We start from the raw sequence: 113,205 nt of genomic DNA on the forward strand, positions 1-113,205 counted from the left end.
GTGGCGGATGGTGTACATGTCCAGCAGCGCCTGGGTCGGATGCGCGTGGCGCCCGTCGCCGGCGTTGACCACCGCCACGCCGGGCCGCACATGCTTGGCGATCAGGTAGGGCGCGCCCGATTCGGCATGGCGCACCACGAACATGTCGGCGCCCATCGCTTCGAGGTTGTGGATGGTGTCGAGCAGGGTCTCGCCCTTGGCGGTCGAGCTGGCCTGGATGTTCAGGCTGAACACGTCGGCGCTGAGCCGCTTCTGCGCGATCTCGAAGGTGGTGCGGGTGCGCGTCGAGTTCTCGAAGAACAGGTTGAACACGCTCTTGCCGGCCAGGTCGTCGTGCTTCTTCTCGCCCTGTTCGCCGGCCGCGACGTAGCCGGCGGCGCGGTCGAGGATCTGGCGCAGCACGCGCGCCGGCAGCCCCTCGGTGGTGAGCAGGTGGATCAGCTCGCCGTGGCTGTTGAGTTGTGGGTTGTACATGGCGTTCTCGTTTGCTTTATGCGGCGACGCCCGGCCTGCCTGGGCCGGGCATCGTCGTTCCGGAAGTCGTCGAGGCGGTCATGGCGCCGCCTCCGGCTGGTCGAACCAGGCCTGCAGGATACGCATGGCGGCCACCTGGTCGAGCGCGGCCTTGCGGCGTTTGCCGAAGGTCTGCGCCTCGCTCAGCAGGCCCTCGGCCTCGACCGAGGTCAGCCGCTCGTCGACGAAGGCGACCGGCAGGCCGAAGCGGCCGTTCAGCCGGTTGCCGAAGGTGCGGGCCAGGCGGGTGAGTTCGTGTTCGGTGCCGTCGAGGTGGCTGGGCAGGCCGACCACCAGGCGGGCGGGCTGCCATTCGGCGATCAGCTGGCCGACGGCGCCGAAGACCTGGTCCTTGCTGCCGCCGGCGACGGTCGCCAGCGGCGTGGCGATGCCGGTTTCCTCGCTGCCGCCGGCCACGCCGATGCGGGCTTCGCCGAAATCGAAGGCGAGGACGTAGCCGGCGCGGGCCATGGGATCAGGCGTGTCCCGCGGTATCGGACAGCATCGCCATGTCGATGCCCAGGAGCTTGATCGCCGCCTCGTAGCGCTGCTCGGCCGGCAGGCCGAAGATCACCTCGATGTCGGCGTCGACGGTCAGCCAGGCGTTCTGCGACATCTCGCCCTCGAGCTGGCCCGCCTCCCAGCCGGCATAGCCGAGCGAGACGAACATGCGGTCCGGCCCGCCGCCTTCGCCGACCGCCAGCAGCACGTCCTTGGAGGTGGTCAGGCCGAGGTCGTCCTCGACCGCCATGGTCGACTGCCAGTTGCCCAGCGGCTGGTGCAGCACGAAGCCGCGGTCGGTCTGCACCGGGCCGCCGAAATAGACCGGCTGCTCGGCCAGTTCCTGGCGGCGCAACTCGATGTCGACCTGCTGGAACAGGGTTTTCATGTCCATGCCGAGCGGCCGGTTGACGATCACGCCCATGGCGCCCTGCTCGTTGTGATCGCACACGAAGATCAGGGACTTGGCGAAGATCGGGTCGGCCATGGCGGGCATGGCGATCAGGAACTGTCGGCTGAGGTTGATGGGCTCCATGGCGTGAATTATCGCATACCGATCCGGGCCTTGCCGGCTGGACTGCCGCCGGCTTTCGGCTAGTATCACGGCGAATGACCAATACATTTAATGGACAAATCACACCGCGCTATGCGCGTGCGCTGGTCTGGCTGCGGCGCGACCTGCGGCTGGACGACCACGCCGCGCTCTACCACGCGCTGCGCCAGGCCGGCCAGGTCACGCCGGTGTTCGTGTTCGACCGTGCGATCCTCGATCCGTTGCCCGCCGACGACCGCCGCGTCGAATTCATCCACGACAGCGTCGCCGCGCTCAAGGCCGAGCTGCAGGCCGAGGGATCGGACCTGCTGGTGCGCCATGCCGATGCGGCCGAGGCGATCCCGCGGCTGGCGGCGGAGCTCGGCGCGCAGGCGGTGTTCGCCAACCACGACTACGAGCCGGCCGCGATCGCGCGCGACGCCCGGGTCGCGGCCGAGCTGGCCGGTCTCGGCATCGCCTTCCACAGCAGCAAGGACCAGGTGATCTTCGAGCGCGACGAGGTGAGGACCGGCGACGGCCGGCCGTTCTCGGTGTTCACGCCGTACAAGAACGCCTGGCTGAAGAAGCTCGACCCGTTCTACCTGCAGGCCTACCCGGTACGGCGCTACCGCGCGGCGCTGGCGCGGCGATCGCCGGAATTGATGCCGACGCTGCGCGAACTCGGCTTCGAGCGCACCAACCTGGCCGCGCTCGGCGTGCGCGGCGGCGCGGACGGGGCGGCCGCCCTGTTCGAGGATTTCACCGGCCGCATCGAGCATTACCGCCAGGCGCGCGACTACCCAGGCGTGAAGGGGGTGTCCTACCTGAGCGTGCATCTGCGCTTCGGCACGCTGTCGGTGCGGCAGCTGGCGGCCTATGCCTGGCACCGCGGCGACGAGGGCAGCTTGTGCTGGCTGGGCGAGCTGATCTGGCGCGATTTCTACCAGCAGGTGCTGTGGCACCGGCCCGAGGTGGTCGAGCACGCGTTCCGGCCCGAGTACGACCGGCTGGCCTTCCCCAACGACCCGGCGCTGTTCGCGGCCTGGTGCGAGGGGCGCACCGGTTATCCACTGGTCGACGCCGCGATGCGCCAGCTCGAGCACACCGGCTATATGCACAACCGGCTGCGCATGGTGGCGGCCAGCTTCCTGGTCAAGGACCTGCTGGTGGACTGGCGCTGGGGCGAGCGGCACTTCGCCGCCAAGCTGATCGACTACGATCTGGCCGCCAACAACGGCGGCTGGCAATGGGCCGCCGGCACCGGCTGCGATGCGCAGCCCTACTTCCGCATCTTCAACCCGGTCACCCAGTCGGAGAAATTCGACCCGGCCGGCCGTTTCATCCGCCGCTACCTGCCCGAGCTGGCCAAGCTGCCCGACGCCGCCCTGCATGCGCCGTGGAAGGCCAAGCCGATCGAGCTGGCGGCGGCCGGCGTGCGGCTCGGCGTCGACTACCCGCTGCCGGTGGTCGACCACGCGGTCCAGCGCGAGCGCGCGCTGGCCTTGTTCAAGGCTGCGAAATAGAAGGACGGTCGAGGCGCCAGACCAGCTCGAGCTGGCGCAGCTGGAATTCGGCGCCGAGTGCGCCGAGGAAGGCCACCGCCGGGCTGCCGGCCTCGACGTTGATGAAGCGCAGCGGCTGGTGGCTGGCGGCGCGCAAGGCGCCGATCAGCGCGCGGCCCAGGCCCTGGCGGCGATAGCAGGGATGGACCGCGAACAGCGGCACCTCGCCGCTGCCCGGGCTGACCATGCCGATGGCGACCGGCGTGGCGCCGTTCAGCAGACGGATGCGGCGAAAGCGCTGCGGACTGCGCAGCAGCGACTGCGGGCTGTTCTGCCACGACGGCAGCCAGTCGAACCAGTGCAGGTATTCGTCGGGCCAGCGGTTGTCGTCGCGGCCGGCCGGCAGGATGTCGGCCGGCAATTCGGCGCTCAGCGGCAGGTTGAGCTGCAGGCATTCGAACTCGCGCACCGGCTCGAAGCCGACCGACTGGTAGCTGCGCCGCGCCGCTTCGTTGCGCTCGATCACCTCGAGCACGCATTGCTCGATGCCGGCTTCGCGCCAGCGCGGCCGCAGCCAGTCGAACAGGCGGCCGCTGAGGCCCTGGCCGCGCCGGTCGGGCATCACGCCGCTGGCGCAGTCGTAGGCGCTGACCGCGCCGCGCCATTCGCCGCGGCCGATCAGGTGGAAACCGACGATGCGCTCGTCCTCGCAGGCCATGGCCGACAGCGCCGGCTCGTAGCCACGCCGGCGCAGCATCGCGCCGAGGCCGGCGGCGTCGAGCCGCAGCGGCACCAGGTAATCGGCGAAGGCCTCGGCGAAGGCGCCGTGCAGGCATTCGAGCGAGACCTCGGCCAGGCTGGCGATGCGCAATTCGTTCATGGTTTCACGTGGCACTGCGTTCGAGCCAGCCGGCGAATTCCTGCCAGACCTGGGCGCGATTGGTTTCGTTGAACATCTCGTGGCGGCCGCGCGGATACAGCGTGACCTCGACCTTGCCCAGCCCGAGCGCGCGGTAGCGTTCGGCCAGCTGGCGGCAGCCGCGGCCGCCCATGCTGACCGGATCGTGCGTGCCGGCCAGCAGCCAGATCGGCAGCCCGGCCGGCAGCGTCGCCGCGCCGGCCTCGAGCCGCTCCATCTCGACGATGGCGCCGAACAGGTCCTGCCACAGCTGCGGCGTGCAGTCGAAACCGCAATCGCGGTCGGCGATGTAGGCATCGACCGTGGCCATGTCGCGGCTGAGCCAGTCGAACGGGGTGCGGGCCGGGATGAAGCGCAGGTTGAAGGTGCCGAACACCAGCCGCGCCATCAAGGGCGAAGGCGTGGCCATGCCGCGGCGGCGGCCGTCCCAGGCGGCGATCCTGCGCATCAGGCCGGCCAGCGGCGCCTGGCGGAAACCCGGCGCCGACAGCACCAGTCCATCGACCAGCTGCGGCTGGCGCAGCACCAGGAGGCGCGAGACGAAGGAACCCATGCTGTGGCCCAGCAGCACCAGCGGCAGCGACGGATCGGCCGCGCGCGCCTGATCGATCAGCGCGGCGAGGTCGTCCATCACGCGCTCGAAGCCGTCGCGGTCGGCGAAATGGCCGCGCTTGCCGTCCTGCACGCTGCCGCCGTGGCCGCGGTGGTCGAGCGCCCAGACCGTGCAGCCGCGGCCGTTGAGGAAGCGGGCGAATTCGTCGTAGCGGCCGGCGTGCTCGGCCATGCCGTGGGCGATCACCACGATGCGGCGCGGCGCTTCGGCCGGCCAGTGGTAGCGGGTCAGCATGGCGCCGTCGGCGGCGCGGAACGAGTCGATCTGCATGACGGTGGGGGCTGCCTTAGAATGGAACGGGTCTGCGGACTTGCCGGCGCGGCCGGCGGCAGATCGTCGTACAGGGGAGGATAAACCATGAGCTGGTGGCTCGTCGTGGGCGTCTTGGGCGCCGTGTTGCTGACCGTGGGCATCGGCGGCAGGCGTTGGGCGCAGGCCACGCTCAAGCTTCTGCGCCGGCACGCCGGCTATGTGCGCCACAGCATCGGCGTCGACGGCTTCGAGCTGGTCTACCAGGAGAGCGGCCGCCGCGACGCCCCGCCGCTGCTGCTCTTGCACGGCTTCGGCGGCGACAGCGACAACTGGGTCCGGCTGGTGCCGCTGCTGCGGCGGGACTTCCGCATCCTGGTGCCCGACCTGCCGGGCTTCGGCGAGACCGGCTTCCTGCCGGGCAAGTCGTATTCGCTCGAAGCCCAGGTCGCCCGCCTCAAGGATTTCGTCGAGATGCTGCACCTGGACCGTTTCCACGTGGTCGGCAACTCGATGGGGGCTACCTCGCCGCCGCCTTCGCCGCGACCTATCCGGAACGGATCGCCACGCTCGGCCTGTTCAATGCGGCCGGCGTCGACATGACCACCCGCAGCCCGTTCTACGACGCCGCGCTGGACGGCCGCAACCTGCTGCTGGTGCGCTCGCCGGCCGATTTCCACGGCGTGCTCGAGCTGGTCTACCACAAGCGGCCCTGGATGCCCGGCTATCTGCGGCGCTTCATGGCGGCCCACCGCATCCTGGTGTCCGACGACCAGGACGCGATCTTCCAGGAGATCTTCGGCGAACGCGTCTGGCTCGACGAGCACATGGCGCAGATCAAGGCGCCGACGCTGATCCTGTGGGGCGACGACGACCGCGTGCTCGACATCTCCTCGGTACAGCTGTTCAAGGCCGGCATCCCGCATGCCCAGGTCGCCATCCTGCCAGCGTGCGGCCACGTGCCGATGCTGGAGAAACCGGCGGAGACGGCGCGCGTCTACCGCGCCTTCCTGGCCGGCGTCGCCGACGGCAGCGTGCCGGCCGCGGCCGCGCCCGGCCCGGCGACCAAGGCGCCGGCAACGTCGAGCCACGACGTGCCGGCCTGAACCGCCGGGCGCGGGACGAGAAAAAGGCGGACCGCCATGGTCCGCCTTTTTACCGCCGATCGACCTACGCTGCTTCGCCGCGCCGGAAATCGCGCACCACGTGGGCCTGCCGGCGGCTGACCGGCAGCTTCTCGGGACATCCCTCGATCACCGCCAGCCAATGGCCGTCGCCCTCGTCCTGGCCGCGCTCGAAGCCGAGCAGCTTGTCGCGCGCCACCAGGCAGTTGCGGTGGATGCGCAGGAAGCGTTCGCCGAACTCGACCTCGAGCTGGGTCAGCGATTCCTCGAGCAGGAACTCGGCCTCGCGCGTGCGCAGCGTCACGTACTTGAGCTCGGCCTTGAGGTAGAGCACGGTCTCGACCGGCACCAGCCGCACCCGGCCGCGCTCGGCCACGCTGAAGTAGCGGCGCGCCTGCGACGACAGCGCGCCGAGCGTGTCCTGGCCCGGATGCACCAGCTGGCGCGCGCGCAGCAGCGCCGCTTCCAGCCGCTCCTGCCGGATCGGCTTGAGCAGGTAGTCGAGCGCGTGCACCTCGAAGGCCTGCACCGCGAACTCGTCGAAGGCGGTGCAGAAGATCACCGCCGGCCGATGGTGCAGGCGGCCCAGGTGGCGGGCCAGTTCGAGCCCGTTCATGCCGGGCATGTTGATGTCGGTCAGCACCAGGTCGGCCGGGTGCTGCACCAGCTTCTCGATGGCCTCGGGCCCGGTCTGGGCGGTGCCGACCAGCTCGTGCGGCACGGTGGCGCGGCAGTCGTTCAACAGGTCTTGCAGCCGGTTCAATGCCGGCGGTTCGTCATCGACCAGAAATACTCTGAGCGTGGCGGGCATGGCGGACGTCTCTCCCCGTCGTGTAGGGCAGCGTGATATGGACTTGATAATAGTCGCTACCGACCGTGGTTTTCAGGCTGGCCTCCGCGTCGAAATGCAGCATCAGGCGCTCGCGGATATTGCCCATGGCCATCTTGTTGCCGGCGTGGTGCCGCCCGCCCTCCCGGTAGTAGGGGTTGCGGATGTCGACGTGCACCTCGTCGCGCGCCCGGTAGATGTTGATGGTGATCACGCCGGGACTGATCGATGGCTCGATCCCATGATAGACGGCGTTTTCGAGAAGCGGCTGGAGCGTGAGCGGCGGAATCAGCGCGTCGTGCGGCATTTTCTCGGTATGCCACTCGACCCGCAGCCGTTCGCCGAGCCGCAGCGCCTCGATGCCGAGGTACTGGCCGGCCAGTTCCACCTCGCGGCCGAGCGGGCTCAATTCGAGGTTTTCGGCCATGAAGACGCGGAACAGGTCGGCCAGGTCCTCGAGTGCGCGCTCGGCCTTGCGCGGCTCGCCGCGGATCAGGCTGAGCACCGCGTTGAGGCTGTTGAACAGGAAATGCGGCCGGATGCGCGCCTGCAGGGCCTGCAGCCGCGCGATGGTGAGCAGCGGCGACAGCGCCCGGCTGCGCAGCCGGAAATAGCCGAGCAGCCCGGCCGCCAGCACTGCCGCGAAACCGGCTGCGCGCCAGGCCTGGCCGGGCTCGGCCGGGTAGAACGGCGACAGCATCGCACGCACCGCCAGCGCGCCGAGCGCGGCCAGCACCACGCAGGCCAGCGTGCCCTGCCGATAGGGCAGGCGCCGCAGGGGATCGCGCAGCAGCGCCAGCGCGGCCATCACCAGCAGCAGCGCCGGTTCGAGCAGCGCCGCGTCCTCGACGAAGCGCGCCAGCGCCGCGTCGAACTTCGGCACCGCCGCCAGCGCGATCAGCAGCGCCACCAGGTTGGCCGTCAGCAGCACGCGCAGCAGCACGCCCAGGTTGCGGGTATCGGGCAGTTGATCGGCGATGGCGGGCGGCAGCGGAGCGGTCATGGCGGCCATTATAGGGAGCGCCCCGATCGCGATGACAACCGCATGTTGCGCGCAACAGACAGCCTCGCCGGTGGCCGGGAGCCGCACAGCCAGGCGATGCCGGCGCAGCAGGGCGGACTGGGCGGCTGGCCGGCGGCAAGGGCGTGTCCCTTGCCCGCAACGGATCGCGGTGATCTACGATCAATGCGTGATAACGATATCAATCGAATGAACGGGGGGAGGCGATGTCGCTGGCCGTCCTGCACAGCCGCGCGCTCAACGGCGTGACGGCGCCCCAGGTGGTGGTCGAGGCCCACCTGGCCAACGGTTTGCCGGGCTTCACCGTGGTCGGCCTGCCCGACGCCGAGGTCAAGGAGGCGCGCGACCGCGTACGCGCCGCGATCCAGACCGCGCGCTTCGAATTCCCGGCCCGCCGCATCACCGTCAACCTGGCGCCGGCCGACCTGCCCAAGGATTCCGGCCGTTTCGACCTGCCGATCGCGCTCGGCATCCTGGCCGCCGCCGGCCAGATTCCGGCCGAGGCGCTGCAGCACTATGAATTCGCCGGCGAACTGGCGCTGACCGGCGAACTGCGGCCGGTGCGCGGCGCGCTGGCGATGTCGCTGGCCGCCAGCCGCGCCGGCCGCGGCTTCATCCTGCCGCAGGCCAGCGCGGCCGAAGCGGCGCTGATCGCCGACAGCCGCGTGCACGGCGCCGAAAGCCTGTCCGCGGTGTGCGCCCACCTGGCCGGCCATGTTTCGCTGCCGCGCAGCCTGCCGCAGCCGCTGCGCTGCGCCGACGACCATCCCGACCTGGCCGACGTGAAGGGCCAGCAGCCGGCCAAGCGCGCCCTCGAGATCGCCGCGGCCGGCGGCCACTCGCTGCTGATGGTCGGCCCGCCCGGCACCGGTAAATCGATGCTGGCGGCCCGCCTGCCGGGCCTCTTGCCGGCCATGGGCCAGGAGCAGGCGCTCGAAGCGGCGGCGCTGCAGTCGCTCGGTTCGCAGGGCTTCGACGCGGCGCGCTTCGGCCGCCGCAGCTTCCGCCAGCCGCATCACACCGCTTCGGCGGTGGCGCTGGTCGGCGGCGGTCCCGATCCGCGCCCCGGCGAGATCAGCCTGGCTCACCACGGCGTGCTGTTCCTCGACGAATTGCCCGAGTTCGACCGCAAGGTGCTCGAAGTGCTGCGCGAGCCGCTGGAGAACCGCCGCATCGTCATCTCGCGTGCCGCGCGGCAGGCCGAATTCCCGGCCGCCTTCCTGCTGGTGGCGGCGATGAACCCCTGCCCCTGCGGCTACCGCGGCCACCCGAGCGGCCGTTGCCGCTGCACGCCGGACCAGGTGGCGCGCTACGTCGGCAAGCTGTCCGGCCCGCTGCTCGACCGCATCGACCTGATCATCGAGGTGCCGGCGGTCGGCCCGGCCGAGCTGGCGGCGCCGGCAGCCGGCGAACCCAGCGCCAGGGTACGCGCCCGCGTCGACGCCGCGCGTGCGCGCCAGCTGGCCCGCCAGGGCAAGGACAACGCCCGGCTCGGCAGCCGCGAGCTCGACGCGCTGGCCGTGCTGGAGCCGGCCGGCCGGGCCTTGCTGGACCAGGCGATGCAACGGCTCGACCTGTCGGCCCGCGCCTATCACCGCATCCTGCGCGTGGCGCGCACCATCGCCGACCTGGCCGGCCAGGACGGCATCGGCGCAGCCCAGCTGGCCGAGGCGATCCAGTACCGCCGCACGCTCTAGCCGCGGCGGAAACGACGATGCCCCGGCTGGCCGGGGCATCGGTCCGAACTCGGCCGGCGGACTGGCCGGGCGGGATCAGAACAGCAGCGAAGCGTTCACGCCGACATGGTTGCCGTCGAACTCGGCGCCGTTCTCGGCCTCGTAGCGCTCGGCCACGTAGCGCAGCGTCAGCAGCAGCGAGTCCTGCACCGAGTAGCCCAGTTCGGCCACCGCGCCCGGCTTGCCGTCCATCTTGTACTCGACCTTGTTGCCGTCGATGTTGAAGCGCAGCTTGCCGCCGGTGCTGTAGCGCAACCCGCCGCCGGCGAAGAAGGCGTCGGCGAAGTGGTAGTGCGCGAGCAGCTCGATCGGATAGCGGTTGAACTCGATGCGGCCGTTCTCGCCCTGGGCCCAGTCGGAGTGGTAGTTGGCGGTCAACTGGGCCGACCAGCGCGACTCGGGCTTGCGCCAGCGCAGGCCGAAGCCGACCAGCGCCAGGTCGCCGGCCTGGATGTTGGCGTGGCTGCCGTCGGTGTACTGGGCCGTGGTCAGCTTGTCGCCGCCCTTCGAGACGCCGGCGGTCATCATGAAGCGCAGGCCGGGATGCGGTACGCCCGACGACTCGGCGTAGGCGGCCGGCACGGCCAGCAGCAGCGCGGTCGCGGCCAGCAGCGAGATGTTGCAGGACATGTTTTTCCCTCCCAGGAATTTTCGTATCGCCGCCCCCTGCGGCGAAGCCGCATTCTAGAGCGAATGGCGCCGGCTTGGCTTGCAGCGCGCGAAGGCGTTAGAATCTGCGGCCTCGAGCGGGCGTCGTATAATGGCAATACCCTAGCTTCCCAAGCTAGAGCCGTGGGTTCGATTCCCATCGCCCGCTCCACTGCAGCAATCCAAGGAATTCCACTGACGTCCAACAAGCGCTGCAAGTCACTGGTGTAAAGCAACTTTTCAGCGACTGCATGTTCCAGGGACGTCCACCGGAATCCACCGAAAGCCAGGACTTTTATGTCCATAAATGTGTCCATTTTTACGGGCACGGCGGCTTCCGGATTGTTGATAGAGGTGCACGGTCGATGAGGTAAGCATCCGGTTCCTGACTCTCAATCAGGAGCTTGAGATGGCACTCTCTGACCTGGCTGTCCGGCGCGCCAAGACCACCGGCAAGGCCTACACCCTCCCCGATGTGCTCGGCCTCTCCCTCGCGGTCACCGCCGAGGGCGGCAAGAGCTGGCACTTCCGCTACTACTGGCACAAAGAGCCGAAGCGCATGTCGCTCGGCACGTATCCAGAAGTCTCACTTCTCGAAGCCCGAGCGCTGCGCGATGAAGCGCGAGCACTGGTGGCAAAAGGCATCAATCCCCGCTGCCAGCGAAAGCAAACGCGTGCCGCGGCCAAGCTCGCGAGCGAATGTTCGTTCATGGCCGTATATGAGAAGTGGTTTGCGCACCGCGCGCTCAGCCTTCAAGAGGGGAGGCAGACCTCACGTTCGCTGATCCCGCGCATCTTCGAGAAGGACGTCTTGCCGTTGCTCGGCGAACGTTCGATCTACGACGTCAAGCGGCACGATCTCCTGGAGGTGATCGCGAGGATCGAGAAGCGGAAAGCGTTGTCCGTCGCTGAAAAGGTCAGGACGTGGCTCAACCAGCTCTTTCGATACGCGTTGGTCATCGTGCCGGGCTTGGAGCAGAACCCTGCGTCCGACCTCGACGTCGTCGCGCAGCCGTTGCCCCCGGTGAACCACAATCCGTTTCTGCGGATGGCGCAGCTGCCAAAGCTGTTGCAGCGGCTACGTGCGTATCGTGGCCGGGTGCAAACGCAGCTGGGGTTGCGGCTCCTGTTGCTGACGGGTGTGCGCACCAAAGAGCTGAGATGGGCGACGCCAGATCAGTTCGATTTGGAGCGTGGTCTCTGGATCATCCCACCGGAAACGGTGAAGCAACTTCAGGTGGACATGCGCCGGAAGCGTCAGAAGCCGCAGGACGTGCCGCCGTACATCGTGCCGCTTCCAGTTCAGGCGATCGAAATTGTTCGGCACCTGCTGGAGCAGTTCAAGCCTGCGCAGCGTCACCTCCTCAGAGGCGACGTCGACCTGAAGAAGCGGGTCAGCGAGAACACGTTCAATACCGCGTTGAAGCGGATGGGCTACCAGGACGTGCTGACCGGACACGGCATTCGGGGCACGCTCTCAACCGCGCTTCACGAGCTCGGCTATCCGAAGCCGTGGATCGATGCGCAGCTCTCTCACGTAGACCCCGACAAAGTGAGCGCGACGTACAACCATGCTGAGTACGTCGAGCAGCGGCGCCTCATGATGCAGAACTGGGCCGACCGACTCGACTTGTTCGAGCAGGATAAGGTGGATGAAGCCGCGCGGCCGTTGGTGGTACAGGTCGCAAACGTTCCGGCGGCGAATGGGGAGACGTCGCCAAGCACGACGGCGTCGCCGACGCTGTTCGTTACGCAGCCTAACGCAGCAATGCAGTCGATCGGCGAACACCGTCTGCCGGCTGTTCCAGTCCCGCCAATTTCGATGTCACCGCTACTTACAGCAGCACAGCGCCAAAGGATTGAACTGTTCGATCTCTTCGAGGCGCCGCACAACCTGCCCGTCGTGGAGTACGCGAAGATGGCCGGAAAGTCACGTCGGTGGATCAGCTACGAGATCAAAGCAGGGAACTTGCTTGCGATCAGCGTCGGTAACCGCGGGCAGCGTGTGCCCGATTGGCACCTCGATCCGGTGAAGCATGCCCTCATTCAGGCCGTCTTGAAGCTCAGTCGAGGAACGGACCCGTGGGTGATATACCACGCGCTCACGGTACCCCGACCGGAATTGCGTGAGCGTTCAGCGCTCGAAGTCGTGACCCACCGCAATCTGGATCAGATCATGATGACCGTGTGCGACTCGGTGAAAGAACAAGAATGGTCAACCCAGGTGGCATAGAGGATTCCTTCACTTTGCAGCATCAAGTCGCCAATTTAGTTGGCGACTTGATGCATACAAAGCAGTACCGCCGCTCGCTCCACCTCCTAAGCTCACGTCGAGCACCTGTCAATTATGCCTTCATTAAATCATCAAAAAGCTTTTTCAGATGCTCGTCATCTGGTTGCTCAGCTAGAATGCTCTCTCGATGCTTAATGTGATAGAACGCAGATGCGCGACCCGACGCCTGACGTGTTTCCTCACGCAGATAATCATGATTTGCGAGGATTTTGCTTAGCTTTGGCCAATTCGGATCATTAACAATCTTGCTCGCCTGCATATCCTCGTTGTCGGCGCGGAGCCAATATTGGCGCATGCGGGCCGCCCGGCTTAACAGAGCAAAGATCGGCTTTTTCCGGAGGGCCTGTGGTGCCAAACCGCTCAAGACGGTAGCTTCCGGGTCCACTCCTCGCGGCCCAAACCAAGCCGATACGTCGTCGCTCCCGGTAATTTGCTGACCACTTGCAAGCGAGATCTTTAAAGGAATCGGAAAAGACGGGGAAACTCGAATTGATTCGTCAGCAATAATGCTGCCCAGTTTACAATTGCTCCAATTGAGCTTTGACAGATCAGCTCCTCTGCAATCTAGCTGATTGATTTCAAAATCGATTAAGCTTGCCTGCGGACATACGCCACGAATCACAGCATCATCCACCTGAAAGGCCCGAAACGTGATTTCAGCCGGCTCTGCGAGTGCGGGAAGGGACGCTAGCAGCAAAGCGCCTACGTTTCTTAGTGCTCTGTCGGCGCTAGCATAGGAGAAAGACATTGAAGATGCCCGCGCACAAAAAGTCGAAAATTGTTGACTCGACGTTACAGCCGATTCCGCTGCCACGTCAGAAAAGACTGATAAGAATTCCGACCCGAGAAGGTTGCGCCGTACGAACTTAGGGACGTCACCCCTTGCAAGAGCATCTATTACCACTAGGGCGATGAAGTAGTTCAATAAATACGAATGCATAAATGTCTTATAGCCGGGCCTTTCATCATTAACGAAAAAGGCGACCACGCTCGCGCGATTCCTAATAAGCGAGATAACCTCTTGGGGTTTCTCATCACCCAAGGTTGCCTCGCTAATCCACGCAATTTCACTTGCCTCTAGCGACTCGGTCTGGAAATCCGCCATTTCCCGAGCTACTTCGCAAAGAAATTCCAGTACAAAGGCTTCGCGTTGTTGTTGATTCAGTACGCTCTCGACGGGCTTCCCAAAAAGCCCCGCCTCGCGATGAATCATCTGATTTACAAGCAGGGGCGTTAAATATCTCTCGTGTTTATCTTTTAGCTCCTTCGGCTTAACATGCTCGGCGAGTATCCGCAAGAAGACAGGACGCAAAGCAAAGGAGTGGTCTTCTAACAATACGGAGATTGAAGGTATGGCGAAATTCGCTTCGGTCCACTGATGCTTTTTCAGCCATTCCTTCGCCTGTTCAGGCTTTGCTGGGGCCAATGTTAGTCCATTGACAATATCTACATGCTCCCTTAGGGCTGGAACATCTTTAAGTAGCCTCGAACGACCGATAAACGTGTCTCGCCCCGCTAGAATCAGCGTCCCTTTCCCCTAACAAAAGCCACTAGTTCCCCCAGCTGCGCCCATGCCATTTCGTAGCCGTTTGGGTCAGCGAGTTCATCAAAACCGTCAATTGCGATTACCACCAAGCCGTGCCGAGCAAGCACAGGTATCTGGTCATAAGTGATTTGCGACCGAATCGTCTGCAAACTAAAGGCCATCAAGTCCTGTAGATTTGACAACACACGGCCGCGGCTTTTAACGTGAAGAATAAGGGGCCTTCCATTTGTTCGGTAGCTTTCCGCTCGACGAAGTGCCAGCTGCTCGATCAAGCTAGTCTTGCCAATGCCTGCAGGCCCGTCTATGAGCAAAATCTCCGTGGCATTGGGCTGTCGCTCGGCGGAACCCAACAATTGATCTACTTCATCGATCGCATGAATCTCCTTGAATTCATGAGTTACCCCGTGAATGGGCAATAGTTGCTCGGGGGCCGGAGCTTCCTTCTTTAGATATTCACGTTGCATATCCGACCAGCGTCGGAGATTTGTGAATACTTCAGACGCGAGCAATGCGGTGAGGTTCGCAAAGACCTTTGCTGGGGCGGTGCCCCAAGTGCTCTGTATTTTTCCTGTCTCTTGATCGATAACTAACTTGAGCGTGCGCGCCTCGCGGGTCAATCGCACCGAAATCTTCCCTTTTTGTTCGCTGATCTTTACTGCGTTGTCGCCGATGTCTGCGAACGGAGAAAGGTCATTTATTAGTTCGTCGCGATTCATAATTAGCCTGTCCGTAGAATGTCTTCGAGAATAAGCATGCCCATCTGCGCTCGTTTCCTGAGCAAAACGACCTTCGCCTCAGACCCGACCAATGCAGCTTCGGCGACATACACGGGAGGCACTAAGTCGTCGTCCTCCGTGACGACCACGATCCATTCGCCGGCATCCCTATATGCAGTAGCAACCAAATCAGCAGCAAGAGCGGTATCGACCATTTTCTCTTCAAGCTCTGTGCCGAATCTTCGGCGCACTGTATTTGGGAGATGTATAGCTAATTTTCTATGGAGTCGGCGATTAGTGGCGGCGATAAGCTTATCCCCGAACTCAACGTTGGGGGAAAATATGACGTTCGGTCGCTGGGACAGGGTCGCAAAATCGCTTTGAGCAATCACAATCTGGGCAGCCTTCCTGTTTACAGTGGGCTCATATCCCTGATGCCAACCATGATAAAGGCGCATAGCCACCCGAAATCGTTTGTTCTCATCGATTTCCGCTAGGCAGCGTGCAATTCGGCGGGTTGTTTGCCGAAATGCAGCCGTCGCCGCCTTTTGCGGCTCAGCTTCAAAATCAATTTTTGTCAATATCAGCTGAGCGTTCCAATCGACGAACGCAGACACATTGACAATTCGAGTGGCAGCCGAGGCAGTGTTCATGAGCGAACTTTAGCGTATTCATCGTCGTTGATGTGCGAATAAGTCGACCTTCAACGGCCAGGCGCAGCACCGCTATGGGTCGTTCTCTCGGTGGATCACAGGAGTGTCACAGAAGTGCCGACGTCCGGTCAGCAGTACAGGTAACTACGGCATCAATCGGAGGTGCGGGTTATTAGGTGGCAGAAGATTGAACAGTGCACACGGCTGGCACAGCAGGTATCCATGCAGTCGCCGTGACTTGCGTGGCCCAGTGACTTCGCATGTCCAAATGTTCAGGCCATTCGCTTGCTTCTGATGCTGACGCAGCCGCTCGAACTGCTTCTGCACCCATTGCCATTCAGCCATCTGTTCCTGCTTGGCCATCTTCGCGACTTGCAGATGCTCCTGCGCGTATCGCTGAAAGATGCCAGGGCTCACCAGATACGCCGTATCGGCAACGGTGTGCACGAGCGCTTTCGCGTCGTTGACGACGAGCTTCCGGCTCGCGATGTGCTGCTTCAACCAACGAAGGAAGTGCTCGCCGGAGGGATTGTTGTCCGTGGCCGGTAGCGCTTCCGCCGGCAACGCGGCCACGGCAACGGACGCAGTCGGGGCGGGCGGGGCCAGCGTAGTATCCGCGACAGGCTCTGGGCCGGCGAACAGCGAAAGCAACGCGTCGACGTTATCGACCGGCTCCGTGGCCGATACCGCTGCGGGCTGCGGCACGGCTGAGAGGGGGCCGTTGGAAGCATCAAGGGCGTCACCGCTCACGCCGTTGCCTGCCGGGACAGCTGCCGTGGCTTCCTGACCCTCTACGCAAACCGTACCGTCGAATGTTGCAGGACGTTGACCGTCCCACACTGCGGCAGGCGAGATCCGCAGGAATGTGAAGCTGTGCGACCAGCCAGTAGCACTCGTGACGGTCGCCTTCCAGATGGCCTTGCCGTCCGCAGTCGGCACGGCGATCCCGTGGTCCTGCAGCACGTTGAAGACCGCGCTGTTGCTCGTTGGGATGCCGTCGACGCCTTGGGACAGCAGATAGGCGCGCAGTTTGTCGGACACTGTCTTGCTGACGAGCCATAGCGCGTCATGCGTGAGCCAGCCATCGGACGCCTGCGGCTGATTCAACTTGAGTTCTTCCCGCAGCAGATAGCGGAGCCCGTCGAGCAGCTTGCGCTGCAGCGCGTTCCGCGGCGCGGTGAGCGCCTTCGCCGGATCGCCACCCAGGGCTTGTGCGACGGACGCCTGGTCGGCTTGCGTGACAAGGTCACCCAATATGCCGGCGCGCTCATGCTGGCCGGCAAGAAGGTAGAGCAGCGCGGTCCACAGCTCCGGGTAGCCCGCCAGCCAGTCCATGATGTCGCGGTCCAGCAGCGCGGCGTACAGCAGCCCGGTCGCCGCACAGTGCAAGCGGTATTCGCGATCCTGGCGGTATCGGAAGCGGTAAGGCCGGCGTAGTGCGCCATGCCACGGATGCCAGCGCGTGCCATCCGCATACTCGACGTGCACATCGACTGCGACCTTGCCGACGTCGTGTAGGAGCGCCGCATAGGCGACAGCGGCGGTCCACGCTTCGCCCTGTGCTGCTTGCGCTTCGGGTGTCGCCCCTGCCGGCAGCAGGTGGGATTGGCGCAGCTTCAGCGCGAACGCGACGACTTCCAGGCCATGATCGAGCATGCCGCCGAGGTGAGCGTGGTGGTGTCCCTCCGATGCCGGGAGCAGTTGGACCAGCTCGGCGTACCGCTCGAGCGGAGCCAGATACAGCGTGGCGAACTGCGCGCGCGAGAGCGAGGTGCGCTGCCAGATGTGCTCCAGCAGCTTCTGCCGACGCGGCGACGCGAGCAGCGTCGCAGCAGTTTCCGGATGCATCAGCCCCGACTGCGGCGGCACGGATGGCTGTGCTGCTACCGCAGGCGCCTTTTTGCGGAGCGAGAGTGCAGCGAGCCAAGCTGCAGGGTTCGCAAGGAAGCCTTTTGCCTTTTCGGGTAGGGCCTTTCCCCTTGCATCCATTCCATTACTCCTTTTTGCCCTTCGCCTTCACCGAACCCTTTGCGTTTGAAGCGGCCGAATGAGCGGCGGAAGCCGCCTGAATTGACCGCCGACAGGAGGGCTTGCCGGTAGCTGCGAAGCAGTATCCAATCGTCATGTCCGCGCCGACTTGGGCGTGAGGAGACCGACCATGAAGGCAACAGCGCATAACAACACTGCCGAACGTGCGGGCCGAGCCCTGGGACGCGCGGTGCGCGCCCTGTCGCGTCACGATCGCAATGCGCGCAGCTGGCTCATTACGCAGGGGTTGCAGCCTGGTGCAGCTCAAGTCCTGTCCTTGACCGCGAAGCTCGTGGTGATCGGCGTTTTGTTCTACGTCGCCTTTTGGTTGGCGTTGCTCGCCGCGTTCGCGCTTTTCGCAGCCTATGCGGGGAGGCATGCCGATCTCAGCGACATCGGAAAGAGCGAGTGGCGAAATGGCTGGGACGGGTACGGCCTCTATCGCGGCGAGGTCCGGATCGACTGTGGCAGCGTAGACAACGAGTGATCGTCTGGCGCCAGCGCTATTTCACGGCTTTCATGATCGCGTCTGCACCTTTGCCGCCTGCTGCTTTGACACCTTCTGTCCCAGCAGAGAGCATCTGAGCAACGTTCCCCGCTCGTACACCTACCCACGCGAGCGCTGCGATCCAAAATCCGGGTAGCACAACAAACATCGTGGCCATGACGAAGTTCAATGCCATGTCCCCGAATGCGTTGTTCAGGCCCATCAGCGGATCGAAATTGCTGTGCGGCCGGTCCCACCCGAAGCCCCAGCCGTACAGCGCATCGAGGATGGTGGAATCGATCCAGCGAGCCAGCTGGAACCAGAAGTCGACGAAGAACAGCGCGAACTCGACGCAGCTGATCGCGATGACCGCTTTGAGTTCGTAGGTACCGAACAGCAGCACGAGCGGGATGCACATCACGAGCGCCATCTTGAGGAACGACAGCACCATAGGCAGGGCCTGCCGCACGACGTCCATGGCCGGGAAAATACCCACCGATCCCAACGCCATGCCGACATCACCCGCGCCGCGCGTCACGACGTTCGGCAGCGTCTTTTCGATCTGGCCGCCGTAGTCGGTGTAGACGGCGCCCTGGTTCATCTTCTGCTGCCGGGGCGAGGCGACGGTGCGGATCACGCCATCGTCAATGTCCTGGCGGGACAAGGCAGCCCACCGACCAATGCGCGACAGAAGATCGGGATCGACCTGGGCCACCAGGCGAGCGCGGAGTCCCTTCCTGTCGTCCGACCACCATTGCCTGCAGGTTGGATACCCTCCGCCGCCATCGACCTGTGCCAACCCAGCGTCACGGTTCGCGTCGTACGGCCAAGCCGTTCGCGGCGTCTTTGAGTGGTAGCGGTCGTAGTAGCCGGGCGTGTCGACGAAGAAGCGCGAGCCGATCCAGGTCACGTCATTCATCTGCTCTTCGTCAAGCGCCGGCCGGCCCATGAACAGCCTCGCGCGCGCCGGCCCGTAGCAGTCGTGCGCGAAATCCGCGACCTCTTGTGCCAGCACCGGATCGTCGATGCGCTCTGCATCGACGTCCATGCGGATCTGCCGCAGGTCGGTGCCGCAGGGGATCGCGGCGACGGCGGCGGCCGTCACGGCTTTCGACAGTGCGTGCACGAAGAACCACCACACCGGCGCCATCGCGCTCTGGTTGTTGAGCGTGGTGTAGGCGTTGGACCAGCCCGTATCCGCCGGCTGCGGAACAGTGACCTGGCATTGCGCGGAACGGCTGCTGTCGAACTTGATCGTGGCGAAATCCACCGGCAGCAGCGGCATGCCGCCGAACATGATGACGACGATCGCTACCCACACGCGATTCTCGATCCGCAACGAGGAGAGCACACCCTTGTTGCCCTCGTCAGCGCCGTCGGTGCGTGCCTTCAGCCATTCCTGCACGATGATGGTCAGGAAGGGCAGCGCGAACACGCCGCTGGCCACCAGGATGTTCCAGATGCCGTTGTTGACCACCCAGCCCACCAGGGTCAGGTAGTACTCCAGGTAGTCCGTCGTGTAGAGCGTCATGGCGATGCCTGCCTCAGCGATGCAGTAGCAGTTGGCTGCCTTCGAGCAGCACGATGGCGATCAGGGCGGCGGCCTCGATCCGCACCAGGCGTAGATGCGTTTCAGCGCCGGGCTCGCGCTGCCGCAGGCGCCGGCGCATCCACCACCAGCCATAGGCAGTCGCTGCGTAGAGACCGAGCCGCCATGCGAAGAAGAGCAGCGCATGCGTCTGCAGCCAGCGCGCCCAGGCATCGACGCTGCCAACGACATGGATGCCGGCGACGTTCACGAGCGCGGCGGCGCCGACCACCAGCAGGGTCCACAGCAGCGCTGCGCCGACCTGACGATTGAGCAGCCACGAGAGATGCAACCACGTCCGCTTGGTCATGGCGTGCGGCTCCGCGGCTGCTCGATCTCCTTCTTGCGATCGCGCGTCGTCGTGCCTTCGAAGATGCCGCTCGATCCGGCCGCGCGCGTGCTGTGCCGCTGGATGATCGCGAGTGCCGAGTTGCCGGCGAGCGTGCGCCGCAGTTCGAGTTCGGTCTTGAGGTTGTCGATCTCCTGCGACAGCGCGTCGCTCTCCTGGTCGACGGCTTTCACGGCGAGTTCGTTGGCTGCGACATTCGGCTCCTTCTTGCCCGTCAGCAGTGTGCGCTGGAGCAGCAGTGCCTTCTCCAGCGTGCTGGCCAGCGCCACTTCCGAGGCCAAGCGCTGCCCGAGCACGTCTTGGTCCGGCTCGTCACGCAGCGCCTCGATCACGCCGCGCGTGATCGGCAGCGAGTTGCTGCTGGCGGCCTGCAGGTTGACGGCCGTCGTCGGCTTGGAGCCGCGCACCAGGTCTTGCAGCGCTTGCAGCTTGCTCTCGTATTCCTCCTGCACGATCGGCGTCAGCCCGACGCCCGGCGTCGTCTGCGTCTTGGTACAGCTCTGGCAGGTGCGCTGCTCGCGCTCGCCGAGCACGCGGGTCGCCCATGTCGCTGCGGCCTCCGGCGACGACCAGGTCTGGCAGGTCAAGCGATTGCCACAGGCATTGCGCGCGATCGACGAGGTGTCGGTCGCGCTCCGACCATTCAGCAGGTTGTACCCGGCACGGGTGACGTCGCCGACCACCTTGATCGGCGCTTGGCCGTTGCCGCCTGCGTTGCTGCCGCCGACCCACGGCACGCCGCTGTTGCCCTTGTTCAATTCGGCCTGCTCGATCGCCGACACCGCGTCGGTGCTGTTGACCGCGTCGCGCAGCGCCATGCCTTCGGCCAACTGATCCCAGCCGGCCTGTCCGCCGGCCATGTCCGCCATGCGGTTCGCCATCGCACGGCACGTCAGCTTGGAGCGGTCGAAATCCAGCCGCGCCTGCAGGATGCCGTTGGTGAGCAGGTTGTAGAGGCCGGGGTCGGCGCGCTGGATGATGAGCGCCGGCAGCGACGCGACCGCCGACGTGGCGCTCTGGATCACGTTCGACATGATCGACTGGAAGCCGTTGGTGATGCCGTTGAGTTGGTTCTGCAGCGTGGTCGTGATGCTCATGTCGCCGCAGATCAGATTGCTGTTCCAGCCCACGCCGACGCCGATGCTCTGCATGTTGCCGGCGCCGCTCATCGAGACCGCGCGGCCGCCGCCGATGCTGTAGAGCACGTCGTCGCCGATGACGCTGCCGCTCGTGCTGAAGCCATCGCCATCGAGGCGTGTCTGCGCCCATACCGCGCTGACGGCACCGCCCAGGACGACGGCGAGAAACAGGCGCTGCACGCGCGGCATGGCACGCAGGCACGGGAGAAATGCGTACATGGTGGGCCTCACTGGAAGTCGACGCTGCCGAGGAAGATCTGCCCGCGGCGCCGGCAGCAGGCGTAGGGCCGCCACAGCGCCCAGGTGTAGTCGCCGCGCTGCGCCTGGATGCGCGTGCCGCTGTGCGGGAACACGGCGCAGCTGTACGAGAGCGTCGGCGTCAGCTCTTGCCACTTCCCTGTCGTGGCGTCGCTCTCCATCAACTCACCGGCCGGCCAGTAGCCCGGGCGCGCGTTGGCCAGCAGCGGCTGGTAGACGTGGATCTGGCCGCGTCGAGTAACGACGTCGCCGGCACGCTGCGCGATCACCGCACCGCTCATGTAGTCGTCGGTCTGGTGCATCAGCCCGCCGCGCGGATAGACGTTGCCCCACAGGTTGAGCGTCAGGCGGGCGCCGACCTCGCGTAGGCCTGGGATCAGCGATTCGGGGTAGAACGATTCCGGGACGTTGTAGCGCCACGCCAGCGTGTCGAGCGTGCTGAGGAGGTAGGGCACGAACGGGGTGCCGGCGCCAGCGCAGGTGTAGCCGAACCCGCCGGCGTACTGACTGAACACGACGCCTGCCGGATGGCCGATCACGTCGGCGTTCTTGAACTTCGCGAGATTGTTTTCCGCGTCGTGATTCGTCGTCCCGTCCCCCCCGCCACGCGCAGATGAATTGGGCAGGCTCATCGCACGCACCTCCAGCCACGGGTTGTCGCCGGTGTTGGCGTAGCTCGACACGACCGCGTCTGGGACGTAGTGGCGGACCTTGACGGAGGTGCGCACGGTACAGCCGAAGTTGGTGCAGAGCAGCCAGTAGCAGATGCCCACGACCCGGTATTCCAGGCAATCCGCCGACAACGCCGACGACGTGATGGTGGCGGTGTTGAGCGCGAACGCCGAGCCGGCACCCATGAGCAGCATCGAAGCAGCGAGCCCGCGCAGGCGCCGCGACATGGCGAATCGAAGGCCGCTCATGGCTGCTCGCTCCGGTAGGCGCGGATACGCGCTACAGCGCGCGCGACGTCGGGCTCGCCGTAGATCACGTAGCGGCGGTCGACGACGACGGCGGGGATCTTCGATACGCCCAGTCCCCATGCGTCGGCTACGCCCTGATAGGCGTGCGCGATCCGGCGTTCCAGCGGTGTGCCACCATCGCGAAGGCGCTGCTGGACGATCGCGGCCGCGCGTTCCGCGTCGGCGGGCAAGCCCGCTGTGAGGTCTGCTTCGACACGCGCGTGCAGGTCCAGCTCAACGACGCGCACTCCGGCCATGTTGCGGACCGGGTGGCGGCTGTCGGTCACGACCAGCACATCGGCGATGGCGACGGTGCTGAGCAACACGGCACATACGCCGCTCAGCCATGCGGCGGTCAGCGTCGACCAACCACGAAGTGTGATGAGAAATGAGGTCGGCATGAGGACTCCACAAAATCGTTCAAGGCCGTAGTCGACTTCAAGTGCCGACGAAGAACGATCGAGAAACCGGAGCTGATGCAGCCCGCATTGACGGCCGACCAGAAGAAGAACGGGAGCCGAGGCTCCCGTGTCGATCATGCTCCCGCCGATTGAAGCGCCTGGTGCGCATGACACCGCCAGATGCGGTCGACCAGCCGCGGCAGATGACGACGAGTTGACGCTGGAACACATCCTCGCGGATGAAGGCGCCATCCCGATAAGGCGTGACGACGAAGGGAACGCCGTCGAAGTGGCAGATCTTCGGTGGCATGAAGCGCTCCCGAAAGCACGCGGGCGCCAAGGCCTTGCGGGCTTGAAGCCCGCAAGGGGTGAAGGAAGATCGTACGACCGGCGAATCGATGCGCTACAACAACCCGGCCTCAGCGAACGAGTAGGGATCTCCTTTGCCGATGATGAAATGGTCCAGCACCTTGATATCCACGCTGCCCAGCGCGGTTCTCAGCCGACCGGTGATTTCGTGATCGGCGGACGATGGCTCGGTGCAACCAGATGGATGCTGGTGCGCGAAGATCACCGCCGCAGCGTTGAGCACCAATGCACGTTGAACAACGACGCGCGGATACACGACGGTTGAGTTGACGGTGCCCCGAAACAGGGCTTCACAGGCGAGCACGTGATGCTTGTTGCTCAAGAACACGACGGAGAACACTTCGTTGGGCTCAGTGACGAGCTTCAGGCGTAGGTAGTCGCGTACAGCGCTCGGACTTCCCAGCACCGGGCCACCTCTGAATACCTCTTCCTCCAACAGACTGATCGCGTGCTGGACGAGCCAGCTTTTGTTCTGAGCAGCGAGCAGAGCGAGCGGCCCTGCGCCGGAGTCGGCGGCGATGTAAGACATGGCGAACCTCCAATTGGATGAGCGGAGGACGCACGCGCTCCCTTGGGGCGGAGCCCTCCAAGGGATGGGTGAAACAGGACAGGAAAGGGATCGTGCATCCACCACCGCCGAGGCGATGGGCGTTCGCATTGAAGGATGCGATGCGAACAGGACGATCAACGCGGCGAACCGCGCCGTAGCCTTGAAGATCGGCGGCTACCTGGGCATGCCGACGACGTCGGCAGGCATTCCTGTGGTGGGGAGAGGTTCGGTTTCAGCGGGGTTGGCGTTGAGCAAGTCGATGGCGGACAGCAAGGCGTCGCCCTCAACGGGGCCGTGCAGCACGATCGACTTGCCGGACGTGCGATCTCTCAGGCGCAGTGCCGGCGTCGCCGCAATGCCCGCCTGCGCAGCCTCGGCGGCCTGGCTGCGAATCACCGCGTCGGGCCGATCACTACCGAGGCACTGCTGCACGGCCGGCGACAGATCCGGATAGCGCGTGTCCTGGGGCGGACCTTGACCATTACCGCGGGTGTGCGCGTAGTACCACTCCAGGGCCTGCCAGAAAGCCGCATGGCCGCCAGTCTCACCGGCGCATTCGGCCAGTCGCGCACCGGCCGTCGCAGCCGGCTCGTGCATCGGCAGCGGCAGATGGTGCCACTGCCAGTTCACGTCGGGATTGACGTCGATCCAGCGTTTGAGAGCGGGGAAGTGCGTGCGGCAGTACGGGCATTCGAGGTCGGCGTATTCGATCACGGTGAACCGCGCATCGGCACGGCCATACAGCCACGGTGGACCGGCCGGCTTCGCGGTGCTCGACGCGGCGACGACGGGCGCCAGCGGATCGGCGGCATCATCAGGTGCACGTGTAAAGGTCCAGCCGATGACGCCGATCGCACCGGTGAGAAGCACTGCGATCACGAGACGAGGCCGGGTGAAGATGGGGTGGCGCATGGCGTTCTCCTCAGCCCAGCGCATCAAAGGGCAGCGGCTCGATGCCGCGAGCGCGATCAATCTTCGCTGCGACGTGGAACGCTGCGTCCAACTCGCTGATGCCATGCTGCTGCATCAGCTGGAAGCGCTCGGCCTTCTCCTCGGGCTCCGTCATCGCCATCGCCAAGTACAAGCTCGGCGGCACGGCACGGAACAGCACTTCCATCGACTTCGACAGGATCACGCCTTCGGTGTACTTGCCGGCCTCCTTACGCGCCGACAACATCAGCGCCTTCTGTGCCGACGTGAGTTCGCGGAAGCGGGCGATCTTCTCGACTTCATCGGGAGGCATCGAAAGGCAAATCCACCACTCGATCATGTTGAGCATGGGTTCTGCCGCCTTCGGCAGGTCGTCGAGGTTCTGCGTCGCCAGCCAGAACCACGCGCCGAGCTTGCGCCACATCTTGGTGATCTTCACCACGTAGGGCGCGAGCAGCGGATTCTTCGTGATGACGTGCCCCTCGTCGGTGACGTTGATGATCGGCCTGCCGAGGAACTGGTCGCGCTCGGCGATGTTGTTCACCGTGTTGATGAGGCTGATGTACGCGATCGAGAGCTGCGCGTTGTAGCCCTCGCGCGCAAAGGTCGCGAGGTCGACGATGGTGATGTCGGCCTCGGGCCACGGCGTGCCGGGCCTGTCGAACATCTCGCCGTCGACGCCCTGGCAGAACATATCCATCGCGTCCGCCATCTCCAGCAGTCGCGTGCGCCGCGCTTCCGGCAACGTCGAATCGCGGCCGCGATCACGCAGCGCGTCGCGCACGTCGCGGGTCAGCACGGTGCGCTGCGCCGCCACGCAGCGCTGTGCCGCATCGAGGATGCACTGGCGGATCAGGCTGCGGTCGGCGCGCGTCATGCGCGCTTCCTCCTTGTCCTCGCCGCCAGTAATCATCAACCTCGCGGTGATCTCCAGTTCGCCGAGCACATCGCGCTGCTCGTCACCACCCACAGCCGCAGCTGCATCGACGCGATCCTCGTCGAGCGCATCGGCGTCGAGCGTTTGCACCTGGCTAGGCGTGTCGACCAGGCGCCACGCATCGGCGAACGGTGCCAGCCGCACGCCCGAGCCGGGCGCGAGCCGGACGCGATGCACGCTCAGGCCAAGCCGCGCGGCGAAGTCGCCGAACAAGCCGAAGCTGTTGCCTGCTTCGACGACGAACAGTCGCGGCCGATAGATCGCGGTGACCTGGTTGAGGATGTTGTTGAGCGTCGCGCTCTTGCCCGAGCCGGTCGGACCGAACAGGAACAGGTGCGCGTTCATCTGACGGTCCAGCCGATTCAGGGGATCGAAGGTGATCGTGCCGCCGCCGCGATTGAAGAAGGTGATGCCGGGATGGCCCGTGCCGGCGCTGCGGCCCCACACGGGCGCCAGATTGGCCGCGTGCTGGACGAACATCAGCTGGCTGTACCACTGGCGCGTGTCGGCGGCCGGATCGAAGACGCAGGGCAACCAACGCAGGTAGCTGTTGAGCGGTGCGACCTCGTCGTCTTCGCGTACCGGCTGCAGGCCCGCGGCGAGCATGACGTTCGCAAGCTGCAGTCCGCGCGCGTCGAGCTGGGCCATGTCGCGACCACGCAGGTAGAACGCCAGCGCGCCGCGGTACAGCTTGTGTGCACTGCCGATCAGGCTGCGCGCTTCCTGCACATCCTCGCGCGTCTGCTCGGAGGCCAGCGTTTCACCGACCGCCTTCTTGGCGAGGTGATTGAGGCGTGCCTCCAGCACATCCTGCGGCGTGGCAACGAGCGTCAGACACATCGCCGTGTCTTCGGGGATCTGGTCGAACAGCGCATTGCAGGCGTCGCCGCCCTTGCGCGTTTCGCCGGTCAAGTGCCCAGTCGTTGGTGGCATGCGCAGGCGATCCATCACCATTACGCGGTGCGGCATGCCATCGAAGCGCCACACGCCACTGGCGGCATCCGAGTGCGGTTGCGAGAAGAACAGCCGTTGCGCGAAATCGCCGCTGGCGAGTTCGATTTCGCCTTCCTCGCATTCATCGGGATAGCGCGTCAGCGCATAGAACCGTTCGCGATCCTCGACGGTGGAACCGAGCATGGTCGGGTGCGGGTTGAACCAGCGCAGCAGCCAGGCGTGAATGTCGGCGGCGGCCAGGCGCTGCGCCTTGACGCCGGCATTCGCCAGCCCGCCGATGAGACGGTCACAGACCACCGCCAGCGCCTGCTCGGGCGATTGGCCGCGCCGCGATGCGGCAGCGCTGGACACGCGGCGATAGACCACCATGCGCACGCGCCGGACCTGGCCGCGCCACGGCAGGCGCGTCACGGTCGTGTCCTCGAACAAGCCGCCAGGCTTGGCGATGGCGCGCAGATGGTGCGCGAAGAAGCGCAGGTAGAACGCACTGAATGCGCTGTCGCGTGCACGCGGCTGCAGGTAGTCCGTCAGCGACCGCAGGTAGTCGTCCCAGGCTGCTTCGTCCTGCGCGTAGAGCTGGACCACCCACGGGTTGTCGTCGAGTTCGTCGAAGGCATCCTGCAGTGCGTGTTCGAGCGCATCGCGGGCTTGCCACAGCCACGTCATCTCGCGACCTTCGGTGCCGATCGGCACCAGCTCGAAGAACGCCGCGACCGACTGGCCGTCGTCCAGCAGCATGCACTTCGGGCCGGGCAGGTATTCGACCCAGGGCAACCGATCGGCGAACGATGGTGCGACTTCGTAGAGCGCGGCGTTGTCGGCCTGCGTGGCCGGACGCCTGCCGTGATCCAGTGCTTGCCCCGGCTCGGCGATGCCGTGGGCCGCGAGTTGCGCCGCGTGCTGCTGCCAGGCATCGGAGGCGTCGTCGTCACCGGGCGGCAGCGTTGCCGTCGCCTTCCGCCAGGGAATCGACCAGGCCATCAGTAGTCCTCCAGCCGCTCGCCCGGCATCGCGTACTGGACGCGCGGGTAGAACGGGAAAACGGTGCTGTAGCCCGGCACCGGTACCTGTTCGGTACCGGTCAGGTGCGGGAACACGTACATCACGAGGTCGGGGTTCGGCAGTCGGTGGAACTGCCGCGCGATCTCGGTGCGTGCGGTGCGCGTGTACGACCTCAGGCCCGCAGCGTCCAACCGCGCATTGCTTTCGGTCAGCGGCCGGCGCAGAGCCTGGCGCGCATCGAGCAACTGCCGGGCGGCGAGCCCGCCGTTTGCACCGCCGCCCGTCTCCTGCTGCCAGACGTCGAGCATGGTGCGTTCGCCGTGAGGCAGCAGTTGCTCCTTGCTGGTTGCGCAGCCGCCCAGCATAGCCATCGCCGTCAGCGCGGCGACCGCCTTAATCCAGATCCGAGGCATAGGGTGCTCCAGTGCGATGTTGAACCCGGCGCCCGTGGGCGTCGTAGTCGATGTTCAGGGCCTGCTCCAGATGCACGGCCACGCGAGCGCCAGGCGGAACGTAGATCGCCGCGAACGCCTGCCCGTAGAGCTTGTTGACCCAGTCGGCCATGTCGCTCACGCCGCTGGCCAGGACGCGCCCCACGGCTTCGTTGCCGCTGATGCCGACGGTGCCGAGCGCGCCGCTGCCGTTGCCGACGACGGCGACGCTGCCGTTGTCGGACTGGATCAGCGACGCCGCGCCAGCGCCGGCCGCGGTGATGAGCGCCTGGGTGCCGAGGTATTGCTGAGCATTGCTGCGACGCTCGCCGCTCACGCACGGCACGCCGTGGGGATCGCTGATCCAACCGAGGCCGCCGCGGATGCCGGCACCGCTGGCATCGCTCTGGTTATCGCCTCCGTTCGCGTTGCCACGCGCCTCCGGCACGGTGCGGATCGTGCCGTCGGCGAATACGAAGGTGACCGAGCGGATCTGTCCACGCACACACGACAGCGTCCAATCGCCCGACGCGGTGCCACTGACTACGGCGCCGGCCACGTCGGGCAGGTCGATGCCATTCGCCGTCAGGTTGTCCGGGCCGATCAGCACCTTGAACGGATAGGGATCGTTGACGGTCCCGTCGATCGGCACGCGGCCGATCAGCGCGGTCATCGCGATCGAGCCCATCAGCGTCGAATTCGCGGGCACCGTGTAGACGGGCTTGGACAAGGCGCCGACGACGCGACTGCCGGCATCGGTAACCGATTCCGCGGCGGCCGCCAGGTTTTGCTGTGCAGGCCCGAAGCTCGTTGGGAAGGCCGACGGCACGCTGCCGCTGGTGCGCGATGCGTCGGAGCGCATGTCGTCCGGTTCGACCCAGCGCATGCCGCCGACGGCGCCGCTGCGGCCGAAGTCCTTCCCGTCGCCCTCCTCCAGGCCGAGGCCGATCGGTAGATCGGCGCCTTGTCCGCTCTTACTTGAGAGCCCGTCCAGACGACGCTGCAGATCCTGCAGCAGCCCCTCCGTTTGCTCCCGCTCACCCGAAACCTGTTCGCGCTCCTGCTGCAAGCGCTCGCGCTCGCCTTCCAATGCGGCCTGGATGCGTTGGTCGACCGCAGTCTCGCGCTCGCGCAGGCGCTGGGTCTCGGCTTCCTGCTGGGCGTTGTCGTCGAGCGCGGTCTTCAGTTCGCCGCGCAGCTGCTTCACCTGGGCCACGAGCGTGGCCACGGTGTCGTTCGGCGTATCACCTTCGATGCCGAGGGCTTTCATCTCGTCGGGTGTGAGCGGCGTTGCGGCCGGCGCGGATGCCGCAGTGCGCGCCGAATTGCCGGAAAACAGCTTGAGGCCGACGAAGACCAGCATCAGCACCATCGGGATCAGCAGCCATTTGAGCAGCGGATTACTTTTCATCACGCGCTCCTTCGACTTGGCCAGCCGCAGCGGCTGGCGGCAGGTTCATGGCAGCGTCGAAGCGGCTCAGTGCCGGCAGCAGCGACTCGGCCAAGCCGTGGCCGCGTGTGACCAGGTACAGCATCGTGGTGTCGGTGGAGTCGCCGACGGGGCCGAGGTCCGGATGCTGGAACGTCGCGGTGAGGAAATCGCCCTGCAACACCCGCGGATCGAGCTCGATCCAGCGCGACGACGTGTTGCTCAGCCGGATCGCCGTCACCCACTGGTCTTCGAGACGCCACGCGGCCAACGCCCGTGCGCGCACCGGCAGCGTCGGCAGAAGACTTTCGAGATCGAGCTCGCGCTGCAGATTCACACGCCCGATTCCTGCCACCGGCTCGACGGTGCGCAGCGGCGCATAGAGGTTCTGCGCGGCGTAGCGCGTCAGCACGATCGGAATCGGCGTTGCGCCCGGTGCGTCCGACGTGCGCTGCTCGGCATCCGGCATACCCGCTGACGCATCGATATCGCGAGCGGCCGCGGTGTTGCGACTTTGGGGCAACGCATCGGCGAACACGATGCGGATCGGCTCAAGCGGCGGCTGGCCTGCCTTCGCCGACGTCGCCGCGATGTCCAGCAGAACCAGTGCGCCGGTCTCGACGTCCTGCAGTTGCAGCCGTGTTGGTGGGACAGGCGCATTCGCCAGCAGGTAGATCGCGCCGGCCGCGCTCTGCACGCGGAGCTGATCGCCCAGCTCCGCCGGCACACCGATACGCACATTGCGCTCGATGAAGACCACACGTTCCTGGCCGACCATCAGCGGCACCGCCAACGGCAGGCGCTCCCAGCGCAGGATTTCCACTGCGTGAGCCGGCGCGATACAAAGGATCAGCACGATGCCGACAAGAGCCGGCAAAGCCATACGCTTCATGGGGTTTCTCCAGCAGTATCGGCAGAGGTACTGCGCGCAGCGGGCATCGGCGCAGCCTCGATGCGCAGCGGCGGACTCGCATAGCAGTCCAGCGCGAGGCCGAAGGGATTGCGCTCCGGATCGACGTCTTGTCGAACGACCTTGATCGCGTAGCGCACGAGCGCGCGCTTGACCTGTTCGGAGCCGTAATACTCGTCGGCGCTGAGGTCGAGCTTCACGATCCAGTCGCGATCTGTTACGACCTGGACGCGCGCGGCCGGATCGTCGCCGTAGCCGCGGCCGGGGATCTCGTAGACACCGCGCACGCGCTGACGCAGTTCGCCGCTGTTGCGCCGACGCATGAAGTCCTGCTGCAGGAACGCTTGGCATGCGGGCGTCAGGTAGGCCGAAAGCGCCTGCAGATTGCGCGGGTAGTCGTCTTCGCCATTGGTGGGCCAGCGTTGGAGCTGCTGCCAGATGTAGATCGTGAAGGCGTAGACGCTTTCGGGCGGCACGTCCCACCACTTGCGCGTGCTGCCAGAACGCAGGTCCGGCGGCACATGGACGGTGAGCTGCTTCGGCGCGCTCCACCAACCGGCGCCGAGCAGCAACGCGATCACGAACAGCGCACCTGCGGCCATGCGCAACGTCTTGACGTGCGCCTGCAGGTGCGCGACTTCGTTCTTGAAGCGGCTCATGCGGTCCTCCGCGCGGAGGTGCGCCGCGTGGTCCAGTAGCCGGAGCGCGTAATCAAGCCACGGCCGCCGAGGCGCGCGGCCAGCGGCGGATAGCGCAGGGCCAGCCGCCATTGCAGATGCCGGTACAGCCAGGTATCGGGCCGACCGCGCTTCTGCCGGCGGAGGAAACCACCGCCGACGAAGACGCCGAGCGCGATGCCGGCGACGACCGAGGTGGGTACCATGGCCACGCTGCTGGTGAGCCAGGCCAACGGCAGACCGAACACGAGTCCAGCCGCGGCCGACAGGCCTGCGCAGATCCACAACTCGTCGGCGGTCAGGCCGCGTACGACCACGGGCTGGCGGTTCAGCCTGTGCGGCAAGAACGTCACCAGCGCGTCGCGCTGATTCTCGAAGGAAGCGGCCATCGGTCGCTCCTACAGCACGCCCGTGGCCTTGGTCAGCATCCAGATGCCCACGACCAGCAAGAGAGCGCCGACCGCGACGGTCAGGCCGAACTGGCCCCAGGTGGCGCGGCCGGTATGGATCTCCGAGTAGCGGGTATAGGCGTGATACGCGACACCGACGAACATCGACGAAACCACGAGCAGCGCGACGAGCATCACGATGTCGTAGCCGTAATTCTGGATGGTCTGAAGAATCCCGTTGCCCTGGCCGCGCGACGGGTCTTCTGCAGTGGGCAGGCCGGCCGACAGCGCCGGCAGCGGCATGCTCGCGAGGAGCGGAATCAGCAGCGCGATGCGCGACGGCATGCGACGCGCGTTCGAGGGCTTATGCATGGCGGATGGCCTTTCGTCAGGACAGCAGGAAGAAAGTCAGCACCAGGTACATCGCGACGAAGCGGACGACGACACTGAGGAACTGACGCTGGGTGATGCGGTGCTCGGCCCAGCCGACGTAGGCGGCGCGCATCGCCCACGCGCCCCACAGCAGGAGCACGGCGAAAACGAAGCCGAGAACGGCGGTGGAAACGGCAGCAGATGAAAAGCCGCTGGTGGCCTGGAAAGCCGCGAGTTGGTCGGCGGTCGGCCTCATCGCGGGGCCTCGGCCTTCGCGTCAACGCGTGTGTAGTCGCCGGTGATTGAAGCGGGATCGCGTGGCTGAGCGCGCTGCGGCGCGAGTTGGTTTTGAATCCCGACGCGGACGAGCGTCAGGTCTGCGCGCAGGCGGTCGTAGTCGAAGTAATAGCGGACGTGTGCGCGCGGCGCGGTCGTTGCTGCCTGCTCGACCAGCCGATCGATCAGATCGAGCTGGCGAGTGATCGCAGCAAGCCGCTCGCGCTCCAACGCGTCATCGGCTGCGTAGCTTGGGTGCAGCCCAGCGAACCACATGAGCAGCGATGCGGCCGCGATGCGACAGCATGTGAAAGCATGGCTGCGGTGCAGTTGCATCGTGTCATTCCCGTTGAAGCGAATGACTCGATGCTGGGGAGACGCGTCACTGCACGCCGCAATGAATAGGATTCAGCGGCGTCCCGCATTGATGAAGCGCGCAGTGGTATCTAGCTGCAGAACACGCGAGACTGATGGCGTTTCGCCTGCTCAATTGCGCGGATGAGCGGCGCCGTCACCTCGCTATCGCTGAGGTGCAGGGCGTGTTCTACAAGCTGATCGATCGGCGTGCAGCGCTTTGCGAGAGCACCAGGGAGTGGGTCGAGTGGTTTCGTGTTGCCGATCGCGTCGTTGCCAAAACACAGATTGATGATGTCGTGATTTCGACGATGTTCTTGAGCATCGATCACAACCACGTTGGAGTGGGAGATCCGCTGTTGCTTGAGACAATGACCTCCATCGCAGGCGAAGGCGACCTTGGTACTATGCGGCGCTACTTTATTTGGGAAAAAGCCGAGGCTGGACACACTGAACTGGTTCAGCTCGTGCGCTTCGAAATGAAGACAGCGAGGCTTAAGGCGGCGGCAGCGTGTTCGACGCTGCTGCAACGCTTCAAGACTGCATAGGAGGCATACATTCCGTGCCAGGGTGCAGCAGTGCGGCTATCGGGAATGAGCGACGCATGTTGCGCGACTACGTTCTCATCTTATTCTGCTCAGCCCGAACATCTTCTTGGTCCGCGCTGCGGGTCCAACTATCGGAGATGTTCGACAGCATTTCCGAAGTTCGGGGGTACATCAACACAGTCGCATCTGCCCAGGCCTTATAGCGTGTTGCGAACTCGCGCTCTTGCCGGCCCCCTTCGTTGATGCCTTTGCTGTAGACGCCCCGCCTGTTGAAACACTCGATTGCGAACCCGCGTTCGATATGCTCTGAAGCCATCGCATCGATAACTTGGCAAACTGCTGATGGTGGCCAGAACAGTTCATCGGGATTTTGAGGCGCATTAGCCAGAATAAAGCCAATACGCTGGTCTCCAATGGCTCCAAGGCCTTTCGCGCTGGCTAGGAGGCGCACTTGGATTACCCAATTGGACAGTGCACTCGCGTCGATCTTTTCATCGCATTGGCCGGGTACATCCTTGAACGCCGATAACAAGCCGTATGAGATATTTGCACGCACCTTCATCTCATCAGTCAGGACTCGATCATCCGGCTCGTTATCTCCCCTGAAAACGTGGGATAGTACCTCGACAAACATTTCAGGGTGTGAGGCCAACAGGCTATATATGGTCAGCGGTTCGCCCTCACGACGCAGAAGTGGCAAGTAGGCATATTCCAAACTTGCGACCTGCACCTTCTCAATATCGTGGCGAGTTCGCAGTTCCTTCAGTGCTAGTACGATACAGTAGGAAAGCATGTTGCCGAGGCGCTCGATGCCGTCGTCTACTTGGCGAGCGCCGTTGATGAGCAAGTCCACTAATAGGCTCGACGGTAGCTCAACGCTCCGCTTGCGCAGCAAGCCCAAGACATCGATGTCCCGCGCCACGCTTTGGAACTGGTTGATCGCGAATATGAGATCGTCAATCGAACCTTCAAGCGGCAACAAACCTACATGGTGCCAATACTCGTCGCGCACCTCACTGCCGAGACCCTCTACATAGGTCCAGGTCGAGCGAGTAGACGGCCACCCGAGCAAGAGCTTGGCCTTCGCGGTGTTGTTTTCGACTTGGGATAGGATGCGATCCTGAAAAACCTCCTTCCATTGTTCGCCGAATTTTTCGAAACCGACTGCTGAGACATAATACGAAAGGCTGGGTGGTGCAGTAGGATCCAGTGCGCCCTGCATCAGCTCGAACATCTCATTCAAAGAGAAGGAAATCTGGCTCAACGCCTGGCCGAGAAGCTCAGGCAATTTGACCATTCTCGCGAGTTTCAAGATGCCTGCGACGCCGTCTCGTTGCAGCACACGCTGAAGGACTTCCTTGCGCAGGTCAGTGGCATCACCGAGACCTTCGCCATCGCTGTCGTACTCGCCGATATGCGGCGTCCACTCATCGAACACATAACGTTCGGACGCGAGGGGGTCGGTCGGTCGATGTCGTTCGACCACGTCCTTCATCGCGGCCAGCTCGTCGTCGCTCAACGCCCAGTCTGAGTCGCCAAAATACTCGTTGCGAGCCAATTCATCTTTGAGCGCATGCCAAATTAAGTTGCCTTCACATGTTTGGTGAGCGGTTAGATAGCCGTCGATGCGAGCGAGTACCTTTGCGCGGTTTTGCGGCTGCAGCAGCCCTACCTTTTCGACGAAGACGCCAAGGCGGTTCTGGTCGTCTCCGGCCCTAACAAGTGCGCGTTCGACGACTGCGGTTTCAAAATCCCATACCAGGCCGAAAGTGATTTCCTCGGACTTCTCTGGCGCTAAATCACGCAGCTTAGGATGCTGCGTGGAGGATGATGAGTCCATGTGGGAGGGCAGAAGTTTTTTGAGCAACTGCCATCCAACGTCAGGGCATGCAACCAAGATGGCATCAAGGCATGCGATGCGTTGAGGCTGCGGGGCATACGTATTGGGCGACCAGCTCAGCAATATTTCGCGTAGGCTATTGATTGGCCGATTGACGTGATTAGAATCCGGTTCCGGATCCAGTTCGCCAAGCTTGGCCAAGGCCATAGCTGCACGGTTCAGATATCGCGGATCCCAGGCAATCGTCTCCAACGCCCAAAGAAAGTGCACATGCGGGCTCGACGGACCAAAAATGTGATCCCGCTCCGACTCGAAAATCTGTGCAACTTGCTCAGGGGCGCCCTCGAGCATAGACTCGAGGGCCTTCAAAAAAGGGTTAGGTGCAGCCTCCGCGAGCAGTGCAGTCTGATCGCTTAGGCGCAAAATTGAGTGGTGGGATTTGCCCCACTCCGGCAATGCATTGATTACTTCGTCGACATATTGCTGTGGAGACTTGCCCCTGACATGCAAGTCCGCAACTTTATGCATCGACGCGATAATGAGCAGTGTTAGCGCCAGCCCATCACGTAGCCATCGGCTGTAGTCCTGTGGCGCGGCCTTAGCCGGGTTAAATTTCTGGTCTCGGGATGGCTGTTCTGGCTGCTTGCCGAAGACCTTGACGATGGCATCCCGTAACCGGGATAAATCGTCGTCGGTGAGCTGATGACCGTAGAAGTAGAAGGCGTCCACAGGTGCGCGCACCTGCCAGACGTCAGCTTCCTTGTCGATCGGGCGATCTGGCATGCCGAGCGTCGGCATAAGAATGCCTTCAAGGGCGCCGTAGGTGGAGTAGCCACCGAGTTCTTTCAAAACATCACAATCGGCCACAAGATCGCTTGACCACCCACCCGCGAGAAGCGCTGGCTTCAACGCGCTTGCCTGACTTACCCAAGCAGGGTTGGCGACGGGGGCGTTTTTGATGAGTCGTTTCAAAATGGTCAGGCTTCGCCCGCACCGATGTGCCAGCTCGTAGCCCACGCCGTGATCAAGCCCCATTTCAACAAATCCGGCCACCATGCCCGAGGCTGTTGGGCGCTTTAACATCGGTCCACGTTTGGCATGTGCGCCTGTCGCGGCCGACAGCGTGGGACAATTTTTTCCGAGCACTCCTGCCAATGATTCAGCGGCGCCCGTAGTGATGAATACCATCTTCGTGCGCATTGCCAGGAAGCGAGCCGCCGCCTCGGTGCGGACGATCAGCGTTCTGGACTCCAAAGATTGGCGAATGGAAGACTCCGCGCTCCGTATTGCTGCAACCGTGAAGGCTATGACCTCTTCTGACGTTTCGGCGCCGAGCATGAAGGAGTCCGCCGTTCCGAGAAGCTTGGCAATCAACGCATCAGCCTCTTGCTGTCGATCAGCAATGACAAGTTTCTCACTCAGCTGCGGCTTAAACTGCGTGCTAAATTCGTCCCAGTATTCGTCAGTGCTAAGCGCGCCCTCCTTAGGTGATAACCCGAGGACATTCCGGGCGTAGCGAGCGGCAATTGCCGGATAGTCCTTCAGCCATTGGACCAGTGACACGGCGTCGATGTACCGAACGTCCTTCCACTTCCCTTCATTGCGACGATCATCCTCCCACTCCGGGAGCTTCTTGGCCGGCGTGTCCCAACGCCTAAGATTGACCAAGACCAGTGTGTTCTCGGCCATTTCGACAGAAGAAGTCTGATCGGTTCGCTTGTTGTAATCAGCGGTTGCCTTCCGAGCGCCGGGGCCGGTACCGAACTCCCATTTGGACTTTCCCTCTGGAACGAACCCCCTAGCCTCATCTGTTTCCAGATCGCCATCCCAACCGCGCAACTGGCCAACCTCTCCACTCGGAAAGCGAAATCGTTTCGCATCATCGATGGTCAGGCGAATCAAGTCCGCCAACATGGCCATCACCATCTCGCGGGCATTCAGTCGGCTGGCCCACGCCTCAAGGTTCGTTTCATCGATCCACTGCATGTTGTCCCCTCACCAATTGGTGCGCCGCGCTGGCAGGCGCTAGAAATCAAAGCTGGCGTGGCTGTTCCCTGTTCTGCCTGTAGATCTACTGCAGACTCCGGTTAAGTTGATCACCAGCTCCGGAGATGGCTCACAAGGGCGGTGGTGCTGATCAGACGTCAGGTCCGCTTTCGGACAGGAGCGGTTGGTCCCGAAGCTCGGAAGATTACATCCCTGATACAAAAGATCGGCACGCCTCTACAGAGATGTTCGTCCTGGACCGGACACCTACGTAGGGATAAAACCCATACGTCCTTGTTCGTTGCCGGTGAACAGCTCGACCCTCACTCCATCGAGCGTTCCGTCGCCCGGAAGCTGGTGGCTGTTCTCGATGATGATGACCTGCGCGTCGACGAAAGACGACTTCACGCTCTCCCAGAAGTGCTTCTTGATATCGTGCGGAAACGACGACTCGCTAGCGTCTGGCTCCTCGTAAACAAGCAGCGGAGAGTCGATCAGGACGAAGTTCGGGAACGGACGCTCGTCTTCGATGCAGAGGCGAAGGAGCGCGAGATTGAACGCCGCCCGCGTGATTGCCCGCACGCCCTTGCCATGGCTCTTGCGGGCGCGACCGGAGATCACGACATCTTGGTCGTTCTCGCTGAACGAGACACGGTCGAGATCGGGGAAGTGCCACGCCCTCAGGAGCGCCTCGACCTCCCTGCTAAACGGATCGGCTTGCGCTGCGCTCACCGCTGCTCCGGCCACCTCGGTCTTCTGCTTCTTTTTCAGCTTGTTGGCATCTTCCAGGAGCGCCTCAAGCTCCTGAATTCGTTCGAGGTGCTCGATCATCTTGCGACACGTCTCCGCGTAAGCACGAAGCTCATCGACCTTCTTCGAGGCAACGTCGACGTGCCGTTCCATCAAACCTTTCAGTGCTGACGCGATCGCGTCGAACTCGGTCTGGCGAGTGTCCCGAACCGCTTGAAGCCGCTCGACTTCGGCTGCGTTGGCGGCTCGCGTCGTCTGAAGGTCCTGTAGCAACTTCCAGGTCTTGGCTGCCTCCGCCCTGCAAGCTTGAGACACATCCGCCGGTGCGGGGCCCGCCTTGCGATGCTCGTGGTGTTGATATTCGGCGAGCGCGCCACACATTGGGCACCGCTCCTCCTTAAGCTGATCTAGCCGAGCACCAGCCTCAGCGATCGCTTCCAACCGTCGCAGGTCGGACTCGTACTGTTGCCCTAGCAAGTCGAACCGGGTACGCAACTCCGACAGGACTACGAACTTGGACTCGGCTGCCGTCAATGCCGTCCATGCGGCGCTGCGCTTCGTCTGGAGCGGCACTACGATTGCCTGTGCGGCGCTTCGTTCGAAGAGGGCCGCCTGAATCGAAGCCTCGATTCGGGTCAGGCGGTCTTGCTCTTCGGCGAGCGTGCTCACCACGCCAAGCTCGGCGAGTCGCTCCCGCGTCGCCTTCAGCAGGCCATCGAGTAGCTCGACCTTGCCAGCCTGGCGTCCCTTCGCGACTTTCGGATCTTCCTTCGCGATGAGAGAAGAGTCGTCGGTGCCCGTAAGCAAGAGGCGAAACACGCCGCTCTCAATTGTCTTCGACGTGAACTGCCCGCTGAGAACCGGTGAGTCCTCCTTGATGATTGTCTCTTCGTCGATGATGACGAGCCGAGCGATGTCGCGAAAACTGAGCGGGCGCGTCTTGCCCTGTTCGTTGGTTCGGATCTTCTTCGTGCCCAGCCCCGACAGATCGAGGAGAAACTGTGAGACGGTATCCTCTTTGCCCTGATGGTGCTTCGCCGCTAGTACGCGATCTGGCTGCCCGTCGGTCTTGCAGAGTACTTCGCCGCCACGCAGGCTTCTCTCCAGCGAGTAGACGCGCCCGTCACCGTTGGCCTCGATGTCGATGACGATGGAGCTGTAGCCCTCCGCTTCGGGGATCTCCTTTGGCGCGGCACCACTACCAAGCGCGTAGTCCAGGCACTGCGCAATGAAGCTCTTGCCGGAGTCTGAAGGCCCCGCGATGACGTTCAGGCCACGCGCAAAATTGACCTCAGCGGGTGCCTTCCCCGGTCCAGTAAGCGAGAGACGCAGAAGTGCGAAGCCAAACTTCATGTCGCCTCCTCGGTCCAAAGTACGGACTCCATCGAGAACTCGGCGCCCCACGTACCGATCCGCTCACGAACCAGCATGTCGAGATCCGCGTCGTCGAGGGCATCGAAGTTTTCCACGACCCAATCGGCGCGCTCCCGCAGGCCGGTGACATACTCAGTGCTGAGCGTGCCTAGGAAGTCGGCCGACTTGTCGGTCGCCGCGAAAAAGATACCGCCGTCCTTGTAGACGCGCTCAATGAGGCCACGGCTCTCGTAGAGCGTGAGGCCATCTTGAATCACGCCGCGTCGAACGAGGATCTCACCGCCACGATGCGGGGTTCTTGGATGCATTCCCTCTGGGCCGCCGTCGATATCGTCGGAGTGAACGAGTAGGTAGTCGAAGACAACCAGCCGCTGGAGCGCGTACGCAGCAGGGAACGCGGTGGTCAGCACGCAGAGCGCACGCAGGCCGATCTCGACAGGCCCGTTGAACGGCGAGACAAAGTAGGTGGACATCTCGGCTGTCACTTGACCCACCGAACCTTTCCATCATTCGCGAGCTGGTGGCAGATGCCGCCCCGATCACGGGTATGGATGCGCGTGGTGAGTGGGTTGCTCGTGAGCTGCAGCGCTCGGGCCGTCTTCACCACCGCGAGGACGCAGCGGTAGCCATCGTCGTACTCGCCGCGCACATCGTCCTTGATGCCGGAGTGAATCTCATCTTGTAGTTTCTCGAACTCGCCTGGCGGCAGCGTGTCGCGCGAGAAGGTTCGCAGCCCTTCAGCGCTGTAAAACTCGACACGGGCATCATGGAAGTGCTCGCGGAGACTCGCGTGAGCCGCGAGCCCCGCATCAAGATCCTTGACGTCCTGTTTGAGATGCTGCGCGTACGCGCGCCGAAGTTCTCCGACGAATATGGCCTCGTTGTCGGCGGGCAGGCTTGGCGGAGCCATCGGGTCAGGGCGCTGGGGAAGTCCTCCCCAAACCTTGCCGCGTGCCAGCGCGTCTTGGCGTGTCCCTCAATGATGCGAAGAACCGGCGTCGCCTGGAAGATCGAAAAGTCGAGGCTCTCGATGTGGGCCTTCATCGCGGCGTCGCATTCGACCTTCTCGGTGGTGGTGATGCCCTCCCTGCAGTGGGCGTCCCACTGCTTCAGGAGTTCGCTCTTGAGCTCCTCCGGCTTCCTCAGAAGGTTCGATAGCTTCGTACCCACGCCCTTTGGGGCGATGAAGTAGTAACGGCGCGGGCGCTCGTAGTCGCCACGCTTCGTGTAGTACGCAAGTTTTCCCAGTTCGACCCAGATGTCGCTGGGCTTCAGTGAGTCGCCATAGTGCTTGCATTGGTAGTTGTCCCACACGCCGCTCCCACCCTTTACCATCGCAATGACGTCGCGACCCATGTCGCCTGCCCCACCGCAACGTTCGACCAAGTCGTAATCGTCGCGCAGCGAGTCCACCCACTCTTGGATGAACACCTCCCACTGCCTATCGCTGAACAGCTTGATGCGGTCCTCGGGATGGACAGGCTGCCCGGACGCTACGACGTCCGCGGCCAAGCCGGGCGGCGGCTCAGGAGGCTGTGGAATCGGAACGGGCGGCGGGACCGTTTTTTTCATCGGGAGAACTTTCGGTTGCCAACTTAGAGACAGGCTCGAACTCTCGTTGTTGTGAGCGAAGGTAAACCATTCTGACGTCTTTGAATGGCTGCTTCGGGTCGGAAGCGGACGTAGTCAACACCAGCGCACCGATCAGCTCAAGCCGGAACAGCGATCAACACAGACCAGTACCTGCAATCTAACTCAAGCAAAGTAGATAAGCGGCTGCACGTCAGTCGACGCGACTTGTTCGCCTAAGCAGGAGGATAGCCCGTCACGGAGCGAAGAATGATCTTCGGCCAGCATGCCGCCCCGTTCTTCGAACACCGACGACCACCCGCAGACTCCAAGCTCGAGATGTGCTTTGCTCTGCACGCAGGACTAAGGTGGCTGCAAGTGTGCGACCTAAGTTCACGGTGTGGCGCCTTCCTCGGAGACACGGGCTCTCGCTCATAGATATTTCTTGAAAGTCGCCGCAGCGATAGCGACGGACAGCCCCAGCAAGGTTGCACAGGGGAGCGCTACGAGTAGCGGATGAACGCTCACGGGCAAGGCCAAGTACGTCACCCAGGGCAGTGTCAGCAGCGGAAGCATGCAGCCCCTGGCACGGTGATAGATGAAGCCCGATTCACGACCTGCACCAAACCGGCGAATATCTCGGCGCACCAAACCGTCGACCAGGCCGACGAATGTGGCCAGCAGGAAGAGCGGCAGCGTGAGGCACAGCACCAGCAGCCGCACGAGGAAGACGAGCACCGTGTAGGCGGACGCGATCAGGTAGCTCTCCACGTGCGCGTAGACCACGCCCGTGTAGTAGCGGAAATCCTTCGTCGTCCGATCGCCGCCGACGCGGGCCTGCGCCGCAGCGTCGCGAATCCAGTCCAGCAGCCCGCTCTTGATGAACAGCCAGTCGTACCCGTGTTCGACCAGGCGATGCGCCGTACGTCCAGGTTCTTGCACGAGCGCGCTGCGGGTGAAGTGCGTCGAGAGCTGTTCCAGCTCGTCGTGAAGCATGCCTTGTGCATGCCGCCAGCCCTGCTCGGGCCAGAAGAAGTGCATACCCATGCATTCAATCACGATGCACAGCAGCAGCGACCCGCACAGCACACCGACGAAGCGGATTGGCAGCGTGACCAATCCGGCGATCAGGCCCTGCTGTTGCTGCTGCTGACGTTGCGCCGCGGCCGCCGGATCGCTCATGCCGCAATCCGCTCTTCAACAGCGGCCATCTGCTTGAAATCGTCCAGCAGCTCGGCGGGCAGCGCATCGTCGCGCAACCCCGGCAGTCCTGTGCTTTCCCACCAGTCGCCAGCTTCAACGTAGTGCCGCCGCATGTAGCCGGCCAGCTCCTGCAGATCCTTCGGCATCACTTCATCGGGGTCGGGCGCCGGAAGCGGCATGCGGACCTTCCAGAGATTGCCGCCCTCAAGCAACGCGAAGCATTGGCCCTTCGGCAGCGCGACCACATGCGCAGGTTCGATCAGCGGCACGCTCGTACTGGTGACGCGGTCCTGCGTACTGGAGGTGAAGGCCGTGTTGCCGCGTGGGTCCGAGCTGTCGGTGGCGCCGCTCATTACGCTGGTGGCGTACACGTCTACCTTCGGCAGTTGGCGCGTGAGCAGTTCTGCCGTCGCGGTTTCGCGCACGCGCAGCATGAACAGGTTGTTGAAGTTGCCGACCACCTGGCCGGCCTTGGCGCGATTGCCGATGCGCGCCTCGATGTCGCTGAGGGTCTGCGTGTAAGCCGTCACTTGCACGCCGGCCCCACCGCCCTTATTGACGAGCGGCACGAATTCATCCCCCATCAACTCGTTGAACTCGTCGGCATGCACATTGATCGACACCTTCGCGCCGCTCGCCGCGCCGGGCAGCCCGTCGTCGATGCCGAACTTGTAGATGTGACCAGCTACGGACACGAGGTCTGCGAACATCGAATTGCCGACCGCCGCGCTCACCTCGGCGTCGGACAGTGCATCCAGCCCGACATAGACGATCGCGCGCTTCCGGATGATTTGCATCCAGTCGAAGATCGGCCTCGGGTCGGCCAGATCCGAATAGTTCGGCGCGAGCAGCTGTGCGATCTTGCCGGTGGTGAGCTTCTCCAACAGCGGCAGCAACGAAGCGACGATCTTGTCGAAATACGTCCGGTCGTACCTCACCGCGCTACGCAAGCCATCGAGCACTGGGTCATAGACGCGCACCTGCGACAGGTACTGGTCGAGCGCGACCACGCGTTTCTCGCGCCCGATCATGTTGCGCGGCGTGTTCTTTTCGTTGAGCTTCGCCTCGAGCTGGACGATGACTTCCCAGGCCTTCGGGTCGTGCTGTGCGAAGTAGCGCTGCGCGTATTCGATGAATAGCGCGTCGATGTTGATGACGTGGCGCTGGATCAGCAGGTAGTCCGGCCGCTGTCCCAGCTCGACCAGGGCGCGCGCGATGATGTTCACGAATCGCCAGGCGAATTCCTTGAAGGCGGCGCTGTTGCCTTCGCTGGAGAGCTGGCCGGCGATGCGCGTCGCGACCTCGGAGATGCGGCCGAACCGGCCCACGGCGTTGTAGCGCGCGCTGATGTCTGGCCAGCCGAGGTGGAAGACATAGAACTCGCCGCCACGGCCAGCGCGCTCGGCCTCCACGTACATGCGCTTCAACAGGTCGGCATCGCCCTTCGGGTCGAAGACGATCACGACCTCGTGCTGGCCATTGACCTTGCGGCGGATGTCCTGGGTGATGAACAGCTCGGCCAGTCGCGTCTTGCCGCAGCGGGTCGTGCCCAGCACCAGCGTGTGTCCAACACGCTCGCCCAGTGGCAACGTGACGTCGATCTCGTGCGGCTCGATACCGTGCAGCCGCGGTAGTCCACCAACTGGCGGCAACGGCCGCGCCGGATTGAGCGGGCTGTCCCACGCCAGCGCGCGCGCCATCTTCGGCAATGGCGCCGGTGCGAACTCCAGCCGTTCCTCCAGTCGCCGCGCGATCCGGTAGACCGCCGTCGGCTCGACGAAGCGCCGGAATTCGGGTCGATAGGTCTGCATCAGCCGGTGGGTATGCCGCTGCTCCCAACGAAAGCCGCGACCGATGAACAAGCGGTGCTGGCTCACCGGCACGTCGCGGCTCGTCATCACGTAGCGTGGTAGACGTCGGATGTTTCGCCGGTAGCGCAGGATCGCGAGGGCATCGCGCAGGCGCAGCGCGCCGAATGCCGCGAACGCGGCGGCCGAGCAACGGCCGAGCAGTGGATCGAGCGCGAGCGACCACGGCGCCGCGAGGCATAGCACGACAGCGCCCGCGCACACCGCCAGGCTGTATAGCTCGACCGCGGGGCGCAGCAGCACCTCGACCGCATGCGACTGCGTCATCGCATCGCCTACGGCTCGATGCCGGAGGCCGTAATCAGCACCGGATAGTGGCGAATGCCCAGCCTTTGAGCGAGGTCGTCACCCGACACGGGCGAGAGCACCAGGCCGGGCGCGAGCAGCCGCAGCGAGGACAGTGCATCCGCTGTGGCGACATTCACCACCAGCCCGACCGCGTTCGCGTCGCGCAGCGCTGCCTGCCGGCGCTGCAGCCAGGCACGGGAGCGGTCGTCGTCGCCGATCAGGAACAGCGGCGTCAGCCCAGGCGCACGGATCGCGCGGCGAGGTTCGGCCCCTGGCGAGAGGCGTGCCGAGCGCACCGGCAGCATGGCTGCCTCGGCATCGGCTGCATTCCCGATGCGCGGCTGCGTCGACGACGGCGCGGCCGGTTCGGCCTGCGGATTGAGTGCCTCGTAGTAAGGCATCGCGGACACGCCGCCACGGTCGTCCACGACGATCAGCGGCGGATGGGTGTGTGCTGCGGCAGGCGAAAGCTGCAGCAGCCCCAGGACGGCGAGTAGGACGGTGCGGTTCATGGCGGAGCCACCTGTTGGATCGATGGGGATGAAGCGGGACCGAGCACACGGGTCAGATGCCGATGCACGCTGCGCCGATAGCGCGCAGCGGGCGTGCCGCCCGCGGGTCGGTGATAGCGACCGATGGCGAGCAGCCAGTCCTCGCCAGGCGTGTATTGCTCGTGGAGGATTTCGGCGGCGGTGGCGAGATTGCGGTAGGGGTCGAGCAGTTCGCAGGGATGCGAATAGCGGTGCGCCTGATAGCCGAGATTGACCTGGCCGAGGCCGACGTCGATCCGGGTCGCACTGGTGCGGCCGAGCGCCTGCTGTAGCTCACGGCACGCTTCGGCACGGGTGGCATAGCGTCGCGGCATACCGGCGACGTTGAGGGTCCACGGCCACGGCGCGAGCCGGCCGCGCCGCTGGATGCCGCTCTCCTGCAGTGCGACCGCATACAGCACTGGCGACGGCACGCCCGCTTGGCGCGCCGCGAGTTGGTAGGCCGGGGCGGCGCCTCCTGCGCATGTGCGCACAGCGCCGCTGCAAGCAGCAGAGCGCCAGCACGACGCGCATAGGGGACTGCCCACGCGGTCGCGCGCTCGGTCATTGCTGCCGCTGCCATTGCCCATTCACTTCGCGCACCACGGCCGGCAGCTCGCCGGGCAGGCCGAGCGACAGCCAGCGCCCGGCGTCGTGATTGAGTGTGATCGCCCGGGCGCGCACCTTGGCCGGGTCGACACCTGCGTGTGCCGCCCATTGCCGGATTTGCGCATCGTCCTGGCGGCTCCCGACCAGGTAGAGGTCGAATGCGGTACCGGTGGCCTGTAGCTGCCGCACGCGCTGCGTGCAGGGCGCACAGTCGGCTTTCACGAACACGGCCAAGCGTCCGGAGCCTGTGTTGCCGGCAATCGGCGCCTTGGCGTCCGGCATGTTCACGCGCCGTTGGCCGGGAAACAGGCGCTGCCAGGCTGCATCGTAGGCGCGCTGGTAGGTCAGCAGCTTCTCGACACGCTGCGCCTCGATGCGCACCTGCAACTCGGCGTAGCGCCTGCGTTCCTCGTCGCTGCGAGCCTCAATGCCGAGCGCGGTCAGCGGATCGAGATTCGGCGAGTAGATGCCGAGCGGTCCCCGCATCACTTGCCGGTAGCGCGTCCATTCCTCGGCGCGCAGGCCCCAATCGCGCGCCTGGCTCGCATCGAGCGCGGCGTTGATGCTCGCCTGCGCCTGACTGTTCGCCGTACGGGCGTCGGCCGTCGACACGGGCTGCGCGGAAGCGGTGAGAGCGGCAGCGGCAAGGACGGCAATGATGCACAGGCTGACCTGAAAACGCGTCATCACCGGCTCCTACGGCATCGCCACGCGCAGGATCTGGCCGGCCACGCGGAACACCGCGGCGTTCGCTCCGATCGACTGCAGATGCCACGCGCCTTCGTGGTCGCCTTCGTGCAGCAGGCGAGCGTGCGCGAGCGCGGCTGCGCCCTGCGGAAGGATCGAGAGGAAGCGCGTTCCCGCCCGTTGCTGCAGCCCTATGACCCGGAACGGGGGAACAGGCGTGGCCGGCGCTTCCGTCGTGGCGACGCGACGCCGCGTTGTCGCGGTGAGCCGCGACCGCTGTTGCGCCTTGACCAGCTGCGCCTCGGCTCGATCCAGCCGGGCTTGCAGCACCTGCACATCGGCAGCCTGGGCGACGCCTTCGCGTGCTCGCTCGATCGCGGTAAGCCGGGCTTCGAGCGCTTGCCGATCAAGCTCGAAGTCGACTTGCTTCACGCCCACGGGCTGTCGCGCCATGCCGTCGACCTGCCGTTCGAGCGCGGCGACGCGGGCAGACAGCGCGTTGAACTGCGCCGCGTAAGGATCGGCCTGTGCCTGATCGGCCAGGCGCGAGAGTTTGATGCTGTTCACCGCCGTGATCGCACCGATGACGAGCACGACAGCCATCGCTACCCGTTGCATCAGGCGGGCACGCCGGTCCGTCTCCGAAGCGATGCGGAAATCCGTCATGGTTCCGCTCCTTTGGTCGAAGGGTCAGCGGCAGGCGCGGCGACGGCGTTCGGCGCGGCGCGCCTGCTGAAGCAGACGTACCGTGCCACGTCATCGACCGACAGCTCCCAGGCCGGCCCGGCCAGGACCAGCAGGATGCCTCGAAGCGGCAAGGGCCTAGGTCCAAGTGCGCGGCCGGTAGGGGAAGGTCATGCAGCGCCGACATATCCTGGGAGTCGCAGAGCCGGTATCCGGTGCGGAGCAGGACATGGCGCAGCGCATCGCCGACGTTGGCGTCGATCGCGGCAGGGATCGAGATCGTCACGACTTGCTGCAGCAGATCACGCTGGTCTTGCGCCGGGACCATCTCGACCAGGGTGTAGCGCCCCTGACGCACCACGGGCACCGGCGTATCAGGCGCCGAGGGAGCGGCCGTGTGCGCTGCAAGCGGCGGCGGGTCCGGCGGCGCGATCGGTTGGGTTGCGCAACCGGGCAGCAATGCATCGATCGCGAGGAGAAGGCTGAAACGTTGGAACGGTGGCATGCGGCACCTCTTTGGAAGCGATGCCGTCAACATTTCAGAAATCAGCAGCGTGGAAACGCGGGAATCCGGCACGTTCCACGACCCGTTTCAGGTCGACACGCCGGATGGGCATGGGCGCGGGTGCCGGCACAGGCTGGCAGACATTTCATGTTTTGGCATTTTCCGAATATCGGAATGCGCGAATAGCGTGTGGGGCCGTTCAAGTGCCACGGCCCATGCCCAAGTCCATCTACCGCGAGGAATACCGCGTCCTGGTCGATTTGCTGCGCGAAGCCCGCGAGCGGACAGGCATCACGCAGGGCACCCTTGCAGATGCGTTCGGCTGGCCGCAGTCCACGCTGAGCCATCTCGAACGGGGTTCCCGGCGCATCGACGTCGTCGAGTTCATCGATTACTGCCGATACGTCGGCATCGATCCACAGGCAACATTCGCCGAGTTTCTGCATCGCAGCGAGAAGCCGGTCAAGCGCGCGCGAAAGTCCTAGGCCGCGAAACTGAGCGAAGACGCGACGACGCCCAGCGGCTCGCCGGGCATCGCTCCAACGACCGGAAGGGTCTGCTCAGCGAGCGGCGGCAAGATCACCGACGAGCCGGCAGTCGATCCGCAGTGGCGGGGGCGGATCCATGTCCAGGGCCTCGTCGACGTACTTGCTGCTGCCGTCGTACTCGATGGAGAACAGGAACCCCTGGTGCACCACACACGCGCCGCGAGCTCGGAAGGCCACGGTGCCTGATCGAGCACGATGCTAACGATCGCGAGGAGCAATTCGCCCTCGCGGTTCGGGAATGCCAACGCCTCGTCGAAGCTCGGTCGCCCCTGCTTCATCCGATAGAAATCGACTTCCACCCCGTCGGGCAGACGTTGGACCTTGTTGATGGTCCGCACCTGTTCGTCCCACTGACAGGCCTGTGGCGCAGGCAGCAGCGCGCGTACGGCATCCAGCACGCGCAGTTCCAGACCGGACAGACCGCGGCTACGCCCGAGCAACTTGCCCAGCAGTTCGGTCAACGGTGGCATGGCCTACCCGATGATGCTGCACTTGCACCTGACATGCCGATGTTTGCCTCACCGCGCATAGGTCTCCATCTTCACAGCATCCATCCATTCGCCTAGCTTGTAGTCGCGACGAATGAGTTCCTCGACAAACACTGAGAAGTTCTCGGCCACGACCGTGAACGCAGGCTCGGACCGAGCCAGGAAATAGATGCGCCCCGCCGCGTCGAATGCATAGAAGTTGCCAAGAGTGTCCTGCGCGAAAGTGGCGCTGCCTTGCAATGGCCCAGTCTCAAGGGCAGCAAACCATGCCTCTCGGAAGCTCAGCTCGTCGTCGATATCGCCGTATCCGACCGCGAGCAGCCAATCGCGTAGCGCCGCAGGGAGCGCTGTCCCGACCTTGCTGTCTAGGTACCGTAATTCGTCCGGCGAAACGACAGCATGCGCATCAAAAATGGGTGCGCTCCGGAACAGCTTCCGCCGTCTGGCCGCGAGGATGATCTTTGCAAGTGAACCAATGTCGACATTCATCAGCAGCTTTCCAACGTGGCCGGGACGTATCCGGCGAAAAGCCGACCACGCGCACGAGAAATATCGAGGAATGTCTCCATGCAACGACGCCCAGCTCTCCGCTGGGCGTCGTCGTCCATCTACGACCGCGCTGCGCACTAACCGGTAGCGGCAAGGTCAGCCTTGAGCTGGCACTCGATCTTCAACTGCGGCGCGGGGTCCATGCCTAGCGCTTCCTCGACGTACTTGCTGCTGCCTGCGTATTCGATGGAGAACAGAAATCCCTTGACGCACCACACCCGCGCCGAAAGTTTGGCGTGCCGAGGCAGAAGATCAAGCTCGATACGGACTTCCGCGATGAGCAGTTCTTCCGTACGGTTTGGAAATGCCAGTGCCTCGTCCAAGCTCGGGCGCCCGTCCTTCATGCGATAAAAGTTCACCTCTACGCCGTCGGGCAGGCGCTGGACCTTGTTGATGGTACGTACCTGCTCGTCCCACCGCACAGACAGCGGCTCCGGCAATCGTGCACGGACGGCATCCAGGACGAGTTGTTCGAGACTGGAAAGGCTCGTACCCCGGCGGAGCAGCTTCAGCAACAGATCGATCAACGACATGGGCACCCCGACAGTTCAGCCCCCGCAGCGCCATAGGCGGCACCCGCCGCAGTTCCCTTGATTGCGTTCGGTACCCGGACCCACTGTTGGAATAGGACGTTCGGCATTGGATTCTCGAGCTTCCATGCTTTTGCCATGAAACGATAACGGAATGGGTCGGACAGGGCGTGAACTTCCCTTGGAACATAGTTTCCATTCCACAGGGACCGAGGTCCACCCATGCGGTTCGGAATCCAATGGGAGAACTCCTTGCCCAGACCTCGCGTGCCAGCAGCGCGAAGTCCACTGTAGCCGCCCGCCGCGAGCGATACCCCGATCCCCGCCCATTCGCCATAACTGTATGCGTCAGAGCACGGGTCGACACCGCCATCGATCCCGGCCACCTCACGCAGTTCGTCACCAAACCCAGCAGCAGCGCGTCACCCATCCCCGCGGAGAAGTCGACCAGCCCTTGCGGCAACGGGTCGCCGAAAGCCCACAAGCCGTAAGGATCGACGAACGCGATTGGGTTTCCGGAGACGTAGGCATAGCCATTGATTCCGCCCAACAAGCCGATGGGATCGGGCTGCGTATAGCTGCCCGTGCTTGGGTCGTAGTAGCGGTGCCAGTTGTAGTACAGGTTCGATTCGGCGTCATAGTAGTGGCCCGCGAAGCCCAAGTTGAGGTCGCCGAACACTGCGTTGCGCTGCGTCACTTCACGATGGTAGGCGAGGTTGCGCGCGCGCCAGACCACGTTCTGCGCTGCGTTCGTCACCACTTCCGGCCGGCCGAGGTGATCCCCCGCGATGTGATGCAGCTGCCCATCGCGGATCACGCCGACCGGCATGCTGCCGAGGTAGACGTAGTTCGACGACGACACGATCGTATCGTCGCGCAGCGCGCTCTGTTCGGCCAGCAAGGTGCCGTCCTCGCCGTAGAGATAGAGGCTCAAGCCGACCCGCGACACGTTCGTCGGGAAGCATCCCGGAACGTAGCCGCCCCGCCGGCACTCCGCAGTCAGACCGGCGAACTGCAGCGTGGCCTTGTATGTGCGCTGTCCGCGATGGTTGCTACCGTACTCGACCACCGCCGGCGCACGTTGGGTGCAGCGCGACGGATCGGTCGGTTCGCAGACCGTGCCGACATCGTATGGGCGGAACAGGAAGCGCTGGACGCCCCACGGGTCGTAGTCGAACAGCGTACTTTCGCCATTGTCGAACTGCTCGCTGCGGCGACCGACCAGGTCGTAGGCGTACATCCGGTTCGACGCGCCTGCGATCTCGGTCAGATGACCATCCGAGTAGACGAAGTCGTGACCACGGCCGGCGCGGTCGTAATACTCGCGGTTGCCGATCGCGTCGTAACTCCAGGTCTCCGCGACACCGCTGCGCGTGCTGCTGGTGAGCTGCGACATCGCATCGTATCCGTACGTCTGCGACGCCGCCGTATCCTGGCTGTGGCCGACGCTGGACATGCGGCCGACCTGGTCGTAGGCGTAGCTCAGTGTCTGAACGGCACCGAGGCCAATCTGTGTCGACCGGCCGTTCAAGTCGGTTGCCCTCGTCCACTCCAGGCCATTGCCAGCGATATAGCGGGAAACAGTCCCGTCGCTGCCGTAGCCGATCTGGTCGACAACATTGCGGCGCAGGCCGCCGATCAGGGCGTCGACCTTCTCGACGCGCCCGCCCACGTAGCCATATTCGATCGCGTCGCCGTTGGGGTAGTCGAGCGCGAACGGACGGCCGTAGCTGTCGTAGCGGTAGCCCACACGCTGGGACCAGTTGGCCACCAGACTGTTCTCGGTCCGCGACAGCGGACGGCCGTAGTCGCCGTAGGTGTAGCTGGTCTTCCAGGCGGACGGGCCATACACCGCGCTGCACAGGCGGCCGACGCCGCCCGAACAGGTGTCGTACACGAAGGTCTCGGCCTTCTCGTCGAACGTCTGGACACCGGACGGCGATGGCGAGATCGGCTGGGTGGCGTACGGCGCGCGGATGACCCGCATCAGCTGATAGCCGTTGCGCGCCTGTGCCGACAGCTTGCCGGCGGCGATCTTCGTCACCCGACCAAGGGTGTCGTAGGTGTAAACGCGCGCGCTGCGATCCGCCGAGGTGACCATGTCGAGCTGACCGGCCGCGGTATACGAATACTCGGTGGCGCCGGAGTCGGGGTTTTCCTGCAGCAGCAGATTGCCCAAGCCGTCGAACGACTGAACGGTCATGCCGCCGACGGGCGGCGCCACCGTGACGCGCAGCGCGTAGTTCGCATCGGCATCCGCAAAGGCGTAGCTGACGCTCGTGCGCCCGTTCGCGTCGTTGGTCGCGATCCTGCGTCCGATACTGTCGTACTCGAAAGTCGTGGACTGCAGGAGCGGGTCCATGACCGAGGTCAACTGGCCGTTCGCGTCATAGCCGAACGTCGTCGTGGCATCGCGTTCGAGCGGCGGCTCGTACAGCGAACTGCTCGGCCACGGTGCGAATTTCGCACCGCTGACGGCCACTAGGCGGCCGCTCTGGTCGTAGCGGCGGAATTCGCCGCGCTCGGTGCCGCCGGGTGCATAGATCGGGCTCGTGCAAAGCAGCGTGCCATCAGGCTGGGTGGTGCAGCTCCCCTCGATGACTTGGGCAGTGGAAGAGCGGCGCTCGACCGGCAGCGACAACGCGTTGTACGCGATCGATGTCGTCTGCTCGGTGTAGCGCCCAGGCGCCGACGCAGCATAGCGCAGCACCTGCGACGTCAGCCTGCCTGCCTCATCGTATCGCTGGCGCAGTTCGGGCTTGCCTGGTTCGCGCAGAACGCTGAGGTTGCCGAACCGGTCGTACTCGAAAACGCTCGTTTGCGCGGAGCCGGCGTAGTAACGGGTCGACGTACTCACTCGCCCGCGCGCGTCATAGCTGAAGTCGGTCTTTGCGCTATTGGGATCGGTGACCTGCGTGGGAAGACCTGCGGCGTTGTAGCTATAGCTCGTCCGGTGATTCTTCGAATTGGCGACGGACAGCACGTCACCGTGGCCATTGAGGGTCGTGACGACGCGATCACCGGTGCCCGCGACCGGGCCGTCTTCGGCAATCGTCTGGATTCTCGGATCGCCGCTGGCGAACAGCGTGTACAGGTAGGTCGTCTTCTCTTCGACCAGGCGACCGACATGGCTGGTGACGGTGACCGACTTCAGGCGGTTCTTCACATCACCACCGACGCTGCCGGCGCCGACCGTCGCGGTCGTGCTGTCGGCATAGGCGTAAGTCGTGGTTCGGATCGGCCGATCGGCGTTGCGCGCCGCGGCGTCGACCTCGCCTTCGGTGATCGACAGCAGTCGATTGTTCACCGTGTCCCACTCCAGCGTCGTGTAGCGAAGCCCGGACGGCGTCGCGCTGCTGATGCCTTCGCGCTTGCTGCGCAGACGGCCGGCGCTGTCGTACTGGAAACGCGACTCGATGCCGTTCCAGTCGAACGTGTTGGAGACGCGGCCGCTGCCGTCGTATACGTACGACGCTGCGGCCTGCGGGCAGCCGTCGAACGCCGGGCGATCGACTTGGGTCAGCTTGCGCGCACCACCGTACAACCCATAGCGATAGCGGCTGGTCAGACCCAGGGCATTGGTCACATCGGTATAGGTGCCGGCCGAATCGGCACCGTAACTCAGGGTTACCTTCTCCGCACCGCCGGCATGCGCGGTGCTCTTGCCCCAGCCGTTCGGGTGATAGTCGAACGTCGCATAGCGAACTCCACCGATGGAAACGCCGGTGAGCCGGTTGAGAAAGCCTGTGTTCTCGTAGTGGTAAGTGCGCGAGTCCGCTGCCGTTCCGGGATAGTCGACTGTGGAGAGCCGATCCGCCGTCGCGCCCTCGTAAGGACTGGTGTAGCTGTACGCATAGACGTTGCCGGCCGGATCGGTGACTGACGTGGCCAACGCGCGCGCGGGATCGAAGGTGATCGTCACTGCGCGTCCGCCGCTCCGCTGGATAGTGATGCGGTCCGTGGCGTAGGTGTAGGTCCACGCGATTCCGAATTCGTCGGTCATGCGGCTGACGCGCCCGCCGAGGTCGAAATCCATGGAGGAACCACCATCGCGCCGCAGCGAGTAGCCGATGCCAGGCACCTTCACGATCGACGTGAGCGGATCGGCACTGCTCTTGAACTTGCCCGCCTCGGCATTCCAGTTGTAGCGATATTCGCGGCCGGATTCCGTCCGCACCACGAGCGACGTCGGGTTCGTGACGCGCGAACATTCCCCGCCGCCTGCGAGCCGCGCTTCGCATTCGAGCACGGGATTCGAGAGAGTGCCCGAGTAGAACGCGAGCGTGTGTTCGACATTGCTGCTCCAGCCCGCACCGAACAGGCCTCGCTCGTGGTCGGAAGCCGCCGAATAGGTGCGCACCAGCTCAAGCGGCATTTCGCCGGTACCGCCGAAATCGGCGTCGATCTGGACCTTGTTGCCGCTCTGCACCACGATCGGATTGCCCGCGACCGCGCTGGTGCCGGGCACGGTGCTCACGCAAGGATCGGAGGGCAGCTCGTTCTCGTTGTCCGCGATCGGCGCCAGCACAAGCTGACGCGTCCGGCTATCGACGGTTCGGAAGATGCGCGCGAAGCCGCCTTGCCGTATCGGCTGCAACGGTAACGGGTAACCGATCACGGTATGGCCGGGCAACTGGCGCTGAGCAAATGCCTCGGTGGGCACTGACAGCGCGGCCGACGCAGCCAGGGCGGAGATGGCGGCAGGAAGAAGGGAAAGCGGTGAACGTGCGAGCGATCGGAACAATTGCTTCATGGGGTCACGTAGCTCTTGAGGGGGCGGTTCGCGAGCACAGGTACTGCCTGTGCCGTATGGGGACGGGCGGGTCGGTGGTCGGGGTGGGGCTGTGCTCCCGCTTCGGTCCATGGTCAGCGAGTGGAGTGTCGCGATCGCGTCCGTCCTCGCAGCCCGGCTGATGCCTTCGGCGGGATGGCCGGACGAGAATCTGGCGGCAACGTCAAGCGGACCGACAGGGAGATGCGTTTTGGGGGAAGCGGCATGGTGCGCTGCGGTCGTCGCATCGATTGCGACTGCGCAGTCAGCCGCCAGGGCGATCGAGTCGACCCCGGCATCGCGCTTCCGCCTGTTTCATGTTTTGGCAATATCGAAAAGCAGATCGATACGACACCATAGAAAAAGGCGTCGCGCCTCTATCTCCTGGTAGGGGTCGGGCCGCAGTCGATTGGGTAAGGGTCAGCTGCTCGCCGCGTACCAAGGAACTGGATCGGTGATCGTGGCCTGGGCTGATGGATTCCCAGACCGTGCTGGCCGCGCGTTCGATTCATCAAGAGAATGGCCCCCGAAGGGGCCATCCAAGCTCAATGCACCAACTGCCGTGCCAGCGCCACCTCCACCGAGTCACCGTCCTGGTTCAGGACGTCGAGCCCGGATTCCGGTACGTCGCCCGACGTGCTCTGCGACACCATGATCTTCCTCGCCATCAGCGACAGGCACGTCATCTGCGACGTGCCCGCATAGCCGAGGAAGATCACCTTCACCGACTGCTTCTGCCCAATGCGCCATGAGCGCCGAGCGGCCTGTTGCAGGCTGTAGACGTTGTAGCCCGACTGCATGAACACGATCGTTGGGAAGTCGAGCAAATCGAGGCCAGTCTTCACCAGCTCCGGATTGGTGATGAGGACATCGATGCCGCGATCGAGCTGCTCGGCAATCCAGTCCTCGCGGCGTGCCGCATCCACGCTCGCGCGCAGTACCGCGACCTTGAGGCCGTGTTGCTCCAGCAGCACCTTCAAACGCGACGTCGTATCGCGCGTGCCGGTGTAGACGCTGTAGACCAGGGTCTTGCGACCTGCTGCCTTCTCCTGCCGGCAGATCTCGATCAGCTCGCGTTCCTTCGGCATGACCTGCATGTCGTGGAACTGAGCCGGGACGAACGCCAAGGTCTGACGTGTACGCGGGTGCGTCACCACTTCGGAACGGAAACAGCAGTCCGGCCAGGCCAGCAGCACGTTGAGGACCACACCGAGAAGCGTCGTGTCCCGCTTCGCCAGCGCTTGCCGCAGCTCCGCGTTGAGCCTGCCCGCCAGATCGCGATAGGCCGCGGCTTGCGCCGCATCCATCGCGACCTCGCGAAACTCCTCGTCGTACGGCGGCAGCACATTGCCGCCGATGTCCCGCAGCTTGAGGAACACCGTGAAGGGCAACACACAACGCAGCACGCCCTTCGGCCCGAAGCCCGGCGCCTTGACAGTGCGCACCGAGACCTTGGTGCCCTTGGCCGTCTTGTGCGCCGTGCCGGTGCTCTCGGAATAGATGTCCTTGAGGACACCGTGATCGCGCATGAACGCCATCGCGGCCGACGTCATGCTGCCGCTCTTGGTGGGACGGTAGCCGTCTTCGATCATTCGCCCAGGCAAGGCACGGAACAGCAGGTGGAACAGGTCGTCGCCGTACCCGCCCATCAGCGTGCCAGTGAGCAGCAGCGTTCTGCGTGCCTTCGCCGCGAGTACCCCCATGGCCTGGCCCTGTGCACTACCACCGTTCTTGTACTCATGCGCCTCGTCGGCGATGAGCAGGTCGAACGTGCCTTGCGGCAAGTAGCGCTTGATGTACTCGCTGGGCTGGTAGCCGCCCTCACCAAAGCCGAACTCCATGTTCGCCATCGCGCGCTCCATGCGGTGCGCTTGACGGTCGGAGAAGACCAGATCGCCACGGTCGTCCATCAGGTTGATGAACTCGTGGATGTTGTCCCCGAGCATCGACGCAAGGAACGCGTCGCCGAACTTCTGCATCAGCTTCTGCGCGGTGACTTCGCCGATGGTGGGAATGCGCTTGAGGGCGCGGAGAACGGCCGATGATTGGTCGCTGGAGGACAAGCCCCTGGGACGGATCAGCGTCCACAGCGCCGAAGCGCAGTGGGCGCACTTGCGGCGATATTCCTCCGCCTCGAGCGCGGCGACGTCGATCGGTTCGCCATCGAGGTCAGTAATGACATGGCCGCACTGCGGGCACGTCCCGACGTCGTAACGCGCCGTACGCCGCCGGCTGAAGCTGGGCCGCCAGTGGAAGCCCATCCTCATCCGCACCCGACCCAAGACGAAGAACTCCTGGGCCCGCGTCGGCACATCCAACTGCTCGCGCAGCTTCAGCAGCTTGACCAGCGTGTCGGGTCCGTTGAGCACCCAGACTCGCGCGCCGGCGACCGTCTCCTGAATCTCCCGCCGCCACTTGTAGACTAGGTGCGGCGGTGAGACGACCAAGGTGCGACGGAAGCCTTCGGCGTTGAGCACGGCAGCCGTCGCAATGCCGACGGTCGTCTTGCCGCAGCCCATTTCGCCGTTGACGATTGCGGCGCGTTCGCCGCGGTCGACGAGCAGCTCGGTGACGGCATGGACCACTTCGGCCTGCGCAGGAAACAGTCTCCGTTTGAGACAGGCGATGACGAGCTGCCGATGCGCACGCGGTTGTCCGGTGTAGACCGGCGGGTTGGCGCGGTTCAACGAGTCGAGCAGCTCGTCGCCGAACTCGGAGACGAAGTCCTGCAGGCTGAGCGTGAGAGAAGCGTTGGCTGCGTCGAGCAGGTCGCCCTGTACAGGCGTGCCGTCGGCGGCGAGGGAATTTCCGAGATCGAGGGGCATGGTGCGGCTCCAAAAGAATGGGGCACGCACCTCCCCCGCAGGGGCGATGACGTGCCCCGGGTGGGAAGAAATACAGCGGAGGAAATCGAAGGGGTCAGTAGTCGCTGGGCAGCAGCACGGTCGTGACGCTGCGATCCCATTCGGTGATGATCCAGATCTTCAAGTCCGGCCTGACCTGATACGACGAGAACAGTCGGTCTTCGCCCGACCTCAAAGCGGCGTCGTTCGAGCGCCGATCCGCTGCGCTGAGATCGCCCCAATCGCCGCCGAGGTGGCGGTGCAGATACGGGATCGGGTTGAGCCGGCCCTGCTGGACCAGTTCATCGACCGCGGCAGTAGCGACAATCCGGCCGCTCGGGAAAAGCGGGGTGGAAATGCGTTCGGCGGTGGGTGCTGCGGTTGACATGGTGGTAGCTCCTGGATGTTCGGGGCCACCATCCCCAGCGGGGTGTTGGACCCCGTGGGTGAAAAGAAGGAACGCGTGCGACGTCAGGAAACGGCCGCGATCGGACAAGCTTCGGAAGGCAGCGCGATGTACGTCGCGCTGCGATCGGCTTCCGTGTAGATGCGAATGGTCAGCTCGCGCGTGACCACATAGATCGAATCGAGGTGCCCACCTAACGTCAGCGCACCGTTGTTCTCAAACCACTGCAGGTCCGAGACGTCACCCCAGTCGCCACGCGTGTGGCGATGGAAGTACGGCATCGGGTCGAGGCGGCCTTCCTGCATTTTTTTCTCGACGCCTGCGCTGAAGATCAAGGCGCCGATCGGGAACAAGCGCCGCGGCCTGCGGCTGTTGCTGGAAGCCATTGATGGTTCTCCTTTCGCGTGGAAGGAGGAGCCACGGCCCCCATCGGGGAACGTGGCCCCGGTGGGTGGATGAGCACGACGGCAAGCCGTCGAGGAAAGGCGGTCAACGAATGGTCAGCACCTGACCATGCGTCGCCGAGCCCGGGGTCATGTCCCAGGCCCGGATGACCGGTACGAACTTGTCGGTGAGGATCCGCGTTTCGGCCACGGAGCCGTCGTCGCGTTCGGTGTATTCCGTCTGCAACGTCTTCTCCTTGTGCGTGTCGCCTTTGACGGCGAGCACGCGCCCGGTCTTGGATTGCACGACACCGGAAATCGCGCCTGCGGCCAGAGCCAAGGCGAGATGCCAATGCGACAAGGCCCGCGCCGGCGGCCGCAATGACTGCTGTGCGGCCCCGAGGTGCGTATCGAATGCGGGCCACAGGCCCTGCAGCCGACCGACCTCGTCACCGAACTGTTCGGGCTCCATCGACACGCGGTAGAAGTGCTCCGGCGCCTCGACGCTGGCAGGGACCGTGTATGGCAGGAACGGCCACTCGACCGGCAACTCCTCGGCATCGGCGTCGCCTTGCCCGATCTGCAGCAGCAGACCACGCGTGGCTTTCACCGCGTCCGAAGCCTGATCGCGTTGACGAATCCGACGGCCGAAGATCACCACCTGCTTGAACTGCGTTTCCACCGCTCGGTAGATGCGCAACTCGGCGAAGTGGCGCGTCAGCCATCCGACCAGTTCGGCGTCCAGCACATAGGCCGGCACGATAAAGATCAACACGCCGTCGTATTGCAGCAGCGGCAGCGTGCGCTGGTAGAACAGCTTTTCCAGCCTGGCGCGGCCCTGGCCCTGGTAACCGATGTTGCCATCGGCGTCCTTCGACAGATCGCCATAGGGCGGATTGAGCCAGAGCAGGCCGAAGGACTGTCGCGAGATCAGCGTGTCCATCAAGTCGCCATGGATGCAATGGTCGACCAACTGCCGGGCGTGGCTCGCACGCTCGCGGTCGAACTCGACTGCGAACGCGGACACACGCTCGCGGCCGAGCACGTGCGCGGCCTCAGCAATGGCGACGCCTTCGCCTGCACACGGATCGAGGATGCACATCGGTCCGGCGGCCGGCGCCAGCGCGGACAGTGCCCGCTCCAGCGTTGGCTCGTCGGTCGGAAAATAGCCTGCTTTGATGAAATTGCGCGCAATGCGCCTGAACATGAGCGCCATGACGTTGCTCCTCAGAAAGGGAAGAAGAAGCAGGCGTACGCTGAAGCGCACGCCTGTCGCGGGAGATTCATGCCGCGAGAAGAGCGGCCCTGTTCGGCGCGGCCGCACACGACGCCTGCAGCGTGCCGCTGCGGATCAGCGCGCCCAGCGCCGACGTCAGCGTCGGCACATCGAGCGCGAGCCGATGGCCCTCCAGCGGCCCGAGTGCGAGCGGCAGACGCGTCAACATCTGCTTGCTCTGCAACAGCGCCAGCACGGTGTCGCGCCAGTGATCGAGCAGCGGCAGCGGGCAGGTTTCCTGCACCAGCATCCACAGCCGGTCGAGCCCATGTGTCGCACCGTGCGGCAAGAGCATCAACGAGCTCGCGTTGGCCTTGTCGGGCCGCACGCAGCGTCGATCGAACAGCCACAGGTTCGTCACGGAGCCGAACAGCGTGCGCCGGTATGCGCGCGTGCTGCGTTTCTCCAGGCTGTCGGCGTTACCGACGCAAAGCGGCAGCGATCCGCCGTCGGCGACCAGATGGAACTGGTCCAGACCGCGTTCGTCGCCCGCCAGGGTCAGGCGCGCCAGAAACTCCTGGATCGCCGTGTCGCGCGCCCAGACCGACAGGAAGACCAGATTGCCGCGCTCATCGCCGACGCAGCCGTCGGCCATCAGGTCGGGGCACTCGTCGATGCGGTACAGCGGGTTGGAAGAGAGGGGATCGGGCATGGTGATGTCCTCGGAAAAAGGACGGGGACAGCACTGCCCGCAGGGGCCAATGTGCCCCGTCGGGTGGATGAAAAAATCGCTCAATGGAGCTCGAACTGCCCCGTGAGCGCGTTGTAGTGCAGCGCTTCGTGCCCTTTCCGGATCGGCGTGAATCCTTCCAGGTAGATGTGGCACCAATACAGCGTGCGGTACTTGAGCGCCTGCGCCGCTTGCGCGTCGCTCAATCCGTTCGCGACGAAATGAGCGTGCAGCTCCTCGTCGGTCGCTTCGTCGCTGTTGGACAGCTGGTCTTCGACGAACCGCAGCAGCGATTCGGGAAGGGATGAGAGGACAGGGTCCATCACACGGCTCCTTGAAAATTGCCGGAGTCCTCCCGTCGGGGAGGAACCCCGGCGGGTAGCGATGTTTGATGCAGACGATCAGGCCTGGGCCCGACGCCATTCCTGGGACAACGGTGCGAACTCGTAGCCCAGTGCGTCGAGCCGATCGCGCTGCTGGCGCAGGATGCGACGATCTACTGTCGCGTCGAGCTTGAAGACCGCCGCCAACGGCCAGAGCGTGCCGAACAGCGCCGCGTCGTCCGCATCGGCCGAAGCCTCCGCGGATGCAGCGGCCGGCTCGGTGCCGAACGGCGTGGTGTCGATCAGCGGATCGCGCGGGTTGCGCGGCGCCGCCTTTGGCTTGGCCTTGGGCGTTGCCGGCGCGGGCGCCTGCGCTTCCTCGTCGAGCGGGTCGATCTCCTGCGGCGTCAGCCGACGGGCTTCATCACGGCTCAGCCCATCCGCCTTGGACAGCGTCATGCCGCCCAGGTGAGCGCGGATTTCGATGACCATGCGGCCGTTGGCGTTGTACGTCGAGGGTCGAATCTCGGTGACGATGAAGTCGCCGTCGTACTTCCCTTCGTCGTACTGCTCCAACTCGGCGTTCTTGACCACGAACTCGCCGATGGATGTTGCGAGGCGACCGACCTTGAAGTCGCCATTGCGACCGTGAATGGTCTTGATGGCCAACTGGCCTGGGATGGTAATCATGGGGTCTCCTGCAGAATGGCCGGCGCGCGCTGTCGACGGGTTGGCCGCAGCGCTCACGTGCGAGCGAATGGAACGAAGGCCCCGGGCGGCGGGGCCTGCGAATCAGAACGACTCGGCCATGGCCGGCGCAGACGCGTCGGTGGGCACTTCGTCGAACGTCTCGTTGGCAGGCGATGCCAAGGACGACACCCCTTCCGGATCTGGCGCGGCATCGGACTTCGCGGCATCCGCTGCGTCCTCGCCATCGGCCGGCTTGGACTCGGCCCTGTAGACCTGCTTGCCGTCGACCTTGATGAAGCCGATGAACAGCAGGCGCGCCTTCAGACTGACGCCAGGCTGGCCGGCATTCTTCCCTTTGGAGTAGGTGAAGATGTCGGTCCACAGATCGCCGAGCTTGAAGCCGATCAAGACCTTCTTCTCGGCCTCGACCGCCTGGATGCAACGACGGACCAGGTGCTGCGCTTCCGTTCCCGACACGCGCGTGTCGAAACGTACGTACGAGACGTCATCGCTGGCGCCGTTGAGCGCTGCGATGTCGCAGGCGAGGAAGGGATCACCTTTCTTGGGCTTCACTTCTCGGATGCGATTGAGATACCCGATGCCGGTGGTGTGCAAATCGAAGTAGGACTTTTCGGTGGAGCTGGACATGGTGAATCTCCCGAGCAATGGAGCGGAGATACACCTGGCCCTGGCGGGAGGTGTGGAACCCCCGCGTGGGTTGATGGAGCGACGTGGCATCGCCATCGGAGGCCGATGGATGTTCGCGTAGAGATGCCGATGCGAACGGGTCGATCAGCGCGGCGGAGCCACGCCGTAGCCTTGAGGACCGTGGCTACCTGGGCATGCTGCTGACCTGAGTCAGCGAGACATAGTTGCAGCGTTGCACAGCAAGGCGCGGTGCTCGATTGGGAATCGGCATGTGCAACGCACCCGTTTCCTTTCCCGCTGCTCGGGGCGACCCGCATGCGCTGGCGAGGGCCGATACGAAGCGCACGCCAGCATTGGGCTGCGGAGCGTCATGCGCCATCCCGCTCGCACAGGGCATGGTCCGACATGCAGCCGCGCGTAAACGAAGACGCCCCCAGCGGGGGCGCCAGGTCGTGCTCAGTGCGTGTGCGGTTCGGGTGCTACCGCCTGCAACGACAGGTGCGTGTCGGTGGCCGTGACTACGAGGTCGTCCTCGCTGCCGAGAAGGTGTGCGAACACGCCCTCCTTCGGATCGAGGTATTCCCCGAAGTCGTCGCCGCCCAGTTCGTCGTTCACCCGGTGCCACCAGTCGTCGAATGCGTCGACGTCCGGGTTGCAACCGACGGCGTAGGCCAGCAGTTTCTGCTTCCCTTCCGGCGTGCGTTCACCGCGCTCGGCGAGGAAGTAGACGCCGCGGTCCTTGGCGAGAACGAGGCTGCATTGGTTCGCAATGGCTTCGGCCAGAACAGGACGCAGGTCCGTGCCTTTGAATCGCAGCATGATGATCTCCAATCGTAGAAGGATGGCGATGTCGCCAGATGGGGACGACCGAGCGCCGACCGTCCTTGCGGACGGTGGCGCCGAGGTCGTTTTGCTACGGAGACAGCAGGATCAATGACGGGGCGATTTGGCTCCGGAGACGATCGCGACCCGGATCTGGCGCCAGCTGCCGTCGTCGATCAGGCTTTCGAGCGCACTGCCGAGCGAATCGAAGTGCAGCGAATCGATCCGATCGACCTGCTCGCCGTTGCGACTCAGCTCCACCGCATAGAGGTCGTGGGCACGCTCGTACAGCACCGTGACCTGGCCGCGGAATTTCGCCGTCGCGACCGTGAAGCTGATCGCCGGCGGCGTGCGGATGATGTCGGCGGGCAGCGGATCGACCCACGTGAAGTCGCTCGCATTGGCATCGACCAGCATGTGCGTGATGCGCCGAAAGCGGTCCGGTGCGGGTAGCTGCTCCAGCTGGTTGATGAGTTCCTGCAACTCGGGGCAACGCGGCTGCGGAATGGGGAGCTTGGCCGGCGCCGAGCCGAGGACGTACGTCTGCACGCAGTAGGGCGTGCCATCCTCGGTGTGCCGGATGCTCTCCTCCGGCGTATCGGCGCGCAGTCCGTCGAAGCGGCGTCTGGCATACGGCCAGACTTCGATCTTGGTGCCCTCCTCCGGCACCACGCTGACCAGGGTGCGATCGAGCACCGCGAACGCGGCACGCCCGGTCTTGACCACGATGGCGTCGTCGAGCATCGCGATCACCTTGCCCTCGAACGGCTTCGGGTCGAACGCAAAACCCATTGCGGAAGGCTTGGGCAGACCGTCGAAGATGCTGAACTTGAAACTGCGGACGTTGGTCGGGATGTGGCCGACGACCAGCGTTCGGAGCTGTGCTTGAATGGCTTGCGTATCCATGGGAGAACTCCTTCGGAAAAGCAGGAACTCCCGCCGCAAGGGAGAGAGTCCCTTGTGGGTGGAATGGACGCGCTGTGCGCCCGGAGAGCAGAACAACCGATGCGGTGAGTCGCATCGCAGCCTTGAAGGTCTCGGCTGCCTGGGCATGCCGCCGAACACGTCGGCGAAATATGCGCGGCAGCCTACGAAGTGATGTCGTCGGCGTCGTGGCTTAATCGGCTTTCTGGGCCATCCGACTTCCCTGGCGCGAAGCAAAAGAGCCCCATTCGGGGCTCTCGTGCTGACGCTTCAGTCCTCTTCAAAGACAGGCAGGCCGGTGAGCACCGGCGCGCTGGGGTCGAACACCAGAATGCGCGTGTCGGCCAATGCGGCAAGGCGCAAGACCCACTGCAGTGATTCGGGCAAACGCGCTTGCTGCCGCCGCAGATCCTTCGCATCGTGACCGACCACCGCCAACAGGTTGGCGTCGGTCCAGGGCGTCGAGATCAGCTTCACGCCGACGGCGTCGCTGCTCGGTACGTGGAAAGCCTCGAACAGCAGCCCGGTCGGCACGGCCAGATCGGCGATGGCGCGGAGGTAGCGCATCGCCGCGTCGGTGATGTGCGCGGTGCTGATTTCCCAGCACCGGCTGTAAAAGCCGGTTTCGAACTGCAGGCGGCGGACGACTTCGCTGGCCTCTTCGTGCGAATACGTGTCGGCGACGCGGCATGGTTGCCCCGCCTCATCGGCCATCACGGCATGCACCACCGGCGACGCGACACCACTGATGCCGTCTTGAATATCCCGATCGTCCGGTGCTGCCTGGCCTTCGGTGATGAACACGAAGTCATTGGTGAAGATGCACGCACGGTCTTTGACCTGGTCGTCGCGCAGGTGCGATTGCGTCGGGTGCAGCGGGAAATGCTTCGGTGCACGTTCGTCGAATTGGACCGTGACGAAGCGCTGGATCGTGAGGCCGTGATAACCCCGGAGAAAGGGGTTGTTCAGAGGATGGGACATGGCGACTCCTGTGTAGAAGTGCCGAAGCCCCTGCCGGGAGCGAGCCCCGGCGAGCGGATGAAAAACAATGGCCACCTCGCGGTGGTGATGAAACCGTCAGCGCGCGAGCACGTTTTTGACGGGGTAGCGCACGGTCAGGACATGCCTGCCGTTGTGATCGCGAAAAGTCGTGCCATCGGGAACGGGCACCCAGTTGATCCAGTCATGGACTTCCACCGTAGTGCCATCGACCAACCGCGCACGGAACCACCGGCCTGGCAGGTGCTCGTCACCATAGAAGCCCGCGAGTGTTCGGGTGTGATGCTCGTTGAGCCGGCGTACGGTTTGCCGAAGGGTCGGCGCTTTGCGTGATTGCGGCGTCGGTGACGAGACCGCGACGGCGCGGGGTGTTCGGGGCATGGCGCACTCCTGAAAAGCGGAGGGACATGGCCCCGGCGGGACGCATGTCCCTCTCGGGGTGGATGAAGGAGAACGAACAGGCTGGTTACCAACCCACGTAGTTGAGGAGCAGATCGGCGATGACTTGCCGACGTTCCAGATCGAGATTCTGGAAATCGGCGAGACCGTGGAATCCGCAGCGCTTGAGCATCGCGCCACCCTCACGGTCGTTGTAGAAGCTCACCATCGCCGACAGGAACATCTTCTGGCCCGAGCTCAAGACGCCGAGCGCATCGTTGGCCAGGAGCAAGTTGGGCCGCAGATCCCATTTCGTCTTGGCGCGGCGGAGACCTTCTTCCGTACCATCACCGAACCATTGGGCGCCTGCGATCTCCACGCCGCGCTTCCATGCGCGAAAGAATGCGGCCGGCGCTTTGTCGAAATGCGCGATGTCCCGCGCGACCTGATCGAAAACCTCGTGACGCAACGGCAGATTCATGATGAAGCTCCTTGCTGGTTGAGAACTACGGATAGGCGCGCTGCGTCCAGACGTGGTTGTCCAACGCGTGCTGGGCGGCTTCGTAGGTCGGGAAGTACTCGACGGATTCCCGCGAAAACGGGCCTTCGTCGTCCTTCGTGCCGATGTAGTGGCCGGCTGCGCTACGCAGCACCTGCACAGGCAGCGATTTGCCGCTGTAGCGCAGGGCGAGCGCACCCATGCATACCGTTGGCGCGGGGGAAGATGCCGAGGGTTCGGACATGCCGTGCTCCTTGCGAATCGGGGAGCACGCATCCCAGGGGATGGCTCCCATGGGGGGGTGAAAAATGCATCGTCGCCAGGGCGAGCGTCCGCGGATTCGATGCGAAGCGGACTGGTTCGATCAATGCGGCGAACCGCATTGCAGCCTTGAAGATCGAGGCTGCCAGGGCATGGTGCTGACGACGTCAGCGACACATGAGGCGAGCATGGAAGCGCGGCATGGTGCCGTCGCGGAGGAAACCGAACTGCCTAGCGTCCGCTTTGCGAGAGCGCCTGCAGCAAACGCTCACCGACCCAGGCGATGCATGGCACCGCCATCGAATTGCCGATGGCCTTGTAGCGTGGTGCATCGGCGGCGGGCCGGCCGCGATAAGGCACCTGCGTGTAGTGGTCCGGCATGCCCTGCAGGCGCTCGCACTCCACCGGCATCAACCGGCGCACGCGCCATTGCGACCAGTTCGCCGCCGCCGGATCGATCGGGCTGTAGTGGAGGTGGACGTCGTCGAGCGGCGTCAGAACGTGGCCGTCGTCGCCACCAACGCTGCCTGTGAACAATGTTGGCGGAAGGCCATTGGCCAGTGCCATAGACATGCCACCTGCCAGGAACCAAATGCCAAAGTATCGCCCGGCCTTGGACTAACTTGCCGCAACCGAAAAAGTGCGAGTCAAGGCCATAAGGGGATTTGTCGAACCATCCACTGCTGGAAGCCTGGGTGAAACTTCCATGCGAGCAGTGCGAGGCCCATTGCTATGGGCAGCCATGCGAGTACTCGTAGCAACCATAGGGTTCGTACAAGGAACGAGCGCTGTTTGGCAAAACCTCGCTCGGCCTGTTCTAGCCGGCCCGCGATAGATGCGGGATAGCTCTTTATCTTCTTTTTGAATTGGTCAAATATTATATTAAAACCGTGATCAATACGCGCTAGTTGCAAGAGTTGATTGTGAGTCATTCCGGAGAATAACAGCACCACCAGGATAGCGCCTAGGAAAAGCAGATAGGCTTCGATTATTCCTTCTGTCTTATAAATGACGGCGAGCACGGCAAGTGGTAATGGAAGCCCGAGGAATTTGGCAGCACTATCGCCCATGACAGAGCTAATTTTCCCCGAAAAATCCAGTTCCATCTGCGCAATCTCCAGTCGCACTTTCTCAAACGAAAAATTGCTTACGAAGCAATCAATATCAAATGCATATTTTTCGAGCACCTCTGGCCAGCAATTAATTAAGAACGTAAATGTGTTTACATCCGAGGGCGCGCGACCAATAGCATCGGCCACAGCAAGCCGGAATAAAGATCGATGCTCATGAATGTGAAGTGCATGCGAGTTCTCATCGGATGCGATTCTACGCAGCGGCAAGAGATTGAGGCGATTCTCGGCAAGAGTGGATGGTTCTAGCTTAGTAGACAGGCTTAATGTGCGCGGCGGCGCCTTTTCTCCTGCAGGAATGACAAAGATGAGCTTCTTGGGTGAAGTTGCTGTGCTGGTATCGTCGACCAGTGAGATCGCACTCAGCAGGTGTATAAGATCGCATAACTCATAGGCATGTTGCAGACGTTCGGGCTCATTTGGTTCTCCCGCAAGATAATCATCTTCGACCACATAGAAGTTCTGCGGACGCTCTCCCCGACTCAATGTGCGAGATCTAGCTACTAGTTCATCAACGTTCGAATAGAAACGGCCATGCTCATTGTCGGCAAGTAACCAGCAGAATTCTACGTAGTCATCATTCGTCCATTCAGGGGAATCTTCAAAACGGCCATATGTGTCATCCACGCTCTCACAAGCAGAAATGACTGTCCGAAGAGTTTCAGACACAGAGCCAGAATAGCAAAATTTCCCGTCTTCGATTACGGAACGTTTGCTCTCCCTGTACAGTGACACAATATGTGAGAACATAACTTACCCAGCAGCTATTACCGGCAATTGCGCCCGAGCGGCAAGTGCTTCTTCGACTTTATTCACCATGTCCTGTGGCAGGCGGGTGAACTTAAGGCTTTGCTCCTCCGCATCATAGATTATTTCTGCATCTTGAACACCAAGCGCGCCGTTTTCGAAGCTGATTTGCCAGTGTGATGATTTTCCCGCAATTCTGGTATAGACGCGCAATGCTTTCGCACTTACGGGGAACTCGTCAGGAATTTGTACACTTTCACTGTTCAGGTGTCCCTTCAGCCCATCAACGTGATGTTCCAGATCCACGCCGACGACATGTCGAACTACAGCGGCGATTTTATCGAGTGTAATCATGGCACCGTCCTCTCGTGCCTGCATGTACTCGATTACAGCGAGTCGAGCCGCAGAAGCTTTTTCTCTAATCGGCACGACAGATTTAACGAATGCGCGAACGGCGGTAACAACTGCTTTTGTCGTTCGGCCGGAAGCAACGCCCTTTTCACATCCAAGCGCTTCAACAAAGTACCCGGCGACGTCCGCCTGAGACCTGCGATTAATGAAACACAGGTATGTCTTTTCGGTGGTTTCCTCCGCCTCCTGTTCTGTGGCTAATCCATCCCCAGCGACCGGCGCCAAGAATTCACCATAGCGATCGAGGTTTACCCGCGCCGCTTGATGTAGTTTCGACAGATCAATCTCGATAATCTCGGTTGGCTCAAGTTCGGCAGAGAGGACCATGCCACCACGTTCCTTGATCATAGCTACGAGGAGAAATGTCGAACCCTGTGATCGATAAGCGAAGAAGCAGACGTGGCCACCTGTCGCAAAATTCTGAGCGGCGGCTTTGTCTTTAAGTTCTTTCATGGCCACCTTCGACATGGTGATAAATGTCTCTTCGGTGCAATCGCTAATCAACGGCTGTACGGAAGTGGGAAACATACCCTCGCGGCGATTAGTGCCGAACTGCCCCCAGAAGACCGCGCTCCCATCTTTTCCGACCAGCTTAGCCAATTGTTCGGCTAAGGACCGCACAACTGGTTTAGTAACGTCCAAAACGGAGTCCCGCGTGCGGATGTCGGCGGCGGTAGCGCCAGTCGCCTTATCCAGAGTGTGAATGATCGCAAACCTGAGTTCGTCCATAGCCCCCCCCAATATACGGCCCGCCCGTCGCAAGGATTGCGACCTGCCCGGCGATAGTCCAGCAACCAGCATGACCGGTGGGTCACGAATTATGCAATCGCGAGGGGTTACGTCGCAGCTTTCGTTGGTGTGTATCTAACATCTCGGCGGGTATCCGTCTGGGAACCTCTGACGCGGTAGCATTGAAGATGCGCATCAGTTTGCGATGTGCGTTACACAGAGAATAGACGCAAAGACCAGGGCGCCGAAGGCCCGAGAGCCTTCGGCTGGAGACGAAAAGAACCACCTGTGGGCTGCTGCAATCGGCCGTCGTCAAAAGCCGCGCTGCGTCAGCATTCGCACTCGGCCCGTATCGTGGCTGGGGCCGAAATCCTTCGGCACGCATCCGCGCACAAAGGGAGCCCGTTGTTCCGCCGGCGGGCACCGGCGCGGAATACCGTCGACCCGAAGGGTCTCCTGACGGCTCGCGTGCGATGGCGCACCGGCAAGGCTTCAGGAGACCCCTCGCGATCGACGGAAGAGACAGCGATCAGAGGAATGGCGACGGACGCGATTCGCGGAGAAGCGGCCTTCCCGCCTCATGGTCAAAGCGACCAGCGGAGACGTGCACACCGTTGCAGAAGGGAGCGCGCGCTGGGACTCCCGCGTGGCGCGGGAGGATGCCGCATCGCCTACTGCGATGCGGCAACGGGGAGAGGTCAAGATGCCTTGCGTGAGATGCGACGCTTGCGCGGTGCCGTACTGCGGCCGGTCGAGCTTTCGAGCTGCTGCGTGCCCGTGCAATCGGGGTAGCGACTGCACGACCAGAACGCGCCGTTCTTGCCGTTGCGCTGCTGCATCGGCGAATTGCATTTCGGACAGGCCGGCGCGGGCGGCAGGTCGATCGCGAGCGTCGCGCTGCGATACTGCTGCACGAGCTGAGCGACCCAGGCGGACTGCCGCGCGATGAACATCTCCAGCGTCATCTGTCCGGCCTCGATCATGTCGAGCGCCTGCTCCCACACTGCCGTGGTCCCCGGATCGGCGATCGCCGCCGGTACCGCGTCGATGAGCGTGAATGCCGCGTCCGATGCACGAATGGCGCGGCCCTTCTTCACCAGATAGCCCCTTCCGATCAGGCCGGTAATGATGCTGGCACGCGTCGCCTCGGTGCCGATCCCGGTCGTATCCTTGAGTTTCTGCTTCAGCCGCGGATCGGTGACCATCTTTGCGACACCCTTCATCGCTTTCACCAAGGCGCCCTGCGTGTAGTGCTTCGGCGGCAGCGTCTTCAGCGCCTTCAACTCGACCTGCTCGACGTCGCATCGCGTACCGCTGACCAGCGCCGGCAGAATCTGGCTACGCTGGACTGGCTCGTCCGACGCGGCATCCGGTGCATCGTCGACCAGCACCACCCGCCAGCCCGGCACCACGACACGCTTGCCCACCGCCTGCAGCGTCTCGCCGCCCGCGCTCAGCATGGTCGTCGTCCGGTCGAACTCGTGATGCGCGAGAAGCTGCGCCAGGTAGTGCGCGCGGATCAAGATGTAGACCGCGCGCTCCTTGTCCGTCATCGCGGAGAGGCACGTCGGCTCGATCGTCGGGATGATGCCGTGGTGCGCAGTGACCTTCTCGTCGTTCCAGGCGCGCGAGCGCTGGTTTCGGTCGAGCTGTGCGATCAGTGGCCGAAGACTGGGATCGGTGACGAGCAGCGCATCGAGGACGGCCGGCACTTCGGCCAGCATGCTGGTGGGCAGGTAGCCGGAATCCGAGCGCGGGTACGTGGTCGCCTTGTGCGTCTCGTACAGCGACTGTGCGATGTCCAAGGTCTCCTGCACGTCGAGACCGAGCTGGCGCGAGCAGACTTCCTGCAGCGTGCTCAGGTCGAACGGCAGCGGCGCCGCCTCGCGCACACGCTCGGTTTCGACGGACTGCACCTGCGCTTCGCGTGCACCACGGATGCGCTCGACCGCTCGCTGCGCGATCGGCTGCTGCAGGCATCGGCCTTCGGCATCGGCACTGCCTTCAGGTGCGATCCAGTCGGCCTTGAAGGACTGGCCAGCGTGCGATAGCACGACGTCGACGACCCAATACGGCACGGCGACGAAGCGCGCGATCTCGCGATCACGGTCCACCACCAGGCGCAGCGTCGGCGTTTGCACCCTGCCCACGGACAGCACACCGGAGTAGCCGGCCTTGCGTCCGAGCACGGTGAACAACCGGCTCAGGTTCATCCCGATGAGCCAGTCCGCGCGCGAGCGGGCGAGCGCCGCGTAGTACATCGGCAGGGTTTCGGTCGCCGGCTTCAATGCCGCGAGCGCAGCGCGAATCGAAGCATCGTTGAGCGCCGACAACCACAGGCGCTGCACGGAGCCGCGGTAGCCGCACAGATCGAGGATTTCGCGGGCGATCATCTCGCCTTCGCGATCCGCGTCGGTGGCAATCACCAGGTGTGTAGCACGACCGATGAGCTGGGTGACGATCTTGAGCTGCGCCGCGGTCGACGTCTTAGGTTCGACGCGCCAGCGCTCGGGAATGATGGGCAACTGCTCCAGCGACCAGCGCCTGTACTGCTCGCCGTACGCCTCCGGTGGCACCGCTTCGACCAGATGACCGATGCACCAGGTCACGACGATGCCGGGACCGTTGTAGCAGCCGGATCCACGCTGGCTCGCGCCAAGGACGCGAGCAATGTCCTTGCCTTGGGATGGCTTCTCGCACAGGAACACGCGCATGAAGCCTCCAGGTTGTGCGTGATCGTTTTCGGATGACGATCAGCATCCCTGTCGGGCATACGATGGGCAGCAAACAACACGGCAACGCAGGCCGCCGCATATGCCGGGCCGGAGGATCAGCTTGGTTGGTGCAGGTCCAAGATCGGTGTTGGCGCATGAAAGCGGAAGTTTATTGCGGCAGCCGCTTTCAGGTTATGTGTGGCAGCATTATCTTGCTGAATATGAACTGGTAACTGCCGTCTGCAGCCTTTTCGAGGACCACCATGTTATCCGACTGCCAAAACAAGAAGAGGTCAAGTAGCCGATAGTGAAACATGTCCCGAACCATGCGGATCAGGATTAGGGTGATTCCCAAGGGGAATGGACGAACGACGTATTGACCTGCGCACCTATCCATGTGCTCGTCCATCATTTCAATAAAGCGTGCGCTGCGACGTGAACTAAGCACGACTCGAACGACACCTTCTTTTTCCAGTATCTGATCGAGTCGCCCAAGGTCAATATCTTTGTACGTCAACACCACATTAGGTGTCGCATCCCGGACGATCATATCAGCCAACGTATTTGGAAGCTGGCCCTCGCCCGACAAGCGATGGGTAAACTCCTAGCCTCGCTCCAGACTGTCGCCACATGATCGTTCGCCTCCACAAGCAAGCCCGTACCACCCCTGCCATTCGCGCCGAAATCCAGGCTGCCAGCGGTACTCACGTCGAACTCGCCCAGCGTTTCAACGTCAGCGTCGCCACCATCATCAAATGGCGTAATCGACGCAGCGTCGAGGATCGCTCCCATACCGCACACACGCTTCAAACCCGTCTGCTCCCTGCTCAGGAGGCCGTCGCCGTCGAATTACGCCAGACCTTGAAGCTCGGCCTGGACGATTTGCTGGTCGTCGTACGCGAATTCCTCAATCCGAAAGTGTCCCGTTCCGGCCTGGATCGCTGCCTGCGCCGGCATGGCGTCGGCAACCTGCGCGATCTGGAGCCCGCCCGCGCGGCTACGCCCAAACACAAGCCGTTCAAGTTCTACGAACCAGGTTACGTGCATCTGGATGTGAAATATCTGCCGCAGATGCCGGATGAAACCGAACGGCGCTATCTGTTCGTCGCCATCGATCGTGCCACCCGCTGGGGATTCGTGCAGATTCGTCCACACAAGACAGCCATGGCGGCCCGCGGCTTTCTGGCTGCGCTGAGCAAGGCGGCGCCGTTCAAATTACGGACACTGCTGACAGACAACGGTGGCGAGTTCACGGACCGCTTGTTCAACAAGCAAAAGCAGGCAAGTGGCGAGCATGAGTTCGACCGGCTGTGCCAGTCGCTCGGGATCGAACACCGGCTGACCAAGCCGCGCCATCCGCAAACCAACGGCATGGTCGAGCGGTTCAATGGACGCATCGCCGAGGTACTGGCCACGCACCGCTTCCAGTCCGGCGAGGACTTGGGCCGGACGATCGAGCGCTATGTCTGGCTGTACAACCAGCAATTGCCGCAACTGGCACTGCAGCATCAAACCCCGATGCAGGCGCTGAAAAACTGGCAGCGGGACAAGCCAGATTTATTCAGTAAGCGCGTAACCAATCGTCCGGGACTAGACAATTAGGCATGCGGTCGCTTTCGTACGCAATGCACGTCAGCCATTCGCGTCAACTTTGAGGTGAAGGCCTGTGCAAAGGCAACCCAGCTATCAAACCAAAAGGCAAGGCAACCATGACTCCCAGGATGGCGCCCCATACTAAGACTTCGGCTTGGGCAGTAAGCTCTATCGAAGAGCCGAGAAATGCTGCAAAGCCCCAGCTAAACAAGTAGTAGGCGATCATTCCTAATACGACCCCGCCTCCCACAACATTAACAAGGGTCAATGCGGATCTTTTCCTTAAAGCCCTTACCAAAGGAAGCCCAAGTAGCAAACAGGAGATGTAGCTAGTCGGCAGCGAGAAGAGCAGGACCAATAGGACATCATAGCGTCCTTGATAAGCTCCCCGGAGAGATAAGGCATTATCAGCATGTATGCCACCGGAAATAACGGCGACAAAACAAATGCCAGAGTGATCTTTTCAATTTTCATGACTACCTCAGCGAGAGCAACTACAGGCTTTTACAATATCGCCAGTCTGTCCGTTCCAGACACCATTGATAACTGAAGCAACTGGACTATATTGCGCTTGCAATCTACCAACTCCTTCTCCTAAGTTGCTAACTTCATTTCCCTTAATGGTGCGAACCACATAGCCTGGGTGTAATGGGTGCCCCGGCTGGGTTACATTGACCACTGCGGCTCCACCATTTAATAGGTAAGAGATAACAGGACTGTTGTTGTAGCCCCTCGATCGTTTCCAAACGAGCTTACGTAATCCAATGCATCAAACATGCTTTGTGGAGTTGACGGCGTTGCATTATTTGCCGTACCCCAAGGAGTTGCAGGTGCGGGACTACCCGGAGTTGGAGTGTTAATCATTCCCTGCATCACGCAATTTGCATCGACGCCGTTCATTTTAACTCTCACATCATACTTGTGATAGCCGGGCGAGTTTGAAGTTATTGTACTCGGCCATCCCGGAGGACGAGGGAAGCTCACGGTCGGTTGGCCGGGTCCGCCGCATGTCACGGTTCCATTTGCCGCTACGCAGTCCAACCCCTTTGGATCGATCCCGCTGAGTGGGTTATTGCTTACATAGGCATAGGTATTGATTCCACCCGCCAATCCGATCGGATCAGTCTGGATATACCGACCAACCTGTGGATCGTAATCCCGGTGGTAGTTGTAATGTAGTCCCGTCTCTTTGTCGAAATATTGTCCTGGAAACCGCAGGTTGAACGCATACGGGGCATTCGACCCGGTCGGATCTTCATCCGCGGCCGTGGCGCCGAAAGGCTCCCCGCGCCACGCCCAGATCGCCTGCTTCGCCGCATCCGTCACTAGCCGTGGCGTACCCAGATGATCAGTGTGGATGTAACGGATTTCGGTCCCAAAATCGATCACCCCGACCGGCAGCGTGTCGAGGTAGACGTATTCGCGCCGCGTCGCCCCCTGCGCATCGGTCTCCGCCAGCAACCGCCCCCACTGGTCATAGTGGTACAGCGTGGTCTGGCCCTGGTAGGTCTTGATGACGCGCTCGCCGAACGCATTGACGGTGTACTGGGCGCCGCCCGCTTCGATCAGTCGGCCGCGCACGTCGTAGCGATAGCTTTGCCGACTGTCGGTGACGCGGTTGCCGTTGGCGTCGTACTGGTAGACGCCCGCACCAGCGATCAGCCGATTGCTCGCCGGATCGATCGTCTGGTCATGCGTGATGCTGCTCGTCTGGATGCGCGTGCGGTTGCCGGTGGCGTCGTAGTCGTAGAGCCGGGTCTGGCCATCGGCCTGCCAGGCCGTGAGGCGGTCCAGTTTGTCGTAGTCGAACAGGTCGGTCTGTCCGACCGGCAGGCCCAGGCGCTGCAATAGCCGATCCCACCAGCCGCCGGCCATCTGCTGCTCGACCAGCCGGCCGCCGGTGTCGTAGCTCAGGCTCAGCGTGCTGTCGCCCAACGTCAGGCTGGTCATCCGGCCGTTCTGGTCGTAGCTGGCGCTGCGCACCTCGCCGTTGCCATAAGTCCAGCCCTTGGCCGGGCCGAAGGGCTGGTAGGCGATCTGGCTCAAGAGCGTGACGCCGGGCGCGGTGCCCTGCTTGGTCTGGATGCCCAGCGGCCGGCCCTGCGTGTCGTAGCTGTAGGTGACGATCCGCCCGCTGGGGTAGGTCAGCTGGTTCAGCAACCCCTTGGCGTCGTAGGCGTAGCGGATCAGGTATTCCTTGTCGCGTAGCCGGCGGTTATCGAGGTTGCGGCGGCCCAGCGCGTCGTAGCCGAAGGCGAACTGGCGCACCGAGGCGCCGTCGAGGATGGCGGTCAGCTTGCCGGTGGCGCTGCCGCTGCCGGCCTTGCCGTAGGCGTAGAGGAGCGCCGTGCCGTCGGCATAGGCCGTCTTGATGACGCGGCCGGCCGTGTCGTAGGTGTACTGCGTGGTCTGGCCGAGGTTGTCGGTGGTGCTCGCCGGCTGACCGTCGGCGCGTGGCACCCAGGTCGTGGTGCCGCTGTCCGGGCTGGTCTGCTTCAGCAAATCGTCGAAGCCGTTGTATTCGTACTTCGTCACCAGGCCGCGCGGATCGGTCACCGTGACCAGCCGGTTGCGGCCGTCGTAGGTGTATCGGGTAATGCCACCTGCAGCGTCGGTCAGCTTCTTGAGCCGGTTCAGCGCGTCGTACTCATAGGCGGTGACCCGGCCCTGGTCGTCCCGCGCTTCGGTGCGATTGCCGTTGGGGTCGTAGCGGTAAGCGATCCAGCCGCCGTCGGAGCGGCTTTCCTTGGCCAGCCGGCCGAGTGGGTCGAATTCGCGGTCGATGCGCAGCACGGTGCCGGCAGCGGTGGGAACGGCGGCGGTCAGCGCGGCCGCCATCAGAATCGGGCGCAGCATGGTCAGCTCGCTTTCGGGGCTTGGGGTTGGGCCAGAGGCTGAAGGTCGGACTCGATGGTGCGCATCAAGGTGGCGAGGCTGCCGCTGCTGTCCACGACGTCCTCGCGGGTGCGCTTGCCGGTTGCGTCGAGCGTGTAGGCGATGCGATTGCCCAGCGTGTCGCGGATGGCGATCAGCCGGTGGGCGTCGTCGTAGTCGTAGTTCACCGTCCGGTCGGGCGTCACGACGCTGGTCAGCAGGCCGGTGGCCGCGTAGACGTAGCGCGTCTGCAGGGCGCCGACGCTGCGGCTGGTCAGCCGGCCGCGCAGGTCGTAGGCCAGGGCGATGATCGTGCCGTCGGGCTGCGTGATGCTCAGCGGCCGGCCTTCGGCGTCGTAGGCGGTGTACTGGGTCACCAGTCCGGCCGGATCGGTCACCGTCGTGAGCTTGCCCTGAGTGTCATAGGCATAGCGGGTCGTGCGGTTGGTCGGCGCGGTTTCCTCGACCAGCTGGCCCAGCGCGTTGTAGGCGTAGGTCCAGGTGCTCGCCGCACCGACCGGCGCCGCGTCGAAGCCCTGGCTGCCGCTGGCGTCGGCGGTGGGCTGGACCGTGTATTTGACGGTACGGCCCAAGGGGTCGAGTTCGTAGGTTTCGAGCTGGAACGGCGAAGCCTGCGCGACCGGCAGGCGGAACGCCGGCGACCAGCGCGTGCTGATGGTCTGTGCGTCCGGCGTGCCTTCGGCGACGGTCCGGCTGATCTCGAGGTTGCGCACCGGGTCGTAGCGGTAGCTGGTGACCATGCCGTTGAAATCGGTGTAGCGGACGCGCTTGTTCTTGGCGTCGTAACTCTGCGTGCGCTGGCTCGCGGGCGTGGTGGCGGTGGCCGGCAGCACTTCGCCGACCGCCTGGGTGGTGCCCAGCGCGGTGGACATCGCATAGCTGCGCTGCACGCGGTAGGGATCGGTCACCGTGACGGTGCTGACTTCGCCCTGGCCGTCGACCGCGTAGCTCAGGTCGTGGCGGTCGACCTCGCCGGCGTTCCACATCGCGATGGTGCGGCCCGTTTGCGGGTCGTAGCGCCACGAGGCGAACACGACGTTGCGCTCGTCGATCAGGTCGGTCAGGTAGGCCGGCCGGCCCATGATCGGCGTCTCGGTCTGAAATTCGTAGCGGTACTGGCGCTGGCTGCCGTCGGCGTAGGTCACCGAGGCCAGGTTGTACGCGCCGGACACGCCAGCCGCATAGCCGAAGCGGATCGTTTGGCCGCCCGGCGTGACGAGCTGCTGGATCCAGTCGCCGTCGTACTGGATCGTGAGCGAACGCTGGAAGCTGTCGGTGACCTGCGTGATGCGGTTCTGCGCGTCGGTGGCGAAGGTCAGCGTCGTGCCGTTGCGGAAGGTCTGGCTCACGGGGGCGAGCTGGAGGTTGAAGCGGATGACCGATTCGTCCCACGAGGTGAACAGCCAGCCGTCGCTGGACTGGGTCAGCCGGGGCGCGGAATCGTCGTCGCCACGCCAGAGCCGATTGGCGTAGAAGCCGCTCGGTGCCGGAATGACGCAACCCAGCCGGTCGACCTGCAGGCTACCGCCCGGGCAGCGTGCATAGCGGACGTGGTGCTCCATGTCGCCCGCGGTGCAGCTGGCGAACTGGCCGATGAGCGAAGCCGGGGTCCAGTCCGGTGGGCTCGATTGATACCAAAGGTGGTGGTACAGGCCCGGCGTGCCATGGGATTGGCAGACCTCGAAGTCGTTGATGATCCGACCCCACGCGTCGCGCCAATAGCCGCGATCACCTGGTTCGACCACCGGCGGAACGTGCACGAGCGGATTGACGGCGTCGTCCTTGGGCGTGCCGTCCACCAGCGCGAACGTGATGACCTTCGCACCAATCTTGACGGCCATTCTCGGCACGCCCTGCTCGTCGCGCTGAGGCACCAAGCGGATGTCGTAGGTGTGCGTCCAGCCGGTCGATTCCCAATTGCCGCCGGCAGGCGAGGCGCCGAGGCTGACACGCAGGTTGTCGTAGTGCCGCTCGAAGCGCAGCGGCGACGGGGCGACGCCCGGATAGTCCACTTCGTCGACCAGCGTTCGGCCGCGATCGAGGCCGACCGGGTCGCCGACCGCCATGGGGATGCCGCAGGCGTCGTTGCACGATGCCTTGTCGGGTACCGCTTTGTCCTGCGTGTGCTTGGGCAACGGCGGCGGGGCGTCGCAACTGGCACTGTTGCCCTCGCAGCACATCACCGATTGGCCTTCCATGCGGGGTGTATAGCCATAGGCACACACGGCCCGGATGTTCAGGTTGAAGGCATGAATGCAGGTGCCGGTCGGCGTGCCGCGCCAGGATGGACTGGTGGCGGTGCCATCGAAATCCCAGCGCCACATGCTGCCGTCGCAGTAATACTGCGGTGCACCGTTATAGCGGCGATAGGTTGCGTCGAAACTGGCTTTGGCCTGGGCCAGGCTCGAATGCATGCCGTTTGCTTCGTACAAGGCGTAGCCGGAGGCGGAAAAGGTCGGCAACGATGACAAGGCGAAAATAAGCAACGCCAAAGGCAGCGGTATTTTCGATCGTATTAGCGGGCGTAGATTGAATCGCCCGGCATGCAGACACGCACGCAGAGCGAGCACCATGCGCGCAAAGGCGCTGGAATAGGAGTGCATCGCAGATTTCCCCTCGAAGGGATTTGATTTTATCGGGCAAGAAGGCCCAGCTATGAGCCCAACCAGGACGAGGTCGTGTCTTCGGCGAGGAAAACGTACTGGAGTTGGGCGGCGAGAATATATAGTACTCTCGCGACCGTAGCATCCCCCATTTGGATGAATGGGTTAACCGCTGGTCTCCAGGAAATATACCATTAGTTATACCCGCGATGTACGTGAAGTGATCGCCGTCCGTCGTGACCCAGCGGGCGCGGCATGCAGGAACTGGCTCCGTGGTATGGGCGCGTAGTTGTTAAGCACGCGCGTGAGGCAAACACAATTCTCCAGTATCGGGAGGCAGCGAGGCCTGCTACCTTCACCGACATTGGTTTGCCACCATCTGATCAACTTTGCCCGCGATGTCCATGAACGTGAGTGCGTCGTCCGGCTGCTCCACCTCGATGATTAGCAACTGTACCTCGCCGGTACAGCCTGCATTGGCACTGAAAAACTTCATCGCCCACCGCTCCGGTCGAATCTCCACGTAGAAGTCCTCCCTCCAGGAGAGGAAATCCCAACAGCATCGAATGGCGACAGGTCGACGAGCGGGAGAGCGGCATGTTTGATGCGTGTGACGATTTGCACGGAATATCTCCCCACCAAATCAATGCAATTAGCATATGCCAACGCGGGCATTGCTTGCATACGTGCCCGACGGATGCCGCCGTCCGTCCCCACTGCCCTGAGATTTGCTTGACCAATACCACTTGGCATTGAGTCACGGAGAGTCAGGGAAGGCTATACCAGCTGGTATAGCCTTCCCTGCGCCTTGTGTATCAAAGGCGCGTCGACCCCAAATAACGCCACGATCTCGTCTTGAGGTGATGAGATGGCTTCAAGATCTCGGCGTGCCCATTCCGACGCTGTTCCTCAGATGCCGGCAGCAGCGCACGCCTAGCCTGTTTTCGTCTTCACTAGCGCAAGTCAAAGACCACGATATGGATCACAACATTTCGCTTATCAGTACGCTCGCCGCCGGCTTCGGCATGGCTCTGATCCTCGGCTTTCTGGCTGAGCGGATCAGGATGCCGGCACTGGTGGGTTACCTCGTGGCCGGCATCGTCATCGGACCTGCGACGCCCGGTTTCGTGGCCGATGTGCACCTGGCTTCTCAGCTGTCGGAGATCGGCGTCATGTTGCTGATGTTTGGCGTCGGCTTGCACTTTTCGCTCGATGATCTGATGGCGGTGAAGCGGATCGCCGTCCCAGGCGCGGTGGTGCAAATGGGACTGGCCACGTTGCTGGGCATGGCGGTGGCGTGGGGGTGGGGCTGGAGTTGGGGCAGTGGACTGATCTTCGGTCTGTCGCTGTCATGCGCCAGCACCGTTGTGCTGCTCAAAGCCCTGGAAAGCCGTGGCGTAATCGAAAGCATGAACGGTCGCATCGCCGTGGGCTGGCTGGTCGTCGAAGACCTCGCCACGGTGTTGGTCCTGGTCTTGCTGCCGCCCCTCGCGGGCGTCCTGGGCGGTTCGGCGGCCACGGATGCAGCGACAGCCACGCCCCTGTGGATCACCATCGGGCAAACGCTGCTGCAGGTCGCAGCCTTTCTGGCCTTGATGCTTGTCGTCGGTCGGCGAGTAATGCCCTGGATGCTGTGGCAGGTCTCGCGCACCGGCTCGCGCGAGCTGTTCACGCTGTCGGTCATCGCCACCGCCATTGGCATTGCCTACGGAGCGGCCCAACTGTTCAGCGTCTCTTTCGCTCTGGGAGCCTTCTTCGCCGGCATGGTCATGCGCGAGTCGGAATTCAGCCATCGCGCGGCGGAAGAGTCTTTGCCACTACGCGATGCGTTTTCCGTGCTCTTCTTCGTGGCGGTGGGCATGCTGTTCGATCCGGCCATTTTGCTGGACAAACCATGGCATGTGCTGTGCGTGCTGGCGATCATCATTTTCGGCAAGTCCATCGCAGCGTCGGCCCTCGTGCTGGCTTTCCGATATCCACTCAATACCGCGCTCACCGTTTCCGCCAGTCTTGCCCAGATCGGCGAATTTTCGTTCATTCTGGCCGGTCTGGGCCTTTCGTTGGGTTTGCTGCCTGTCGAAGGCATGAGCCTTGTACTAGCAGGCGCGCTCATCTCCATCGCCCTGAATCCCCTGCTGTTCGCCGCAGTGGAGCCCGCGCGGAAATGGATTCTCCAGCACTCCGACTTGGCGAGCAGCCTGGACCGGCGACTCGATCCCTATGCGGAATTGCCTATGAGCATCGAGCGCAAATACCTGGAAGGGCAGGTCGTGCTGGTCGGCTATGGCCGAGTAGGCCAGCGGATCGCTAACGCGCTGGAGGCACGTGGCATCCCTTATGTGGTGGCCGAACAGAATCGCGAAGTGGTGGAGAAGATGCGCAAGCAAGGGATCGCTGCAGTTTCAGGTAACGCAGCTGATCCCGCGGTACTGATCCAGGCCCATATCGCGGAAGCGGCCATGCTCGTGGTGGCAACCCCCGATCCGCTGAATGTCCGGCAGATGGCGGACACGGCGCGCGCACTCAATCCGGATATCGAGGTCGTCTTGCGCACCCACGGCGAAGACGAGTCGCTGATGTTGCGCAAGGACGGCATCGGCACCGTCTTCTTCGGCGAGGAAGAACTGGCCAAGGGAATGGCCGGGCACGTGTTACAGCGCTTCGCCCCGCAGCCGGACAACCACTCCAGGGGGCATGCTCAAAACTGAAGCTGCCCGACAGAGCCTCCCCGTCCACCGGCCCAGGAGCAAGGCTTCGACCACCTCACAGAGATCGATCTTCCAACAAAGCAGGTGTGATGGTGAAATCGCAGTAGCGATGCGCGCGATCTAGGCAATGTCCGCAAGTTCAATATCCAAAGGCCGGATCTTTAGTTTGCCAATTGGCTCGAACTTAACAATCTTTCGGCCCGCTCGAACAGCGTTATGAATTGCCGCCTCTGGCGCTACGGCCTCATCCCACCAGCCGACTATCCGTTCAATATGCGGAAGCGGAGCAACCGATAGCCAGTCCAGCGGTGGTACATCCTTTCCTGAAAAATGCAGCCACCGAAGACCCTGCAGTTCTGCGAACGTCGTGACATCTGCCTCCTGACTGACAAATAACAAACGCAGACGGCATATAGCCTCAATTGATCGAAGCGCAGAAAAATCGACCAGCTTGCGGGCGCTTTCAATATCCAGAACAGAGACCGGGCAATCCTCGATCCCATCCAGCGATTCGAGCTGTTTCGCATCCGTGATGCGTAACTCGCTGAGTGCGCTAAGCGCACTCAGCCCTTTCAGGGACGTCGCAGTGGTGTTTGCCAGCCAAAGCGACGAAATTGAACTGTTCTCGGGAAAGCTGGACAGCGCGTCGCCAGGCACTGCATGGAGCGTGACGCTTTGCAGTGCTGAGGACGAGAGCAATGTCTTTACTTCTGGCTGCCATAAGCCACTAAAAGATTCGAGCTTGCGCAACGCGGCAACGTCTAGCCCTGCCTTGACACGGGACACAAGCGTCAATCGCTTCATCCCGCGAAATACTTCAAGGCCATTCGCAGCCTTGATCTGCCCGTTTTTGATGGAGCCTGCAATTTTCAGATGAACAACATCATCTACCAGTCCATCGAATACAGATAGATCGGACCAATCCTCCGCAAGCTCCATGAATCGCGGCCGATGTGTCAGCAGCAGTTGGCGCACCTCATCGGACCAGCCGCCGCTGAGATAGGCTTTTTCGGGCGTTACTCTATAGATGCGCTCCACCGTCGGTCCTATCATTTGCAGATGTCGATACTAGCCAATCGCTGCCGCAGTGCAGCCTTGGATGGGCGCTTCTCACTCAGCGGGCGGATCTTGTTTGCCACGGCATCCTTGGGGTCGTCTTCACCGACGAGCAAGTCGTAGATGAGCTGCTCGAACAATTGAACATCATCCTTGTCGCCCACGACTTTGAACTTCGCAATGATAGTGCCGACGATGCGCGCGCGTCCCCTGGCGTGTTCGCGCAGGCGGTCGTCGATGTCGTTCTTTGTTCTCCCGACATAGGGCTTTCCGTCCGCAAGTTCATCGATGAAAACGTAGACGCCCTGCGTAATGGTTTCCTCGACGATGTTCTCGACGACCATGCATCCAGTCTTTTTGAACACCACGCGGAAGTTGCCCGCGCTCGATAGCGCCTGTCGCGCCGCAGTGTTGAGCGTTTGACCCAGCTCCTGCAGGGTCATGTGCCCGCTGGGATCGAGCTTGTTAATCGGATCGGCGTGGGCGTAGGCGTACTTGTGCAGCGACGGCGGGTCCATCGCGAACCCGGCGAAGCTGTCCATCGTCGGGAAGCGCCCCGTCGACGGGTCGTAGTAGCGGGCGCGCAGGTAGTAGAACGCCAGCGCCGGGTCGTACTGCTCGCCGCGATACAGGTGGGTGACGGTGGTCGTGCCCGTCCGTTCCAGCTCGTTGCCGAAGGCGTCGAACGTGAAGGTGTCGGTGACCGCGCCGGCCGCATCGGTCAGCAGGCGCGTCGAGCCCATGCCGTCCGCAAGCAGATACTGGGTCACCTCGCCGCGCGTCTGCGCGATCGGGTCGTCGCCGAAGGTGTGGATCGCCGACAGCCGACGCGGTCCCGTGCCTTCCTGCGTGTGCTCCTCGATGACCTGCGCGTAGTCGCCGCTCTTGTCGAGCACGTAGTAGGTCGAGACCGTCGGGCCGCTGGCCGGATGGTAGGTCTGGCCGATGCGCAGTCCGTCGGCGTCGTACTGGTAGGCGTACCGCGCACCATTGGCCCGCATTTCGATCAGGCGGTCGGCGTCGTCGTACGCGTATTCGACGCGGCCATCGGGGCCATCCTGCGACAGCGTGTTGCCGTTCGCGTCGTAGGTGTACCGCGTGGTGTAGCCGCCGGTCGTTTCGCTGAGCAGCCGATCGTTCGCGTCGTAGTCGTACGTCGTCGTGATGGCCACGCCCCGCACGGTGACCGTCTCGGTCTTGCGGTTGCCGACCTTGTCGTAGGTCCAGGCCAGCGTCCGGTTGCGGGTCGTGTCGCGGGCCTCGACGGCTTCACCGATCAGTCGATCGTGATCGTCGTAGCTGTAGGTGACCGTCCTTGCGATCCCCGACGCATCGCGTTCCTGCGCGGTCCGGCGCTTGCCTGCCGGCGTGAGCGCATAGCTGACGCCGAACAGCAGCTCGCCCGTGGCCGTCTGGTGCGTGAGGCTGACCAGCCGGTTCTGCACGTCATAGCCATAGTCCGTGCGGACGCCGTTCGGCCGCACGATCGCTGTCCGATTGCCGACCCCGTCGTAGGCGTAGCGCGTCGTCCCGCGATCGTCAGTGACCGCAGCCAGCCGGTTCATGTCGTCGTACTCGAACCGCAGGCGCTGGAACGCCGAGATCAGCTCGACGCGATTTCCCGCCTCGTCGTACGCGTACGCGATCGATTCGCCATGCGGATACTCGACGCCGAGCACTTCGCCGCGCGGCCCGTAGCCGATCGTGGTCGTTCCGTTGCCGTCGGTGATCCGGGTCGGCTTGGTATCGCCGCGCAGGTACTCGATCGTGACGTCGGGGCTGGTCGGATAGTCGATCGAGGTCTTGCGATCGACCGCGTCGTAGCCGTACCTCGTGATCGCGCCGTTGAAGTCCTGGCGGGCGATCAGGCGGCCGGCCAGGTCGTACTGCATCACCTCGTCATCACCCGAGGGCAGCGTGCGCTTGACCGGCCGGTTGCCGTAGTCGTACTGCCAACGCGTGGATCTACCCTCGGCGTCGGTCTGCGTGATGAGGTTGCCGGCTTCGTCGAACTGGTAGCTGGTGGCGGCGACCGTTTCGCGGCCACTGGTCGATTGGATCAGCCGGCCGAGCGGGTCGTAGCGGAAGGTGACGCGGCGGCCATCCTGATCGGTTCGCGCAGTCGGCCGGCGCACCGCGTCGTACTCGACCTTGATCGAACTGCCGTCCTGGAGCTTCGTCTCGATGATGTTGCCGACGCCGTCGGCGACGAATTCGACGCGGTGACCGTTCGGATCGACGGTCGCGATGCGGCGGCCACTCGTGTCGTACTCGTGGCGCGTCGTGTGGCTGAGCGGGTCGATGATCGTGACGACGCGGCCAGCAAGGTCATAACCGAAGTTGGTCCGCTTGCCGCGCTCATTGGTCTCGCCGACCGCCTGGCCGGCCCGATCGTAGGTGGTGACCCGGCGCGGATTGTCGTCGTCGCTGGCTGGCGTGGCGTCGGGCAGTACGACCTGGGTGCGGCGGTTCGCCTTGTCGTAGACGAACGAGGTCCGCCGACCGGCGCGATCGGTCTTGGCGGTGATGTTGCCGTTGCCGTCGTACTCGGTCGTGGCGCTCGACCCGTCGGCATAGCGCACCTCCGATTCCAGGTCGCGGCGGTTGTAGACGCGCTCCACGCAGTGCGCCAGCGCGTCGCATTCCTTCACCGGCTTCTGCGTCGGGCTGTAGTCCGTGGTGCGGAAACTGCCGTCGGGGTAGTCGGTGCGGGTGATGTTGCCGTTGCGGTCGCGCGTGTAGCGCGTCGTCAGGTCGACGACCTGCGTGCCATCGGCGGCCGTGCTCTCCACCGCGCCGGCTTTCGGCCCTTCCGCGACCGGGACGGCGTGCGGGCTGCGTGGCTGCGCCTCCGCCGCGAGCGTGGACAGAGGCATGAGCAGCGCGAAGGCAAGGGTCGCCATGCGCCCCAGGGCGCGCTGGCGTCGGTTCTGGTGCATCACGTCGGACTCCCCGTCGGTGGTGTCGGCCGCCATGCCGGCCGCATCGGTATTGCTGTGTCGCGTCAGCGCGCGTTCTCGCAGCGCGAGCGCGCGCCCGGCCGAAGCCTTCCAGGCTTCGGCCGGACCGATGTGTCCCTACTGAGGATTCCGCGAGCCGTGATCCGGCTTGACCGTCTGGCTGTCGCGTCGCAGCCGTTCCCCGTGTTCGATCGCAGCGCGCGCGTCCTGCGCGGTATCGATCGGCACCCCGTCCGAGGGGACGCGCACTGTAGCCATCGAAAGTCGAGCATTCAACGGCACGCCATGTAGCGCGTGCGCTCGCCGTTCAGCTTACGGATTGGTGCCACTGGTCGTCGGGGCTGTATACGTCAGAGACGTCGAGACCCTGTCTCAGGGGGCAACTTTTGTCGCCGCTGGTCGGTGAACAATCGCTCGATTTCACTGACTACTTCGATGAAACCTGACTCCGTGACCTTGCCCTCCCGCAACCCGCATTGCAACTGCGTTTGAGCGATGTTTGCAACTCACCCGCTGGGTGAGTGCGCTGGCGCCTGACGCGGATCTTCGCGGCGTACTCGCGTTCGACTATTCTGCGGCGCGACGTTCTTTCTCGTTCCCTCTGCGCCGTGCAATCGCCGCCCCGTTTCGTCCTTCGCCAATCCACCCACGACCTCACCGCGATGGCGGGCCACGCCTTCGTCGGCATCGCCCTGCATCGGTTCGCCGAGATCGCGCGCCGCATCGATCCGAAGTTCCCCGTGCGTCAGGGCCTACCGAGCAGCCAGATCCTGACCAGTTACGTCGGATTGCTGGTCGAGGGCAAGAGCGACTTCGAAGCGATCGAAGGCAAGCGTGGTGATCGTTTCTTCCAGGAAGCGCTTGGCTTGTCCAACGTTCCGTCTGCAGCCACGTTGCGGCAACGCATGGATGCGCTGGGCGTGCCGGGCTCGGAAGCGGTCGATGCACTGCTGGTGCCGCTGCTGAAGCGCGGTAAGGCGAAGTTCTCGCCGGTGTCGACCGGGCACGTGCCACTCGACATCGATGTGTTCTGCCTCGACAACTCGGGCAGCCACAAGGAGGGCGTGGGACGCACGTATGCCGGCGACGACGGCTATGCGCCGGTGGCGGCGTACCTCGGTGCCGAAGAAGGGTATTGCCTCGCACTGGAGTTGCGCGAGGGCACCCAGCACAGCGCCAAGGAATCACACTATGTGCTGGAGCGGGTGATCCCGCGCGCGCTGGCATTGACGAAGGCCCGGCTGTTGCTGCGCTGGGATTCCGGTTTCGACAGCGAACAGTTGTACGCCGCCGCGTTGAACGAAGGCGCAGGCCGCGTCGATGTGCTGGGCAAGTGGAATCCGCGCGCATTCGATCGCGAAGGCTGTGCCGTCGCCAAGCGCGGCGACGCAGATACCGTGTGGATGTCGCTGCGTGACGGCAAGCGCATCACGACCTGGGAAGTACCCGGCCGCGCGATCGAACAGAAGGACGGCAGCGCGGTGCACCTGCGCCGGATCCTGCGCCTGACCGAGCGCACGACCCAGGCCGACGGCCAGCCGCTGCTGTTCCCCGACGTCGAGATCGACGGCTGGGAAACCACGCTGGCCGAGCCGGCCGAGACGATCATCGCGCTGTATGCCGATCACGGTACGCACGAGCAATTCCACAGCGAGTTCAAGACCGACCTCGATCTCGAACGTCTGCCGAGCGGCAAGTTCGACACCAATGTCCTGGTGCTGAGCCTGGCCGCGGTCGCGTACAACGTACTGCGCCTGATCGGCCAGCAGGCGTTGCTGCGCAAGGACGCACCGGTGCGTCATCCGGCCAAGCGCCGGCGCTTGAAGACGGTGATGCAGGAGATGCTGCGCGTCGCCGCGAAGCTGACCCGCCATGCGCGTCGCATCGCGCTGAACTTCGGCCGGCGTTGTTCCGCATTCGTCGTATGGCACGATCTGTACGCCGCATGGGTGGCGCCAGAAGACGCCATCGCAGCAGCGCCCAGCAGCGCGTAGCTGCGCTCTCGGCGTCAGACCCAACGGCACCGCCACGCGAACGCGTGGTGACTCCTGCTGCGCGCATGCGCGGGAATGGCGCTCCCGCTCCGTCGACCTGCACCGCAACGGCGGCTTCAAGCATTCGCGCGCCATCGAATTGCCGCAGGCCACCGGCATGCGCGCACACTTCCGAAGTGGACGTCGCCACCGACCCCCGATGTTGTCGCGTCGGCGGCGACGGTCACGGAATCAGGTGAAAGTCAGCGGGTCGTTCGGGTACTCCACTTCGACGATCAGGAGGTGCATTTTGTTGCGGTCACCGGCGGTGCTACCGGTATTGCGCGTCCAAGAAGCCGGCCAGATTTTCGCGCTCAAGTCGTCCGCACCAGGCGCGGATAGCCCAATCGCGTCAAACAGCAATAAGTCCATGAGAGGAAGTGACCCGAACTCGACCCGCGTGACGAACTGCATGGGGCGCTCCAAAGAATGCCGTCGCCTACAACATAGCAACGCGCTGAATGCATCGCGGCGCATTCCGACAAATGTCACCGCCATGCGCTCCTTATCCCTGCGCTCACCCAAAATGCCAATGTTATAAACTGCCGTTGGGTCGCGTTTTCTTGCCTGAAACGAGGAGCTATGCCGACTTGGCGCTCAGCGTCACCGCTTCGATTCGATACGGCAGGATGCCGACACTCCGCGCGTTGATCTTGTAGGTCGACCGTGCATTGTCCTCGGCGTCCGTCCAGTCTTCCCGCTCTTCACGTCCGCTGACCAGAACCCGCATGCCCTTTTGATACAGCGCAGCCCAGCGCTCGGCATCCCTGTGCCAGATCTCGACCGGCGCCCAGAACCCGCCGCGGTCCTCATAGCCGTCCTTCGTCGGCACGGGGTTGTCGAAGTAGACGTTCAACCGCAACAGCCGATTCGGTTCGTCGTTGCCGTTGGGAAACTCGCGAAACTCTGGCACGGACCCGATGTTGCCCTCGCCGTAGAAATGCGTGCTCATGATGACCTCGTGCTGGTGGTGGAGACGTTGGCCGGTGCTCGCCGGCTGATGCGTCGCTGATAGACCGCATCGGCATGCGCCATCTTGTTGGCGCAGTCCTGAGCATGGCGGGCGAGGGTATGAAGGAGACTGACCTGCATGTTCAGCGCGATGCGCTGCAGCTCGATCGCGTACAGATCGTCGATGAGCGTGGCTGGCGTCGCCGTGCTGGCGATCAGTTCGTCCCACAGCGCCACGCCCATCATCGAACGGTCGAGGTTGCGCCAGCGCAGGAAGGTCGTGCCTGCGCCAGTGTTCTGCTGGGCCAGCTGCACGCCGAGCAGGTTGAACGGATGGACGCGTGCTTGGGGCAGGACACGCCGGATTGCGAGTGCGATCAGGTCGTCGCGCAGCACCATGCATTGGCTGGCCCAAGCCTCCAGACTCCCCTTACCTTTAAAGGGCACTAAAAGGCCTTTTAGGTAGGCCGCGTGTTCCAGCCGCCGGAAGTCCGCGTGTTCCAGCGGGACGAAGCGGGGCGGCGCAGTCGAATCCGCCGCCCTCATGCCGAATCGCCTTCATCGAACGCCTCGGGCTCGTCCTGTAGAACTGCTACAGGCTCGGTCCGCTCACGTCCCTTGGTCTCGCCCCCGGCCCGCTGCAGGCCGCGCCGCATCAGCGGTGGTGCGAAATGCGAACGCCGCGTGCCTTCCAGCACGTCTTGCGGCAGTGGTCCGAACTTCTCCAGAGCTGCGCGCGCCGCGGCGTTGTTGGCCGCGAAGTCGTCGCGCTGTGTACCCGAATAGCGATACTGCTGGGCCAGCGAAAACAGGCTGCGCAACGCATGCGCGCCATCGTTGAGCCAGCGCTCCATGGTCGAACGATCGATCAGCGCAGCGTGGTGGGCGAGGATCAGCTTGCGCGCGATGGTGTCGAAATCGGCCAGCAGGAATACGGCCAGGAAACCCAATTGCGCGTTGATGAATAGCGGCAGCTTCACGGGCTGGACGTTAAGGTTCTCCCCGAGCGACAACGCCGACGGCACATTCGCCAGCACCTCGTCGACCTGCTCGCGCAGCGTCTGGAGGCTGGCCTTGGTCTGCGTCAGCTTGTCCTCGATCCGGATCATCCACCAGTCCGAATACGGATCGTCTTGTTCGGCACCGCGCTTCATCTTGTTCATCGCGGAGACGAAGCCGGCAAGACCGATGATGCCGGCGCGACCTTCCGAAGGCGCGCGGCCGTGCCAGATGCGTGAGGCGTGGTGGGTGTGCAGCGTCAGCGCCATCGCGCTGCGCAGCGATCCAAGGTTCAACTGCAGGGGCTCGTTTGCCATTGACGACTCTCCGTGGTGGATGAGTCGTCAGCTTCGACAGCGGGCGGAAGGACGTCAGTCAACAAACCGCAGGCCGCTATGGCGCGTTGTGCACGCTGTCAGCGCGGGCAGCTATACCAGCTGGTATAGCCTTCCCTGGACATCCGGATCGAGATGCCAGCAAGAGCCGGCGCTACGCGGATCGAATTTCAATCCAGCCGCCGTCGAGCAGCAGGACGCTGGCGCATGCCGGGCCGCCATCCGCCGCCGTGCCGGTGAAGCGCGCTTGAAACTTCGCTCCATCGGGCGATGCCGGAATCCCGTTCAGCGCGATCTTGGCCCGTCGGCTCCAGCGCGAGTCGGTCTGACCGGCATAGGTGCCGGTGTTGATGTAGATGAACCGATTACCGCGCGGCCCTTGCACATGGGCGCCCCGCACATCGACCGTGCCGACCGGGGTGGGTCGCTGCTCGACCTGGAAATCGAATCGCATCAAGCCGCCCTGCGCGACCTGCACGAAATCGAGCTGATCTCGTCCGCGCTGCAGCCCATAGGCCACACCGCCGACCGGACATTCGACGACGACGGTCAGGTTGAGCAGTGTGCTTGTGGCCTGCTTGGACATGCGGTCGAACTCGTGGCGAAAACATCATCGTAGCGCTCCGCAGCGGACACGCACGATCAGATGTTGGGTGAGGCAGCTATACCAGCTGGTATAGCCTTCAGCAGACGTGCGTGGATCATTCGGGGCGGAGTTGCGTGTCGAAGAACGGCCTTCGATGGGAGCGACCCGAGCACTCCTCGTCGATGGGCTTCGCGTTAGGCGCGAGGATCGGACTCGACGGCTTGCAAGCTATACCAGCTGGTATAGCCAACCATGGACTTCCCTGGATCATCCGGTGCAACGGCGCATGTCGAAGCACCACGATCGGCGGGAACGAAGTCGCACGGGCCCGCAGGACCGGCCACCGGCGGAACAGCCACAGGACGAAGACCGAGCCCGGCGGCCCGGGCGCTATACCAGCTGGTATAGCCTTCCGCAGACGTGTGTGGATCATTCAAGGCGGAGTTGCGTGTCGAAGAGCCGCCTTCGATGGGAACGACCCGAGCGCTCCTCACCGATGGGCTTCGCGTCAGCCGCTGAAGATCGGACTCGACGGCTTGCGAGCTATACCAGCTGGTATAGCCAACCATGGACGTCTGTGGATTATCCGGCGCAACGGCGCATGTCGCAGCATCACGGTCGGCGAGAACAAAGTCGCACGTGCCCGCAGGATCGGCCACATGCCGGAACAGCCACAAGATGAAGACCGAGCTCGCGGCCCGGGCGCTATACCAGCTGGTATAGCCTCCCGCGGACGTCCGTAGATCATCCGGCGCAGCGATGCTCAATGGACGCGAAAATCTGCACGCTCTCGCGCCATCGGAAGCAGCGTCGCTTCGGTCCGAGGTCTAGGGCTATACCAGCTGGTATAGCCTTCAACGGCACAGCATGGCATTGCGAGACGGCCTGCTTGTCCTGGTCAGCGCAGTTGCAACATGTCTCGAAGCTGAGAGATGTGCGCTTGGGCCACTTCGGGATCTGCGGCCGGACGGGGCTTTTCGCTAGGCGCTTCGGGTGGTGGCGTTGGCTGCAGGCGTTTCTCCGGCTGCGCCGCCCACGCTTTGAACTCCCCGCGGATCGCGCGCTGGATGATGCCGAACAGATAGCCGGCCGGATTGCGCACCGACGTTGCAGCACAGCGGGCATCCCACTCGTCGAGCACCGCCTGCTGCAGCGAAATATCGATGCGCCGCAAGGCCACCGCGGCACCGGCCTGCTGTTCGCCCTTCAGTGCGACGAAACGCTCGGGCAACCGCAGCTTGAGCATCGGCGCGTCGTTCTTGCCCAGTACAGTACGTACTTCAGGTTTATTAGTACGTACAGTACGGTCCGTCTTCGGATTCCGAAGTCCGCCGTTTGACGCGGGTTTGGTGCCCGATTCGGAATCCGAAGGAGGTGCCAATTCATTCCGAAGTAAGGCCGAATCGCCGTCTTCGGATTCGCGAATCGCCTCATGCTGTGGATAAGTCTCTGGCGCTGGCGCAGCGTCCAGTTGTTCCTTGACACCCTGATCGGCAAGCCGCTGCGACAACATCTGCAACCGCGTGGGCAGCACGCGGCCAGCGAGCAGCGGATCATCTTCAATCTCCTGCAACACGGCTTGTCCGACACACTGAACCGCCTTGCTCGCGTGGGTCAGCGCGTGGCTGACCAGGCCAAGGTACTCGGCATCGAGCTGCATCGCCTCGAAGGGTGTCAGCGGCGCGTCGTGGAGCACATAGAGATTGCCGACAATGCGGCCGCTGCGCTCATCGCGCTGGCGGCGGACGAGGCTCAGCCAGCGCGTCAGGCGCAGGATCGTGAGCGCGCGCGCCACGGTTTCGGCGGATGCCTGCGTGCCGGGCATGGAAGCCAGGAAGGGACGCAGCTGCTCGTAGGTGGGGAAAGTGGTGATGCCATCCTCGCTCAGCTTCAGCCGAAAGACCTGCCAAGCGTTGCGTTCCAGCGGCGTGAGCCGACGGTCGAGGAACAACGCGCGCGGCACGCTTTCGTGTCGGTTCCCGCTGTAGAGGAAGCCGTCGCCGACGCGCGTGGAACGATGGGTCGCACGCGAGTCCTGCATCTGCGCCTGTGCGCGGTCGAGCACCGCTGACAGCGGCACCGGGCCGCTTTGGTGAGGCATCGGCGCCTGGGGCATCGCTACACCAATCCCTCGGCGATCCACTGATGAATTGCGGACCACACCACCGATGCGGGCAACGCCATGCCCTCGGCGAGCACGAGGGTCAGCTCGAGCATCGCGGTCTCGTCGTTCAGTGCGATGCCGCGTTGCTTGACCTCGGTATGCCATCGCTCCCACAGCGCGGTGTCCTGGGCCTCGTTGAGCACCGGATGGCGCCCCTTGCGCTTGGGCAGGCCGAGCACGTCGCGACGTAATGCGACCTCCTGATGCGTGAGGCCGTAGAACTGACTGACCATCTCGGTGCTGGCACCCAGCCGCAGCATGCGGTCGATCGTCGCGATCTCGCGCTCGACATCGCTCACCTGATGCAGCAAACGTTGGACGACCTCGCGATTGACCTGCACCGAACACCAGGCCACCGTCGCGTTGAGCAGCACGCTCACCAGCGCGGGGTGCTTCAGCGCATCCAGCTCGCGTTCGCTGAAACCCATGGCAAGGCATCGGCGCAGCTGACCGTTGCGCAAGTCGTGCAGGGCCTGGGCAACCACGGCCTGATTGAGAGGGTGCGGTGCCGACATGGAAATCCCCTACGGTTCGCCCGCGCGGTCGCGCGACTCCAGGTCCAACAAGACGCGCGCAAGCCGGATCACGCGGAACAGCTTCACCAGCCCGGCATCGCTGAGCCGCGGCGCGAGCTGTGATGAGGAGGAGGTGTCCCGAAGCAGCACCGTGAGGACGTCGATCGGCAACGGTGTCGTCGCGCGACTCGATGTGGCGACGGAGGAATACGCCGTGACAAGGCCCATCAGGAGCGCGAGGACCGCATGCGCGAACGGCGGCGCTTCGGCCGCCGCCGGCAGACACTGAAAGCCGAGGCCACCGTCGACCGGCTGCACCTGGTCGACCGCATGCGCTTCGGCGGCAATCTCGCGCGCGAACTGTGCGATATGCGTGCGCAAGGGCGCCGCGGTAGCCAGGCTGGAGTCGACGAACCACAGATCGGTGATGGGATATAGCCCGCCCGTTTGAACGGGAATGGCGCGCAACACGTTCTCACCGAAGTCCTGCAGCTGCTCGCCGGTGTGTTCGGCGACCAGGCGCTGGATGGTCTGGAGCCGCGGCGTCGAAGGAGCTTCGGACACGATGTGCTCGTCGCGCCGGGCTGCACTTGAATTGTCAGGCGCGGCCGGCGCTGCGTGCTGCGTGCGCGGCTTCTCCTCGCCCTCATCAGGGGACGACGGCTGTCGCGACTTTGGCGCCGCGCGTTCCGGCGGCGCCGGAGACCGCGCCGCGGGCATCGATGCCGCAGTCGGAGTGGACGGCTCCTGTTGCTCAGCGCTCGGCTCGGTGCTCAGGACGCGCTGGCGGTTCTCGGTCTCGTCCAATTCCAGCATCAGCAGGTCGTAGTCGGCCTCCAGCACTTCGGCCATCTGGCCCACCAACTCGTCCTGCACGCGCCTGAGCGAAAGCCCCTGCGGGTCATCGTTGAACATCGCCAGCACGTCCTGGAACAGCGTCGGGAAGTCGACCGGGAGCCGTGCTTCACCCGCACGTTGTTCCCATACTCGCTGCCCCGCCTTGCGCATCGCCGCGAGCTTTTCGACCTGCATGCGTCCCAGCCCGCCATAGAGCACCGTCGGGATCACAGGCAGCAGGTAGTGCACGGCGTCCTGCATGCGGCTGATGTGCGACTGCGGAACAGGAAAGCCATCCGCGGTGAGGCGACGTGCCAGCTCGGACTGCGACAACACTGCGCCGCTCTCGCGTTCGTACAGCTCTCGCGCCTTCTCGACGCCGAGGGCGCGTTCGATAAAGGTGAGTCCGCTGCGCAGCTCGTTCTCGGCGAGGTGCCCCACCAGGGCGACGATTTCGCCTCGGCTCGGCCACGGCCGGAACAGGCACGGAATCCGAAAGAATCGATCGTCGCGGGTTTCCGTCCACAGCTCGCGCAGGATCGCCAGCCGCGTGTTGCCGCCGTTGCGGATGATGTAGTGCGGCTCACCTGGGCGGCGGGTGATGGCCGGCGGCGCATCGAGACCGCGTTCGCGGATCGATGCCTTGATGTCGTTGTAGAGCGGGTTGCGCGCCACGCGCGGATCCAGCTCGTACGGCCGCAGCACATCCAGCGTGACGATCATCGGCGTGTCGGCGATCGGGTCGCTCGGTGCGCCGGCGGCGGGGCCTGCCCGTGAGAAGCCTTCCGCCAGCAGTTTGCTGGCCATGTCCTCGACGTTGCGGCTAGTCATGACGGCCGCCCTCGGAAGCCGCTTGGCGGACGGCACGCGCAAGCTGCGCACGGGCATTGCGCGTAGCGCGATGGTCGCTGGCCGTCGAGCTGGTGTAGATCGGCGGCAAGCCCGCCTTGACGAATTTCAGGTGGCCACCGGGCGTGCGGCTCACCTCCCAGCCTTCCTTCACCGCGTACTCGATCAGGGGAAGCAGCCGCTTGCGGCCGCGGCACAGCTCATGCGGACTGGGCATCGGTTGCCCTCCCGTTGACCGCCGCGAAGCGCTCCGTCCACTGCGGGAACAGCTCCTTCGCCAGCGCGCGCTGGCTGTCGATCGCCGCTGGGGCGATACGGCCACTCGGCCGGCGCGGCTCGATCCGATGTACCGGCAAGCCCAGGGATGCAGCGCGCGGATATGACTCGATGGCTGGGATGTCGGTCTGCAGTACACCGATCGCGTCGTGCGCCGCGAAGATCTGTCGCAGCGCATGCTGGATCTGCTTCGCGTTACGGGAGACGGAAGGCACCCGATTGATGAGCAGGCGCAGGGGCGGCGGAACGATGCCGAGGTGGCGGAATGGGGCGATGTCCTCGATCAACTGCAGCGTGCCACGACGCAGTTCGCGCGCAGCGAGGATTTCTGGGGTGACGGGCGAGATCGCCAGGTCCGACGCCAGCACGGCCATTTCCAGCAGCGCGCTGCGGGCGCCCTGCGTGTCGATCAGCAGCAGGTCGTAGTGTGGCCGGAACACCGGCAGCAGGTTGCGCAGTCGGAGGCGGCCGTCGGGCGCGTGGAGCAGCAGCGTGTTGAGCTGGCCCTGTGCATCGTTCGACACCACGACGTGTAGGCCGTTGATGACCGTCCGAGATACGAGAGCGGCGACGCTCTGTTCATTGAAGGCCAGTAGCTCGTAGATGCCGGCCGGCGCGCGGTGGGCGAACTCGAAGTAGCTGGAGAGCGTCGGTTGGATGTCGAGGTCGAGCAGCAGGACGCGCAATCCTGCGTCCGCAATGAACCCACCGAGATTGGCGGCCGTGGTGGTTTTGCCCACGCCGCCCTTGGTCGAGATGACGGAAACCACCTGCATGACGTTGTTCACGTCAGCGCCGCTCGTTCAGGCGGTCAGCGATCCATTGCTCGACCTCGACGGAATCCCAGCCGATGGCACGTACCCCGAGGCGCACGGCCTTCGGGAATTTGCCTTCCTTCATCAGGTTGTAGAGGTGCGCGCGCTTGAAGCCGGTCTTGGCCTCGACTTCAGCGCGACGAAGAATGCGGTGCTCGGCGGGCACGGCGGGAGACGTCTGCAAAGACATGGTGGGCACTCCTTGCCGCTCGGTAGCGGTTGTTGGTCGTGCCACGCATTCAATAGGCGTGTTTTCGCGGGGAGAACCCTAAATAGGGTTTCCGTCACCCCAGATAGGGCGTTGCAATCAAAGAGAATTGATTCGTCGCTTGGCTTCCGCGAATTTGTTTTCCAGGGTGCTTCGCGAAATGCCGAGCACGTTGCCGTGCTGAGCGAGCATCGCGTTGATGACGGATTCTTGGGACCGAAAGCTCGAATACGCTCGACCTGCTGGCGAACTTCCCAGCAGTAAGGTGAGCAGGCCGGCAATGATGTGGAGATAGGTGGATTCGCCTCGGGTGCTCAACGCGGCATTGGGGCCGTTGCCGTTCGACTTCACCGCGTCGACCTCGCGCAACAGGTCGCGGTACTTCGTCTGCAGCGAATCGAGCGTCTTGCCTTGATGCCTGAATCGTTGCCGAAGCAGCTTCCGATCAAGCATGAGGGATTGGACAGTGTTGAGATGGATCGCGGGATGAGCCTGGCGCTCGATGTCGTCGAACAGGAAGCGGGGGCGTTCGCTGGGGTACACGCTGTACATCCAGCGCTTTAGATCCACGTGCCGCACACTCAGGCTCGGGCTATCGATGTCAGCTCGATCGTTCGTCGTGATGCCATTCGATCCGAACGGTAGATCCCCATTCCTAATGCCGTCGAGGATGCGCTCGCTGTTGAGGCGAAGATGTGGCCAGAGCGGAAAGTCGGCTTCGACGGGCCAATTGCGCTGACCCATCACGCGCAATATGTAGGGCTCGTGATGCGTCAAATTGCTCCAGCGAATACTTGCTTCGATCGGTCGGTAGAAGACCTTTACCCCACCCGTGTGTATGCCCGCGGATCTATCCATGTCCGTCCTTCGCATGAATTGATGGCTCGTCGGCGTCCACCGACGACCTACGCAAACCGCGGATACATGCCAAAGGCATATCTAGCGATTGCTTGGGCGCGCAGTGTTCATGTCGGACACGACTTGGAAAAGACCATTTCGATCATGGCCTCATGCGCCGCGGGACTACCTGGGCTTGGTAGACATCCACGGCGCATGTAGGAAGAGCCTGGATGCACATAGAATACGACGGTCAGCCATTGCAGCGACTGCAACCGCACTTCGGCTTAGACGTCCGAGGTCTAGCAGCAGATTCAAAAAGAATGGCTCGCTACTGCTCGGCGAGCCAAGCGCACAACTACCCCCGGATTTCGTCAATCGCGGGGTAGTCAAATTCCCTCTTGGTGCGATCTATGAATCGCTCCAGTTGTGGTGACCGGTCGCCCTCTGCATGCAGAAAGTACGTCGTTTGATGCAGAATCGGCCCGGCCAGGGGGCGGGTGATAATGTCGCTGCTAGACGGCGATGCTAGTTGGGATGCGCTGGTCAACCCAACGCCGTAACCTGCGGCTACAAGCGCAGCCATGACGCCTGGCGAAGCGGCATGCTCCGCGACATTTAGATTTATTGCTTCCGTAACTGCGCTTTGCAACAGTCGCTCCATCTGCTGGTAATGACCTTTGCATGCTGTCGGATGACAGAGAATTAAGGGATAACGCAATACTTCCTTAATCGGTACCTCTCGATGGACCAGTAAGGGGTGGCGGGCCGGCAACATTGCAACCAGCGCATCAGACCAAACAGCTCGCGACAGGATACCTTCCTGAAGAGCGTCCGACCTTGCAAAGCCTGCGTCGTAGAGTCCGTTGAGTAATCCGTGAACTTGTTGTGTGAAGGGAACCTCATGTAGGCGGATTTCCACTTCGGGTTCCTCGACGCGACAATTGGCCAATAGGTTCGCCAATCGCTGCGGCACAATGCAGTCAGAAAGAGCAATGCGCAGCATCCCTCGATAGCCGGCCGCAGCGCTCTGCACATTCGAGCGAGCTTGCTCTAGTGCAGTAAAGATGCGCTTGGCTTCTTCAAAAAATACTTGTCCAGGCCAAGTAAGGCGAACCCCTCTGGCGTGACGCTCAAATAGGGAAATTGCTAGCTCCGACTCAAGTTCCTTGATTATTCTCGACAAGGGGGACTGTTCAATATGCAGGCGCGCTGCTGCACGTGTGAAATTCAGTTCCTCGGCGACGAATATGAAGCAACGCAAATGGCGCAGCTCGATCCTGCAGCGTGCCGCGTTCTCGCACAATATGTCCGCTTCGGGAGAGCGTTTGCATTGAGTGGTGCTGTATGCCGGCTGAACGGCGGTCTCATCGGCAGTGATTGCTGAATCCATCCTTGGCTCCGGTGCAAATTCATTGAAGTTATGCACCGTGCGGCTTCCGGCGGCGAGACCTAGGTCACGGTTACTCAACTTCCTCCCGCCGTTCAGTACACGATGCGTACCGTCGGTCGTTCTTGTCAGGAGATCATGACAAGTGAATATTCCCGGCATCTATTCCGAAGTGAAGCCTTCGCTTTCATACGCGTAACTCGTCCTCTGCTTTGCCCGCCTGGAGGGCCGCCTTGAACCATGCCGGACGCGTTCCACGGCCGCTCCACGTTTGCGTCGGATCGCCAGGATTCCTGTACTTGGCCGGCAATCGCTTCGCCGAGGCGACGCCCCGCGTCGTGCCAAGCTCAGGAAACAGTTCAGCCATCGAGAGGCCCTCGGCGGCAGCGAGCTCGGCGCACCGCTGACGGACGTCGCCGATTTGCTTCTGTTTCAACCTGTCCCGCAGCCCCTCCGCGTCGCGTATGAGGGCGTCCAGCTCGGCAGCTGACAAGCGGTCGATATCGATCTTCATGATGGAAGGCTCTAGGTAGGAGGGCGCTTCACAGCGTACGAAAGGTGTGTCGCGGAAGCCACAGGGAGAGGCCTGCGCCACGAGCCATGGCTGGGTAGCTTCCTGGCTGTGGGTGGCACACACTGGACCTCGGTAGATGATCGCCGTTGTCATGCGGCGCATTTGTGTCCAGAATAGTGTCCATCCCTGTGCATCGGGATCGAATAACTCGTTATCCTCCAACGAGTTAGGCATCGGTTGCAGTTCCCATCACCCGCTCCACTTCACGATCTGCTGAGTTCTATGGAGTTTTGCAAGTCGCTGATGTCATTGGATTTTCACCCATGACGTCATCCAGCGCTGGAAGCCGCCTACCGCCAGGACTTTTTAGTCCACTATTTAGTCCATCTTTGCGGACACGGCAGCTTCCGGATTGTTGCTGGAGGTGCGAGGCTGACGAGACCAGCATCTGCTCCTGACTCCCTTTCGGAGCAAGAGCATGGCACTCTCAGATTTGGCGGTCCGGCAAGCGAAGGCGATCGGCAAGGCCTATACCCTATCTGATTCAGACGGGCTCGCCCTGGCCGTGGCGGCCAACGGCAACAAGTCCTGGCACTTTCGCTACCAATGGGTCGGTAAGCAGAAGCGCATGTCGCTGGGCACCTATCCCGAGGTAGCTCTACGGGAGGCACGAGCACTACGCGACGAAGCACGTGCTCTGGTGGCCAAAGACACAAATCCACACGTTCATCGCAAGCAGAAGCGCGAGCCGTCCGGCTCGCGGACGAAAACACATTCGACGCCATCTACCGCAAGTGGCTCAAGCATCGAGAACTTAGCCTCAAGGAGGGCCGGCAGACCACGCTCTCCATCCTGCCAAGGGTGTTTGACAAGGACGTGCTGCCGGCGCTGGCAGGCGCTCAATCTACGACATCAAGCGGCCAGATCTGCTGGAGGTGATCGCCAAGATCGAAAAGCGCAAGGCGCTTTCCGTTGCCGAGAAGGTCCGCACCTGGTTCAACCAGTTGTTCCGCTATGCGCTGGTGATCGTGCCTGGCCTAGAGCAAAACCCAGCCTCCGACCTCGACGTCGTGGCGATGCCGCTGCCTCCGGTCAACCACAATCCGTTCCTGCGCATGGCCGACCTCCCCAAGTTGCTGCAGCGGCTTCGCAAGTACCGCGGCCGGCTGCAGACACAACTCGGATTGCGGCTGCTCCTGCTGACAGGCGTGCGCACTGGCGCGCTACGCTTGGCGACACCGGATCAGTTTGACCTTGATCGCGGCCTCTGGATCATTCCACCCGACGTCGTGAAGCAGCTTCAGGTGGATATGCGCAAGAAGCGCCAATTGCCGAAGGACATACCTCCCTACATCGTGCCGTTGTCGGTGCAGGCCATTGAGATCGTTCGCCACCTTCTAGAACATTTCAAACCGGCCCAGCACTATCAGTCAAGCCGACCCGTTGATTTGCAAGTTATCCGGCTCGGTAGCCGCTTTAGATCATCGTTGACTCACTTCATGCCACGCAGTCGAAGCGCATTGCCGACCACCGAGGCCGAACTCAGGCTCATCGCCAACGCGGCGATCAGTGGCGACAGCAGCCAGCCCGTGAGCGGGTACAGCACCCCGGCGGCGACCGGGATGCCCAGGCCGTTGTAGAGGAAGGCGAACACCAGGTTCTCCTTCATGTTGCGCACCGTCCCCACCGACAGCCCGCGTGCGGTGGCGATGCCGCGCAGGTCGCCCTTGACTAGCGTGATCTGGGCGCTGTTCATGGCCACGTCTGTGCCGGTGCCCATGGCGATACCGACATCGGCCTTGGCCAGCGCCGGAGCATCGTTGATGCCGTCGCCGGCCATGGCGACCACGCGGCCTTCCTTCTGCAGGCGCTCGATCAGCGTCAGCTTGTCGGCCGGCTTCACTTCGCCGTGAACTTCGTCGATGCCCAGGCGTGCGCCCACCGACTTCGCTGTGGTCAGACCGTCGCCGGTCGCCATGATGACCCGCAGTCCTGCCGCCTTGAGGGTCGCCAGCGCCTCTGGCGTACTCGCCTTCACCGGGTCGGAGACCGCCAGCAGGCCAGCAAGGCGTCCGCCCGCCGCCAGGTACATCACGCTGGCCCCTTCGCTGCGCAGGAATTCCGCCTGCTGCATGAGTGAATCGACGGCGACGCCGACCTGCTCCATGAGCACCGTGTTGCCCAGCGCCAGCGGCTGCCCGTCCACCTGTCCGCGCACACCGATGCCGGAACCGGATTCGAAGTTCTCCGGCTTGCTCAGTGCGAGGCCCTGGGCGCGCGCGGCCTGCACGATGGCATCGGCCAGCGGATGTTCGCTGCCCTGGTCCAGGCTGGCCGCCAGGCGCAGCACCTCCTCGGAGGTGAAGCCCTCTGCCGGGACCACGCGGTCGAAGGCGGGGCGGCCTTCGGTCAGCGTGCCGGTCTTGTCGATGACCAGGGTATCGACCCGGCGCAGGTTCTCGATCGCGGCGGCATCGCGGAACAAGACGCCCTGGGTCGCACCGCGGCCGGTGGCGACCATGATCGACATCGGCGTGGCCAGCCCCAGCGCGCAGGGGCAGGCGATGATCAGTACCGACACGGCGTTGATCAGCCCGAACACCCAGGACGGCTGCGGGCCGAAGAAGCCCCAGACGAAGAAGGTCGCAATGGCGATGGCGACGACGACCATCACGAAGTAGCCGGCGACCACGTCGGCCATGCGCTGCATGGGCGCTTTGGAGCGCTGGGCCTGGGCCACCATCTGCACGATCTGCGAGAGCACGGTCTCCGAGCCGATCCGCTCGGAGCGGATGACCAGCGCGCCGCTGGTGTTGAGCGTGGCACCGATGACCTTGTCGCCCTCGCGCTTGCTCACCGGCAGCGGTTCGCCGGTCAGCATGGATTCGTCCACCGAGCTGGCGCCCTCGACCACCACGCCATCGACCGGCACTTTCTCGCCGGGCCGCACGCGCAGGAGGTCGCCGACGTGCACGTGGGTCAGCGGCACGTCTTCCTCGCTGCCATCGGCGCCGATGCGGCGCGCGGTCTTGGGCGCGAGGCCGAGCAGCGACTTGATCGCCGCGGAGGTCTGCGAGCGCGCCTTGAGTTCCAGCACCTGCCCGAGCAGGGTCAGCGAGATGATGACCGCCGCGGCCTCGAAGTAAACGCCGACCCGGCCCATCGAGATGAACGACGCCGGAAAGATCTCCGGCGCGACGGTGGCAACGACGCTATAGACGAAGGCCGCGCCCGTGCCCAGGCCGATCAGTGTCCACATGTTGGGGCTGCGGTGGACCACGGACTGCCAGCCGCGCGAGAAGAACGGCCAGCCGGCCCACAGCACGATCGGCAGCGACAGCACCAGTTCCAGCCCGCTCTGCGTGGCCATGTCCATCAGGTGCAGGCGCTCGCCGAACATCGCCAGCGCCAGCACCACCAGGGTCAGCGGCAGCGTCCACCAGAAGCGCCGGGAGAAATCGCGCAGTTCTGGGTTGTCGTCGTCCAGGTCCGGCAGCAGCGGCTCCAGGGTCATGCCGCAGATCGGGCAATTGCCGGGATGATCCTGGCGGATCTGCGGGTGCATCGGGCAGGTGTAGATGGTGCCCGTCGGCGTTGCGCCGGGCCGATCCTCGGCTGCGGGTGTGCTGCCGTGGGCGCAATGCCCATGCTTTTCAGGAGCCGTGTCGCCCGATGGCAGTGCCCCCTGTGCGGGAAGATCCCGTTCGGGTGTTTTTTCCGGAGGCTGGCTCAAGACGGTTTCTCCGAATTCTCTTGGATGGGTATATCTGCTTCGATCAGGTGCAAGAAACGGTGTTCTCGTTCCACTCGGAAAGTGCCGCACGGGTTATCCGCAGCAGCAGCGCCCGCCGCCGGCGCCGGGCGCTTTGCTGGCCGCGGCGCCACTGGCCTGCGCCGGGTAGCCGGCCTGCTTCAGCGCCGACACCAGCGGATCGATGCCTTCGGCAAGATCGCCGTGGACACGAACACGGCCTGCACCCAGATCAACCTCCACCTCTCGCACCCCCGGCAGGGGTTTGAGCGCTTCACTGACGTGTTTGACGCAGGCGCCGCAGGACATGCCCTGAACGTCGAGATCGATAGCACTCATGGTCGATGGACTCCTTGGATGGATTGGCGCCAACGGATCGGGCGCATCAGCTCGCAGGGGATTGCCGCCAGCGGGGGAAAAACCGCGGCGTGGCTTGCGCGTAGCGCTCGAACTCCGCCCCGAATCGGGTCCGCATCTCGGCTTCCTCGTTCGCCGCCAGACGGCCGTACATGACCAGCAGGATCGGGAACATCAGCAGCGTGAGCAGCGTCGGCCATTGCAGCAGGAAGCCCAGCAGGATCAGCACGAACGCCACGTACTGGGGGTGGCGGATACGGGCATAGGGGCCTGCCGTGGCCAGGGTGCCCCGGCGCTGCGCGTGATAGAGCACCTGCCAGGCCGTGGACAGCAGGTAGAAGCCGTAGGCGAGCAAGACGTAGCTGGCGATGTGCAGCACGCCGAAATGCGGGTCGCCTTTCTCACCCAGCAAGGTCCACCACAGATGGCCGGCGTCATGGGTCAGAAGGTCCAGGCCGGGATAGCGGGTCTGCAACCAGCCCGAGAGCAAATAGATGGTCAGCGGAAATCCATACATCTCGACGAACAGCGCGACGATGAACGCGGCAAACGCACCGAAGGTCCGCCAGTCGCGCGCCGTCGCCGGCTTGAAGAAGCTGAAGGCGAACAGGATGAAGATGGCCGAGTTGAAGAACACCAGCAGCCACAGGCCGTAAGCGGGTTGGTCGTGGCTCATGGCTGGTCTCCACGTTGATCGCGTGCGTTGGAGCCAGCACCCGGATTTGGTGTTTGGGTCGGCGTACCAGGTGTGGCATCCGGCGGCGTGTGGGAGGAATGGTCGCGCCCGCCGTGGCCGTGGCCGTGGCCGTGGCCGTGGCCGTGGTGCATGAAGATATGCATCAACGGGCAGGCCGCAAGCAGCAGGAAAGGCAGGAATCCGACCACATGCGCGGTGTGTTCCTTGAGCAGGAAGTAGCCCACGATCGCGCCGAGAACGAGCAGACCGATCCCATACCGGGAGCGCCAGAAGCGTGGGGGCGATTCGCTGTGGCCGTGATGCTCGTTCATGATGACGCTTCCTTCAATGGGTCGGCGCAGCGAGCGCCGACTGTGTTTGTCGAAATCAATGGGACTTACATACTTAAGTCCCTATGTGTGTCGAGAGCCAATTAGCCCCTCTCCCGTGCACGGGAGAGGGGTTGGGGGCGCCCGGCGTAGGGTGAGGGCTGTGGTTTGATGAGCCAACCCTCATCCGGCCCTTCGGGCCACCGTCTCCCGCGCGCGGGAGAAGGATCGCGTGCGATTCGGCGGCTAGGGACTTAAAGGGATAAATCCCAAATCAATAGGGTCTCGTGTTGCCGGATGGACTCAAGGTGCCCAGCCATGCGACCACCAGCAGGATCAGCGTCATGGCCGCCGTTTCGATTGCCAGGCTCTTGCACAGGGCATGCTTGGCGCGAGCGATCTCGGTGGAATTCCTTGCCCGCTCCAGCAGCGGCCCCAACCGAAAGCGATTCGCTGCGGCCAGCGCGAGCATGGCGCCGAACAGGCCCAGCTTCACCAACAGCAGGGCACCATAAAGGCTGGATGCCATGCCCTGAAGGGTCGGGCCGACGATGAGCAGATAGTTCACGATGCCGGTGACGATCAGCACCCCGACGATGAGCGTGCCGGCCGCCGAAAACCCCGTGACGGCCTGGCGCAGGAGCAGCAGATGCCGGTAGGCATCGCCTTGGCCCGGGCGCAGCAGCAACAGCAGAAACGCGGCCAGCGCCCCCAGCCAGGCGCCAGCGCCGAGCAGGTGCAAGGTGTCGGCTGCCAGATGGATGCCGCCGCGTGTGCCGGTATCCATCGCCCCATGTCCCGACCAGACCAGCGTGGACAGCCCGACCGCTCCGAACAACGCGGCAAGCGTCAAGCTTGGCGTGGGCGATCGTCGGCAGGACCAGGCGCAAAGCAGGATGCCCACGAGCGATGCGATCCTGACCACCCACGCGATGCCGACGTTGGTGCCGGTGATGATCATGCCGAACACGTGGCGTTCAAGTTCGCCGATCTCGGTCACACCGCTCATGGCCTGCGCCAGTACCAACATGCCGACGCCCGATACCAGGAGACCCACGCCCGCAAGCCAGGAGAGCAGCCTTCGGAAGCCGAAGGCTGCATGGGCATCGTCCGCGTTGCCCTTCACGCCGTACAGGCCGAACAGCGGCAGCCCGAACAGCAGCATCAGGTCGGCGTAGCTGACGAAGCGGACAACGATGTTGCCCCAGCCCTCCATGGCTCACTTCACCTTGAAGGAGAAGTTGCCCGTCATGGGATGGGTATCGGCCGACACCGCGCGCCATTCCACGCGGTAGTCTCCCGACATCAGCGGCTTGGCGGGCGTAATCACCATGGTCTTGCCATCCTCGCCGCTCGATACCTTGACCTCCATCGCCATCGGGCTATGAGACATGCCCGGCATACCGGTCATGACCAGCTTGGCGCCGGAGAACTGGGTGGTCAGCGTTTCGGAAAACTGCAGCTCGATCTTCGCCGGTGCCGCCACTTCGGCGTTCGCCTGCGGATCGGACTTGAGCAGTTGCGGATGGGCCTGCGCGGCGGCGCTGAACAGCACAACGCTGGCGGCAGCGACAATGGGGAGGAGAAGTTTGCGGATCGAGAGCATGGTCATTCTCTGTTGGTGGTCCGTGGTTGAAAAACGGTTGCCTGTCCGGACGGTGATCGGCAGGACGGGCCGCGGTGTCTGAGCCCTAGAACCAGAAGCGCACGCCCGCAACCCAGCGGGTCTCCTGTGCGCGCTCGCCCGAAGCGCGCACGAGGTCGGCGGTCTTGCCGAAACTGCCGCTGCGCTCCACGCCGATGTAGGGGGCGAACTGCCGGCTGAACTCGTAGCGCAGGCGCAGCCCGAGCGTGGCGTTCGACAGGCCGTTGCCAATGTCCCGCTCCGGGTCGCTCTTGCCGTAGAGCTGCGCCTCGGCGCGCGGCTGCAGGATGAACCTCTGGGTCAGCAGCAGGTCGTAGCTCGCGGCCAGCCGCAGTGCGGTCCTGCCGCCATTGTCGACGTACCCCGTCGCCTCGACATCGAACCAGTACGGCGCCAGTCCCTGGACGCCGAAAGCCAGCCATCCACGATCAGGGCCGGTGCCCGTGTCGTAGCGCAGGCCCAACTGGGTATCCCAGTACGGCGTGATGGCGTGGCCCCAGAGCAATTCCATGCGGGCGTCGTGGAGCTTGCCGCCGGCCACATCGCCCTCGGCCTTGAGGACCGCCTTGTCGAAGTCGCGGCCGAACCAGCCTTGCATGTCGTAGGCGGTGGCGTTGCCGCCATGGTTCGCATAGGAGCGTTCCAGCCGATCGACCAGCAGCGCACCGAAGCGATGCTCGTCGGCGAGGCTCAACGCGGGAACGCCGGGCACGGCATAGGCGCCCGCGCCGCGGACGAGGCCATCGGAGTAGGCATTGGGGTCGCGCGCGTCGGCCGGCGTGGATCCGCCTTGCATCTGCATGTCGCCATGGTCCATGGGCGGCGTGGAAGCCGGTGTGGCAGGTGCTGCAGCGGGCGTTGCGGGCGCACCATGGCCGGCATGGGGATCGGCCTGGGCGGCGCCCGGCGAAGCCGCTGACGCGGGCGGCGTGGCCGCCGCACCATGGTGCGCCGAATGGTCGTCTTCCTGGCCCGCCTGTGACTGGGCCAGCACGGGGTGCGCCATCGTGCCAACCAGTGCCAGGGCCAATGCTTGGAGGTGTGTCGTTTTCATCGTTTGTGCACTTCTCTTCAAGCGGCGCTCAAGACACCACGACCTCGCGGAACATGCCCGCATCCATGTGAAGCATCAGGTGGCAGTGCCAGGCCCAGCGCCCCAGCGCATCGGCGGTAACCAGGAAACTGAGGCGCTGCGCCGGCTGCACCGGCAGGGTGTGACGGCGTGCCAGGAAGCGCCCGTCGGGGCTCTCCAGTTCGCTCCACATCCCGTGCAGGTGCATCGGGTGGGTCATCATCGTGTCGTTGTGCAAGATGACGCGCAGCCGCTCGCCGTGGCGGAAATGCACCGGCTTGGACTTGCTGAATTCGAGCCCGTCGATGGACCAGGTGTAGCGCTCCATGTTGCCGGTGAGGTGCAGTTCGACCTCACGGCCGGGGCCGCGCGGGTCCATGGGGCCGCCGGGCGTGTGCAGGTCGGCCAGGGTCAGCACGCGCCGGCCGTTGTTGCGCAATCCGATGCCCGGGTCGTCCAACGCGGTGCGCGGCATGTCCACGCGCATGTCCGTACCGGGTCCGTACTCCGTTCGGGCGTGACGCACGGCGGTGCTGGGCACGGCCAGGGGATTGGCGCTGTCCATGCCCTGCATCTGGCCGGAATCCATGCCGGTCATGCCAGTCATCCCCTGCATGCCGCCGTGATCCATGCCGGCCATGGCGCCATGGTCCATCCCCGACATACTGGAATCCATGCCGGTCATTCCTGTCATGCCCTGCATGGTGCCGTGGTCCCTGCCAGCCATGGCGCCGTGGTCCATCCCGGACATGCCCGACATGTCGCCATGGTCCATCGCTCCCATCATGTCCGCCATCGACAGCCATTGGGCCGCGTCCAGCGGCGGCACGGGCGCACCGAGTCCGGCACGTACTGCCAGCGTGCCTCGGGCATAGCCCGTGCGGTCCATGGATTGCGCGAAGATCGTGTAGGCATCGTCGCGCGGCTCGACCAGCACATCGCAGGTCTCGCCCGGGCCGAAGCGGAACTCATCCACCGTCACCGGTTCGACGTCCACCCCATCGACGTGCACGACCTTCAGCTTCAGGCCCGGAATGCGCACGTCGTAGAAGGTGTTGCCGGCCCCGTTGATGAAACGCAGGCGCACGCGCTCGCCCGGACGGAACAGGCCGGTCCAGTTGCCCGCGGGCGTGGTGCCGTTGGCCAGATAGGTCAGGGTCTGCGCCGAGAGGTCCGCCAGGTCGGTCGGGCTCATGCGCATCCGGTTCCACATCTTGCGCTTGTCCAGCGCCGCTGCCAGGCCTTCCCGCGAAGCGTCGCGGAAGAAGTCCACCGCCGTCGGCTGGTGGTAGTTGTAGTAGTCGCTCTGGGTCTTGAGCTTCATGAAGACGTGCATGGGGTCTTCATCGGTCCAATCCGACAGCAGGACGACATGGTCGCGGTCGGCACGAATGGTTTCAGGGCCGGCGGGGTCAATGATGATCGCCCCGTACATGCCGGTCAGTTCCTGGAAGCCGGAATGCGAGTGGTACCAGTAGGTGCCGCTCTGGCTGACCTTGAAGCGGTAGGTGAAGGTCTCTCCCGGTGCGATGCCGGCGAAGCTGATGCCCGGCACGCCGTCCATCTGGTAGGGAAGAATGATGCCGTGCCAGTGGATGGAGGTGGACTCGCGCAGCCGGTTGGTGACACGGATGGTGACCGTGTCACCCTCGCGCCAGCGCAGTGTCGGCGCGGGCAGCGAGCCGTTGATCGTGGTGGCCATGCCCGGCCGGCCGGTGAAGTTCACGGGTGACTCGGCGATCACCAGGTCGAACTCCGTGCCTCGCAGCACCGGGGCGGTGCCGCTGGCGGCCCTCGCTTGCTGGGCGGCGGCCTTCAATGCGGTCGTGGACAGCCCCAACAGGACGCCGCCCGCCGCCAATCCCTGCACGAATCGCCGCCGCGACAGGATCAGTGGCCGTGGAGCATGGGGGGATAGCGCGTCATGACGAAAAACTCTCCAGGAACAGACATCGACAGGGCACGCGCAAGGCCCTGAGAAGGGACGCGCCTTTACGCCGTTGACATCCATGCTAGGGAGTCGCCACTTTCGCTCGCATGACCCATTCATTACATTCATGTAATGACCACGTCATGTTCGTGGAAGATTCACCCGAGTACATTGATTCAGAAGCCAATCGCGCAGGGCGAGCAAGCAGATACGCGAGCGTTCATGGCGTCAGCCAGGGAAGAGCGATGAAACTGTTGGTGGTCGAGGACGAGAACAAGACAGCGGACTACGTTCGCCAGGGCCTCATGGAAGCGGGGTTCGTGGTGGACCTGGCCCGCAATGGCCTGGACGGCCATCACCAGGCCATGAGCGGAACCTACGATCTGGTCATCCTCGACGTCATGCTGCCCGACGTGGATGGCTGGCGCATCGTGCGGTCGCTGCGCGAGGCGGGCAAGCAGGTCCCGGTGCTGTTCCTGACTGCGCGCGGCGGCGTGGATGACCGCGTCAAGGGCCTGGAACTGGGCGCCGACGACTACCTGGTCAAGCCTTTCGCGTTCTCCGAGCTGCTCGCACGCGTGCGCACGCTGCTGCGCCGCGGCAGCGCGCCCAATCACCCCGACCGCATCCAGATCGCCGATCTGCTGCTCGACCTGCCGCGGCGGCGCGCGACCCGGGCAGGACAGCGGATCAACCTGACCAGCAAGGAATTCGCCTTGCTCGAACTGCTGGCGCGGCGCCAGGGCGAGGTGCTGCCGCGTTCGTTGATCGCCTCGCAGGTCTGGGACATGAATTTCGACAGCGACAGCAACGTGATCGACGTCGCCATCCGCCGGCTGCGTGCGAAGATCGACGATGCCTTCGAGCCCAAGCTCATCCATACGGTACGGGGCATGGGCTATACGCTGGATGCCCCGGATGCCGACTAGGGCCCTGCGCATCCGTCGCCCGGCTTCGCTCGCGCTGCGGGTCACCGCCCTGGTCGGCATTGCGACGACGCTGGTGTTCCTGGTCTTCAGTTGGCTCATCGTCCGCTCGTTGGAGCATCACTTCGCCGAGCAGGATGCCGGGGAACTCAGGGCCGTAGCCGATGCCGTCATCAAGCCGCTGCGCGATGCGGCGACCATCGCCGATGATGCGCTGCTGCGCCGCCGCCTCGCCAGCGCGGTGACGGGCCATCATGGGGTGTTCTACTCCGTCGCCGACGCGGCAGGGGCGACCGTCTATGCGGGCGAAGGCCCCGAACTGTCATCCCTCGCCGCAAGCCGAAGTCCCGCCGAGACGATCAATGTCCGCGAACTCGCGGCTTGGCAGGAGCAAGGGAAGTCTTATCGTGGGCGGTGCTTCGTGTGGAGGGCGATGCAGGCCGGGCCTATACCGTCGCCGTTGCGATGGACATCGACTTCCATCTCTCGTTTCTCGAAGACTTCAAGCGCATGCTGTGGCTGTCCACCTGCGTCGTGCTGTGCATTGCGCTGCTGGTCGCCTGGCTGGCCGTTCAATGGGGCACCGGCCCATCCGCAAGGTCAACGCCCGGATTCGCGCGATCCGCTCATCACAACTGAACGTGCGGTTGAATCCTCGGGAAGTACCGCTCGAACTGGAAGAACTCGTCGCCTCGTTCAACGACATGCTCGCGCGCATCGAGGATGGATTCGTGCAGTTGGCGAATTTCTCGGCCGATATCGCGCACGAGCTGCGTACCCCGGTCACCAACCTGACCACGCAGACGGAAGTGGCCCTCGGTCAGTCCCGTTCCGCCGAAGAGTATCGGGAAGTGCTGTACTCCAATCTGGAGGAGTTCGGACGCATGAGCCGGATGATCGGCGACATGCTGTTTCTCGCGCAGACGGAGAACGATCCACACAATCTCCATCGGGTGGAGATGGACCTTGGCGACACGATCAAGGGGCTCTTTGACTATTTCGAGGCCTTTGCGGAGGACCGCAACGTGACCCTTCGTTTGCAGGGGCGGATCGAGCCGATAAGGGCCGATCGAGAAATGCTGCGGCGCGCCTTGAGCAACCTGCTGTCCAACGCCATCCGCCACACCCCGAGCGGCGCAGCCGTCACCGTGCGACTGAGCGAAGATCAGGGAAGCACCACAGTGAGCGTCGAGAATCCGGGCAGCAAGATTGCTGACGAGGATCTGCCCCGGCTGTTCGATCGGTTCTACCGTGTCGATCCCTCGCGACAACGCAAGGGAGAAGGCGCTGGGTTAGGCCTCGCCATCGTCAAGTCGATCATCGAGGCACATGGCGGTGAAGTTCGTGTTGCATCCGACGACGCTATGACCCGGTTCGATATCCTGTTGCACCGAAGCGCTTGATCCACTGACTTGCTCGCAAGACGGGGGAGCGGCGGTATGCAGTCACATGGCTTAACCGATAAGGACATCCCATGAAGCTGAATTCGCCGGCTGTGCCGCTCAAGCCCTCTTCGCTCGCGCTGGCGCTCGGTGGAGTGATCCTGATCGGGCTGGGCCTGTACTTCATCTTCATTCGTCCGGCGCTGCTCCCTGAGGACCCTCGTTTCATGGGCACGACGCTGGAGCAGATTCGCAGCAACTTTCCCGGCCTGTTGCTTTGGTTGCCTCGGGTGTTCTGGGTGATGGGCGGCTACATGGTGTCGAGCGGACTGCTGACGTTCCACCTGGCGAGAACCAGCTTTTGTAGTCGAACGGCCGGCGCTGCCTGGGTGGCTGCGTTGAGCGGACTGTCGTCGATTGGGCTGATGGTTGTAGTGAACTTCCTCATCGACTCCGACTTCAAGTGGCTTCTGCTTGCGTTCACGGCGCCGTGGCTGGCGGCGCTTTGGTTGTACAGCCGGGAGGGATAGTCGAAGCACACCCATTCAGCTCAAACACGATTCGGTATCAGATGGCGATCTCGATGATGTCAGGGTTCCGAGACGCATAGGTCATGGCGTAGGCCAGTTCACCCCCCAGTTGCGGCATGGAGATGCAGTAGCGGCTGGCCCAAAGGTACGTACAGTACGGTCCGTCTTCGGATTCCGCAGCGAGCCGTTCGATGCGGGCCTGGCGCCCGCTTCGGATTCGCGAACCGACTCGCGCGGCGGGCCGACGGAGCGCAATTTCAACCGGGCCCGCAGCCCTGGAGGTGCATCAAGTGACCAAGGACATCGTGGTGGCAGGCAAAGGGCGGCACGAGTGGCTCAGCGCCCTGCAGAAGGAACTGCGCAAGGACGCGGCCGGTGCAGCCGCGCGGATCCGCGACCTGCGGCGGACGATCGCGGACTCGGCACGCGGCGGCTGGGATGCCGGCACGCTGCTGAATGCCGGCCATGCGCTGGGCCTCGACGCCTGCCTGCAAGCCGCGCATGCGCGCGAATCCGGCGACGCGGACGCGGCTGCCCGGCTGCGCGCCGGCTTCGCGGCGCTGTACTGGACGCTCGAGCTGGACCAGCACGACCGCCTCGCCCAGCGCTGGTCGGACGACGTGCGCGACGACCTGATCCTCGGCCGGATCTTCCTGCACGGCCTCGCGGCCGGCGGCGGCGCGGGCGAGATCGCGGCCTGGGTCGCGCCGATGACGCTGCGGCTGTTGCAGGCCGAGGGCGGCTTGATGCTCGCCTACGCCGATCCGGCGCTGGCCGCCTTCATGCGCGCACTGCTCGAGATGCAGTTGCGCGGCCGCTGGGCCCTGCCCGACGCGGCGGCGCTGCGGGCCATGCATTCGAAGGGCGCGCTGCTGGCGACGGCGGACGATCCGCCGGCCTTCGCCGAAGCGCTGGTCGTGTATTGCGACGATAGGCTGGCCCAGGCGAACGGCTACGCCGACCGCAACGCGACGCGCAAGAACCGGGCGGACGACACGGCCTCGCTGCTGGCACAGGATGCGCCCGCGTTCACGCTGCTGCCGTTCGAGCTGCATTCGCTGCGCCACGTCTACCAGACGACCACCGGCCGGCCGCTGTCGCTGGCCGCCGACCACCCGCTGCTGGCGCCGGAACGGCTCGCGCTGCCGGCGCTGGCGCCGCTGCATGCCGACGACGACACCGCGCTGCTGCAGGCGGCGGGCCGCAAGCAGTTCGGCGCGCACTGGTCGCCGCTGACGCCGGCGGCCTCGGCCGGCTAGTCCACCGCGTCAACTCCCCTGGCGAGCCGAGACCCCGCCCCGCTCAATCCTGGGCGAACGAAAGCGGCTGCGACAGCGACAGCACCTGCTGCAAGCGCCTGGCCTCCTCGGCCGGCGAATTGCCGAACAGCCGCTTGAACTCGCGGCTGAACTGCGAGGCGCTGGCATAGCCGACGCGTATCGCCGCGCTGGCCGCGGTATGGCCGTTGCGGATCATCAGCAGCCGCGCCTGGTGCAGCCGGATCGACTTGAGGTACTGGATCGGCGAGGTATGCGTCACTGCCTTGAAGTGGCTGTGGAAGGCCGGGACGCTCATGTTCGCTTCGCCGGCCAGGCTGGCCACGTCCAGCTCGCTGTCGTAGTGCGCGTGGATGCGGCGCAGCGAACGCGCGATGCGGCCGAACTGGCCGCCCTGGGTCAGCGCCGCGCGCAGCGCGCCGCCCTGCTCGCTGGTCAGCACCCGGTAGAGGATCTCGCGGTAGATCGCCGGCGCCAGCAGCCGCGCTTCCAGCGGCGACGACAGCGCCTCGCACAGGCGCAGGGTCGCGTCGCTCAGTCCTTCGTCCATCGGCGTGGCCATCATCGTCAGCGGCGGCTGCGGGGCCGGGCCCCGGGCTTCATCCAGCGCCAGCGCCAGTTCGGCCGTCAGTTGCGGCTCCACCCGCAGGGCCAGGCCGAGCAAGGGCTCCTCGGGCGTCGCCTCGGTTTCCGATTCGAACGGCAGCGGCACCGCCAGCGCGAGGAAGTGCTGGGCGTCGTAGACATAGGTCCGGCCGCCGTGGAAGCCGCGCTTGCGCCCCTGCGCCACGATGCAGACGCTCGGCTCGTACAGCGTGGGCATGCGCTCGAGCGAGCCGTTGGCGCGCATCGTCATCACGCCGTCCAGCGCGGTCATGGCGAAGCCCTCGCCCGGGCACAGCCGCGCGATCAGCGCGGCGGTGCGGCGGCGGGGATCGCTGCGGGGCGGCAGCGGCGGCTGGGTATCGGTCATCGCATGGCACCGCGGCAATAGGAACAGGCGATATTCAAGCACCAATCCGGCGGCTGTTGGTGCATTCGAATAGGAATAGGCAAGACCGGCAGACGATCCGGTCTTCGCGGCCAAGGCGCCGGCGCGGAACATGTCGTCCATGCCGGCCACCCCGGTCGGCCCTTCCAGGAAGCCAACGCCATGAGCCACCCGAACCCCAGCAAAGTCATCCTGATCACCGGCGCCAGCAGCGGCATCGGCGAAGCCACCGCCCGCCGCCTGGCCGGCCTGGGCCACCGTATCCTGATCGGCGCGCGCCGCACCGAACGGCTGCAGGCCCTGGCGGAGGAACTGCGCGCCGCCGGCGGCCAGGTGGATCACCGCGCCCTCGACGTCGCCGACGCCGCCGACTTCCAGGCCTTCGCCGACCACGCCGCCGAACGCTTCGGCCCGGTCGACGTCCTGGTCAACAACGCCGGCGTGATGCCGCTGTCGCCGCTGAGCGCCGGCAAGCTCGACGAATGGAACCGCATGATCGACGTCAACCTGCGCGGCGTGCTGCACGGCATCGCCGCGGTGCTGCCCGGCATGGAGGCACGCGGCCGCGGCCACGTCGTCAACGTCGCCTCGATCGGCGCACACGTGGTGGTGCCGACCGGCGCCGTCTACTGCGCCACCAAGTACGCGGTCTGGGCCATCGGCGAGGGCCTGCGCCAGGAAAGCCGCGTGGTGCGTGCCACCACCGTCTCGCCCGGCGTGGTCGAAACCGAGCTGGCCGACCACATCAGCGATCCAGCGGCGCGCGCGGCGATGACCGAGTTCCGCCGCATCGCGCTGAACGCCGATGCCATCGCCCGCGCGATCGCCTACGCCATCGAGCAGCCGGACGA

Annotated in this window: 105 protein-coding genes, 1 tRNA gene and 4 pseudogenes (2 of these 110 running past the window's edge); 20 read left to right on the plus strand and 90 right to left on the minus strand. The window is 63.8% G+C overall.

Annotation, left to right across the window (positions count from 1 at the left end; all coding sequences use genetic code 11):
* The 3 genes from H9L41_RS23525 to H9L41_RS23535 form a co-directional block, all read right to left on the minus strand.
* Nucleotides 1-474: the start of an aspartate carbamoyltransferase catalytic subunit gene (locus H9L41_RS23525; RefSeq protein ID WP_028447383.1), read on the minus strand. It extends 480 nt beyond the left edge of the window; 474 of the gene's 954 nt are visible here — the first part of the coding sequence; the start codon lies at nucleotides 472-474; its stop codon lies beyond the left edge, outside the window.
* 78 nt (nucleotides 475-552) lie between these two features.
* Nucleotides 553-984 (minus strand): Holliday junction resolvase RuvX, encoded by a 432-nt coding sequence (gene ruvX, locus H9L41_RS23530; protein WP_028447382.1) that lies wholly within the window; start codon nucleotides 982-984, stop codon nucleotides 553-555.
* Nucleotides 985-988: 4 nt separating this feature from the next.
* Nucleotides 989-1,549 (minus strand): YqgE/AlgH family protein, encoded by a 561-nt coding sequence (locus H9L41_RS23535; protein WP_028447381.1) that lies wholly within the window; start codon nucleotides 1,547-1,549, stop codon nucleotides 989-991.
* A gap of 74 nt (nucleotides 1,550-1,623) precedes the next feature.
* Here H9L41_RS23535 and H9L41_RS23540 point away from each other — a divergent pair, with 74 nt between their 5' ends.
* A complete protein-coding gene (locus H9L41_RS23540; protein WP_051319275.1) occupies nucleotides 1,624-3,069 on the plus strand; it encodes a cryptochrome/photolyase family protein in 1,446 nt (481 codons plus the stop codon).
* Here H9L41_RS23540 and H9L41_RS23545 read toward each other — a convergent pair.
* Together H9L41_RS23545 and H9L41_RS23550 are read right to left on the minus strand one after the other, a co-directional pair.
* On the minus strand, nucleotides 3,053-3,928 hold the full coding sequence (locus H9L41_RS23545; protein WP_028447379.1) for a GNAT family N-acetyltransferase: 876 nt from the start codon (nucleotides 3,926-3,928) through the stop codon (nucleotides 3,053-3,055). The genes H9L41_RS23540 and H9L41_RS23545 overlap by 17 nt on opposite strands.
* A 4-nt stretch (nucleotides 3,929-3,932) precedes the next feature.
* The gene (locus H9L41_RS23550; RefSeq protein ID WP_028447378.1) at nucleotides 3,933-4,850 is read right to left on the minus strand and encodes an alpha/beta hydrolase; all 918 of its coding nucleotides are present in this window, start codon (nucleotides 4,848-4,850) and stop codon (nucleotides 3,933-3,935) included.
* Nucleotides 4,851-4,937: 87 nt separating this feature from the next.
* Here H9L41_RS23550 and H9L41_RS23555 point away from each other — a divergent pair, with 87 nt between their 5' ends.
* The gene (locus tag H9L41_RS23555; protein WP_187523613.1) at nucleotides 4,938-5,432 is read left to right on the plus strand and encodes an alpha/beta fold hydrolase; all 495 of its coding nucleotides are present in this window, start codon (nucleotides 4,938-4,940) and stop codon (nucleotides 5,430-5,432) included.
* Nucleotides 5,429-5,935, plus strand: coding sequence for an alpha/beta fold hydrolase (locus H9L41_RS23560; protein WP_187523614.1), 507 nt, complete (start codon nucleotides 5,429-5,431; stop codon nucleotides 5,933-5,935). The genes H9L41_RS23555 and H9L41_RS23560 overlap by 4 nt, the downstream gene beginning before the upstream one ends.
* A 64-nt stretch (nucleotides 5,936-5,999) precedes the next feature.
* Here H9L41_RS23560 and H9L41_RS23565 read toward each other — a convergent pair whose 3' ends face one another.
* Nucleotides 6,000-6,764 carry a LytR/AlgR family response regulator transcription factor gene (locus H9L41_RS23565; RefSeq protein ID WP_028447377.1) on the minus strand — a complete coding sequence of 255 codons (765 nt, stop codon included), beginning with the start codon at nucleotides 6,762-6,764 and terminating at the stop codon, nucleotides 6,000-6,002.
* Nucleotides 6,730-7,785 (minus strand): sensor histidine kinase, encoded by a 1,056-nt coding sequence (locus tag H9L41_RS23570; protein WP_051319273.1) that lies wholly within the window; start codon nucleotides 7,783-7,785, stop codon nucleotides 6,730-6,732. Before H9L41_RS23570 ends, H9L41_RS23565 begins: the two co-directional genes overlap by 35 nt.
* 224 nt (nucleotides 7,786-8,009) lie before the next feature.
* Here H9L41_RS23570 and H9L41_RS23575 point away from each other — a divergent pair, with 224 nt between their 5' ends.
* On the plus strand, nucleotides 8,010-9,500 hold the full coding sequence (locus H9L41_RS23575) for a YifB family Mg chelatase-like AAA ATPase (protein WP_028447376.1): 1,491 nt from the start codon (nucleotides 8,010-8,012) through the stop codon (nucleotides 9,498-9,500).
* 75 nt (nucleotides 9,501-9,575) lie between these two features.
* On the opposite strand, the gene H9L41_RS23580 is transcribed toward H9L41_RS23575, so the two are convergent.
* On the minus strand, nucleotides 9,576-10,169 hold the full coding sequence (locus tag H9L41_RS23580) for a hypothetical protein (protein ID WP_028447375.1): 594 nt from the start codon (nucleotides 10,167-10,169) through the stop codon (nucleotides 9,576-9,578).
* Nucleotides 10,170-10,285: 116 nt separating this feature from the next.
* Here H9L41_RS23580 and H9L41_RS23585 point away from each other — a divergent pair.
* Both H9L41_RS23585 and H9L41_RS23590 read left to right on the plus strand, forming a co-directional pair.
* Nucleotides 10,286-10,359, plus strand: a tRNA-Gly gene (locus H9L41_RS23585).
* Nucleotides 10,360-10,596: 237 nt separating this feature from the next.
* Nucleotides 10,597-12,420: a tyrosine-type recombinase/integrase gene (locus H9L41_RS23590; RefSeq protein ID WP_028447374.1), complete on the plus strand. Its 1,824-nt coding sequence runs from the start codon at nucleotides 10,597-10,599 to the stop codon at nucleotides 12,418-12,420.
* A gap of 112 nt (nucleotides 12,421-12,532) precedes the next feature.
* On the opposite strand, the gene H9L41_RS23595 is transcribed toward H9L41_RS23590, so the two are convergent.
* The 4 genes from H9L41_RS23595 to mobH form a co-directional block, all read right to left on the minus strand.
* A complete protein-coding gene (locus tag H9L41_RS23595; RefSeq protein WP_187523615.1) occupies nucleotides 12,533-13,906 on the minus strand; it encodes a hypothetical protein in 1,374 nt (457 codons plus the stop codon).
* A 95-nt stretch (nucleotides 13,907-14,001) separates the two neighbouring features.
* The gene (locus H9L41_RS23600) at nucleotides 14,002-14,742 is read right to left on the minus strand and encodes an NACHT domain-containing protein (RefSeq protein ID WP_187523616.1); all 741 of its coding nucleotides are present in this window, start codon (nucleotides 14,740-14,742) and stop codon (nucleotides 14,002-14,004) included.
* 2 nt (nucleotides 14,743-14,744) lie between these two features.
* Entirely contained in the window at nucleotides 14,745-15,395 is a 651-nt protein-coding gene (locus H9L41_RS23605; RefSeq protein ID WP_157462087.1) for a PIN domain-containing protein, read from the minus strand.
* A gap of 144 nt (nucleotides 15,396-15,539) precedes the next feature.
* On the minus strand, nucleotides 15,540-17,243 hold the full coding sequence (mobH, locus tag H9L41_RS23610; protein ID WP_051319272.1) for a MobH family relaxase: 1,704 nt from the start codon (nucleotides 17,241-17,243) through the stop codon (nucleotides 15,540-15,542).
* A gap of 310 nt (nucleotides 17,244-17,553) precedes the next feature.
* On the opposite strand from mobH, the gene H9L41_RS23615 reads away from it, so the two are divergent.
* Entirely contained in the window at nucleotides 17,554-17,910 is a 357-nt protein-coding gene (locus H9L41_RS23615; RefSeq protein WP_028447372.1) for a DUF3742 family protein, read from the plus strand.
* A 16-nt stretch (nucleotides 17,911-17,926) separates the two neighbouring features.
* Here H9L41_RS23615 and H9L41_RS23620 read toward each other — a convergent pair whose 3' ends face one another.
* The 17 genes from H9L41_RS23620 to H9L41_RS23700 all read right to left on the minus strand — a co-directional run bounded on the left by H9L41_RS23620 (nucleotide 17,927) and on the right by H9L41_RS23700 (nucleotide 32,166).
* Complete coding sequence (locus H9L41_RS23620; protein WP_028447371.1) at nucleotides 17,927-19,441, minus strand: conjugal transfer protein TraG N-terminal domain-containing protein; 1,515 nt, start codon at nucleotides 19,439-19,441, stop codon at nucleotides 17,927-17,929.
* A 13-nt stretch (nucleotides 19,442-19,454) separates the two neighbouring features.
* A complete protein-coding gene (locus H9L41_RS23625) occupies nucleotides 19,455-19,808 on the minus strand; it encodes a hypothetical protein (RefSeq protein ID WP_028447370.1) in 354 nt (117 codons plus the stop codon).
* Nucleotides 19,805-21,205, minus strand: coding sequence for an integrating conjugative element protein (locus H9L41_RS23630; RefSeq protein ID WP_028447369.1), 1,401 nt, complete (start codon nucleotides 21,203-21,205; stop codon nucleotides 19,805-19,807). The genes H9L41_RS23625 and H9L41_RS23630 overlap by 4 nt, the downstream gene beginning before the upstream one ends.
* Before the next feature lie 8 nt (nucleotides 21,206-21,213).
* Nucleotides 21,214-22,164, minus strand: a complete 951-nt coding sequence (locus H9L41_RS23635) for a TIGR03756 family integrating conjugative element protein (protein ID WP_028447368.1) — start codon at nucleotides 22,162-22,164, stop codon at nucleotides 21,214-21,216.
* Nucleotides 22,161-22,604 carry a TIGR03757 family integrating conjugative element protein gene (locus tag H9L41_RS23640; RefSeq protein ID WP_051319270.1) on the minus strand — a complete coding sequence of 148 codons (444 nt, stop codon included), beginning with the start codon at nucleotides 22,602-22,604 and terminating at the stop codon, nucleotides 22,161-22,163. Before H9L41_RS23640 ends, H9L41_RS23635 begins: the two co-directional genes overlap by 4 nt.
* 37 nt (nucleotides 22,605-22,641) lie before the next feature.
* Nucleotides 22,642-22,914 carry a hypothetical protein gene (locus H9L41_RS23645; RefSeq protein WP_157462086.1) on the minus strand — a complete coding sequence of 91 codons (273 nt, stop codon included), beginning with the start codon at nucleotides 22,912-22,914 and terminating at the stop codon, nucleotides 22,642-22,644.
* Nucleotides 22,915-23,007: 93 nt separating this feature from the next.
* Entirely contained in the window at nucleotides 23,008-23,502 is a 495-nt protein-coding gene (locus H9L41_RS23650) for a JAB domain-containing protein (RefSeq protein WP_028447366.1), read from the minus strand.
* Between the two features lie 195 nt (nucleotides 23,503-23,697).
* A complete protein-coding gene (locus tag H9L41_RS23655; RefSeq protein ID WP_028447365.1) occupies nucleotides 23,698-24,435 on the minus strand; it encodes a DsbA family protein in 738 nt (245 codons plus the stop codon).
* A 10-nt stretch (nucleotides 24,436-24,445) separates the two neighbouring features.
* Nucleotides 24,446-27,325, minus strand: coding sequence for a conjugative transfer ATPase (locus tag H9L41_RS23660; RefSeq protein ID WP_028447364.1), 2,880 nt, complete (start codon nucleotides 27,323-27,325; stop codon nucleotides 24,446-24,448).
* The gene (locus H9L41_RS23665) at nucleotides 27,325-27,759 is read right to left on the minus strand and encodes a TIGR03751 family conjugal transfer lipoprotein (protein ID WP_028447363.1); all 435 of its coding nucleotides are present in this window, start codon (nucleotides 27,757-27,759) and stop codon (nucleotides 27,325-27,327) included. Before H9L41_RS23665 ends, H9L41_RS23660 begins: the two co-directional genes overlap by 1 nt.
* Nucleotides 27,740-29,188 (minus strand): TIGR03752 family integrating conjugative element protein, encoded by a 1,449-nt coding sequence (locus H9L41_RS23670; protein WP_028447362.1) that lies wholly within the window; start codon nucleotides 29,186-29,188, stop codon nucleotides 27,740-27,742. The genes H9L41_RS23665 and H9L41_RS23670 overlap by 20 nt, the downstream gene beginning before the upstream one ends.
* Nucleotides 29,178-30,098, minus strand: a complete 921-nt coding sequence (locus H9L41_RS23675; RefSeq protein WP_028447361.1) for a TIGR03749 family integrating conjugative element protein — start codon at nucleotides 30,096-30,098, stop codon at nucleotides 29,178-29,180. The genes H9L41_RS23670 and H9L41_RS23675 overlap by 11 nt, the downstream gene beginning before the upstream one ends.
* Complete coding sequence (locus H9L41_RS23680) at nucleotides 30,095-30,775, minus strand: PFL_4703 family integrating conjugative element protein (protein ID WP_028447360.1); 681 nt, start codon at nucleotides 30,773-30,775, stop codon at nucleotides 30,095-30,097. The genes H9L41_RS23675 and H9L41_RS23680 overlap by 4 nt, the downstream gene beginning before the upstream one ends.
* Nucleotides 30,772-31,182: a TIGR03750 family conjugal transfer protein gene (locus H9L41_RS23685; protein WP_028447359.1), complete on the minus strand. Its 411-nt coding sequence runs from the start codon at nucleotides 31,180-31,182 to the stop codon at nucleotides 30,772-30,774. Before H9L41_RS23685 ends, H9L41_RS23680 begins: the two co-directional genes overlap by 4 nt.
* Before the next feature lie 9 nt (nucleotides 31,183-31,191).
* Nucleotides 31,192-31,527, minus strand: coding sequence for a TIGR03745 family integrating conjugative element membrane protein (locus tag H9L41_RS23690; protein WP_444542012.1), 336 nt, complete (start codon nucleotides 31,525-31,527; stop codon nucleotides 31,192-31,194).
* A gap of 43 nt (nucleotides 31,528-31,570) precedes the next feature.
* On the minus strand, nucleotides 31,571-31,810 hold the full coding sequence (locus tag H9L41_RS23695) for a TIGR03758 family integrating conjugative element protein (protein WP_028447357.1): 240 nt from the start codon (nucleotides 31,808-31,810) through the stop codon (nucleotides 31,571-31,573).
* A complete protein-coding gene (locus H9L41_RS23700) occupies nucleotides 31,807-32,166 on the minus strand; it encodes an integrative conjugative element protein, RAQPRD family (RefSeq protein WP_028447356.1) in 360 nt (119 codons plus the stop codon). The genes H9L41_RS23695 and H9L41_RS23700 overlap by 4 nt, the downstream gene beginning before the upstream one ends.
* A gap of 134 nt (nucleotides 32,167-32,300) precedes the next feature.
* On the opposite strand from H9L41_RS23700, the gene H9L41_RS23705 reads away from it, so the two are divergent.
* Nucleotides 32,301-32,732 (plus strand): hypothetical protein, encoded by a 432-nt coding sequence (locus H9L41_RS23705; protein WP_245589240.1) that lies wholly within the window; start codon nucleotides 32,301-32,303, stop codon nucleotides 32,730-32,732.
* Between the two features lie 67 nt (nucleotides 32,733-32,799).
* Here the strand turns inward: H9L41_RS23705 and H9L41_RS23710 are convergent, their stop codons facing one another.
* The 11 genes and pseudogenes from H9L41_RS23710 to pilL2 form a co-directional block, all read right to left on the minus strand.
* Nucleotides 32,800-36,558, minus strand: coding sequence for a hypothetical protein (locus tag H9L41_RS23710; protein ID WP_028447354.1), 3,759 nt, complete (start codon nucleotides 36,556-36,558; stop codon nucleotides 32,800-32,802).
* A 267-nt stretch (nucleotides 36,559-36,825) separates the two neighbouring features.
* Nucleotides 36,826-38,661, minus strand: coding sequence for an AAA family ATPase (locus H9L41_RS23715; protein ID WP_028447353.1), 1,836 nt, complete (start codon nucleotides 38,659-38,661; stop codon nucleotides 36,826-36,828).
* Complete coding sequence (locus H9L41_RS23720; protein ID WP_034607719.1) at nucleotides 38,658-39,155, minus strand: ABC-three component system middle component 2; 498 nt, start codon at nucleotides 39,153-39,155, stop codon at nucleotides 38,658-38,660. The genes H9L41_RS23715 and H9L41_RS23720 overlap by 4 nt, the downstream gene beginning before the upstream one ends.
* 8 nt (nucleotides 39,156-39,163) lie before the next feature.
* Nucleotides 39,164-39,592: an ABC-three component system protein gene (locus H9L41_RS26370; RefSeq protein ID WP_373282081.1), complete on the minus strand. Its 429-nt coding sequence runs from the start codon at nucleotides 39,590-39,592 to the stop codon at nucleotides 39,164-39,166.
* A 1,091-nt stretch (nucleotides 39,593-40,683) separates the two neighbouring features.
* Nucleotides 40,684-41,433 (minus strand): TIGR03747 family integrating conjugative element membrane protein, encoded by a 750-nt coding sequence (locus H9L41_RS23730; protein WP_028447351.1) that lies wholly within the window; start codon nucleotides 41,431-41,433, stop codon nucleotides 40,684-40,686.
* Nucleotides 41,430-43,589: a type IV conjugative transfer system coupling protein TraD gene (traD, locus tag H9L41_RS23735; RefSeq protein ID WP_028447350.1), complete on the minus strand. Its 2,160-nt coding sequence runs from the start codon at nucleotides 43,587-43,589 to the stop codon at nucleotides 41,430-41,432. Before traD ends, H9L41_RS23730 begins: the two co-directional genes overlap by 4 nt.
* Before the next feature lie 8 nt (nucleotides 43,590-43,597).
* Nucleotides 43,598-44,122: an integrating conjugative element protein gene (locus tag H9L41_RS23740; protein WP_028447349.1), complete on the minus strand. Its 525-nt coding sequence runs from the start codon at nucleotides 44,120-44,122 to the stop codon at nucleotides 43,598-43,600.
* Nucleotides 44,119-44,562, minus strand: coding sequence for a lysozyme family protein (locus H9L41_RS23745; protein WP_444542110.1), 444 nt, complete (start codon nucleotides 44,560-44,562; stop codon nucleotides 44,119-44,121). Before H9L41_RS23745 ends, H9L41_RS23740 begins: the two co-directional genes overlap by 4 nt.
* A gap of 142 nt (nucleotides 44,563-44,704) precedes the next feature.
* Nucleotides 44,705-45,436: a TIGR03759 family integrating conjugative element protein gene (locus H9L41_RS23750; RefSeq protein ID WP_028447347.1), complete on the minus strand. Its 732-nt coding sequence runs from the start codon at nucleotides 45,434-45,436 to the stop codon at nucleotides 44,705-44,707.
* Nucleotides 45,437-45,445: 9 nt separating this feature from the next.
* Complete coding sequence (locus tag H9L41_RS23755; protein ID WP_028447346.1) at nucleotides 45,446-46,102, minus strand: hypothetical protein; 657 nt, start codon at nucleotides 46,100-46,102, stop codon at nucleotides 45,446-45,448.
* Between the two features lie 199 nt (nucleotides 46,103-46,301).
* Nucleotides 46,302-46,658 (minus strand): annotated as a pseudogene (gene pilL2 / locus H9L41_RS26455) (PFGI-1 class ICE element type IV pilus protein PilL2); the annotation flags it as partial.
* A gap of 182 nt (nucleotides 46,659-46,840) precedes the next feature.
* Between pilL2 and H9L41_RS23765 the strand changes: the two are divergent.
* Entirely contained in the window at nucleotides 46,841-47,110 is a 270-nt protein-coding gene (locus H9L41_RS23765; RefSeq protein ID WP_028447344.1) for a helix-turn-helix domain-containing protein, read from the plus strand.
* Here H9L41_RS23765 and H9L41_RS23770 read toward each other — a convergent pair.
* The 22 genes from H9L41_RS23770 to H9L41_RS23875 form a co-directional block, all read right to left on the minus strand.
* Complete coding sequence (locus H9L41_RS23770; RefSeq protein ID WP_187523618.1) at nucleotides 47,107-47,634, minus strand: hypothetical protein; 528 nt, start codon at nucleotides 47,632-47,634, stop codon at nucleotides 47,107-47,109. The two genes, H9L41_RS23765 and H9L41_RS23770, sit on opposite strands and share 4 nt — an antisense overlap.
* A 57-nt stretch (nucleotides 47,635-47,691) precedes the next feature.
* Complete coding sequence (locus H9L41_RS23775; protein WP_028447343.1) at nucleotides 47,692-48,150, minus strand: SMI1/KNR4 family protein; 459 nt, start codon at nucleotides 48,148-48,150, stop codon at nucleotides 47,692-47,694.
* A 312-nt stretch (nucleotides 48,151-48,462) separates the two neighbouring features.
* Entirely contained in the window at nucleotides 48,463-53,493 is a 5,031-nt protein-coding gene (locus H9L41_RS23780; RefSeq protein ID WP_187523619.1) for an RHS repeat-associated core domain-containing protein, read from the minus strand.
* A gap of 563 nt (nucleotides 53,494-54,056) precedes the next feature.
* Nucleotides 54,057-56,336 (minus strand): helicase-related protein, encoded by a 2,280-nt coding sequence (locus tag H9L41_RS23785; protein ID WP_028447340.1) that lies wholly within the window; start codon nucleotides 56,334-56,336, stop codon nucleotides 54,057-54,059.
* A 94-nt stretch (nucleotides 56,337-56,430) separates the two neighbouring features.
* Nucleotides 56,431-56,742: a hypothetical protein gene (locus H9L41_RS23790; RefSeq protein WP_051319266.1), complete on the minus strand. Its 312-nt coding sequence runs from the start codon at nucleotides 56,740-56,742 to the stop codon at nucleotides 56,431-56,433.
* A gap of 83 nt (nucleotides 56,743-56,825) precedes the next feature.
* A complete protein-coding gene (locus H9L41_RS23795) occupies nucleotides 56,826-57,146 on the minus strand; it encodes a hypothetical protein (protein ID WP_028447338.1) in 321 nt (106 codons plus the stop codon).
* Nucleotides 57,147-57,249: 103 nt separating this feature from the next.
* Nucleotides 57,250-58,359 (minus strand): DUF6094 domain-containing protein, encoded by a 1,110-nt coding sequence (locus H9L41_RS23800; protein ID WP_028447337.1) that lies wholly within the window; start codon nucleotides 58,357-58,359, stop codon nucleotides 57,250-57,252.
* Nucleotides 58,360-58,426: 67 nt separating this feature from the next.
* On the minus strand, nucleotides 58,427-59,071 hold the full coding sequence (locus tag H9L41_RS23805) for a hypothetical protein (RefSeq protein ID WP_028447336.1): 645 nt from the start codon (nucleotides 59,069-59,071) through the stop codon (nucleotides 58,427-58,429).
* Between the two features lie 80 nt (nucleotides 59,072-59,151).
* The gene (locus H9L41_RS23810) at nucleotides 59,152-59,412 is read right to left on the minus strand and encodes a hypothetical protein (RefSeq protein WP_028447335.1); all 261 of its coding nucleotides are present in this window, start codon (nucleotides 59,410-59,412) and stop codon (nucleotides 59,152-59,154) included.
* 78 nt (nucleotides 59,413-59,490) lie between these two features.
* Nucleotides 59,491-60,102, minus strand: coding sequence for a DUF3275 family protein (locus H9L41_RS23815; protein WP_028447334.1), 612 nt, complete (start codon nucleotides 60,100-60,102; stop codon nucleotides 59,491-59,493).
* Nucleotides 60,103-60,204: 102 nt separating this feature from the next.
* Nucleotides 60,205-60,750, minus strand: coding sequence for an STY4534 family ICE replication protein (locus H9L41_RS23820; protein ID WP_028447333.1), 546 nt, complete (start codon nucleotides 60,748-60,750; stop codon nucleotides 60,205-60,207).
* Between the two features lie 456 nt (nucleotides 60,751-61,206).
* Nucleotides 61,207-61,569 carry a DUF3085 domain-containing protein gene (locus H9L41_RS23825; RefSeq protein ID WP_444542011.1) on the minus strand — a complete coding sequence of 121 codons (363 nt, stop codon included), beginning with the start codon at nucleotides 61,567-61,569 and terminating at the stop codon, nucleotides 61,207-61,209.
* Nucleotides 61,570-61,680: 111 nt separating this feature from the next.
* Nucleotides 61,681-62,478, minus strand: coding sequence for a hypothetical protein (locus H9L41_RS23830; RefSeq protein WP_028447331.1), 798 nt, complete (start codon nucleotides 62,476-62,478; stop codon nucleotides 61,681-61,683).
* A gap of 288 nt (nucleotides 62,479-62,766) precedes the next feature.
* Nucleotides 62,767-63,477 carry a DUF5983 family protein gene (locus H9L41_RS23835; RefSeq protein ID WP_028447330.1) on the minus strand — a complete coding sequence of 237 codons (711 nt, stop codon included), beginning with the start codon at nucleotides 63,475-63,477 and terminating at the stop codon, nucleotides 62,767-62,769.
* A 96-nt stretch (nucleotides 63,478-63,573) separates the two neighbouring features.
* Nucleotides 63,574-63,876, minus strand: coding sequence for a hypothetical protein (locus tag H9L41_RS23840; RefSeq protein ID WP_157462081.1), 303 nt, complete (start codon nucleotides 63,874-63,876; stop codon nucleotides 63,574-63,576).
* Nucleotides 63,877-63,961: 85 nt separating this feature from the next.
* Nucleotides 63,962-64,354, minus strand: coding sequence for a hypothetical protein (locus H9L41_RS23845; protein WP_028447329.1), 393 nt, complete (start codon nucleotides 64,352-64,354; stop codon nucleotides 63,962-63,964).
* Between the two features lie 25 nt (nucleotides 64,355-64,379).
* Nucleotides 64,380-64,616 (minus strand): hypothetical protein, encoded by a 237-nt coding sequence (locus H9L41_RS23850; protein WP_028447328.1) that lies wholly within the window; start codon nucleotides 64,614-64,616, stop codon nucleotides 64,380-64,382.
* Between the two features lie 248 nt (nucleotides 64,617-64,864).
* Nucleotides 64,865-65,200 (minus strand): DNA cytosine methyltransferase, encoded by a 336-nt coding sequence (locus H9L41_RS26375; RefSeq protein ID WP_373278952.1) that lies wholly within the window; start codon nucleotides 65,198-65,200, stop codon nucleotides 64,865-64,867.
* Between the two features lie 80 nt (nucleotides 65,201-65,280).
* Nucleotides 65,281-66,390, minus strand: coding sequence for a hypothetical protein (locus H9L41_RS23860; RefSeq protein WP_157462080.1), 1,110 nt, complete (start codon nucleotides 66,388-66,390; stop codon nucleotides 65,281-65,283).
* A gap of 126 nt (nucleotides 66,391-66,516) precedes the next feature.
* The gene (locus H9L41_RS23865) at nucleotides 66,517-67,650 is read right to left on the minus strand and encodes a nucleoid-associated protein (RefSeq protein ID WP_169730223.1); all 1,134 of its coding nucleotides are present in this window, start codon (nucleotides 67,648-67,650) and stop codon (nucleotides 66,517-66,519) included.
* A gap of 698 nt (nucleotides 67,651-68,348) precedes the next feature.
* Nucleotides 68,349-70,364 (minus strand): DNA topoisomerase III, encoded by a 2,016-nt coding sequence (locus H9L41_RS23870; RefSeq protein WP_028447326.1) that lies wholly within the window; start codon nucleotides 70,362-70,364, stop codon nucleotides 68,349-68,351.
* A gap of 187 nt (nucleotides 70,365-70,551) precedes the next feature.
* Entirely contained in the window at nucleotides 70,552-70,953 is a 402-nt protein-coding gene (locus H9L41_RS23875) for a hypothetical protein (protein ID WP_157462079.1), read from the minus strand.
* A gap of 41 nt (nucleotides 70,954-70,994) precedes the next feature.
* Here H9L41_RS23875 and H9L41_RS23880 point away from each other — a divergent pair, with 41 nt between their 5' ends.
* Nucleotides 70,995-71,966 (plus strand): IS481 family transposase, encoded by a 972-nt coding sequence (locus H9L41_RS23880; protein WP_028447324.1) that lies wholly within the window; start codon nucleotides 70,995-70,997, stop codon nucleotides 71,964-71,966.
* A 684-nt stretch (nucleotides 71,967-72,650) separates the two neighbouring features.
* Here the strand turns inward: H9L41_RS23880 and H9L41_RS23885 are convergent.
* From H9L41_RS23885 to H9L41_RS23895, 3 genes are all read right to left on the minus strand, one after another.
* The gene (locus tag H9L41_RS23885; RefSeq protein WP_187523620.1) at nucleotides 72,651-74,813 is read right to left on the minus strand and encodes an RHS repeat-associated core domain-containing protein; all 2,163 of its coding nucleotides are present in this window, start codon (nucleotides 74,811-74,813) and stop codon (nucleotides 72,651-72,653) included.
* Nucleotides 74,814-74,815: 2 nt separating this feature from the next.
* Nucleotides 74,816-77,455 (minus strand): RHS repeat domain-containing protein, encoded by a 2,640-nt coding sequence (locus H9L41_RS23890; protein WP_084300512.1) that lies wholly within the window; start codon nucleotides 77,453-77,455, stop codon nucleotides 74,816-74,818.
* Nucleotides 77,456-77,810: 355 nt separating this feature from the next.
* Entirely contained in the window at nucleotides 77,811-77,978 is a 168-nt protein-coding gene (locus H9L41_RS23895) for a hypothetical protein (RefSeq protein WP_187523621.1), read from the minus strand.
* 454 nt (nucleotides 77,979-78,432) lie between these two features.
* On the opposite strand from H9L41_RS23895, the gene H9L41_RS23900 reads away from it, so the two are divergent.
* Complete coding sequence (locus H9L41_RS23900) at nucleotides 78,433-80,163, plus strand: cation:proton antiporter domain-containing protein (protein ID WP_028447322.1); 1,731 nt, start codon at nucleotides 78,433-78,435, stop codon at nucleotides 80,161-80,163.
* Between the two features lie 120 nt (nucleotides 80,164-80,283).
* Here H9L41_RS23900 and H9L41_RS23905 read toward each other — a convergent pair whose 3' ends face one another.
* Together H9L41_RS23905 and H9L41_RS23910 are read right to left on the minus strand one after the other, a co-directional pair.
* Nucleotides 80,284-81,201 (minus strand): hypothetical protein, encoded by a 918-nt coding sequence (locus H9L41_RS23905; protein ID WP_157462076.1) that lies wholly within the window; start codon nucleotides 81,199-81,201, stop codon nucleotides 80,284-80,286.
* A gap of 11 nt (nucleotides 81,202-81,212) precedes the next feature.
* On the minus strand, nucleotides 81,213-84,194 hold the full coding sequence (locus tag H9L41_RS23910; protein WP_028447321.1) for an RHS repeat-associated core domain-containing protein: 2,982 nt from the start codon (nucleotides 84,192-84,194) through the stop codon (nucleotides 81,213-81,215).
* Between the two features lie 647 nt (nucleotides 84,195-84,841).
* Here H9L41_RS23910 and H9L41_RS23915 point away from each other — a divergent pair.
* Entirely contained in the window at nucleotides 84,842-86,173 is a 1,332-nt protein-coding gene (locus H9L41_RS23915; RefSeq protein ID WP_245589247.1) for an IS1380 family transposase, read from the plus strand.
* Between the two features lie 231 nt (nucleotides 86,174-86,404).
* Here H9L41_RS23915 and H9L41_RS23920 read toward each other — a convergent pair whose 3' ends face one another.
* The 14 genes from H9L41_RS23920 to H9L41_RS23985 form a co-directional block, all read right to left on the minus strand.
* Nucleotides 86,405-86,626, minus strand: coding sequence for a hypothetical protein (locus tag H9L41_RS23920; protein WP_028447320.1), 222 nt, complete (start codon nucleotides 86,624-86,626; stop codon nucleotides 86,405-86,407).
* Nucleotides 86,627-86,792: 166 nt separating this feature from the next.
* Complete coding sequence (locus H9L41_RS23925; protein ID WP_028447319.1) at nucleotides 86,793-87,164, minus strand: single-stranded DNA-binding protein; 372 nt, start codon at nucleotides 87,162-87,164, stop codon at nucleotides 86,793-86,795.
* Nucleotides 87,161-87,709 (minus strand): DUF3158 family protein, encoded by a 549-nt coding sequence (locus tag H9L41_RS23930; RefSeq protein WP_028447318.1) that lies wholly within the window; start codon nucleotides 87,707-87,709, stop codon nucleotides 87,161-87,163. Before H9L41_RS23930 ends, H9L41_RS23925 begins: the two co-directional genes overlap by 4 nt.
* Entirely contained in the window at nucleotides 87,706-88,479 is a 774-nt protein-coding gene (locus H9L41_RS23935; protein WP_028447317.1) for a PFL_4669 family integrating conjugative element protein, read from the minus strand. The genes H9L41_RS23930 and H9L41_RS23935 overlap by 4 nt, the downstream gene beginning before the upstream one ends.
* A gap of 172 nt (nucleotides 88,480-88,651) precedes the next feature.
* Nucleotides 88,652-89,083, minus strand: a complete 432-nt coding sequence (locus tag H9L41_RS23940; protein ID WP_051319264.1) for a DUF5990 family protein — start codon at nucleotides 89,081-89,083, stop codon at nucleotides 88,652-88,654.
* Nucleotides 89,084-89,981: 898 nt separating this feature from the next.
* Entirely contained in the window at nucleotides 89,982-91,199 is a 1,218-nt protein-coding gene (locus tag H9L41_RS23945; RefSeq protein ID WP_028447316.1) for an STY4528 family pathogenicity island replication protein, read from the minus strand.
* Nucleotides 91,200-91,201: 2 nt separating this feature from the next.
* Nucleotides 91,202-91,762, minus strand: a complete 561-nt coding sequence (locus tag H9L41_RS23950) for a DUF2857 domain-containing protein (protein WP_028447315.1) — start codon at nucleotides 91,760-91,762, stop codon at nucleotides 91,202-91,204.
* A 9-nt stretch (nucleotides 91,763-91,771) separates the two neighbouring features.
* On the minus strand, nucleotides 91,772-93,430 hold the full coding sequence (locus H9L41_RS23955) for a ParB family protein (RefSeq protein ID WP_028447314.1): 1,659 nt from the start codon (nucleotides 93,428-93,430) through the stop codon (nucleotides 91,772-91,774).
* On the minus strand, nucleotides 93,423-93,665 hold the full coding sequence (locus tag H9L41_RS23960) for a hypothetical protein (RefSeq protein WP_028447313.1): 243 nt from the start codon (nucleotides 93,663-93,665) through the stop codon (nucleotides 93,423-93,425). Before H9L41_RS23960 ends, H9L41_RS23955 begins: the two co-directional genes overlap by 8 nt.
* Complete coding sequence (locus H9L41_RS23965) at nucleotides 93,649-94,512, minus strand: ParA family protein (RefSeq protein WP_444542010.1); 864 nt, start codon at nucleotides 94,510-94,512, stop codon at nucleotides 93,649-93,651. Before H9L41_RS23965 ends, H9L41_RS23960 begins: the two co-directional genes overlap by 17 nt.
* A gap of 1 nt (nucleotide 94,513) precedes the next feature.
* On the minus strand, nucleotides 94,514-94,729 hold the full coding sequence (locus tag H9L41_RS23970; RefSeq protein WP_028447311.1) for an AlpA family transcriptional regulator: 216 nt from the start codon (nucleotides 94,727-94,729) through the stop codon (nucleotides 94,514-94,516).
* Nucleotides 94,730-94,846: 117 nt separating this feature from the next.
* Complete coding sequence (locus H9L41_RS23975) at nucleotides 94,847-95,605, minus strand: hypothetical protein (protein WP_034607815.1); 759 nt, start codon at nucleotides 95,603-95,605, stop codon at nucleotides 94,847-94,849.
* 337 nt (nucleotides 95,606-95,942) lie between these two features.
* A complete protein-coding gene (locus H9L41_RS23980; RefSeq protein ID WP_308417335.1) occupies nucleotides 95,943-97,013 on the minus strand; it encodes a LysR family transcriptional regulator in 1,071 nt (356 codons plus the stop codon).
* Nucleotides 97,014-97,161: 148 nt separating this feature from the next.
* Nucleotides 97,162-97,488 (minus strand): H-NS histone family protein, encoded by a 327-nt coding sequence (locus H9L41_RS23985; RefSeq protein ID WP_028447309.1) that lies wholly within the window; start codon nucleotides 97,486-97,488, stop codon nucleotides 97,162-97,164.
* Between the two features lie 478 nt (nucleotides 97,489-97,966).
* On the opposite strand from H9L41_RS23985, the pseudogene H9L41_RS26460 reads away from it, so the two are divergent.
* Together H9L41_RS26460 and H9L41_RS26465 are read left to right on the plus strand one after the other, a co-directional pair.
* A pseudogene (locus tag H9L41_RS26460) lies at nucleotides 97,967-98,170 on the plus strand (Arm DNA-binding domain-containing protein); the annotation flags it as partial.
* 253 nt (nucleotides 98,171-98,423) lie between these two features.
* Nucleotides 98,424-98,492, plus strand: a pseudogene (locus H9L41_RS26465) (hypothetical protein); the annotation flags it as partial.
* A 488-nt stretch (nucleotides 98,493-98,980) separates the two neighbouring features.
* Here H9L41_RS26465 and H9L41_RS23995 read toward each other — a convergent pair.
* The 8 genes from H9L41_RS23995 to H9L41_RS24030 all read right to left on the minus strand — a co-directional run bounded on the left by H9L41_RS23995 (nucleotide 98,981) and on the right by H9L41_RS24030 (nucleotide 107,188).
* The gene (locus tag H9L41_RS23995; protein WP_281172495.1) at nucleotides 98,981-101,221 is read right to left on the minus strand and encodes a copper-transporting P-type ATPase; all 2,241 of its coding nucleotides are present in this window, start codon (nucleotides 101,219-101,221) and stop codon (nucleotides 98,981-98,983) included.
* A gap of 93 nt (nucleotides 101,222-101,314) precedes the next feature.
* On the minus strand, nucleotides 101,315-101,578 hold the full coding sequence (locus H9L41_RS24000) for a heavy-metal-associated domain-containing protein (RefSeq protein ID WP_028447307.1): 264 nt from the start codon (nucleotides 101,576-101,578) through the stop codon (nucleotides 101,315-101,317).
* A 46-nt stretch (nucleotides 101,579-101,624) separates the two neighbouring features.
* Nucleotides 101,625-102,272: a methyltransferase family protein gene (locus tag H9L41_RS24005; RefSeq protein ID WP_028447306.1), complete on the minus strand. Its 648-nt coding sequence runs from the start codon at nucleotides 102,270-102,272 to the stop codon at nucleotides 101,625-101,627.
* Nucleotides 102,269-102,604, minus strand: coding sequence for a DUF2933 domain-containing protein (locus H9L41_RS26380; RefSeq protein WP_084300510.1), 336 nt, complete (start codon nucleotides 102,602-102,604; stop codon nucleotides 102,269-102,271). Before H9L41_RS26380 ends, H9L41_RS24005 begins: the two co-directional genes overlap by 4 nt.
* A 271-nt stretch (nucleotides 102,605-102,875) precedes the next feature.
* Nucleotides 102,876-103,817: a copper homeostasis membrane protein CopD gene (copD, locus tag H9L41_RS24015; protein ID WP_028447305.1), complete on the minus strand. Its 942-nt coding sequence runs from the start codon at nucleotides 103,815-103,817 to the stop codon at nucleotides 102,876-102,878.
* Between the two features lie 3 nt (nucleotides 103,818-103,820).
* A complete protein-coding gene (gene copC, locus H9L41_RS24020; protein ID WP_034607814.1) occupies nucleotides 103,821-104,207 on the minus strand; it encodes a copper homeostasis periplasmic binding protein CopC in 387 nt (128 codons plus the stop codon).
* Between the two features lie 85 nt (nucleotides 104,208-104,292).
* A complete protein-coding gene (locus H9L41_RS24025) occupies nucleotides 104,293-105,300 on the minus strand; it encodes a copper resistance protein B (protein WP_187523622.1) in 1,008 nt (335 codons plus the stop codon).
* A 28-nt stretch (nucleotides 105,301-105,328) separates the two neighbouring features.
* Entirely contained in the window at nucleotides 105,329-107,188 is a 1,860-nt protein-coding gene (locus tag H9L41_RS24030; protein ID WP_308419555.1) for a copper resistance system multicopper oxidase, read from the minus strand.
* 203 nt (nucleotides 107,189-107,391) lie between these two features.
* Between H9L41_RS24030 and H9L41_RS24035 the strand changes: the two genes are divergently transcribed.
* From H9L41_RS24035 to H9L41_RS24050, 5 genes and pseudogenes are all read left to right on the plus strand, one after another.
* The gene (locus H9L41_RS24035; RefSeq protein WP_444542009.1) at nucleotides 107,392-108,177 is read left to right on the plus strand and encodes a heavy metal response regulator transcription factor; all 786 of its coding nucleotides are present in this window, start codon (nucleotides 107,392-107,394) and stop codon (nucleotides 108,175-108,177) included.
* Nucleotides 108,167-108,538: pseudogene (locus H9L41_RS26385) on the plus strand (hypothetical protein); the annotation flags it as partial. The gene H9L41_RS24035 and the pseudogene H9L41_RS26385, both read left to right, overlap by 11 nt.
* A 151-nt stretch (nucleotides 108,539-108,689) precedes the next feature.
* Entirely contained in the window at nucleotides 108,690-109,577 is an 888-nt protein-coding gene (locus H9L41_RS25945) for a heavy metal sensor histidine kinase (RefSeq protein ID WP_308419556.1), read from the plus strand.
* Nucleotides 109,578-109,648: 71 nt separating this feature from the next.
* Entirely contained in the window at nucleotides 109,649-110,086 is a 438-nt protein-coding gene (locus H9L41_RS24045) for a hypothetical protein (RefSeq protein WP_051319263.1), read from the plus strand.
* A 290-nt stretch (nucleotides 110,087-110,376) separates the two neighbouring features.
* Nucleotides 110,377-111,345, plus strand: coding sequence for a hypothetical protein (locus tag H9L41_RS24050; RefSeq protein ID WP_028447298.1), 969 nt, complete (start codon nucleotides 110,377-110,379; stop codon nucleotides 111,343-111,345).
* A 43-nt stretch (nucleotides 111,346-111,388) separates the two neighbouring features.
* On the opposite strand, the gene H9L41_RS24055 is transcribed toward H9L41_RS24050, so the two are convergent.
* Entirely contained in the window at nucleotides 111,389-112,336 is a 948-nt protein-coding gene (locus H9L41_RS24055) for an AraC family transcriptional regulator (protein WP_028447297.1), read from the minus strand.
* Nucleotides 112,337-112,516: 180 nt separating this feature from the next.
* On the opposite strand from H9L41_RS24055, the gene H9L41_RS24060 reads away from it, so the two are divergent.
* A protein-coding gene (locus H9L41_RS24060) for an SDR family oxidoreductase (protein WP_028447296.1) crosses the window boundary here: on the plus strand, nucleotides 112,517-113,205 show its 5' portion. Its footprint extends 52 nt past the window's final position; the window shows 689 of its 741 coding nt (coding positions 1-689); its start codon is at nucleotides 112,517-112,519; its stop codon lies off the right edge, out of view.

This window comes from Chitinimonas koreensis, from assembly GCF_014353015.1.
In the GTDB taxonomy this organism is placed as follows: domain Bacteria; phylum Pseudomonadota; class Gammaproteobacteria; order Burkholderiales; family Chitinimonadaceae; genus Chitinimonas; species Chitinimonas koreensis.

Excerpts from the sequence above, each read along its gene's own strand:
- ruvX (WP_028447382.1), bottom strand. The coding sequence starts at position 984 with ATGGCCCGCGCCGGCTACGTCCTCGCCTTCGATTTCGGCGAAGCCCGC.
- H9L41_RS23535 (WP_028447381.1), bottom strand. The coding sequence starts at position 1,549 with ATGGAGCCCATCAACCTCAGCCGACAGTTCCTGATCGCCATGCCCGCC.
- H9L41_RS23540 (WP_051319275.1), top strand. The coding sequence starts at position 1,624 with ATGACCAATACATTTAATGGACAAATCACACCGCGCTATGCGCGTGCG.
- H9L41_RS23545 (WP_028447379.1), bottom strand. The coding sequence starts at position 3,928 with ATGAACGAATTGCGCATCGCCAGCCTGGCCGAGGTCTCGCTCGAATGC.
- H9L41_RS23550 (WP_028447378.1), bottom strand. The coding sequence starts at position 4,850 with ATGCAGATCGACTCGTTCCGCGCCGCCGACGGCGCCATGCTGACCCGC.
- H9L41_RS23555 (WP_187523613.1), top strand. The coding sequence starts at position 4,938 with ATGAGCTGGTGGCTCGTCGTGGGCGTCTTGGGCGCCGTGTTGCTGACC.
- H9L41_RS23560 (WP_187523614.1), top strand. The coding sequence starts at position 5,429 with ATGACCACCCGCAGCCCGTTCTACGACGCCGCGCTGGACGGCCGCAAC.
- H9L41_RS23565 (WP_028447377.1), bottom strand. The coding sequence starts at position 6,764 with ATGCCCGCCACGCTCAGAGTATTTCTGGTCGATGACGAACCGCCGGCA.
- H9L41_RS23570 (WP_051319273.1), bottom strand. The coding sequence starts at position 7,785 with ATGACCGCTCCGCTGCCGCCCGCCATCGCCGATCAACTGCCCGATACC.
- H9L41_RS23575 (WP_028447376.1), top strand. The coding sequence starts at position 8,010 with ATGTCGCTGGCCGTCCTGCACAGCCGCGCGCTCAACGGCGTGACGGCG.
- H9L41_RS23580 (WP_028447375.1), bottom strand. The coding sequence starts at position 10,169 with ATGTCCTGCAACATCTCGCTGCTGGCCGCGACCGCGCTGCTGCTGGCC.
- H9L41_RS23590 (WP_028447374.1), top strand. The coding sequence starts at position 10,597 with ATGGCACTCTCTGACCTGGCTGTCCGGCGCGCCAAGACCACCGGCAAG.
- H9L41_RS23600 (WP_187523616.1), bottom strand. The coding sequence starts at position 14,742 with ATGAATCGCGACGAACTAATAAATGACCTTTCTCCGTTCGCAGACATC.
- H9L41_RS23605 (WP_157462087.1), bottom strand. The coding sequence starts at position 15,395 with ATGAACACTGCCTCGGCTGCCACTCGAATTGTCAATGTGTCTGCGTTC.
- mobH (WP_051319272.1), bottom strand. The coding sequence starts at position 17,243 with ATGCATCCGGAAACTGCTGCGACGCTGCTCGCGTCGCCGCGTCGGCAG.
- H9L41_RS23615 (WP_028447372.1), top strand. The coding sequence starts at position 17,554 with ATGAAGGCAACAGCGCATAACAACACTGCCGAACGTGCGGGCCGAGCC.
- H9L41_RS23620 (WP_028447371.1), bottom strand. The coding sequence starts at position 19,441 with ATGACGCTCTACACGACGGACTACCTGGAGTACTACCTGACCCTGGTG.
- H9L41_RS23625 (WP_028447370.1), bottom strand. The coding sequence starts at position 19,808 with ATGACCAAGCGGACGTGGTTGCATCTCTCGTGGCTGCTCAATCGTCAG.
- H9L41_RS23630 (WP_028447369.1), bottom strand. The coding sequence starts at position 21,205 with ATGTACGCATTTCTCCCGTGCCTGCGTGCCATGCCGCGCGTGCAGCGC.
- H9L41_RS23635 (WP_028447368.1), bottom strand. The coding sequence starts at position 22,164 with ATGAGCGGCCTTCGATTCGCCATGTCGCGGCGCCTGCGCGGGCTCGCT.
- H9L41_RS23640 (WP_051319270.1), bottom strand. The coding sequence starts at position 22,604 with ATGCCGACCTCATTTCTCATCACACTTCGTGGTTGGTCGACGCTGACC.
- H9L41_RS23645 (WP_157462086.1), bottom strand. The coding sequence starts at position 22,914 with ATGCCACCGAAGATCTGCCACTTCGACGGCGTTCCCTTCGTCGTCACG.
- H9L41_RS23650 (WP_028447366.1), bottom strand. The coding sequence starts at position 23,502 with ATGTCTTACATCGCCGCCGACTCCGGCGCAGGGCCGCTCGCTCTGCTC.
- H9L41_RS23655 (WP_028447365.1), bottom strand. The coding sequence starts at position 24,435 with ATGCGCCACCCCATCTTCACCCGGCCTCGTCTCGTGATCGCAGTGCTT.
- H9L41_RS23660 (WP_028447364.1), bottom strand. The coding sequence starts at position 27,325 with ATGGCCTGGTCGATTCCCTGGCGGAAGGCGACGGCAACGCTGCCGCCC.
- H9L41_RS23665 (WP_028447363.1), bottom strand. The coding sequence starts at position 27,759 with ATGCCTCGGATCTGGATTAAGGCGGTCGCCGCGCTGACGGCGATGGCT.
- H9L41_RS23670 (WP_028447362.1), bottom strand. The coding sequence starts at position 29,188 with ATGAAAAGTAATCCGCTGCTCAAATGGCTGCTGATCCCGATGGTGCTG.
- H9L41_RS23675 (WP_028447361.1), bottom strand. The coding sequence starts at position 30,098 with ATGAAGCGTATGGCTTTGCCGGCTCTTGTCGGCATCGTGCTGATCCTT.
- H9L41_RS23680 (WP_028447360.1), bottom strand. The coding sequence starts at position 30,775 with ATGAGCCGCTTCAAGAACGAAGTCGCGCACCTGCAGGCGCACGTCAAG.
- H9L41_RS23685 (WP_028447359.1), bottom strand. The coding sequence starts at position 31,182 with ATGGCCGCTTCCTTCGAGAATCAGCGCGACGCGCTGGTGACGTTCTTG.
- H9L41_RS23690 (WP_444542012.1), bottom strand. The coding sequence starts at position 31,527 with ATGCCGTCGCGCATCGCGCTGCTGATTCCGCTCCTCGCGAGCATGCCG.
- H9L41_RS23695 (WP_028447357.1), bottom strand. The coding sequence starts at position 31,810 with ATGAGGCCGACCGCCGACCAACTCGCGGCTTTCCAGGCCACCAGCGGC.
- H9L41_RS23700 (WP_028447356.1), bottom strand. The coding sequence starts at position 32,166 with ATGCAACTGCACCGCAGCCATGCTTTCACATGCTGTCGCATCGCGGCC.
- H9L41_RS23705 (WP_245589240.1), top strand. The coding sequence starts at position 32,301 with ATGGCGTTTCGCCTGCTCAATTGCGCGGATGAGCGGCGCCGTCACCTC.
- H9L41_RS23710 (WP_028447354.1), bottom strand. The coding sequence starts at position 36,558 with ATGCAGTGGATCGATGAAACGAACCTTGAGGCGTGGGCCAGCCGACTG.
- H9L41_RS23715 (WP_028447353.1), bottom strand. The coding sequence starts at position 38,661 with ATGAAGTTTGGCTTCGCACTTCTGCGTCTCTCGCTTACTGGACCGGGG.
- H9L41_RS23720 (WP_034607719.1), bottom strand. The coding sequence starts at position 39,155 with ATGTCCACCTACTTTGTCTCGCCGTTCAACGGGCCTGTCGAGATCGGC.
- H9L41_RS26370 (WP_373282081.1), bottom strand. The coding sequence starts at position 39,592 with ATGGCTCCGCCAAGCCTGCCCGCCGACAACGAGGCCATATTCGTCGGA.
- H9L41_RS23730 (WP_028447351.1), bottom strand. The coding sequence starts at position 41,433 with ATGAGCGATCCGGCGGCCGCGGCGCAACGTCAGCAGCAGCAACAGCAG.
- traD (WP_028447350.1), bottom strand. The coding sequence starts at position 43,589 with ATGACGCAGTCGCATGCGGTCGAGGTGCTGCTGCGCCCCGCGGTCGAG.
- H9L41_RS23740 (WP_028447349.1), bottom strand. The coding sequence starts at position 44,122 with ATGAACCGCACCGTCCTACTCGCCGTCCTGGGGCTGCTGCAGCTTTCG.
- H9L41_RS23750 (WP_028447347.1), bottom strand. The coding sequence starts at position 45,436 with ATGACGCGTTTTCAGGTCAGCCTGTGCATCATTGCCGTCCTTGCCGCT.
- H9L41_RS23755 (WP_028447346.1), bottom strand. The coding sequence starts at position 46,102 with ATGACGGATTTCCGCATCGCTTCGGAGACGGACCGGCGTGCCCGCCTG.
- H9L41_RS23765 (WP_028447344.1), top strand. The coding sequence starts at position 46,841 with ATGCCCAAGTCCATCTACCGCGAGGAATACCGCGTCCTGGTCGATTTG.
- H9L41_RS23775 (WP_028447343.1), bottom strand. The coding sequence starts at position 48,150 with ATGAATGTCGACATTGGTTCACTTGCAAAGATCATCCTCGCGGCCAGA.
- H9L41_RS23780 (WP_187523619.1), bottom strand. The coding sequence starts at position 53,493 with ATGAAGCAATTGTTCCGATCGCTCGCACGTTCACCGCTTTCCCTTCTT.
- H9L41_RS23785 (WP_028447340.1), bottom strand. The coding sequence starts at position 56,336 with ATGCCCCTCGATCTCGGAAATTCCCTCGCCGCCGACGGCACGCCTGTA.
- H9L41_RS23790 (WP_051319266.1), bottom strand. The coding sequence starts at position 56,742 with ATGTCAACCGCAGCACCCACCGCCGAACGCATTTCCACCCCGCTTTTC.
- H9L41_RS23795 (WP_028447338.1), bottom strand. The coding sequence starts at position 57,146 with ATGGCTTCCAGCAACAGCCGCAGGCCGCGGCGCTTGTTCCCGATCGGC.
- H9L41_RS23800 (WP_028447337.1), bottom strand. The coding sequence starts at position 58,359 with ATGGCGCTCATGTTCAGGCGCATTGCGCGCAATTTCATCAAAGCAGGC.
- H9L41_RS23805 (WP_028447336.1), bottom strand. The coding sequence starts at position 59,071 with ATGCCCGATCCCCTCTCTTCCAACCCGCTGTACCGCATCGACGAGTGC.
- H9L41_RS23810 (WP_028447335.1), bottom strand. The coding sequence starts at position 59,412 with ATGGACCCTGTCCTCTCATCCCTTCCCGAATCGCTGCTGCGGTTCGTC.
- H9L41_RS23815 (WP_028447334.1), bottom strand. The coding sequence starts at position 60,102 with ATGATTACCATCCCAGGCCAGTTGGCCATCAAGACCATTCACGGTCGC.
- H9L41_RS23820 (WP_028447333.1), bottom strand. The coding sequence starts at position 60,750 with ATGTCCAGCTCCACCGAAAAGTCCTACTTCGATTTGCACACCACCGGC.
- H9L41_RS23825 (WP_444542011.1), bottom strand. The coding sequence starts at position 61,569 with ATGCTGCGATTCAAAGGCACGGACCTGCGTCCTGTTCTGGCCGAAGCC.
- H9L41_RS23830 (WP_028447331.1), bottom strand. The coding sequence starts at position 62,478 with ATGGATACGCAAGCCATTCAAGCACAGCTCCGAACGCTGGTCGTCGGC.
- H9L41_RS23835 (WP_028447330.1), bottom strand. The coding sequence starts at position 63,477 with ATGTCCCATCCTCTGAACAACCCCTTTCTCCGGGGTTATCACGGCCTC.
- H9L41_RS23840 (WP_157462081.1), bottom strand. The coding sequence starts at position 63,876 with ATGCCCCGAACACCCCGCGCCGTCGCGGTCTCGTCACCGACGCCGCAA.
- H9L41_RS23845 (WP_028447329.1), bottom strand. The coding sequence starts at position 64,354 with ATGAATCTGCCGTTGCGTCACGAGGTTTTCGATCAGGTCGCGCGGGAC.
- H9L41_RS23850 (WP_028447328.1), bottom strand. The coding sequence starts at position 64,616 with ATGTCCGAACCCTCGGCATCTTCCCCCGCGCCAACGGTATGCATGGGT.
- H9L41_RS26375 (WP_373278952.1), bottom strand. The coding sequence starts at position 65,200 with ATGGCACTGGCCAATGGCCTTCCGCCAACATTGTTCACAGGCAGCGTT.
- H9L41_RS23865 (WP_169730223.1), bottom strand. The coding sequence starts at position 67,650 with ATGGACGAACTCAGGTTTGCGATCATTCACACTCTGGATAAGGCGACT.
- H9L41_RS23870 (WP_028447326.1), bottom strand. The coding sequence starts at position 70,364 with ATGCGCGTGTTCCTGTGCGAGAAGCCATCCCAAGGCAAGGACATTGCT.
- H9L41_RS23880 (WP_028447324.1), top strand. The coding sequence starts at position 70,995 with ATGATCGTTCGCCTCCACAAGCAAGCCCGTACCACCCCTGCCATTCGC.
- H9L41_RS23885 (WP_187523620.1), bottom strand. The coding sequence starts at position 74,813 with ATGCTGCGCCCGATTCTGATGGCGGCCGCGCTGACCGCCGCCGTTCCC.
- H9L41_RS23890 (WP_084300512.1), bottom strand. The coding sequence starts at position 77,455 with ATGCACTCCTATTCCAGCGCCTTTGCGCGCATGGTGCTCGCTCTGCGT.
- H9L41_RS23900 (WP_028447322.1), top strand. The coding sequence starts at position 78,433 with ATGGATCACAACATTTCGCTTATCAGTACGCTCGCCGCCGGCTTCGGC.
- H9L41_RS23910 (WP_028447321.1), bottom strand. The coding sequence starts at position 84,194 with ATGGCGGCCGACACCACCGACGGGGAGTCCGACGTGATGCACCAGAAC.
- H9L41_RS23915 (WP_245589247.1), top strand. The coding sequence starts at position 84,842 with ATGGCGGGCCACGCCTTCGTCGGCATCGCCCTGCATCGGTTCGCCGAG.
- H9L41_RS23920 (WP_028447320.1), bottom strand. The coding sequence starts at position 86,626 with ATGCAGTTCGTCACGCGGGTCGAGTTCGGGTCACTTCCTCTCATGGAC.
- H9L41_RS23925 (WP_028447319.1), bottom strand. The coding sequence starts at position 87,164 with ATGAGCACGCATTTCTACGGCGAGGGCAACATCGGGTCCGTGCCAGAG.
- H9L41_RS23930 (WP_028447318.1), bottom strand. The coding sequence starts at position 87,709 with ATGAGGGCGGCGGATTCGACTGCGCCGCCCCGCTTCGTCCCGCTGGAA.
- H9L41_RS23935 (WP_028447317.1), bottom strand. The coding sequence starts at position 88,479 with ATGGCAAACGAGCCCCTGCAGTTGAACCTTGGATCGCTGCGCAGCGCG.
- H9L41_RS23940 (WP_051319264.1), bottom strand. The coding sequence starts at position 89,083 with ATGTCCAAGCAGGCCACAAGCACACTGCTCAACCTGACCGTCGTCGTC.
- H9L41_RS23945 (WP_028447316.1), bottom strand. The coding sequence starts at position 91,199 with ATGCCCCAGGCGCCGATGCCTCACCAAAGCGGCCCGGTGCCGCTGTCA.
- H9L41_RS23950 (WP_028447315.1), bottom strand. The coding sequence starts at position 91,762 with ATGTCGGCACCGCACCCTCTCAATCAGGCCGTGGTTGCCCAGGCCCTG.
- H9L41_RS23955 (WP_028447314.1), bottom strand. The coding sequence starts at position 93,430 with ATGACTAGCCGCAACGTCGAGGACATGGCCAGCAAACTGCTGGCGGAA.
- H9L41_RS23960 (WP_028447313.1), bottom strand. The coding sequence starts at position 93,665 with ATGCCCAGTCCGCATGAGCTGTGCCGCGGCCGCAAGCGGCTGCTTCCC.
- H9L41_RS23970 (WP_028447311.1), bottom strand. The coding sequence starts at position 94,729 with ATGTCTTTGCAGACGTCTCCCGCCGTGCCCGCCGAGCACCGCATTCTT.
- H9L41_RS23975 (WP_034607815.1), bottom strand. The coding sequence starts at position 95,605 with ATGGATAGATCCGCGGGCATACACACGGGTGGGGTAAAGGTCTTCTAC.
- H9L41_RS23985 (WP_028447309.1), bottom strand. The coding sequence starts at position 97,488 with ATGAAGATCGATATCGACCGCTTGTCAGCTGCCGAGCTGGACGCCCTC.
- H9L41_RS24000 (WP_028447307.1), bottom strand. The coding sequence starts at position 101,578 with ATGAGTGCTATCGATCTCGACGTTCAGGGCATGTCCTGCGGCGCCTGC.
- H9L41_RS24005 (WP_028447306.1), bottom strand. The coding sequence starts at position 102,272 with ATGAGCCACGACCAACCCGCTTACGGCCTGTGGCTGCTGGTGTTCTTC.
- H9L41_RS26380 (WP_084300510.1), bottom strand. The coding sequence starts at position 102,604 with ATGAACGAGCATCACGGCCACAGCGAATCGCCCCCACGCTTCTGGCGC.
- copD (WP_028447305.1), bottom strand. The coding sequence starts at position 103,817 with ATGGAGGGCTGGGGCAACATCGTTGTCCGCTTCGTCAGCTACGCCGAC.
- copC (WP_034607814.1), bottom strand. The coding sequence starts at position 104,207 with ATGCTCTCGATCCGCAAACTTCTCCTCCCCATTGTCGCTGCCGCCAGC.
- H9L41_RS24025 (WP_187523622.1), bottom strand. The coding sequence starts at position 105,300 with ATGAAAACGACACACCTCCAAGCATTGGCCCTGGCACTGGTTGGCACG.
- H9L41_RS24035 (WP_444542009.1), top strand. The coding sequence starts at position 107,392 with ATGTTCGTGGAAGATTCACCCGAGTACATTGATTCAGAAGCCAATCGC.
- H9L41_RS24045 (WP_051319263.1), top strand. The coding sequence starts at position 109,649 with ATGAAGCTGAATTCGCCGGCTGTGCCGCTCAAGCCCTCTTCGCTCGCG.
- H9L41_RS24055 (WP_028447297.1), bottom strand. The coding sequence starts at position 112,336 with ATGACCGATACCCAGCCGCCGCTGCCGCCCCGCAGCGATCCCCGCCGC.